The following is a 115,343-nucleotide window of genomic DNA, read 5'->3' as shown; positions in this document are numbered from 1 at the left end:
GACACGGTCGCGAGAAGCGTCGTCGCCGCGCTCGACAAGGAGCAGGGACCGCTCGCGATCGTGGGCTATACGGACAGCCGGAAGCCGGGTGCGGCGAGCGTCTTCAAGTCGAACTACGACCTCTCGTTCGCCAGGGCGAAGGCTATCAAGGATATCCTGATCCGGACGATCGGCGATCCGTCGCGCCTCCATATCGAAGGCAAGGGCGACCTGGATCCGATCGCCGACAATGCGACGGCCGAAGGCCGCGCCCGCAACCGGCGCATGGATATCCTGATCCGCAGGGAGCAGGCCCCGTGAGCTCTCCCCGGCCGCGCGTGGAAATCATGTTGGCCTGGCTGCTGCGGCTGGTGGCTCTGTCTGCTCTCGCCGGCTTCGCCCTTGCGATCTGGTTCGGCGGCCCGATGATCCGCTATGGGGACAAAGCCCCATTCGAGGCGGCCTGGGTCCGGGCCGCGATCATCGCCGTCGCTATCCTGCTTGTCCTCTGCAACCATCTGCTGCGCCGGTGGCAGGGCCGCCGGGCCGAACGCAGGATTGAGGAGGCGATCGCGCGATCCGAAACGACGGGCAGCGACGCCGATCTCCTTGAAACACGCATGCGCGAGGCGATCGCAACGCTGAAGCGCGAAGACGCGGGCCGCAATTTCCTTTACGAATTGCCCTGGTACGTCGTCATCGGCCCGCCGGGCGCCGGCAAGACGACAGCGCTTGTGAACTCTGGGCTGCACTTTCCGCTGGCGGGACGGGAAGGGGCGCAGGCCCTTGGCGGCGTCGGCGGAACCCGCAATTGCGACTGGTGGTTCACGGACGAAGCCATCCTGATCGACACGGCCGGCCGCTACACGACCCAGGATTCGGACGCCGAGATAGACAGGAAAAGCTGGCTGGCTTTCCTCGCGATCCTGAAGCGTTACCGACCCCGAAGGCCCGTCAACGGAACGATCGTCGCCATCAGCCTTTCGGACCTGATGACGCTCGACGGGAACGAACTCGGCGCGCATGTATCCGCCATAAGGGAACGGCTTCAGGAAATACACGACGCCCTGAAGATCGAGTGCCCCGTCTACGTGCTCTTCACCAAGGCCGATCTCGTCGCCGGCTTCCGGGAATATTTCGCCGGATTCGACGAGAATCGGCGGCGAATGGTCTGGGGCACCACTTTCCCTCCCTCACCGCGGGGCGACGATCTGCGCAGCGAGGTCACCGACGGCTTCAAGGCGCTCACCGCGCGGCTCTCCGACGAAGCCATCGATCGCCTGCAGGAAGAGGTGGACCCCTTTGCCCGAACGGCGATCTTCGGTTTCCCGGCGCAGTTCGGCCTGCTGAAGGAGCGTGTCGCCGATTTCATATCGGCCGTCTTCGACGCGCCCGGCACGCCGCGCCGGGAAAATCTGCGCGGCTTCTACTTCTCCTCCGGCACGCAGGAAGGCACCCCGATCGACCAGTTCCTAGGCGCGATCGGCCGCAGCTTCGGCAGCGGCGCACGACCGCGCCTGTCGGGCACCGGCAAGAGCTTTTTCCTGCACGATCTGCTCTCCCGGGTCGTCTTCGCCGAGGCGCCGCTGGTCTCCTATGATCCGGCTGCGGCGCGCCGCGCCGCGATCGGCCGTATCGCCTTCATCGGCATCGCCGGGCTGGTGCTCCTCGCCGCCGTCGGGGCGATCGGGCTGAGTTTCGTTTCGAACAAATCAATGATCGATGCGACCAGGCTGGCGATGGACAGCTACAGGGCGGCCGCCAAGCCGGTTCTCGCAAAGCCGATCCTGGAGATCGACCTTGAGAACGTCGCCGAACCGCTTGAAATGCTGAGGAATCTTCCGGTTGGATATTCCAGCACCGGCACCCCCGCGCCATGGCAGGCAGGCTTCGGGATCGGCCAGCATGACGCGCTTCTGTCGGCGTCGAAAGACGCCTACCGGCTCGGGCTGGAACGCATGCTGCGCCCCCGCCTCCTGTTGGAGGCCGAAGAAGCGGTGCGAAAGAATCTGGCGAGCCCGATTAGCCTCTACGAGCCCCTGAAGATCTACCTCATGCTCGGCGGCCAGGCTCCCAGGGCCGACGACGATCTGATCGTGTCGTGGATGACACGGGATTGGGAACAGGGCCGCTTTCCCGGCCCCGCCAACCGTCAGGGAAGGCTCGGACTGGCGCGGCACCTCCGCGCCATGTTGGCATTGGATGATGCCTACGATCCACTCTACAAGCCGGACGCCTCCCTGGTCGCGGCCGCTCGCCGCTCGCTCGACCGCATGCCGCTTGCCGAGCGGGCAGAGGCGGTGCTTGCCGCGACGCTGAACCGGCAATCGCCCGGAGACTTTTCGCTCGGCGCCCGTGCCGGCCCGCAGGGAGAGCTTGTCTTCGATACTGCGGACGGAGCAGATATTTCCGGGCTCACTGTCCCCGCTCTCTATACGAGCGACGGCTTCAATCGCTTCTATCTGCCGGCGCTTGCCAAAGCCGCGCAGACTCTTACCAACGATCAATGGGTCTTCGGCGACAAGTGGCAAGGAGCCGACCTCGACGCCGATCTTTCGCAACTCGGCCCGAACCTTCTCGACCGATATGCGGCCGATTTTGCCGCTTCATGGAATTCGGCGCTCGCCCGGCTGCGATTCAAGCCGCTCGCCGCCGGCAAGCCACAATATCTTTCGCTTGCCGCGGCCGCATCACAGGATTCGCCTATCCGGCTGCTGTTCCAGACGATAGCGGCCGAGACATCGCTCACGCCGCAGGACGCGGCCGCCCTTCCGTCCGGCGATTCTAAGGCTGGAAGAGAGGGCATGTCGCCGGCCGATCTGGAGCGTGGGCTCGCCCGCATCGGCATCGACATAGCAGGCCGCAAATCGCAGAACCGCGCCGGCGACACATTTGCCCCGGCGGGGGCTTCGGGCGCCGTGCCCGGTGCGGCTATCGACGCGCGGTTCCGCCCCTTCCATCTGCTGGTGGAAGGACGCCCCGGCCAGAGGCCGATCGACGCGCTAGTCCAGAATTTCCACGACATCTACGAGAGCCTGCTGGCGGCCGCCTCTGGCTCGAGCCAGGCGGGAAATGACAGCCTGCCGTTGAAGCTGCAATCACTACGCCTCAACGCGACGCGCCTTCCAAAGGAACTGGCCGGCCTCGTCCTCGCGGCCGCCGACGAATTCGAAGGAAATGCCGCCGAAACGTCGCTCGAGCGATTGAACAAGGGCCTGGCGCAGACGGTAACCGAGCCCTGCCGCGAGGCTATCGACAACCGCTATCCATTTGCGGCCGGAAGCGCCACGGAAGTGTCGCTTGCGGATTTCGCGCGTCTTTTCGCGCCCGGCGGCGTCATCGACAAGTATTTTGTCCAATATCTCGCACCGCTGGTCGACATGAGTGGCCAAGACTGGCAGTGGCGCCATGAAACGCAGCTCGGACAACAGCTCTCGGCCGCGACGCTCAAGCCATTCCAGACTGCAGCGGGAATCCGCGACGCCTTCTTTCGCCAGGGCGAAACCATGCCCGCGATAAGGATCACCATCGCGCCTGCATCGCTCAACGCGGATATCGACATGGCGCTCTTCAGCATCGACGGGCAGATCGTGCAAAGCTATCAGACCGGCAGTACGGCAAGCACGGTGAACTGGCCCGGCAACGGATCTGGATCGGCCAATCTCAGCTTCACTCCAGCCTTGCCGGGCAGGCAATCGGTGCTTGGATTCCAGGGCCAGTGGGCGATCCGCCGCCTGCTTAAGGCCGGCACGGTCACGCCGAACGGCGACGCTATCGAAGTCCGTTTCGTCATCGGCGGCCGTGACGCTTCCTATACGATCCGGACCGATCCTGGCCCCGACCCGTTCCTCCTTCCGGCGCTCTCCTCCTTCACCTGTCCCTCTGGCTTCTGAGGCTCGGCAGGGCCGCAGACCAGACAACGGCAGAAGAGCCGGCATATGGCCTATCATCGGCCATTGTGGCAGAATGTCACGCTACTTGGGAAACGCGATTTGCCGGCGCCGCTCGGGCGCCAGGAGGCAATTTGAGCGATACCGCCCTTCCCTTTGAAAGCTACGGCGTCAGCCATCGCGGCTGCGTCCGCCTCCTCAACGAGGACAGCTTTCTCATGGAGCCGAGGAGCGGGCTCTGGCTTGTCGCCGACGGCATGGGCGGACACGAGGCCGGCGAGGTCGCCTCGTCGACCATCGTGGAGCATCTGGCGACCATCGGCATCGCAAGCTCCGCTCCGGAACTGCTCGCCCGGTTCGAAGACCGCCTTGGCCGTGCCCACGAGCAAATCCGCGGCATCGCCAGGGCGCGCGGCGTCACCATCGGTTCGACGGTCGCCGCGCTGCTGGCGATGAACGGCAGCTTCGCCTGCTTCTGGTCGGGCGATAGCCGCGTCTATCTGGTCCGCGACGGCAAGATTTCGCAGATTTCGCGCGACCACACGGAAGTGCAGGAGCTCCTCGACAAGGGCATGATCAGCCCGTCCGAGGCGCGCAGCTGGCCGAGGCGTAACGTCATCACCCGCGCCGTCGGTGTGAGCGAGGAAATCGCAGTCGATTTCCATCAGGGCCAGACGCTGCCGGGCGACGTGTTCGTGCTCAGCACCGACGGGCTGACCGCACATGTGGAAGATGCCGAAATTCTCGAAGCCGTCGCCGCCTATCGCCCGCAGGCGGCGTGCGAGAGATTGCTGGATACGGTGCTCGGCCGGGGCGGAACCGACAACGTCACCATCGTGCTGGTGCGCATCCGCGGCGAGCTGCAATCCGATCTTGCCGATCAAACCGCCGTGCCGGCGGAGCGGACCCGGCCATGAGCACGGACGACAGGACCCGGATCCTGCCTGGCCGCATGGAGACGGGCGTCGGCACCCAGCTCAGCGGCATCTACGAACTCGACGAGCGCATCGCATCGGGCGGCATGGGCGAGGTCTATCGTGGCCACAACATCCAGACGGGCGACCTCGTCGCGATCAAGATCGTGCTTCCCGAATTTGCCCGCGACCAGACCATCCTTTCGCTGTTCCGCAAGGAAGCCTCGATCCTCAACCATCTGTCGCACGAGGCCGTCGTTCGCTATCACGTCTTCACGGTCGATCCGGTGATCGGCCGGCCTTACCTGGCAATGGAATATGTCGACGGCCAGTCGCTTTTCGACGTGATGCGTAAGGGACCGATGGCGCCCGGCGACGTATGCCGGCTCTGTCATCGCCTCGCTTCCGGCTTGAGCGCAGTGCATCGCGCCGGCGCCATCCATCGCGATCTTTCACCCGACAACGTCATCCTGCCCGACGGTCGCGTCGAGCGGGCGAAGATCATCGACTTCGGCATCGCCCGTTCGGCTCATGTCGGCGGCGAAACGCTGATCGGCGGCAGGTTCGCGGGGAAATACAACTACGTCTCGCCCGAACAGCTTGGCCTCTACGGCGGCGAGGTAAGCGAACGTTCCGACATCTACAGTCTCGGCCTGATCCTCGCCGCGGCGTTGCGCGGGCGGCCGCTCGACATGACGGGTTCGCAGGTCGATGTCGTCGAGAAGCGACGCGTGGTGCCGAACCTGACCGGCATCGACGGCAAGATGCGCCCGATCGTCGAGGCAATGCTGCAGCCGGACCCCGGCAAACGGCCGGCAAGCATGGCGGAAATCGTCCGGATGTCGCGTCTGGCCGCCGATACCGAAGAAGAATGGGACGAGGAAACCCTCGCCGCCAAACCCTGGATCGGGCTCGGACGGCGCAACGCCGCCGAAAGCGGCAATGCCGGCGGAGACGAAAAGGCCCCTTTCGTCGAGCATGTGCGACCGGCCTATCTCTCCAAACCAAAACCGGCGCCCGCAAAGCCGCCGGCGCAACGGGCAGGCCGACGGGAGGTGTCCGGCATCGCAATCGCGGGGCTCGTCCTGCTGCTTGCGGCGGCCGCGGGAGCCGGCGCGTATTTCACCGGATATCTGCCCGGGAGCAGCGCTCCCGAGGTCGCCCAGCGGAAACAGGCGACGCTCGTTCCGGAGCGACCGCCCGAACGGAAGGAAACGGCGCCTACGCAACCGGCCGCCGGGCCGATTCCCGAACCGACACCGGCTGCGCAGCCTCGCGAAGAGCCGGCGGCGCAGCCACCTGTACAGGCACGACCCTCACAGGCACAGAAGACAACATCCCAGCCGGTGCAGCCTCAGTCGCCAGGCGTTGCGGCCGAAACCAGGACGGATCAGCCGTCGACGACGCCCGGCCTTCCCGCATCGGAAATCATCAAGCGGTTCGTTGAGGAGGCCAAAAGGAATTCGGCCAAGACCGGAGCCGCGAAGGGCGAAGCGGACACCCACGCCCCGGCACCAGCCGAGCCGCCGCCGGCGCGGACTCCGGAAGATACGGCTTCGGCAGTGCCGCCTCGGACCGGCAAGATGACGCCGGTCCCGCAAGCTGCGGCTCCCACATCATCCAATGGCTCGGGAACCCAGCAACCGGACGTCCAGGCGGCGATCGAAAGCCAGCTTCCCGGCTGGACAAAGCTGCAGCCCCCGTCGGGAAAGGCGTCTGCGGAAGCGCCTGCCGAAATGGCAAAGAACCAGACTGGCAAGGAAAGCGGCCCTCAGGCCAAAGCGCCGTCCCCTGCCACCGCGCCTGCGGCCGCGCCCGAGCCGGCAACGCTGCCCAGCCAAGCCAAGCCGCAGAAGCCTGCCGCTGATGCTGTGCAGGCCCCGGCGCCGACCGCCGAGCAGCCGAACGAGGCGGCTGCCGTGCCGGCTTCGCCGCCCGACGCTGCAAAGTACAAAGCCGCAGAACCCAACACCGGCGGGAACACCGACGAAACCGTCGCCACGAACGTTCCGAGGCCCAGCGTCCCGCCTTCATCGGCCGTAACGTTCGAGAAGGCTTCATTGTGGCTGCGCGATTTTGCGGGCGGCGATTGCTTCTATGCGGCTCCGGACAGTGCGGATGGAACGGCTTTCGGGATCGTCGGCTTCGGTACGGCGCCGGACCCGTTCGTGAAAATGATGAAGGCGTTCGACGCGCAATTCGGGACCGAGCCGGACATCCAGGTCCGGCTGATCTCGCCGGCGCAATGCGAAGTGACCAGGTTCATGCGCGGCTTCGACCCGCCAGCCCGAAACGTCCAGGCCCTGACCCTCGACCGGACCTCCGTTTCCAACGGATCGCCCATCAGCGGCGTCCTTGCGACCCAGGGCGGCCTTCGCTCCAACCTGCTCCTCATCGACCATGACGGCATGACCTACAATATCGACAGGCTGCTCATCGTCGACGGCGACAAGGCGAAGTTCAGCGCCAGGATCTCGCTCGATCCCGCCTCGCGCGCCAAGGGCAAGCCGATGCCGGAAATCGTCCTGGCGATCACCGGCGCCGTCGACATCCTGTCGGCGAGCACGCTGCAGGCGGCGCCGGCTTCCGAGGTGCTGCCGAAAATCCGCGACGAGATCCGACGATCGGGTGCGGCGTTCTCCGCGATAGTTAAGTATTTCCAGCTCGGCGGCTAGAAATGACCGGCCGCGCTACCCGCACATATGCGCCCCGGACAAGCTGGATGGCTGCGTTTGCATTTTGCGCGCTTCTTCTCGCGGCGACGCCGGCGAGAGCGGAATTCACGGTCTGCAATCAGACGCTCGATGTCGTCAACGTGGCGCTCGGCGAGGAGATCGACGGGCTGTTCCAGACGGACGGCTGGTGGACGGTGGGCGCAAACCGCTGCGTCAACGTCATCCGCGACGAACTGACCGACCGCTACGTCTACATCTACGCCACGGACGTCTTCGGCAACGCCATTCTCAAGGGCGAGACCGAGATGTGCATCGACCGCCGGCGCTTCACCATCCGCGGCATCAAGGACTGCTGGCAGCGCGGCCACATCGCCGCGCGTTTCCGTGAGGTGGATACGCTCCAGCAGGCGCGGTGGACGATGTTCCTCACCGGCAGCGGTCCCTGATGCATACCATCAACCCGATCTTCCGGCGCAGAAGGCAGGCCGCGGTCGAGCGCCGGCAGCGCGCCCGCCGCGAGCGCGCTGTCCTCGGGCTCGCATGCCTCGTCTTTGCCGCGATCGCGGGCGGCGGCTACTACGCCTTCCAGGAATGGCGAGGCAGCGATATCGACGAGAATCTGGTGCCGGTCGATACGGGCGGCGACCTGCCGGCGGACGCCTCGGTCTACGTACCGACCATCGTCGATCTGCCGGGCGATCCTATGTGGATCACGCTGGCGAACGGGAATTCGGAGGAGACGAAAAAAGTCGCCGTCGCCAAGCCGGCCGGTCTTGCCGATCCCGCCGTCTCGCCCCGGCTCGAAATGCTCTCCGACACGATGCTCAATTCGAGCGAGCGTTTCATGGCGACGCTTCCCTCCACGCAGCAGGATTTCGCCTTCTTTCAGGCACAGCGAAACGCGCCCCCTCCACCTTCCGGCGACAGCGTCGCCGAGAAGCCCGCTCCGGCAGACCTGCCGCAGCCCAAGGCGCCGCAAGGCGGTGCTGTAACCGATGCCGAAGGCGGCTGGGGACAGACGATCGGCTCGGGCGAAAAAGCTTTGCCGGTGTTCAAGAAGACCGAGATCGAAAACAACACCACGGTTGCAGCCATGGTGCCGGAAGCGGATCGGTTCGAAGCGACCGAAGATTTCTTTGTAAAGGTCCTTGCCGACAGGAGCCTGGCGAGCGTCGTCACCGAAAACCATTTTGCAGACGACGATGCCGTGAGGGCGCAGGAATCCATGAAGGCGCTCTTCAATCGCGACGGCCTCGTCCATGGCGATGTCGTCGCGATACGCGGTTCCAGAGCGACCCGCAACGGACCGCTTTCGCTGCGCCAGGTGTCGATCTATTCCGGCAACAGCTTCGTCGGCACGCTGGCGCGCGAGGACGCGGGACAATTCCTCTCCGGAGCCGACCCCTGGGTCCGCAACGATCTTTTCCACTATTCCGGCCCTGAGGAGGAGGGCGGCCACAAGCGTCAGTATCGGCTGCTCGACGCCATTTATTCGACGGCAGCCCGCAACGACGTGCCGAGCGGGGTCATCGGCGAGGCGATCATGTACCTGTCGCGCGGGCACGACCTCAACGCTTTCGCCAGCAACGACCAGCGCCTCGATCTCGTCTATTCCGACACCGCGCGGGGCAAGGACGGCATGAGCGGGCGCGTCTTGTATGCGGCGGTTCGCGGCACCGATACCGACCTGGAATGTTTCGTCTACCGGCAGCAGGACGGTGGTTTCGCCTGTGTCTCGCAGGATAACCGGATCCGGGTCGTGACGACCGCAAGCGGCATGGTGACGCCTGTCAACGGCGTCCTCGCTTCCACATTCGGTCCGAGCAAGCATCCGATCCTCGACACCGTACGCGTCAACAAGGGCGTCGACTGGGTGGCGCCGCTCGGAACGCCGGTCATGGCCGCTTTCGACGGTCAGATCACCTTCCAGGGAGACAGCGGCGGATATGGCAACACTATCCGCATCGCTCATCCCGACGGCAGGGAAACGCTCTACGCCCATCTGCAGCGCTTTGCGCTGGCCGAGGGCGTCGGTAAAAGCGTCAAGGCGGGCGACGTGATCGGCTATGTCGGAACATCCGGCGTTGCGACCGGCCCCTCGCTTCACTTCGAACTTTACCGGAATGGCGTGGCTGTCGACCCCCTCGGCGACGCATCGGCATCGGCTTCGGACGATTCCGCCGTGGCGACGCTCGTCGACAGGATCATCCATGTCGAAAGCGGCGGCAGCGCGCGGGCGAAGAATCCGCTTTCCTCGGCGACCGGGCTTGGCCAGTTCATCGACAGCACCTGGCTCAGGATGATGCGGACCTACCGGCCGGACCTTGCACGTTCGCTTTCGAAAGCCGATCTGCTGGCGCTTCGCTTCGACCCGACGATCTCGCGCGAGATGGTGCGCAACCTGGCTCGCGAGGGAGAAGCCTATCTGCGCGCCCGTGGCGACGCCATCAGCGCGGGCCGGCTTTATCTGTGCCATTTCCTCGGCATGGAGGGCGCGCACCAGATCCTCGCCGCGTCCGGAAATGCGCCGCTCGTCAGCGTTCTTGGGGCCTCCGTCATCCGTGCCAATCCGTTTCTCGCCGGAAAGGACGCCGGCTACGTCATAAGCTGGGCGGAACGGAAGATGGGCGCGCGTGGCGGGCAGACCGTCACTGCGACCGCTTCCGCGATCACCACGATCGAGGAACCGCCCCCGCCGGGTTTCGAAATCTACAGAAACGCAATTGCGGAACTGGTCGCGTCGATCGACAAGCCGGCGGACAGTTCAGCGCCCGATGCCACAAAATCCAGCGTGCAATGAAGGTTTCGCTAGGGCGAGTTTCACTTGCCCGAATTGAGCCGCATCTCGACCCGCCGGTTGATCGGGTCGTAAGGGTTGGCGCTGCGCGGATGGCTTTCGCCGAGCCCTACCGCGCTGATGCGGGCGGCGTCGATGCCGTTCGAAGTAAGGAATTGCGTCACCGATTCCGCACGCCGTTCCGACAGTTTCTCGTTGTAGAGTTCCGACCCCGAGGCATCCGTATATCCTTCCACCCGAAAGTGAAGGTTGCGCAGTCTATCGTCCTTCAGGGCCTTGGCGAATTCCTTGAGCTTCGCCTTGGCGTCGGCTGTCAGTTCGGCGGAATCGAGGTTGAAGTTGACCAGCATGTCCAGCCCCTTCGGCTGGGGGGCCTCGCTCTCGTCGCGGCACTCGTCTTCCGTGCCGATGCAGATGCCGCGGGATACGCCGAGGTCGGCCTCGCCGGCAAAGAATTTCACGATGTCCTCGGATGATTGAATCTGGCCGCAGAACGCGCTGGCCGGAAAGGCCGCCAAAGCGAGCGCGATGATCGAAGCCTTCACCCGCATGCCGCCATCTCCAGTCGGATAAACCGGATGCATGAAACCAGGGAGCAAAACTGTAGGAGCGCCGCCGCGCATAGTCAATTGGAAGCAATGGTCGCGCGGGTTGGCGGCCGGCGGCAATCCTGCCTTCTCGGCGAGCCCGTCTGCTTCGCTCCGGCACCAGCATGACACCCGGTCGGCCAGGCGAATGAAAACGTGGACAGGATCGTGCAGGCGGTTCTTCCAACCCATTCTTCCCATTCATCATTCGCATTTTTTCACCCTGCTCTTCTCCACGCCTTCCGCGCTTCCTCCATACTCCCTGTCAGTTCCTCCCATCGGGAACACCGATCATGACGGTGATTGCGTGGGGAGGAGCCGGCGCCTCCGCCGTGATGCCGACGTGGCATCATGGCCGGGGAGGTCCCGCCTGGAGGTTCCCCTGGGGGCACTATGACCCCTGCGTGCCGGTAGAAGGCACACAGACCCCGGGACGAGCACCGAACCTGATCGGAGTGACTACCCTTCGGCAGGTTCAGGGTGAGGCTCGGGGAGCAGCGGAACAGGCGGGAACAGAAATCGCCGGCGGTGCGCGAGTGTCGCGCCACCTGTTTCAATTCGGAAGGCACGGCCTCGCGCCCCGCTTCCCGACTTTCAATGGCCAGGGCCGGAAAGCAGCGTGGCGGGGATGGAGCGTGAGACAAGACAGGCTTGTGGAACGATGCATGGAATGGCCCCTCTGCGACCCGCTGCGCGGACCACCCCTCCCCCTTCGTGGAGCGAAGGCAAGGTGAGCAGCGTAGAGGTAGCAGTCATGCAATCGAATAAGGAAAATACCCGCCCCCGGTGTCGCAGCCTCCATTTTGTTGCTGCCGCTCCCCGGCCCTCCCCCCAAGGAGGGGCGGGTACCCACCTTGACAGATTGTCGCAGGCAGGGGAATATTTTCGCATGTCATGTGAATAGACGTTCGTGCCCATCGCGACAGCGAGGAGCGTCTGATGACGCAGGCATACGGACCTTCTCATTCAGATGCGCGCGGCAGGCTCGGACTTGCAGCGATGCTGCTTGCGGCATGCATCGCCTTGCTGGTGGCGGCGGCAAGCATTTTTCCCGCCCATGCCGACGCCGTTACCGGGCGGCGCACCGCACTCGTCATCGGCAATTCGCACTACAGGAGCTTCCCTGGACTGCCGAATGCCGTCAACGACGCCGATCACGTCCGCAATGTCCTCGAACAGGCCAATTTCGAGGTCGTGCTCGGCACGGACCTCGACGGAAAGGCGCTCGAGAGGACCATCCGCGACTTCCTGCGCAGCCTGAACAACGGCGACATCGCCCTCTTCTATTACAGCGGCCATGCCGTCCAGGTCGCCGGACAGAACTACATACTGCCGGTCGACGCTTCCCTTGCCTCGCCTTACGACCTGGAGGCCCAGGCCTATAATTTCAGCAACCTGCTGCAATATATGGGACAGTCCTCCAATCTGCAGATCGCCATACTGGACGCCTGCCGGGACAACCCCTTCAAGAGCGGCTTCTACTATGTCGGCAACAAGAAGGTGGATGTCGAAGGCAACAGGGGGTTGGCTGCCACCGCGCCGGGGCTCGGCACGCTCATCGTCTATTCCACCGCCCCCGACAAGGTCGCCTATGACGGCTCCGGTAAGCTCAGCCCCTTTTCCAAAGCCTTCGCCGACCAGGCGCTGACACCCGATGTCGAGGTGCGCGAAGTCGTCACGCGCATCCGCAACGAGGTGATCAAGACGACCAGTGGAAAGCAGGTCCCGTGGGACACGTCCAGCCTGACCGCCTCCTTCTACTTCGTGTCGCGGCAGAACCTCCTCATCATGCCCGACACGGCCGAAATCCACATACCGATGGCGGCGGCGCGCGTGCCGCTCAATCTGCCCTCGCCGATCGGCAGCGGACAGCAGCCCCTGATGGTCACGCTGACGAAAACGCCGGCCGACGGAACGCTCTGGCTCGGCGGCTCGAAAGTCGGCACGGGAACAGCCATTCCCGCCGACCAGTTGGCCGAACTTGCCTATGACCGCGGAAGCGGCACCGGGACGGAGACGATCGAATATCAGGTGCGTACCGCCGACGGCCGCACCGCGTCCACTTCGGTGAATATCGTGGCGGACGCCGCAGCGCCGCCACCGAAGGAGCCTGTTGTTGCAGTCGCCGAGGAAAGCACGAAGCCTGCATCGGCTGGGGAGAAACCCGTCTCCGACCAGCAAAACAAACCGCAGTTGATCGCCATGGCAGCCGATGTCGGGACCGGCTTCATCGGCGTCGCCAATGACTGGCAAACCGCACGCGATGTTGGCAATGGCTGGCTCAGGCTCGCCAAGCGCACGCCAGGCGCCCAGGTGGCGCTCGACAACAAGATGCTGGCCCCCGGCGACCTCGTGAAGGAGGCGGATGTCCAGCATCTCTCCGTGCGGCCGCCGATCGCCGACGCCGGCAAAAACGTGGAGATCGCGCTGGTGCCGGCGGCGCCCGCCGGAAAGGCGAAGGCGCCGGTGGACATCAAGGTCGCGGTGTCGGTCAATGATTGCGACCGGCTCGCCGCCGAACCGCTTGACGTACAGGCCGTGACGGAAGGCGTGCTGCCCAACGGGATCGACGTGGCCGCCGCCCTGAAGGCATGTCGAAAGGCGGTTGAGGCCTACCCCGATGTCGCCCGTTTCAAATACCAGTTTGCGCGGGCGCTCTATGCCGACGGCCAGTTCGACGACGCCATCGGCAATCTGCGCAGCGCATACGAGCAAGGTCACGTGCGCGCGGGCGAATTGCTCGGGCGCATCTATCAGCTCGGCCTGCTGGGCAAGCCCGATCCTGCGAAGGCGATTCCGCTGTTCGAGGCCGGTGCGAAAAAGGGAGACCCCTATGCGCAATATTCGCTGGCGAAGGCGCTGATCTACGGCAACGGGACGAAGCCGGACGTGGAGCGCGGCATGAAGCTGCTCGTCAGCGCGGCGGAGTCCGGCCACACCTACGCCATGAACCAGCTGGGCTACGAGTACCGCAACGGAGCCCACACCAAGGCGGACCCGGAGCGGGCGCTTACCTTCTTCGAGAAATCGGTTGCCCGCCAGGATGTCTGGGGCATGCTCAATCTCGGGCTCCTCTATCGCGACGGCGTTGGCGTCGGCAAGGACGAGAACCGCGCGATGCAGCTCTTCCGCGATGCGGACAAGGGTGGGCAGCCCGCGGCAGCGACACTGATCGCGCTGATGATGCAGGACCAAGGAAAGGGCACGCCAGCCGACATCCTCGCCCTTTACCGCCGCTCCGCGGAACGGGGAGATGCATGGGGCGCCTTCGACGCGGCGCTCATGATCGGCAAGGACCCCTCCCTGGCAGACGGCCCGGACGAAGCGATCCATCTCTACGCGCTTGCCGCCGCCCAGCAGACAAAGGACGTCTCGGAGCGGGCGACAAAGGCGCTGAAGAAAGCGGAGGGCAAGGCCGTGGGCCGGCAGGTGCAGCAGACGCTCATCCGCATGGGGCACGATGTCGGCACTGTCGACGGCGTCCTCGGCCGGCAGAGCCGGGAAGCCGCAACGGCGGCGCTCGGACACGAGGCTCCGAAGGACACGACCGAATTGCTCATCGAACTCACACGCAAGGAATGGATTTCATCGCGACCGCGTCTCGACATGCTTTGACAGAGGAGTGCCTGAATGCGGAAAATTGCTGCCATCATGACAAGCTCTTTGCTGGTCGCGCTGCTGCAGGGCTGCGCGGTACCGTACATGTTGCAGGATCGCCCCTCCCCTCCAGCCTATAAGGCCGAGCCGACGCACAAAGTAGCCAGGAAAAAGGTCAATCGTCCGAGAAGCAACTACCGCAAACCTGTCACCCGAGCTTCCACGACGCCAGATGCGGCGACCTCCACGGGCAACCTTCAGCAACTCATGGACCGCGGTGGTGGAGGAGGCGGCGGAGGGGGTGGCGGTGGAGCGGGTGGTGGCGGAGGGGGTGGCGGCTCCGGCGGAGGGGGATGGTAGAGGCCAGAACAGCCAATCATTTAAGCAATGCTTGTTGCCTCATGATCTCCAACAGTTCCCATCTTTCGGCGATCCAGTCATTCATCGTCCGGATGCTTCGAGGTGGCGAAATGGCCACCCTGGTAGATCACGTCGGGATCGGTCGGCGTTTCCAACTTCATGTTCGCCAGCACGTCCGCCCGCCATCTGGCCGAGCTTTGGCGCGGCTTCCAGCCGAGGAAGGCGGCGGACGAGTTGTCCCACCACATCTCCTCGTTGTCGGATACCGCGTAGATGATCGTGTGGCCGACGCGGGGCGCCGTGAAGCCACGCTCGCACAGGTCGAAAAGATCCTCGACGCCGAGCCAGATCGCCTGCGTGCGCGGATTGATCGGCTTCGGGAAGCACCAGCCGATGCGGATCGACAGGCATTCCTGGCCGAATTTGTCGAAGTAGAGGCTGGCAATGCCCTCGCCGAACACCTTGGAGACGCCGTAGAGCGAATCCGGACGCACCGGCATGGACGGGTCGACGCGTTCATGGCGCGTGTAGAAGCCGGTGACATGGTTGGAACTGGCGAAGATGATGCGAGGCATATCGTGATGCCTCGCCGCCTCGAACAGATTGTAGACGCCGACGATGTTGCCGTTGAGGATGAGATCGAAAGGCTTTTCCAGCGAGATGCCGCCAAGATGGAGCACGCCGTCGACGCCGTCGAACAGCGCATCAACGTGTGCCCTGTCGCCGAGATCGCAGCGCCTGAAGGTTTCGTGCGGCGAAAGATCGCTGATCTCGGTGATGTCGGAGAGCACGACCCGTTCGGCCAGCCGGTGAAGCAGCGGCCGCAGGGATTTGCCCACTCCGCCCGCGGCCCCGGTCATCAGAAGCTTCTTCAGCAATGTCTTTCCTCAGTCCAGTATCGAAGGCAGCCACAGGGAAAGGGCCGGTACATATGTCGTCAAGGCCAGCGCCACGAGGATTGCGGCATAGAACGGCCAGATCGTCCTGACCGCCTGCTCGATCTTGACGCCGCCGATGGCGCAGCCGACGAAAAGGCAGGCGCCGACGGGCGGCGTGCACAATCCAAGGCCGAGATTCATCATCATGATGATGCCGAACTGGACCGGGTCCATGCCGATGTCCTTCACCACCGGCAGGAAGATCGGCGTGCAGATCAGGATGAGCGGCGCCATATCCATGATCATGCCGAGCACGAGCAGGACCAGATTGATCATCAGCAGGATGACGATCGGGTCGCTGGAGACCGACGTGACCAGCGCGGCGAGTGCATCGGGCACTTGGTAAAGGGCAAGCATGTAGCCGAAGGCGGAAGCGCAGCCGACGAGGATCATCACGAGCGCGGTGGTGCGCACGGAACTTGCCACGGCCGCCTTGAAAGAAGACCAGCTCAATTCCCGGTATACCAGCGCCGTCACGACCACGGCATAGATCGCTCCGAACGCGCCCGATTCGATGACCGTCATGACGCCGGAAAGCGTGCCGCCGACGATGATAACGGCCGTCAGCATCGCCGGGACCGACGCGGCGAAGCTGACGAGGAGCGTGCGCCACCCCGGAAACTTCTCAGCCGGATAGCCGCGCCGCACGGCCACGAGATAGGCCGCGATCGCCAGGCAGAGGCACATGACGACGCCGGGGATGATACCGCCCATGAATAGCTTCGACACCGAAATACTGCCGCCGGCGGCCACCACGTAGAGGATGATGTTGTGGCTCGGCGGCACCACGACGCCGGCGACCGACGAGGTCACCGTGACGTTCACGGCGTAGTCGGCGTCATAGCCCTTCTCCTTCATCACCGGCATGAGGATGGCACCCAACGCCGAGGTGTCGGCAACCGCCGAGCCGGAGATGCCGCCGAACAGCATGGAAGAGCCGACATCGACCAGGCCCAGACCGCCGCGGACGCTGCCAACGGCGGAGGCGACGAACCGCACCAGCCGATGCGCCGCGCCGCCATGGAGCATGAGTTCGCCGGCGAAGATGAAGAACGGGATGGCCAGCAGCGCATAGGCCGATATGCCGGCCACGATGCGCTGGAAGGCGACGAAGAGCGGTATTCCTTCATAGAGGAAGGCCCCGGCGGCGGCGATGCCGAGCGCGAAGGCGACCGGAACGCCAACGATCAGCGTCAGGAAGAAAAGGCCGAAGAGAATGGTCAGTCCCATGCGGGGCCTACTCCCGTTCCTGCCCGCCGTGGGCGATGCGCGTGACGATATTGCTCCCGGCAAAGAGGACCATCAGGGCGCCGCAGATGCCGAGCGGCAGGACCCGCCAGGCTTCGGCGACGTCGATCATCGGGATCAGGCGGTCGGTATTGTCGAGAAAAAGCGCATAGCCCTGCCAGGCCATGCATGCGCCGAAGACGACGATGAAGAGATCGGACAGATAACGCATGATCTCGCGCGGCACGAACGGCAGGCTTTCGCGGACGAAGTCGATGCTGAGATGCGTGTTGCGGCGGATGCCGACCGCCGCGCCGAGAAAGGTGATGTAGGAAATGAGAAGAAGCGAAAGCTGCTCCACCCAGGTCGGCGTGTCGTTCAGGACATAGCGGCCGTAGACCAGCCAGCCGAAGGCGACGACGACGATGACGAGCGCCAGGCCGGCGACCAGCATGCAGAGCCAGGCGATCCCGTCGAGCACACGGTCGATCATCGACGCGGGTATCCGCGGTCCCGGCGGTGTCGGTTCTCCTGTTTCATCACGGACATTGACCAAAGCCGCCGCTCCTCCGCGAACTTCCCCAATAAAGAGCCCCCGTCCACAATTTCTGCGTCCGGGGGCTCTGGCGTGGTTTCAGCCTATTTGACGGCCCGTATTTTCTCCACGACCTTCTGGAGGTCGGGATACTTTTTGTAGAACTTCGCATAGACGGGCTTCATCGCGTCCTGGAACGGGGTGAGGTCCTTGATCTCGTTGATCTTGGCACCGCCCTTGACGGCGTCCTGCTTGGCCTTGTCCGACGCCTTCGCCCACAATTCGCGCTGTTCCGCCTGGGCATCGAGCGCGGCCTGACGGACGATGCCTTGGGTCTTCGGGTCGAGCGCATCCCAGCTCTTCTTGGCAATGCATAAACATTCCGGGATGATCAAATGGTCGGTCGTCGAATAGTATTTAGCCACCTGATAGAGATTGAATTCGGTGTAGGAAGGATAGTTGTTCTCCGCGCCGTCCAGTACGCCGGTCGTCAGCGACTGGTAGATCGATCCCATCGGCATCGGGGTCGCGTTGCCACCCATCGCGTCGATCATGTCGACATAGAGCTGGTTGTCCATCACCCGGATTTTGAGGCCTTTGACGTCGGCCGGCGCCTTGATCGGATGCTTGTCGTTGAACATGCTGCGCGCGCCGGAATCGAACCAGGAAAGGACTACCAGCCCCTTCTTTTCGATGGCGTCTGCGAATTCCTTGCCGATCTTGCCGTCCATCACATGGTGCATCTGCTCTTCGCTCGAAAAGACGAAGGGCAGCGACAGCACATTGGTGATAGGGACGACCGGCCCCATCGGCCCGAGATTGAAATTGCCGAAATCAAGCGCGCCATTACGGGTCTGCTCGATGGCGTCCGGCTGGTCGCCGAGCACGGCGTTGTTGTAGACTTTGAGCGTCAGTTCACCGTTCGTCTTCCCGCCCACCGCCTTGGCGAAATCCTCGAGCGCGACGGTGTTCGCGTAGCCCGGTGCATGGATGTTCCACCCGCGCCAGTTCTTGGCGAAAGCGGAAGACGTTGCGGCAAGACAGAAGACGGCCGCGGCAAGCGCGGTCGTCCGCAGGAACGGTTTGGCGATTATCATGATTTCCTCCCTGAAATTTGAAAGCAGTGATCTAACTTGTAATACATCAAGATGGATGTCATCATACAATCGAGATACAAGCCGTCAATGCTTTTTCTATCGAAAGGCGACGCCACAGCTTTTCAATGGCGGAAATGGCCGCAAGAATGAGACGCAACAGGCGGAGGCATGAATTGAGCGGTGCTGATGTGGATCAGGATGCTCCAAACCACGGGGGCGCGCGGGCAAAGGCGCCGGCGCGCAGGAATCTGGTCGGCGTCGTCGGTGATGGTCTGCGAAGGCAGATCCTCAGCGGCGAACTCCGCCCCGGAGACAAGCTGCCGAGCGAAGCCGGCCTTACCCGGCAATTCAATGTAAGTCGGACGGTGATCCGTGAAGCCGTGGCGTCGCTGCGTGCGGACGGACTCGTTGAGGCCCGTCACGGGGTTGGCATTTTCGTGCTGAACAACCAGCCGCCGGTGTCCCATGGCTTCCAGAGCTTTGAAACGGCCCGGATTTCCTCGATTATCGAGGCGCTGGAGCTCAGAACGGCCGTCGAGATCGAGGCCGCGGGGCTTGCCGCATCACGTCGCTCTCCTGCCCAGGAGGAGGCCATCCACGAACGCTACGACGACCTCGCGGCACGGATCGCGGCGGGGCAGCCGACCATGGAAGCTGATTTCGCCTTTCATCTGGCGATTGCAGACGCCACCAACAATCCGCGCTTCCGTGAGTTCCTCGAGGTGATGGGGCGCAACGCCATTCCTCGAGCCTCGCTTCAAAGCGGCGACGCCGAGCATACGCCGGGCGACTATCTCCGGCAGATCCAGACCGAACACAGGCAGATCGCCGATGCCATCTCCGCCCGCGATGCGGAAGCGGCGCGCGAGGGAATCCGCACGCACCTGCAGGGAAGCCTGGTACGTTATCGCAAGCTCATTCGCGGCAGTTGACGAGAAGATCATATCTCTCGTTGACAGAGATATGATGCCTATTATGATCGTCGCCTGAACGATGCGTCTCGGGCGAAGGATCGTACAGTGTGATGGAACCACAAGAACTCAAGGCGGCACTCGGTGCCGGCCTGCTCTCCTTTCCCGTGACGCCTTTCGGAAGGGACGGAGCCTTTAACGGGAAAGCCTATGCCGATCATGTCGGCTGGCTGTCCGGCTTCAAGGCAAGCGTGCTTTTCGCAGCCGGCGGCACCGGCGAATTCTTCTCGCTGTCGCCGGAGGAAATCCCCGCCATCGTGCGTACGGCCAAGGAAGCGGCCAACGGCATACCGATCGTCTCGGGCTGCGGGTACGGCACGAGCATGGCGATCCAGTTGGCCAAAGCGGCGCAAAAGGCCGGCGCCGACGGTATCCTTCTGCTTCCGCATTATCTGATCGCCGCCAGCCAGGAAGGCCTCTATACCCATATAAAGGCCGTCTGCGACGCCGTCGAAATCGGCGTCATGGTCTACAATCGCGACAATTCCATCATCACGGCCGAGACGCTTGCAAGGTTGTGCGAGGCCTGCCCCAATCTCGTCGGCTTCAAGGACGGTTCGGGCGATATTGGTCTGGTGCGCCAGATCACCGCCACTCTTGGCGATCGCCTGACCTACCTCGGCGGCATGCCCACGGCGGAACTGTTCGCAGACGCCTATCTGGGCGCCGGCGTCACCACATATTCCTCGGCCGTCTTCAATTTCGTGCCGAAACTCGCGCAGGATTTCTATGCGGCGCTGCGCGGCGGCCAGCACGAACGCACGAACGCGATCCTGAGCGCGTTCTTCTACCCGTTCCTGAAAATTCGCAATCGCAGCAAGGGCTATGCGGTCTCCGCGATCAAGGCGGGCGTCCGGCTTGTCGGCTTCGACGCCGGCAACGTGCGAGCGCCGCTTACCGACCTTACCGCGGATGAAATGGATATGATGGCGGAGCTAATCGGGCCCTATCGCGCATGAGGATCGAGGCGGTCCGGACCTATCTGCTTGACCATAAGCTCGACCACGCTTTCGAGAGCGCTTCGATGTGTTTCGACCGGCGGCAGCACTGCCTTGTCGAAATCATATGCGAGGACGGCATCAGCGGTTGGGGCGAATGCCTCGGGCCGGCGCAGCCCAATGCGGCGGTGGTGAAGGCTTATGCGCCGGCACTCATCGGTCGCGACCCGCTGGAGACGGAAAAGCTCTGGAGCGAACTCTACAATCTCCTGCGCGACCAGGGACAGCGGGGGCTGACCATGACGGCGCTGTCGGGGATCGACATCGCTTTATGGGATATCAAGGGCAAGCGTTTCGGCGTACCGGTCTCGATGCTGCTCGGCGGTCGCTTCCGCGAGCATGTGCGCGCCTATGCGACCGGCGGCTTTCGCCGGGAAAGCGGCGATCGGGTAGCCGACATGGCCGCTGAAACCGCCGGCTATGTCCGCGAAGGTTTCCATGCGGTCAAGATCAAGATCGGCTTCGACGTAGAGGAGGACCTGCACGTCATCGCGGCCGTGCGGGAGGCGATCGGACCAGAGACACGTTTCATGATCGACGCCAATCACGGCTATGATGTGCTCGAGGCAATCGAACTCGGCAAGCGTGCCGACCGCTACGGGATCGACTGGTTCGAGGAGCCGGTGCTGCCGGAGCAGATTGGCGCTTATCATGCGGTGCGCGCCGGCCAGCCCTTGCCGGTCGCCGGCGGCGAGACATGGCATGGACGCTACGGCATGCGCGAGCCGTTGGGGACACGCGCCGTCGACATCCTTCAGCCGGACATTTGCGGTACCGGCGGCTTCAGCGAGATGCGGCGCGTGGCCGATATGGCGGCGATGCACGGCGTGCGTCTGGTGCCGCACGTATGGGGTACCGGCGTCGCGCTCGCCGCAGGCCTTCAATTCATGGCCGCGCTGCCGCCCGATCCGCCGCGCCGGGATCCGGTCGAACCGATCCTCGAATTCGACCGCACGTCGAACCCGTTCCGGCAAGCGGTGCTCGCCCGGCCGATCGAACATGAAGGCGGCGTCGTGGCCATCCCGGACGCGCCCGGTCTCGGCATAGAGATCAACCGCGACGCGCTCGCACAGTATGCTTTGAAGGAAGCATGATGAGCGAAATCCCCGTCAACACGCGTCCGCTCGACGGCATGCCGCCCAGGCTGAAAGCGCCGCCCGGCGCTACCGACTGCCACATGCATTTTTTCCTCGACGGGTTTTCCTCGCAGCCTGGCGGACCTCCGATCGCTGAACTGGCGACGATCGAAGACTATTCAGTCGTGCAGGAAAGGCTCGGGCTGGAGCGAACCGTCATCGTCCAGCCCAACGCATATCAATTCGACAATGGTGCAACGCTCGCCGCACTCGACCAGATCGGCAAGGAGAAGGCGCGTGCCGTTATCGCCGTCTCACCCGGGATGACCGTGGCGGAGATGGAAAGGCTCGACGCGCGCGGCGTGCGTGGCGCGCGCATCATGAATTTGCCGGGCGGAGCGGTGACGCTCGCGGAAATGAAACCCGTGGAAAGGCTAGCGCGCGAGGTTGGATGGCATCTCATCGTCCAGTTCAACGGGAATGAAATCGAAGAACATCTCGACGCCCTGAACTCGATCGAAACGGATTACGTCATCGACCATGTCGGCAAGTTCATGCCGCCGGTTTCCGCCGATAGCGGCCAAGTCGATGAAATCCTCCGCCTCCTCGATCGCGGCAACGCCTGGTTCAAGATCTGCGGTTGTTACGAAACGAGCCTGACCGGCGGCCCGGAATTTTCCGACGTGGCAGCGATCGCCCGGCGCGTTATCGCTCATGCGCCTGAGCGCATCCTCTGGGGCTCGAATTGGCCGCATGTCGGAGTGGCACGCGGTGCGTATCCGGACGATGCTGCATTGCTTGACCTTCTCGCTGACTGGGCGTCGGCGGACACGGTCGGTAAGATCCTCGTCGACAACCCGGCCCAGCTTTACGGGTTCGGTTCGGGCTGACGGGGGGATGCATAATGAATGATCCAAGAAGGTCGCGTGTTTTAGCCTCGCGGAGGTATCTCTCATGTCAGTTAGTCTTTCCGGAAAAATCGCCTTCGTAACAGGTGGCGCGATCGGTATTGGTCGCGAGATCGCTCTGGAGTTGGCTCGCTCCGGTGCCAATGTCGCCGTCACCTGGTTTTCCCATGAGCAAGAAGGGCAGACGATCGTCGCGGAGATCGAAAGGCTCGGCCGCCGCTGCCTAGGCTTCCGGCTCGATGCGACGAAGAGCGCCGACGTGACGGCTGCCGTCGACCGCATCGCCACCGAATTCGGCGGTCTCGACATTCTCGTGAACAATTCCGGCGGGCTGCTTGCCCGGCAGGAAATTGCGGGAATGTCGGACGAACACTGGCACAACGTCTTAGCCGTCAATCTCGACAGCACGTTCTATTGTTGCCGGGCGGCCGCCGCACATCTCCGCAACAACGGACGCATCATCAATATCGCATCGCTTGCCGGCCATAACGGCGGAGGCAATGGCAGCGCGGCCTATGCAGCTTCCAAGTCCGCAATGTTCGGCCTTACTCGTGGCTTGGCAAAGGAACTGGCTCGACACGGCATCACGGTCAATGCACTTGCACCCGGCCTCATCCTCGATACGCCGTTTCACGAAAATTTCACGCCCAAGGAAGCACAGAACGCGACGATCGCCGGCATTCCGATGGGCCGCGCAGGGTATCCGCCGGATGTGGCATCCGCAGCGTTGTGGCTGTGCTCGGAGGGCGCCAGTTGGATCACAGGTGAGATCATCAACATAAATGGCGGCCAGTATTTCGTCTGAGGTGGTAAGAGGCTGGGGATTTCGTTTAATATCGGCCGCTCTGGGGCCGTTACCGGACTGTCCGGTTCCGGGCGTGGTTAGCGGATAACCATCGTTCAGCAAGCGACTGCTTCGTCGCCGTTTGGCTCGATGCTGTCATTGCCCAAAACTTGCCGTTCGTTCGGGCCTCAATTGCCGGCTTGAACCTGGCCGAGCATAGACCTTCCGCTTACCAGGCATCGATTTTCAGAAGCAGACCAATATGTCCCGGCCGACATCGCCGCCTGACCCGCGGATGCCCCTCTAAGATGGCGAATGATGGCGCGAGCCGGTGAATATGAAGACGTGCAGAATCTATGCACGCTATTCAGGCAGGCCGGCAATATTTAGCGCATCACCAAGGCATTCCGCGAGCGCCGGGGCGCAATCTACGGCCGAGAACTGTCGGCCGTAGCGAAACGTTGGATGCAGTTCACGGACACGCGCGGCGGCGGCCCTCGCTTCGTCCAGTCGGCCAAGTTTGACCAGCGCAGCGGCCAATTGCACATAAGTGATGCTATGTGCCGGATTGGCGTGAACGGACTTGTAGGCAGCACGACAGGCTTCTTCGTAACGGCCATGCAGCAAATGGCTCATGGCTTGCGCATCAAATGCGGCCCAAGCCCAAGAATCGAAGGGGCTCAGCCGCATACCCTGCTCGCTCCATTCTAAGGCGCGTTCGGCTTCGCCCGCCCATCCGAGAACGACGCTGCCAAGTATGTAGGTCAGCGCCGACGACGGGCTGATGGCGAGGGCGGCTTCCAATGCCGTGAATGCAGCGGCGCGATCGTGCGCATCCATTCCGATGGAGAATCCAGCCCATGTCAGGGCGAGCGCGTCGTCTTGTCCATGGACGATGGCCGATCTGGCGTGGCGGATCGAAGCGGCACGGTTGGTTTCCTGTAGGCCGGCGCGAAGGAACAGGCAGTGGTGACACATCGCGGCATTGCCGTGCGCTAGTGCATAAGCAGGCTCGAGGGCGATCGCGCGATCCAGCAGCGCCAATGCTCTCGTTACTTGCTCCGGCATGCCTGAATCGACATCGGGCTGGGCGCGCAGCACGAGATCGTAGGCATCGAGACTGTCAGGGCGCTTCCGCCTGACGCGTTCGATTTCCGCTTTCCGCAAGCTCGGCGCAATCGCGCCCACTACAGACAGCGCGATCTCGTCTTGGAGCGCAAAAATATCATAGGAACTGCGGTCGTAGCGCTCTGCCCAAACGTGAGTGCCGGTTGAAGCGTCGATCATCTGGCCGGTCACGCGCACGCTGTCGCCGGCCCTCCGGACGCTGCCTTCCAGGACATAGCAAACACCAAGCTCACGGCCGACCTGCTTCATGTCCACGGCGCGGCCCTTGTAAGTGAAGGACGAATTGCGTGCTATGACGAAAAGCCAATTGATGCGCGCGAGACCCGTTATGATGTCGTCGACCATCCCATCGGCGAAGTATTCTTGCTCCGGATCGCCGCTCAGGTTCGAGAATGGCAGAACGGCGATGGATGGTTTGTCAGGTAACGCCGGGGCGGACGCCGCTCGGGCAGCGACCGACGCGTCGGGAACATTGGTGGCAACGGCCGGTCCTATATAGCGATAGCCGCGGCGCGGCAGGGTTTCGATCCAGCTCTCAGCATCCGCCGCTTCAGCCAGCACCCGGCGCAAGGCTGCGATCTGAACCGTTAGATTGTTATCGGCGACCGCCAATCCGCCCCAGGCGGCCTCGACCAGCGCATCCTTGGACACCGGTACGCCGGCGTTTTCGAGCAGCCGGCACAGCAACGCCACCGCACGTTGCCCTAGCATGGTCGGCTCGGTCCCCCGGTATAGAATGCCCACCTCCGCATCGAGGCGGAACGGGCCAAACTGGTAGAGGTCGCTCGCGACTGTCATTCGATGATTTTAGCAGATATTTGGGAACAAATTCACGACTTCCCGGCGCCGACGGCAGATCTTGGAGACGTGCTTGCAAAAGCAGGCACCTGGCCGAAGGAGGATCAAATGACCGCCGACGTCGTCATTCGCATGCCCGATGAGAGGAAGGGGGTTATGCTGCGGGGACACCCTATGGTTTTCCTCGTCACCGGCGAAAATACCAGACACACAAGCATGTTCGACTGGACGATCCCGGCGGGGTTCGCCACCGGGCGGCACGTTCACCGGGTGCAGGAGGAGACTTTCTACCTGCTTGAGGGCGAGTGTGAGTGGCATGTCGATGATAGAACGATCCGCGCAACGCCCGGAACCTATCTGTTCATCCCGCCGGGGGTGCCGCACAACATCACGAATATCAGCGAAAAGCCGGCTCGCGTGCTAATGACCGTCTCGCCGCCCGGGCATGAGCATTATTTTGAAGAACTCGCCAAACTGGCGGCACAGGGTGCGCCAGATTCAAAAGCGCTCGCCGAATTACGAAACCGCTACGACACCAATCAGCTCTCGACTTTGACAACACGTGCGTAGGTACGAGTGACGAAAAGCCGTCCGACCTAACCGCGGTCTCTGGTTATGTCGGCGGCGCGAATCGTCGTCGATTCGTCGCCGGGGACTATAACTTAGTCCGGAATGGTCAACGCCCAGCAATCAGGGATGGCTAGTCTAGCCGCCGGTCAAGACGGTCGCCGCGACAGACTGTCAACTACGGTTAGATTCCGATCGTAATAGGTGCCGCTAGTATTGGACGGACGAGAACCACGAGCGGTGCGCGGAACGGGTACGCTTCTTGGAGGCGTCCTCACCTGTCCCAGGGTGGCACCTCACCGAAGCGGTCGGCGAGGAGCCCGACGAAGCTGCGGACCTTGGCGGAAAGGTGCCGCCGTGAGGGATACACCGCATGGATGGAGCGCCCCACCGGCTTGAAGCCCGGCATCAGCGGCTCCAGGCGTCCGGAACGGATGTCCTCTCCGACCAGGAATGTCGGGCACAGGATGATGCCAGCGCCCCTGAGCGCGGCATCGCGCAAGATTTGGCCGTTCGTTGCCGTCATGCGCGCCGGAACTTTCACAGTCACGTCCGCCTCTGGTCCCTCGAAACGCCAGTTTCCACCATCCGCACGCAACGCATAGTCTAGACAATCATGTTTGGTGAGGTCCGAAGGCTTCATGGGCCGCCCATGTCTCGCCAGATAGGCTGACGACGCACAGACGATCTCGCGAGACGGTGCGATCCGGCGGGCGATCAGATTCGAATCCTTGAGCGGAGCAATACGTACCGCGACATCGAAACCTTCATCGACCATGTCAACGACGCGATCATCCAGGACGAGTTCAATTGAGACCTCCGGATACATTGCGAGATAATCCGCGAAGATCGAGCCGAGATGAAGGGCGCCGAAGGAGATCGGGGCGCTGACACGCAGCACTCCGCTTGGACGCACCATGTTCTCCGCCATGCTCGTCCGGACCTCCTCTACATCCTCCAGTATGCGCAGGCTGCGCTCGTAAACCGAGGCGCCAGCTTCGGTCAGGCTGATACGACGTGTCGTCCGGTTGAGCAGACGTGCGCCGAGCCACTCTTCCAGCAATTGCACATGCTTGCTTACGGCCGCCGGTGAGAGTCGCATCTGTCGGGCCGCCTGCGCAAAGCTTCCTTCGCCGACGACCTTCGCGAATACGGTCATGCTGGTGAGGCGGTCCATCTTCCGCTCCATTATTCACGTCTTGTGAATTCACTATGCCCAGATAGCTCAATTCTCAATCACACTCAGACAAATTACCTGAACCCACGCCGGAACGTCGCCGATGCCGGGTCACATACCTGGCTGCGGGTCCGAACCTAACGACGAGGGAAAGATGTCTGTTCTGTCCAACACGTCTCCTTTTGAATCGGTCTCGCCGGTGCGGTGGCTTCTGCCGCTCGGTCTGCTGACCTTTCTGGGATTTCTCGCGATTGGTCTCCCGCTTGCCGTCGTCCCGGGCCAGGTTCACGGCACTCTCGGATTCAGCGCGTCTTTGGTTGGACTGGCGATGGGTGCGCAATCGGTTGCGACACTTTTCACCCGGCAATATGCCGGCAATATCGCCGACGCAAAAGGAGCCCGCAGCGCTGTGTTCAAAGGCCTTCTGGTCTGCGCGCTGTCCTGCGTCATCTATCTTGCCTCGGTTTGGTTTGTGGCCATACCGCCGTTCAGCCTCGCGATATTGCTAGCAGGACGCGTGCTTCTGGGTCTCGGCGAGAGTCTGCTGATTACAGCGTCCATGGCCTGGGGCATTGGACTTCTCGGTCCGCAGCATAGCGGTCGGGTCATCGCATGGTCCGGCATTGCCATGTACGGCGCGATGGCGATCGGTGCGCCGGTAGGCGTTCTGATCGAGGATGCGTTTGGTTTTGCGGGCGTTTCGCTGGCAGCAGGGCTTGCGCCCCTCGCCGCCACGCCATTCATTTTGCTATTGAGGCCTGTTCAACCGAGCGCTCGACCGAGGCTTCCGTTCCTCAAAGTCGTCCGGATGGTTTGGCTGCCGGGAATGGGCGTGACGCTGGCGACATTCGGCTTCGCTCTCCTTATCGCGTTCGTCACCCTTCTCTTCGCTGAAAAACGATGGGAAGGTGCTGCCTGGGCGCTGACTATTTTCGGTGTCGGCTACATCCTCGTGCGACTGCTCTTCGCCCGAATGCCCGATCGCTTTGGCGGCGCCAAGGTAGCTGCGGTGTCGCTGGCGATAGAAGCCGTCGGCCAGGTTTTACTCTGGCGTGCCGAAACCCCGGAGATGGCGTTCATAGGCGCCGGCCTTACAGGCATCGGCTATTCGCTCGTGCTGCCCGGTTTCGGCGTCGAAGTGGTTCGCCGTGTTCCGGCTCAGAACCGCGGTGGCGCGCTCGGAGCCTTCGTTGCCTTTTGGGATCTCACCATGGGTATTGCTGCCCCGCTTTCAGGCGTGGTTGTCGCAAGCGAAGGATATTCAGCGGTGTATCTCGTCGGCGTTTGCGGAGCAGCGCTTGGGGTGATCGTCGCTCTGATCTTGAAAGCCAGCGCGGCTGAGAAGTCCGTGCCGTAATCAAGCCTCCTCGCACGGACGACAGTTTCATAGTTGCCCTTCGGCAAGCGACCTTATTATGACCGTCTATCGTTATGAATGTTTCGAGATTTTCGCGACAGCGGTGACAATTAATAGACCATCCCATCTGTCCAGCAGAAGATTAAGCATAGCTAGAGAGCCTGATGCCACCTTCTTCAAAAAAGCTAGTCCTACGAGCGTTGGCAGGAGAGCGGACTGAACGACCCCCGATCTGGCTAATGCGCCAGGCAGGCCGTTACTTGCCGGAATACCATGTCACGCGGGAAGCCGCTGGAGGCATGCTGAGTTTGTGTAACTCGCCTCAATATGCTGCGGAGGTCACGCTCCAACCGATCCGGCGCTTTCAACTTGACGCTGCCATCCTGTTCGCCGATCTCCCGCAACTCGCGGCGGCACTTGGGCAGACTCTTGAGTATCGCGAAGGCGACGGTCCTGTCCTAAGCCCGCCAATCCGTTCCTCCGATGACATCCAGCAGCACTTGAGCCTATCGCGTCTCCATGAGGAGTTGGCTCCAATCTACGAGACGGTTCGGCTGCTGTCGGCGTGCCTTCCCTCAGAAGTCGCTCTCATCGGTTACGCTGGTGCGCCGTGGACGGTGGCCACATACATGGTCGAAGGTCGGGGTGGAGGCGAGTCCGATCATGCGATCATCAAGCAATGGGCGCTGAGCGATCCGAATGGATTTCAACCGCTCATCGACATGCTGACCATTGCGACAACCCAGTTCTTGGAGCGGCAAATCGAAGCTGGAGCCGAAGCAATACAAATATTCGAGAGTTGGGCCGGGATATTGCCAGAGCCTTTCTTCCGGCGCTGGTGTGTTCAACCTGTCGCTAATATTATTGAGGCACTTCGACAGAAACATCCTCATATACCTGTCATCGCTTTCCCCAGAGCCGCAGGCCTCTTATACCAGGAGTATGCTCAGGCTACCCATGCTAACTGCATTGGGCTCGATAGCACCGTCCCATTGGGCTGGGCCTCCGAGACCATTCAGCGAAGGCTAGGTCGCTGCATCCAGGGTAACCTCGACCCGCAATTGTTGGTTGTTGGAGGGCAGGCGCTGGCTGCCGACGCTGAACGCATTCTTCGTCATGCGAGCGAAGGGCCGTTCATTTTCAACCTCGGGCACGGTATTCTAAAGACGACGCAACCCGAACACGTCACAGCACTGGTTCGCCAGGTGAGGGCTTGGCGTTCGTAGCAGCTCTCGCCTCTCCCTCATGAAGTCACGGAACCCCAAGTTCTGCGACAATATCATCGGAGCTGATTTTCCTGGTGACGGAAGGCCCGATGATCGCGGACGGCGGTATGTCCGTTCGGCTGACATAGAGACATCAATCCTACCCGCGCGGTTGCATCCACCACGCGGGACAAAAGCCGCCATTCGTAGCCGCTATTTCAGCGGCAGGAACAATTCCACGACTACTTCATGCGCTGGCACTTCCGGGATGAGGGCGAGCCGGCGCTGACAATAGATCGGGAAGTCGCGTACTTCCTCGCCGCTGTCCGGGAGCCAATCGCGATAGAGATAGAGCGCGGCGGGCTCGAGATTGTTGGTGTTGCCGGGATAGCGCAGCACCGCGCAGCGTCCGCCAGGGATCATGCCGGCCTTCATCCCCTCGTCGTTCGCCTCGACCGGCTGATCGGTCCCGACGCACAGGTCCATGCTGTAGTCGGCCGGGTTCGCGGGGCACCTCTCGGATCGAAAGACCATGAAGCTGGAGCGGCCTGTCTCGGGCGACAGGTCTGCTGTCTTACACCACGCCTTGAAGCGCTCGATGGTCGTGCCGAGCATTGCCCGGTCGCCCCGATGCTCCATGATCGCCACCGGTGTCGGGGGTATGTCGCGGATGGTCACGTCGTCGGGAGTAAAGATGATCTGCATGAGCTTGTTCCTTGCGTTGTCCAGAGGCCCGAAGGCGGCAAGCCACGGCACCCAGTCGGGCGATTTCCGGAACGACGAAGGCGACTGCCCGAACCGTTGCCGAAAGGCGCGGGCGAAGGCATCGGGAGCATCGTAACCGGCATCCATAGCTATGTCCGTGACGCTTTCGGCGTCGTTCCAGGCCAATTGGCGCGACGCGCGCCTCATACGGGCCAATTGGACATAGCGATGGACGGACAATCCGAAGGTCGCCGCAAACTGCCGGTGAAAATGAAACTTCGAGAAGGCGGCGAGCCGGCTCAGCGTTTCCAGATCCAGATCGCCGTCGAGATGCCGGTCGATATGATCCAGAACCCGTTGCATCCGGACATGGTAGTTCTGAAGCGCCGCCTTCATCGTTTCGTTCTCCATGGCAGCCCCATCTAGCGGTTCAGGACCATGACACGCTCGACCGATCTTGCGGTTTCGGCGGATCGTGTATGGTTCTAACCATGGATCGCCAACGTCCCTACCGCCGCTGCAATCAGAGCGACGGCGCCCGGCAGATGGCTCCATTCGCGACAACGGATCAGCGTCATCGCCGCGGCCGACAAGATCACGATACTGCCTGTTGCGCCGGCCCACCATGTAGCCGGCACCAACAGCAGCAATCCTGCCACCACCTCGAGCCCGCCTGTCACCCGATGAAAACCGGCTGGATAGCCCCAACGCACAAAGGAGTCGCGGACTGACTGGGGGCCGACGAAGTTGACCGTGCCGGCCCCGATCATCACGACACCGAGGGCGATCGGAAGCCCGACCGCGAAGAGTTTGACTACCGACATAGGATGACCCTCATGCTGCCGACTGCCTGGGTCCGCCGTGCGTACCCGGCTGGCCAAGCGGCGTCAGGGCGCCGATCTGGGTGAAGATGTCGAGGGTATTGAGTTCGTCCCAATGCTCGATGAAGCGTCCATCCTCCACACGCCAGATATCGATCGAACGCATGGCGAAGGCATTGCCTGTCGCGGGATAGCCAAGGAAGTCGCCCGTGTGCGTCCCCTCGTAGCGGTAGCGGCCCACCAGACGTGAGCCATCCGCTGAGACGAAGACGTCTTCGGCGTATACCTTCAGGTCCGGTACGCCTGCGATGATCGTGCCGAAGGCCGTCTTGACGCCGTCTCGCCCGGGTTCTGCAAAGGCATTGTGGTTCACATAGTCGGGTGCGACGATCTCATCGAAGCGCGATACGTCGTGACCGGACACGATTTCGGCGAAGAGGTGGCCGAGGGATACAAGATCGGTTGACATTGAGGTCTCCTATATTAAACGAGACTAATTAGTCTCGTAACAGCATATAGCGAGACCAACCAGTCTCGTAAAGGACCACTTATGACAACCTCCACCTCATCGCGACCCGGACGCGCCCTCGACCCCGCCAAGCGCGCGGCGATCCTCGAAGGCGCACGCGCCGTCTTCATGCGCGAGGGGTTCGCGCAGGGTTCGATGGACGCGGTCGCCGCCGAAGCCGGCGTGGGTAAGCAGACCATCTATCGCCACTTCCGGTCGAAGGAGGCGCTGGTCGAAGCGCTGGTCGAAGCGATGTGCGCGCCGGAGGTCGTCCGGCCGCCGACAAGGTTCCTGCCGGCCGGACAGCGGCTTCGCGAACTGCTGCTGACGTTCGTGGCCGGCGTTACCAGCCCGGACAGCGTCCGGCTCTACCGCGCCATCGTCGCCGAGGCCGAGCGGATGCCGGGCCTGGGGCGCTTGTTCTGGGAGGCTGGACCGCGCCAAGTCCGGGTCGCAATCGCACAGCTATGGGCCGAGGAGCACGATGCTGCGACCGCGCCTGTCGTCGCCGAACAACTCGTCCAACTGGCGCTGGGCGACGCGTACCAGGAACTGGTCCTGGGAACCGGGTCGCCCAAACCCGAGGTCTTCGGGCATCAGATCGATGCGGCGCTGACGCTCTGGGAGTGGCGTCACGCCAGCGTCGCGATCGGAAGGGCAGCTTTCCCGGCATAGTCATTCGAAATCTGCCGATCCATTTCCCTTTAATATTTATAGACGTCGGCAGACGATCCCGTGGTGATCAAAGTGGGAATCAATTTCCGTCTTCTGCGGGGCCGGGAGCGGTCCGTCAGGTTTCGGTTCGCATTCAACGACAAGGCGCCATTGAGTACACGAGCAGGAAGCACCCGGGTACCCCCTCGTTCTCCCGCTTACCTCTTTTCTTCAAGTTGACAGTGACACCCCTGATGAGGGAGCTTTCCGTTCAGGATTTGTTAGTCATTCCTGGGGGGTGGAATGCACAAGGTCGTCCTCGCGATTGCTGTGCATGTGCTTGCCTTGATAGCAGGCTTGGTTTCGATATCGCCTTCCTTGGCTCAACAACGCTGCACCGAAATCGAATTTCCGTCAGGTAAGGACACTGCCGTTCTGAGCGGCCTCGCGCCTGTCGATAGCGTCATCTGTTATGAGATGGAGGCCAGGGTCGAGCAATTGATGCTAGCGCGAGGCCCAGAGAATTCCCGCATCTCTGGAGAGCGCAGCGGAAACGGAGAGACCGCAGAGGAATCCTGGGCCGTCGGGATAACGGTCGGCCGCCTCCCGCGGTTGCGGGCCGAACAGATGGCGGAAAATGGAAGTGCCCGTTTCCGACTTTCCTGCGCCAGGGATTCCGGCACGGGCTTCGAGGTTTCCCTGCGTGAATATGCCGGGGACGCGCTCGGGCGGGACGTCGATGCCGAATATCCGGTCAAGCTGGTGGTCGCGGATTCCCATGGCGGAAATCAGAGCTTCGGTCTTCGGATGCGCTATTCCCGACAGGATCGGGTCTGGACTTCCGAGGACAGTGCTCCCCGAGGCTTCATAAGATCGTTCGAAGCCGGATCGCAGCTGAAGCTTTTGAACAGCGACGACATGCCCGTGGCGGCCTTCAATCTGCATGGTTCCTCGAAATATGCCAAGACCGCGCTCATCTACTGTGGCGGTGACAATACAGCCATCGCAGCGACTGGCACGGTCACTGCCGAGGCTGGGGGCACAGTAGTCAGTGCAGGGACCGTTTCCGCTCCAGCCGCTTCATCGGACGCCGGAGCGGGCAAAGCCTTCCGCGATTGCGAACATTGCCCAGAAATGGTGCCGTTGCCACCCGGCACCTTCATGATGGGCGCAAGCCAGAAGGAGATGAAGCAGCTCAAATATGTGCAATGGGCGACACCGCAGCATCAGGTATCGATTGGCTATCCGTTCGCCATTGCTCGGTTCGAGATTACCGTCGACGAGTTCGACGCCTACGTGAAAGAAACGGGCGCTCAGGTCGGAGGCAAGTGCGGCATCCGCACCATCGAGAGCGGCCCGAACAAATTCAAATACAATGGCACTCTGGTTCAAGGCGGCGACAAAACCGAAAACGCGCCTTACGTGGTCTACATCGGCGACGGTTCCTATGCGCAGCCAGGATTACCCGTCACAGGACGGCAACCAGCTGTATGCGTTTCCCGCAACGAGATGAAAGATTATCTCGACTGGCTCTCAATGAAGACAAATAAGCACTATCGGCTGCCAACAGAGGCCGAGTGGGAATACGCCTATCGGGCCGGAACTGAGACGTTCAATTATTGGGGCAACGACTTCAAGCAAACCTGCGACTACGCGAATTTCGCCGACCGGAAATCCGGTTATCAAGCGGGTATGGCTGCGTCCTGTTCGGAGAAGATTCATCCCGACTGGACAGCTGAGGTCGGGTCCTACAAGCCAAATCTGTGGGGTCTGTACGACATGGGCGGCAACGCGCAGGAGACCGTCGAGGACTGCTTCCACAAGAGCTATCAAGGCGCACCCACTGATGGTTCGCCCTGGACCGAGCCGAATTGCGTTCTTTTCACAGCGCGCAGCGGTGACTATGAGCTAACGCAGTTTTCCATGCGCGCGTCCGAGCGGCTGATTTTCGGCTACAGCGACGGTAATGACGATGGCATGTGGACCCGGGATGAAGGTTCCGACGAGCGCTTCAATCTCTTGGGTTTCCGCGTAGCCGTCTCGCTCGACGACACGAGTTGGGACAAGATGGCAGGCGTAGCAGCCCCCGAAAAGCAGGCCGAGGTCAAGGAAGCGGCCGTCACCTCGCCGAAGGCTCCGGAGAGCGGCTTGCAATACGATTACCTGCCTCGCGCGGTGAAATCCTATGTCGAGGAAGTCCGCAACAGCTGCAGGGACTATGATCCGAACGGCATACCCGCCGACAAGATGTCGGGAATCAGGCCGATTTCCCTTGCCGACGGCACGCACGCCCTTCTCATCGAGAATGAAACCCTCTGCTCCGACCACTACTCCGGAGCGAATTGCAGCAATCGCGGCTGTGACGTTGTCGTCATGGTCGAAGGAAACCATGGCTGGAAGGAAACCTTCCGTGAGCATCTGTACGACGGCGCCTTCGATATCGGCGACGACAAAAAGCTGAACTCGATTTCAGCGTCGATTTATGCAGGCGACCCGCATTGTGACCCCGCCCCGAACGCCAAGTTTATGTCCAGCGACAGCTGCGATGTCGTGATTCATTATGAAAACAAGGACTGGGTTTGGCAGAAAACCCGATCTCAACCGACGTCGCGGGTCACCGGCGACCAGATCGGGACGGGCACCGCCCCCTCGACCAACGAGAGTTGCGACGGCTCATATGTCTTCGTGCAATTGGTCACGTTCCTGTACGATCCTCTCCTCGGCCCGAAGGCAGATCGAGGGGCGCTCGAAGCGAAGGGCGATGCCGCCTCTTGGTACGATGTCGAGTGCGATGCGGTCGGTCGGCCCGCAATTTTTACGCGCTATCAGTTCGGCAAGAAGACGGGCATGACCGGTCTCGAATACGAGGGTCAAACGAGCCATGTGGCTAGACAGATTGAGAAGAATCCGGATGGAAAAGTCCTCAGCATCACCGTGATCGCGCGGGACGCAAAGATGCGGCCTGCAAGGGTCGAGGTTCGGAGCCCAAACGGCGAAGCGGAGAAAATCGGTCTGTTCAGCTACCAGGACGGCCATGTCGATCTGAATATCTCGGCAGCGAAAGACGGTGCAGCGCTGTGGCATGCGCGCGAGTGGTTCGATGATAGCGGAGCCCTTACGCGAGCTTACTGGCACTATCCGAAGTTTTGGTACGACTATCACTACGATCCGAAGACGGGCCTTTATCCGTCGCATGACAAATATGACGGCGACCAAAAATTCGCGATAACGGACTACGAATACGACGAATTCGGAAATACCCTTTCTCGCAGATCTACGTGCATTGTCGACACGTGCGACACGGTGACCAGCTTCGGAAAATTCGACCGTGGTCACCTGGCTCATGAAGAGGCGAAGCTCAAGAGCGGGGACGAGCTCGTCTGGGACAATGGGTACGATGCCGAAGGTCGGTTGGCGGTTTCGCGCCTAAGTGCGAACGGGCGTTTCGCCATCAAGTTCGTTGTCGAGCGGGATGGAACCTTGGTCAAACAGACTGTCGCCTATTCCCCGAAGGGCAAGAAGCTCTTCGTCTATGATCGCGCCGAAACAGTTTACATAACCAGAGACGGATCCCCGGTGAACGGAGGCAAGTACAAGCGCTTCACCAAGCACAATGTCTGGTGAGCTCTGACCCTTTTGCAGTGCTGGATGCGGGGTGGAGGGAACTGATGTCGAACGACGATCCCTACAAAAATAACAGATGGAATGCGCCACTGCACGGGGCCGACGCGTTCACGGTCGGGCAAAGTCAATTCCGAAAAGAGTGGGGGCTGGATCCGAAGCCTCCGACTTCAGCCCCCCTCGATATGTCCGGAGCATTCAAGCCGCTCACCGCGGCAGGTGCCAATTCCGGGTCGGGATGGGGTGGTGGAGGCTACAGAGGCGATCCCATGACAGCTCAGGAGATGGCGCAATTGGCGCTATCCATCCTGTTGCTACCAGCTTGTGTTTATGTCGTCGCGGGCAGCCTGACGGCGCTTCCCTGGTGGGCGTACCTCGCATCGTTTGTCCTACTTCTCGGATTGTCTTTCAGGTCCGAGCGATTCCTCAAAGCCATGCTGGCTTTCGGCAGAGCCGCCGTCACGTTGATCGCGATCGCTGCTTTTTGCCAGGTCATCCCTCTTGCCAATCGCGCGGTGCTTGGAATCATCCTCGCGATATCGGTCGTCTATTCGCCGTTTGCCATCTTGTCTGAGAAGGGAGCAAGGCTGGATGAATTTTTAGGTAAATCCGTGACTTACTGGTTCATGCTGATGTGGCTTCTCATTCTTTTTATCATCGGCTGCCGCATTGTTACGCTTTGGGACTGGGACAGTCGAAATGTCCAGGCGGATGCCTTCTGGCTGCTCAAACTTCTGGCCGGATCGTTATACGATGCCGGCATGGATTTCTGGTACCAGTTCAATGGATAGGTACATCCGGGGTTGTAGTTATGCAATTGGGAAAGGCTCGGGATGCCAGCCCGGCCGCCAGGCATTTTGGTGAGCTCCGAATCCCGCAAGCCGCCGGCATGGCCTGCAACGCCTTTCCCGCTACCATCAGTGGCACCTTTGATTTCCACGGCCTCTGTATCAGGCAACCGCGAGATCGCGCTGTATCGGCATTCAAATATCGGGCCAATTAGGCCAATTGCAAACCTGCTATGAGCGGTCTCGATCCTCTCAATTCGGTGAAGACGACCTACGCCATGCCTTCTTGTTTCTTCCACGAAGGCAGTGAAAGAGCGCGGCGGGTGACGCTGCTACACAAGTTCATGCCGAACGTCTGCTTCTGGCAGAGAAGATGGACTTGCTCAACGACAGACTTTAGGGCTGCGTTGCAGCAATGGGTCCTAGACGACCGCTTTGCGCCCCCACGTATGGTCGTAAGACCGGCTTGCCGCTTGCCGAAACCAGACGTCGATAGTGACCATGTTGGAGGTTGACACGCGGTATAGAATTGGCTCTGGTGACTACTCGCCGAAGCACTCTTTCATTCGCTTGATCGCCTCATTTGGTGCATCGTTGGCCAGCATTAACCGGAACAAAGCGTCCTTTAGTCGTTGCTTGACGGCGGGGTCGTCGGTTGGTGTCGTCTGTCCGGGATCAGTCGCGAGATCGTAGAGGACGGTATTGGTGTCCTCCATCTTTTCCGGAAAATGATAGCTGTGCGTCCTGGTATCGGCCTTCGATTTGTGCGCGACCCTAAGCAGCGGCACGCCCTTGGTGAATTCGAAGGGAGGAACGAGGCTCGCGCTCTTCAATTCCTCGACCGTGAAGAGCTTGGTCATGTGCGCCGGCATCAACGTGTATTGATAAAGGTCCTGATTGCTCATGTCCTTCGGGTAGCAGAAATAGGTGTAGCGCCCGTCGACGATGTTCACGCCACCGCCCCAATAGCCGAACATCGCCGCTTCGCGCTGCGGTTCGTCGCGTTCGAGTAGCCTGAGCAGCGACTTGCCTTCGACCTCCGGCGGGATATTCGCGCCGAAAAGTTCACAGATCGTCGGCATCAAATCGATCGTCTGGGTCAGGCTCTGCCGGCGCTCGCCCGTTTTGCCCACGAAGTCGGGGTGATGGATGAAGAGCGGAATGTGGGAAATCTCCTCATAGAGCGGCATCCGGTTCTTTGCCCACCAGTCGTGCTCGCCGAGCAGGAAGCCGTGATCCGTGGTCAGGATCAGGACAGTGTCCTCCCACATGTCGTGCGCGTCGAAATAGTCGAGGAACCGGCCAAGGAGATCGTCGCAAAGGGTCAGGAGCGCGAAATAGTTGGCGCGCAGTTCGTCGATCTGGTCCTGAGGCTCCGTCACGCGCTCGTAGCGCGGCCAGTCAAGGATCGGGCCGCGATAGTCGGTCGGGAACTTTGCCTTGAACCGGTCAGGAGCGAAGAAGGGCTCATGGGGATCGAAGGTTTCGATCTGCAGGAACCAATTGTCGGCCGTCCGGTTGATATCGAGGAACCGGAAGCCGGCCTCGAAACACTGGACGGAAGGGAAGTCCTTTTCCTCTTTGATGAATTCCCGGTTGATCATGTAATTGTACGGATTCTGCCTGGAGCCCGGATCGTTCTGGCTCGGATGATATTTCTCGCGGATACGGTCGATCGGCGAGGTGAGCAGCGCCTTCCAGGGATCGGATTCCTGGCCGCGGATGAATTCGAAGGAATTGTACCGGGTGTGGTAAGTCGCCCCGCCGTCCTCCCAGTAATGGTAGTGATCGGAGATGAGGTGCGAATAGCCGCCAACCGTCTTGATAAGCTCCGGGAAGGAATTATCGAAAGGCTCGAGCGGCCCCCAACTCCGGTGCAAGAAGGTGTGGCGGCCAGTCTGCATGTCGCGGCGCGCCGGCATGCAGGGCATGGAGCCGATATAGTGCTTGTCGAAGATGACGCAGCGCTCGGCGAGCCGCTTGAAGTTCGGCGTCTGAAGGATCGTGCTGCCGTAAGGTTCCAGCATCAGCCGGTTGAGGGAATCGAAAAGCAGGAAGACGGTCTTCATGGGAGCCTCTGGGTCTGATGCGCCGCCGTGACTGTATCGATGCGCTGGCGCGATTTCGGGTCGAAAAGGTGGATGTGGGCCGGATCGAAGACGAGGTGGACGGTTTCGCCGGTTGCCAGACGGCGAACCTCGGGGAGCCGGACCTTGACGATCTGTCCCTGGACGTCGACGTTCAGCAGCATGCTCTCGCCGAGATTTTCGGAAAGCAGCAGACGTGCCGGCAAGCCGTCTGCGGCGAGACGGACATGGCTTGGCCGAATACCGATGACGATATCGGGCGAAGGCGTGTCGTGCATTCCGGCAAGGGCGACGCGATGGCCCGCGATCGTGATGGCGCCGGCGTCGATGCCAGCCGGCAACAGGCTCATCGGCGGGCTGCCGATGGAGCCCGCGACATCCATGTTGTCCGGACGGTTGAAGACCTCGTCAGGGGTGCCGATCTGGATGATCCCGCCATCGCGGAAGATCGCCATGCGGTCGGCGATCGTCATCGCCTCCTCTTGATCGTGTGTGACGTAGATGGTCGTCACGTCCATTCCCGAATGGAGTCGTTTCAGTTCGATCCGGGTTTCAAGGCGTAACTGAGCGTCGAGGTTCGACAGAGGCTCATCGAGCAAGAAAAGGCGCGGCTTGCGCACGATGGCGCGGGCAAGCGCGCAACGCTGTTGCTGGCCGCCTGAGAGCTGTCCCGGCCGTCGGTGCAAGAGGTGGCCGATCTTTACCCGTTCGGCGGCCTCGCGTACCAGGCCGGGAATTTCCCTCTTCGGCACTTTGTCCATCTTCAGCGGGAAGCCGATATTCTCCTCCAGCGTCATGTGGGGATAGAGCGCGTAATTCTGGAAGACCATGGCGATGTTACGCTCGCCGGGGGAAGCGTAGGTGACGTCGATGCCGTCTACCGTCAGCGTTCCTTCGTCGGGCGTCTCAAGCCCGGCAATCACGCGCAATGTCGTCGATTTGCCGGAACCGGAGGGGCCGAGCAGTGCGAAAAATTCCTTCGGTTCGATCTCGAGGTCGATCCCTTTCAGCGCCTCGAAGCTCCCGAACGACTTGCGAATGCCATTGAGCGATACGCGCCCCTGCTCGCTGCTCATCGCCGGCCTCCTCCCTTTACGGCGCCGACCGTCAGCCCTTTGACGATCTGCTTCTGTGCGGCGATGCCGATGACGATCATGGGGAGCATGGCGATCAGCGCGGCGGCGGCGAGCTTGGCCCAGAGCGTCTGCTCGACGGACACGAAATTGTACATGGCGACCGTCACCGGCCGGACATGATTGCCGCTGAGTTGAACGGAGAACAGGAACTCGTTCCAGGCATTGAGGAAGACGAAGATCACTGTGACTGCGATACCGCCGCGTACCTGCGGCAGGATGACATGCCATAGCGTCTGCAGCCGGCTTGCCTTGTCGAGGAAGGCGGCTTCCTCCATCTCCTTCGGGATGTCCTCCATGTAGGAGACCATCAGCCAGATCGCGAAAGGAAGCGAGAAGGTCAGGAATACGGTGACAAGGCCCTGATAGGTGTCGAGCCAGCCTATCTTGTTGAGGATCAGGAAGTAGGGAATGACCAGCCCGACCGGGGGGATCATCTGGGTGACGAGCGTGTAGAACCCGAGCGCCCTCTTGCCGGGCAAGCTGAGCCGCGCAAAGGCATATGCCGCCGGAACCGCCAGGAGGACGGTAAGGATCGTGGTCGCGGTGGAGAGGATGAAGCTGGTGAAGAAACTCGGCAGGATCGAGAAGCCGCCTGACACGGCATCGCGATAGTTCGCCATCGTCGGCTGGAAGATGAGTTGCGGCGGATAGGCGAGGACCTCGCTTTCCGATTTCAGCGAGACGATGACTGCCCACAGGATCGGCACGACCCAGATCAGCAGAAGCAATGCGGCGGCGACATAAAGCAAGACGTTGCGGCGTAGCCTCGCCGCCTTATGCGGATTTATCGCTGTCATTGGCTCACCCGCGCGGTGCGTAACGCGAACAGCACGCCGGATACGGCGAGCGTGATGACGAGGAGCGCCACGGCGAGCGCTGAGCCGTAGCCGAAGTTCAGTTCCACGAAAGATGTCCTGTAGGCATAGAGGTTCAGGATTTCCGTCGCCGTACCCGGGCCACCGCGAGTGGCGGCGAAGATCGCCGCGAAAGCAGAGAGCGCGATCATCGAGCGCATGATGACAACGATCACCAGCGCCGGACGGATCAGCGGCAGGGTGATGTGGATGAACCGCTGGACAGGTCCCGCGCGGTCGATGCGCGCTGCCTCGTACACGTCCGGCGGCAGCGATGCGAGGCTGGCGAGAAAGACCAGGAACGCAAAGGGTGTCCATTGCCAGGTGTGGATCATGATCACCGAGATCAGTGCCGGCGCCGGCGCGCCGAGCCAGTTCACCGCCCCGAAACCAAGGGCCTTCACCGCGAAGTCGACGATGCCGAAATTGGGCGCCAGCATCAGCGTTCGCCAGAACAGGCCGACCACGACAGGCGCCAGCACGATCGGCAGGATGGCGACGATGCGAAAGACACCCTGTCCCCGTGGGATCTGCATGACGAGCAACGCCAGCCCGAGGCCGATCACCACCTGCAGCAGGACCGAGCTGATCGCGTAGATCGCGGTCAATTCCAGCGAATGCCAGAAATTGCCATCAGCTATCATCTGAGTGTAGTTGTCCAGCCCCGCGAAGCCGTTCATGAATGGCATCGCGAGATTGATGTTCTGGAAGGAATTCCAGATCAGATAGACAAGCGGGAAGGTCGTCGTCACGACAAGGACGAGGAGCGCCGGCCCGGCGAGGAAGGCCGCGAAAATTTCCTCCTTCTGGAATGGCGTTCTGCTATGCCTCCCCGCGACCGCGCTCGCGCTGCCTGTTGCGCCTTCAATCCTAGCGCCTTCTCGCCTGGGAAGCGTTCCAACTCCCATGCAGTCAGCCCTTCATGATGCCGGCGATTTTCTCCTGCGCCTTGTCGAGCGCTTCCTTGGGCTTTGCCTGGCCGACCAGGCTTGCCTGGATTGCCGTTGCCATGATTTCGCCGATCGCGGCCCATTGCGGCACGCGCGGTCGCCAATCGACATGGGTGTCTTTTTCCAGCGACGCGGTCGTGGCGTCGATGAATGTGTCGCCAATGCCGTTCGCCAGCTTCTTGAATGCGTCGCTGTTCAGGACCGAGGTGCGGTTGACGCCGAGACGCTTGTAGGCGCCGGGGAAGTCATAGGACGTCGCGGCCTGCACCTCCTTCGACGCGGCCCACTGGATGAACAGCCAGGTCGCCGCCTTGTCCTCCTTCGACAGCGCACCGTTGATCGGGAAGCTCCAATTCCAGATCGACGCCACCCTGCGGCCTGATGGCCCCTTCGGCCAGCGCGCGAAGCCGATCTTGCCGACCACCTTGGATTTCTCCGGGTTTGCGACGACGGCGGCCGACGTGTTGGCATCGATATAAGAGCCGACCGTTCCCTGGCTGAAGGCGTCCGCGATGTCGGGCCAGTTCCAGTTCTCGACGCCCTTCGGCGCGTATTTGGTCAAGAGGTCGATATACCACTCGAGAGCATCAAGCGCTTCCTTGCCGTTGACGATGATCTGGTTCTCGGCATTGAACCACTTGCCGCCGAACTCCTCGAAGAGGGAAGGATAGATGTACATGTTCTGGCCTGCGCCTTTGAAGCCGCGCAGGGCGCAGCCCCAAAGCCGGTTCGATGGATCGTTCACCTTGGCGGCGTTGCTGACATATTCTTCCAGCGTGTCGGCGGGCTTCAGGCCGAGTTTTTCATAGACATCCGTCCGATAGATCTGAAGCGTGGTCTCGCCGTCGTAAGGAATGCCGTAGGGCTTGCCGTCCACCGAGGTTGCCCCGGTCCAGCTCTTCACAATGTCGTCGAAGGCGAACCATTCAGGATCGGTAAGTTTGGAATCGCCAAGATAGGTGTCGAGCGGGTCGATCCAGTTGTTTCTGGCGTAAAGCGGGTAATACATCGGGTCGGCTGCATGGCTTGCCCATGTTCCGGTCTTGCTGGAGAGGTCAAGCACAGCCTTCTGCCTGATCTCACCCGGGGGTGTCTTTTCCAGTCGGACGTTGATGCCGGTCAATTCCTGGAACTGGGGCAATAGAGCGCCGAGATTGTCGAAATAGCCGGCCGGCGTGACGCCGATCGTGATCGACGAACCCTTCGCCTGCTTCCAATCGATCTTGGCATCCTTCACCGACGACATGTCCGGTACGTCGGCCGCGGCCCTGACCGGCCGCGTGAGGACAGCCGGCATAGCCAATGCCGCAATTCCCGCGGCGGTCGTTTTGAGCAGGGTCCTCCTGTGGATACCCGCCCCACGGGTGTTCCTGCCATTGTCGTGTTCGTTCATTTCATTTCCTCCCTTTGTGACGAGAGCGGCTCGGCGATCGCCTGCTCGTGGTCCCACGGCGGCCGATGAATCCTAAGACGATCGAGGGCGTGGCGACGATCGACAGGATTTTGTTCTTGAGGCCGTTATCGATATTTCTTGTTGCCCACCGCCTGCCGCGGCAGAAAAATTCCCTGTCCTACGCCTGACTCCTCGGCCATGCCGTGGCTTCGTCCAGATTCCCGGAGGCGCATTTGCGATTGCCCATACGCCGGTTTTACCTTAACATCCTAAACATTCTAACAATAGAACATTTGATGCAAGTACTTTTTTCGCATAATGGTGAGCCATGTTCGAACGGATTCCGATTCCGCGCTATGTGCAACTCGCCGACGTGATGCGTCACCGCATCAAGCGCGGCATCTGGGGGCGTGGCGAGACGCTGCCCTCGATCGACCGACTGATGCAGGAATTCGATGTCGCGCGGGTGACGGTGCGTCAGGCGATTCATCTTCTGGCCGGTGAGGGACTGCTTTCACCGCAGCGCGGCCGCGGCACTTTCGTGACGGCGCAGCCAGGAGGACAGCGTCGCCTTTCGGTGCAGACGACGCTCGACGATCTTGTAGAGATGTACCGGGGCGACACGCCCGACCTCTCCAACATCGTCGAGTCGCAAGCTACCCCGATCCTGACGGAACGCGACGGGTTCGCTGCGCCGAGCTATTTCCACATGCGCCGCGTGCATTCCCGCGATGGCGAGAATTACTGTGTCGTCTCAATTTTTATCGACGAGCGCGTGTTCAATCTAGCGCCCGACCGCTTTCGCCGTGAGGTCGTGATCCCACTCTTCGCGTCGCTGCCGGGGGTCGAGATCGTCAAGGCCTATCAGACACTGAATATCGCAGCGGCCGATGTGGAGGTGGCGCGGGATCTCAGGATCGCGGTCAACGCGCCTGTTGCCGAAATCAGACGTGTCTTTACAGGTTCAGACGGTTCGGTCATCTATCTCGGTGAAGCCACTTACCGGGGAGATTACATCCATCTGGAAATGGACCTAAAGCCCTGAGAATGACGTTTGATTGGCGATCGTTTGATGCGAGGCAGCCCTCTCATTCGAGATAAATCTGCCCGTTTCATCAGTTCCCGCCGGGCTTATTGTGCAATGTCCGGTTCTGCAGAGAAATCGGCCGTCGAAGGTCCTTCATATCCGGAAGAGTTCGGTCCTGGCGAATCCTTGAATGCCCGCTTCGCGCCCTCATTTCAGACATTCTCCGGAGCACCGTGGTTTTCCAAAAGCGAACGCGCGCATCGCCGGCGGGATGCCCACCAAAGACTCCCGGACCAGCCGGGAACATCGCGCCAGGAGACGGGTCAAATTTCGCCATTTTCAATGCTCGCGATCGCGCGGCGGGTTCGGATCGTTGCCGCCGCCCAGTGTGTCCTTGCTCCTGACCCGGCCATTGCGGCCGTGCACTGACAGTTCGCCACCGCCGGCACTGATGAGTTTCTCGCGGCCAGAGGCAATCGCTTCGGCCTGCGTGTCGAAAACGAACCCGCGTGTGGCGCTGCCTCGCAAAGGCCGATTTTTTTGAGGCTGAGCGCGGCGTGGGAGCAGGCGTGGCGAGGCCCGCGCCGCGGGCAGTGATGCTAGATGTTAGGAGTTATCACGCAAGTCGGCTTTGAGCAGCGGATCGCCGGGTTGGAGACGTTTGCCGCAGAGCAACACTCAATCGTACCGATCTCATCCCGGACCTGGTAGGAAATTCGCTGATCGGATTTTGGCCAACAGCGTCTGGTTGCCCATTGCGATTTTTCAGACAGACGGGCCGCTGACGGCTCCAACTCTGCCGATTGACACAACGGCGTGGTTGTCAAGCAGTCTGCTATGACGCCGATTCAGCGATCATAGGCATCAATCAAATAGGATGTGAAAGCCCACCAGCGGTCGGGACGGAACTCACCACTGCCCGGTGACCTGGATTATTACATGGCCATCGGCCGCCTGTACCTCGAGTGAAAGATCTCCAGCTTGGTCCGGTGCGGCGCACAGGCCCGCAGCGTGAAGCCCAGTGTCGGGCGAAGGCATGCGGCCGCGAATTAAATTTCACCTCATGCGTCACCGCGTCATGATGTTCGACACCCCGGAAGTTCCCGCCCGGGGCGATCCAAAGACGGGGAGCACTTCAAGGACAACAGGCGTTGCGATCGCCTTCATTCGGAATAACACGTTGCTGATGGGATGCTCGGGCAAACAACCCGTATTCGGACTTCAGAAAAATTCCCGGCCACTGATGAGGCATTCAGTAGAGAGATTTCATCGCTGACATGCGCTCCACTAAGAAATCGCGAAATCTGATCGCCGTCGTTGGAAGCGTTCGCAGCGATGGCGAAATCACAGCCATCTCGTCAAGTAGTTGAGGCTCGAATCTTCGAAAAACCAGTCCCTTGGCTTTTAGTATGTTATCAAAGCTCCACGCCGTAATCGTATCGACAAACGAAACACCGAAACCAGCAAGTGCGAATCCTAATGAGGGAATGTAATAAGGTACTTCATGGGCTGGATTAAACTGGACGCGGTCGTTTGCGAACGCCGTCGCCAATTGCTCGTGCATGATGTGCCCTCTGCTGGTGAGTGTCAGAGGGATGCCCTCTAGATCAACAGGTCGAAGTAAGAGTTTGGCACTTAGCGGATGATCTTCGCGCATAGCGCAAACATATTCGTTCGGTGTAGGAAACTTCTCGTAAGCTGTCGAGTTTGGCGGATTGACCAAAACTCCGATCTCGACCTGCTGTGTGCTCACGAGATCCCTGATGATCGGGGTGGTCCGCGAACTTAGCAAGAAACGGTGTGCAGTTTTCACCCCGAAGAACTCCTCAAGCAGCTTCGGGATCAGAAAGCTGGCCGGGCCGGGCAGGCTTGCGATCTGAAGTCGGTCGCCGGGCTCGCCTTGGGCGTTTTTTACCCGTTCATCCAGCCGTTCGATGATTTTCAGGCATTGATCCAGTTCTTCGAACAGGTACGTTGCCTCGGGCTTGGCGACCAGTTGACCGGCGGTGCGCTGAAAGAGCTGAAATCCGATACGCTTCTCGAGTGCTGCAAGCGCTTTGCTGACGGCAGGCTGGGAGACATTCAGCAGCTTGGACGTGCCCGATACCGAACCTGTCACCAATAACGCGTGAAGAATCTGAACTTCCCGATGCTTTATCAACCTTTGCCCCTAAAAACGCTTAAGCTGAGGACAGCTCTCCAAGTCATATAACTGATGGTTATGGATCGCTGAATTCATACCATTTCCCTGTGGCGTGGCAATTCGATAGTGATCCCATCGGGAAGAGTGGTCACGGCAAGATGTCGGGGCTTGCGAAGGGAGGTATCAAATGATCAGGCAATCGCGACGCCAATTTCTCAGCACGGCCGGTGCGGCCACGCTCGGATCGGGTTTGTTGTTCGCGCCCATGGTGAAGCGCGCATACGCCGGCGGTTCGGGTGAACTTGTCATCTCTTCCTGGGGCGGCTCATTTCAGGATGCCTTGCGCGAAGTCTATTTCGAGCCATTCTCGAAGGAGTTCGGGATCAAGGTCAAGGAGACGACCTACGGCCCGCAGGGCCTCGCCAAGGTCAAGGCGCAGCGCGCCGCCGGGAATGTCGAGATCGACCTCCTCGACGGACCTCCCTTCTGGAACGCCATCGGCCGGCGCGATGGCCTGACTCAGGAAATTGACCTCGGCGATATCAAAGATCGCGGATCGCATATTCCTGCCGCACTCGATCCATGGGGCTACGGCTACGGGTCGATCTCCTGGGGCATCACTTACAATAGTGAGACCTATGCGGGCGGCGCTCCGGGAAACTGGGCCGACTTTTGGGATGCCGATCGCTTCCCGGGCGCGCGTGGCATGTTCGGGTCGATCGCAGCCCGCCACCTTGAATACGCTCTGATGGCAAAAGGGATGGCTGCGGCCAACGTAAATCCCATCGATGCCGCCAAGAAAGAGGCGGCGTTCAAGGCGCTTGAGGAGATCAAGAATAAAATCAATATCTGGTACACCAGCAGCAGTCAGGCCGAGAACATGCTGATGCAGGGCGAACTCGACATGTCCGAGTTCGTTCATGGCCGCGCTTTTGCTCTTCAGCGTAACGGCGGCCCTCTCCGCTTCGAGTACAACGGCGCGGTTATGAACCTGCTGACCTGGGTGATGGCGAAGGGTGCGCCGAACCGTGAGAATGCTCAGAAGTTCATCAGCTTCTGCAGTCGTGCGGACCGCCAGGCTGTTTTCGCAAACAGGCTCTACTACGGTCCGACGAACGGCGCCGCGATCAACGGCATCTCGGATGAATTCGTGAAAGCGGCTCTTCCGACCAATCCTGCGAACCTGAAAAAACAAGTTCTGCTCGATGGTGCCTATTGGGCGGAGAACCTGGGAGCCCTTAGCGCGCGCTGGGCAGAAATCACCTCTGGTTGATACCAATGGTGACGCCGTCGATCACGGCCCGGCGGCGTGCCGGGCAAGTGCGGTCGCACGAGATTCAGGCGCATTCATCACCCGCTCCTGAATGGGCATGAATATCAAGAGAAGCAAAAGTACAAAGTACGATGACAAATTTCCATTTGAACCTCGTCGATATCACAAAGAGGTTTGGGAATTTTACGGCCGTCGATCGCGTCACGCTTTCCGTGGAGAAGGGAGAATTCCTGACGTTGCTTGGGCCAAGCGGCTCCGGAAAGACGACATTGCTTCGTATGCTCGGAGGATTCGAATATCCAACTTCCGGTAAACTTGAGCTGCATGGCGCCGATGTCGGATATATACCATCCTACAAGCGCAACATCGGGATGGTGTTCCAGAAATATGCCCTTTTTCCGCATCTTACGGTGATTGAGAACGTTGCGTATCCGCTAAAGCGCCGAAGGGTGAAAGCGGCGGAGATTGCAAAGCTGGTCAAGGAAACGCTCGACATGGTCGGGCTGGACGGTTTCGGCGACCGCTATCCACGGCAATTGAGCGGCGGTCAGCAACAACGGGTCGCCTTGGCGCGGGCATTCATCTTCCACCCCGAATTATTGCTGATGGACGAGCCCTTGGGCGCGCTCGACAAGAAGCTGCGCGACCGCATGCAGGCTGAAATCCGCACGCTGCAAAAGCGCGTCGGCATCACTACCGTTTATGTGACGCACGACCAGATCGAGGCGATGACGATGTCCGATCGAGTGGCGGTCATGAATCATGGACGTATAGAGCAGATTGGCACGCCGCAGGAGCTCTACGACCGCCCGACGACCGAATTCGTCGCCAGCTTTATCGGCGATTCGAACCTCGTTCCGACATTGCTTGAAGGCGTCCACGGCGATTTCGCGAGCCTGAAAGTGCTTGACCGGACCGGTATCCGGGCGCCCGCAAATCTGCACGGAACAAAAGGCAAGTGCCTCAAACTTCTGATCCGCCCCGAGAAGCTCCGCGTTTCGACCGACCGGACCGAGGCCCAGGAGAACTGGCTTGAGGGCACTGTCCACTCGATGGTTTTCCTCGGCGATGTGACGCAGATCACGGTTGCAGTCGCCGGAACCGATATAACGGCCAAGATCGCCAACAGGGCAGGTGAAGCGGTCGTTTCGGTTGGGCAGAAGGCGATCGTCAGCTGGTCAAAGGACGATTGTTCGCTTGTCGTCGCGGAAGCAGACGCATGAGCGCCCGCGTCCCCTTGAGGGAAACCCTCCGGATTCCCGGAATGATCGGTAGCCTGGTTATGATCGCACCGGCGCTGCTTCTTGTGGGACTGCTTTTTCTCTTCCCGATCGCTCTTCTCGCTTACCGCAGCTTTGGGGGTGCTGAGCTTTCGCTGGAAAACTATCAGAGCCTGTTCTCGTCGAGCCTGTACATCAACTCGCTGATAGCCACGCTCAAGATCAGCGCGTTCGTGGTCTTGGGCTGTCTGTTCTTCGGCTTTCCAATTGCCTATGCGCTGGCGAATGCTTCGAACAGATTGCGGCCGGTACTCTTTCTAGCCGTGCTGCTGCCGGCCTGGAGCTGCATCCTGGTGCGGAACTTCGCGTGGATCTACCTGCTCCAGCGGCGCGGGCCGATCAATGAATTCCTGATCTCGACCGGTATTATTGATCAGCCGATTTCTTTCATGTTCAACGAGTTCGGCGTCGTGCTCGGAATGACGAATGTGCTTCTGCCTTTCATGGTCTTGCCGATTTTCGTGGCGCTTCAGGCTCAGGACAAGACCTATCTCGAAGCATCGGCGAGCCTCGGCGCCAGGCCGGAGACGGCCTTCTGGACGGTCACCTTGCCGCTCAGCATGCCCGGTGTGATGGCGGGTAGTCTTCTGGTCTTCGCCATGGCGCTGGGCTTCTTCGTGACGCCGGCCCTGTTGGGGGGCGGTAAGGTACTGGTCGCCGCAACCTACATAACCAATGAGATCGAGACGCTGCTCAACTGGGATATTGCCGGAGCGGCCTCGGTTGTCCTGCTTGCTGTAGTCGTGATTGTCGTCGCGGCCTATCTGCGGGTCATTTCCAGCAGCAATACGACAGGGGCTGGCGATGCAACGGCTTGAGGCGGGAGGGGTCACACTGGCGATGTGGACCGTCGCCATCGTAGGGTTCGTCTATCTGCTGATACCGCTGGTGATGATCTTTCCGTTATCGCTGGAAACCGGATCCATGCTCCGGTTCCCGCCGAAGAACATCGGGTTTCACTGGTTCGTTGCCTATCTCACCGACGGCAGTTGGATGGGTGCGACCATGGTTAGTCTTCGCGTCGCTTTGTTCGCAACGATCGTTGCGACGACAGTCGGGGTCCTGGCGTCCGTCGGCATGCACCGGCAGGACATCCCGGGGAAGAACCTGTTCAACATCATACTTGTGCTTCCCATGATGCTGCCCTTGGTCGTCGTCGCCATCTCCGTCTACGGCGTTTACGCGAGCCTCGGCTTGGTCGGAACGGAATTCGGCATCGCGATGGCACATGCCGTTCTCTGCCTTCCGTTCGTGATCCTCAACGTCAACTCGGCGCTGGCCGCGCTGCCTCGCTCGTATGAAGAAGCTTCGCTGAGCCTGGGGGCATCACCAATTACCTCACTGTGGCTCGTCACTATCCCATTGATCTGGCGGGGCATTGCAGCCGGCGCGATCTTCGCTTTCGTGATCTCGTTCGACGAAGTCGTAATCGCAATGTTCCTCAGCAGCATCGATACCACGACCCTGCCCAAGAAAATGCTCGACGGCATTTTCTTTGATCTCAGCCCCATCCTTGCGGCGATCTCCGCGGTCCTGATCATCTTCAATATCGCACTCGCTCTACTGGGTCTGGCGCTCGCAAACAAAACCAGGAAACGGAACGCCTGATCGAAGGCCGACCTGCAGCAATGTGGAGAAAGAAAAGTGGACGGAAAAAACCTCATTCTCTTTATGTCGGACGAGCATACCCGCAGCGCCCTGGGCTGTTACGGGAGCGAGATCGTCCAGACCCCGAATCTCGACAAGCTTGCGGCACGTGGCACGCGCTTCGCGACGGCCTATTCCAATTCGCCCCTGTGCGTTCCGTCCCGGGCGAGTTTGTCGACCGGGCGGTATGTCCATGAAATCCGCTGCTGGGACAACGGGCATCCGTGGGACGGCACCGAACCCGGCTGGAGCCACCGGTTGCGCGAGACCGGGCATAAGACGGTCTCGATCGGCAAGCTGCATTTCCGGCACGTCGACGACGACAACGGCTTTGACGAAGAGATCCTCCCCATGCACGTCCGGTTCGGCGTTGGCGACCTGATCGGAATGCTTCGTAAGAACAAGACCACCTATCCGAGCACAAAAACCTCCGCAAAGCAGGGGCAGGAAGTGGTTAGCGGCCCGGCCATGATGGCCAAAGCGGCCGGCGGTGGTGATAGCAATCACATCGACTACGACCGGCGGATCACAGCCGCCGCGCTTGATTGGATCAATTCGCAAAAAGAACGGAATGCCGACAGGCCCTGGATGCTATTTGTCTCGTTCGTCTCGCCGCATTTCCCGCTGATCGCGCCGCAGGAGTTCTATGACCTCTATCCTCACGACAAAATCCCGATGCCCAAGCAGTATGGGCAGGACGAGCGGCCAAACCACCCGACAGTCGTGGCCAATCGCGAGATCTGGAATTACGACGATTATTTCGACGAGGCGAAGGTGCGCCGCGCGCGCGCCGGATACTATGGTCTGTGCACGTTTCTCGATCACAACATCGGGCTGGTTCTGAATGCGCTTGAGGAAAGCGGCCAGGCCGACGATACGCGAATTGTCTATGCCAGCGACCACGGCGACCATTTGGGCGACCGAGGCATCTGGAGTTGCTCGACGCTTTATGAGGAATCCATCGGCGTACCGCTCATCATTGCCGGGGCGGACATTCCGCAAGGAAAGGTGATAAACGAGCCCGTTTCGCTCGTGGATCTTTATCCTACGATCGTCGACGCCCTGGGGGAAAAGATACCTGCGAACGGCATCACGTATCCCGGTAAATCCCTTTTTGATGTTGCGAACGGGTTGCCGGTAAAGCGGACGGTATTTAGCGAATACCATGCCGGGGGGTCGATCACCGGCAGTTTCATGATCCGCGAGGGAAAGTGGAAGTACATTTATCACGTTGGTTTCGCCCCTCAGCTATTTGATCTGGATGCCGATCCGGATGAGGCGAATGACTTGGGCGAAAGCGCGGAACACGCCGAAATCCGGGCGAAGTGTGAGGCGCTCTTACGTGAAATCGTCGATCCCGAGCGCGCCAATCAGCAGGCATTTGACGACCAGGAGGCCACCGTCGAACGACATGGCGGTGTTGAAGCCGTGATCCGAAGGGGCCATTACCCTGAGCATGCAATGGACAGGGTCCTGGGCGTCGAGAACTGAGATCCAGCATGGCGTAGCTGTCCCTCCGGCTTTGGCCGGCAAGCTGTTTCCGGTGGGCCAGCAGCCGGCGATTGCTGAACGAGCCGACCCGGCGCAGCAAACTCGACGGCCTCAATGCCTCACCCGCGGCCAACCGTGGATGCGTTCGGCTTTGCAGAGGCCGTCGATCGTCTCTGCCAGAGCGTTGTCGTAGGAATCCCCGACGCTGCCGGCGGGCGACCAAATCGATCACCTACAAGGGGAAAGCCCCAGGTACGGGCCCCATTCACGTTTTGATGGATCGTGGGGGATGCAACCGTATTTGGCATAGGTCATCTGGCCGCCGGAGGGCATCGTCATGCGCGCCAGCGTGACCAGTGCGACGCTGGCCAGAAGAGCGATCACAGCGAACGACCAGAACCGGAGCGTATTCTTCTTCGGCTTGGCCATCCTCGCCCCGCTATCGATGGCTCGAGAGGAGGTGAGACAGTTTGGCGGCCGCCGACTTCGTCAGACTGGCCATCTCCGCCTCCTCGAACCGACCATGCATCCTGGTGCTCATGCCGACGATGCCGACGGTGAGGAACACATTCCCATGTTCGAAGGTAACAGGGGCCGCGAGCGCGAACACGCCCGGGTCGAACTCCATGTCGTTCACAGCGTAACCGCGCAACCTGACCGCATCGAGCTGACGCCGGATTTCTTCGCGATCGACGGTAGTCTCGGCCTGGTAGCGGGGGATATCCTCACTCAGCACGTCGGAAATGAAGTCTTCATTCTGGAAGGCCAGCATGGCTTTCCCGCTCGCCGTCGCGTGGAAGGGAAATTCGTAGCCTGGATGGATCAGTGACGATGGGGCTTCCTGCGGAAAGGCGAATGCCTCCAGTTTGATCACCCCGCCGACCAGCCGGCAGATGAAGGCGACCTCCTGGAGCTTGTTGGCCAGTTCAGCCAGGAGCGGCGAGGCGACCTTGTCGATCGGTGCATCCCCGAAACTTAAATTGAGCAGCCGCCGCAGGCGCGGGCCGATGAGGTAGACCTTGTTGTTGGGCGCGGCCTCGAGATACCCGACATCAAGCAAGGTGTTGGTGATCCTGTGCGCCGACGAGACCGGAATCTGCGCGGCGGCGGCAATGTCCTGAAGCGTCAATCCCGACGTCGAAAAGGCAACCGCGTCCAGGACGGTCGCAATTCGCCTTAGCGGGTTCGAACCCTTCTCGGTCTTGCTATCGGTTGTCTTCGCCATTCAGACCATCCGTGTCCGCATATGCGGATCCGCAAAGTGTTTCGGGAAAAATCAAAAAAGTCGGCATGCCGGAAGTGCCCTTCCTGGCTCATCGCAGATATTCTGAATCCTGCTTGATGATGATGACCGTCGGGCGATCAGCAGACAATGCTCGACGGATTTCGATTTCGACTTCCTTGAGTGATTTGGGCACTGCCGTCAGGCAGCCGAAGGATTCAGCAAGCGCCTTGAATTGGGGATTGAGCGGGCGGACACTGACCTCCGGAATATCACGAGCCCGCATGAAATCGGCGATTTCGCCAAGGCCGTCATTGTCCCAGAGAAGGATGGGAAGCGGCAGTTTCTGCTCCACCGCCGCCGCGATCTCCTGGACGGTGAAAAGGAGGCCGCCGTCGCCGACAATGGCGACGCAGGCGCGGCCGGGCGATCCCAGCGCACCGCCGATCGACGCCGGCAGGGCGTAACCGAGCGTTCCGTACCCAACGGGGAAATGCCATGTGCCTGGCACGTCGACAGGGAAATAGACGCATCCCGTATAGGCGATCTGAGTCATGTCCGCATAGACGAGAGCATCCGCCGGCAGCGCCGCCCGGACGGCATCGAGAACCGCGACGTGCTGCCGTTCCAGCGCTGATATGTCCTGCCTGACCCGCTGCCTGATGGCATCAAAATCGGTATCCCACGAAGAAGAGACTTTGCCGCCATCCCGGTTCAGTTCTTCAACCAACGCCGCCGCGGCAAGCGCCGCATCTGATACGATCGCAACGTCGGGAACATAGTCCCGGACGGTAGTGGCGGGATTGATGTCGATCCTGATGAATTTCCCGGAAATCGCCAGTCGGGTGGCATCCGTCAGCGGCTTGGCGTCCGAAGCAGCTTCACTGTCCGCCGTCACATAGAGATCCGGTTCTGAAATCTCGGTGCCGATCGCGATCACCAGATCGGCTTCAGCCTCGACGAGCCTGCGGGTTCTTCCCCGTTGCAAGGTCGATCCGAGGGAGAGCGGATGCGATTCGGGAACGACGCCTTTCCCCGCGACGGTGGTGACGACAGGCGCCTGCAAGGCTTCCGCGAGGAGGCGCAACGGTGCTCCGGCATTCCGGCAGCCGCCTCCGGCCAGAATGACAGGACGCGTTGCGGCGCGGATCAGTTCGGCGGCGGCGCTGATATCGGCCGGGTTGGGGCCTGGCGGGCGGGGGAGACGCCGGCGAACTGGGCCGGGCTCGACGTCTTCGTCGAGCACGTCGAGGGGGATCGACAGGTGGACCGGGCGCGGCCGCTCGGCCTGGAACAACGTCATGGCGCGCACAAGATGTTCGCCGATTTGCCTGCCGGTCAGTGCGGTTGCGCTAAATCCGGTGATGGGGGCGGTGACAGCCTGTTGGTCTGTGATCTCGTGCAGCATACCGCGTCCGAGACCCATATCCGCGCGGGCGATTACGCTCGTGACCGCGAACACCGGGATCGAGTCCGAATACGCCTGCCCGATCGGAGTCGCAGCATTGGTCACGCCCGGCCCGCTGATGATGAGGCAAACGCCCGGTTTACCTGTGGCGCGCGCATAGCCATCAGCCATGAATGCGGCGCCCTGTTCATGCCTTGCCCCGATGTGGCGGATGGTGCTGCGGGCGAGTGGCTCGAAGAAGGCCAGGGTATGAACGCCCGGCATCCCGAAAACGGTGTCGACTCCATAGCCCATCAACTGAGTGACGAGTTCCCCACCACCTGTGTGCCTCATGTATCCTCCGATTCCGTTTTCCGGAAATAAATTCTAGAGAACTGAATATGTCGTTGACAGAGGGCGGGCAACCCCCTAATTATCTCGAAAAACAAAAATAGTTTCCGAAATACGGAATCTAAACAGCCGACAGAAAGGTGGAAACTCGAACATGGTCGAGGGAATTCGATCGGAACTAATCGGAGCGGGTCTCAGCCTCGGGCATCTCCGGTTCGGCTCTTCTTCAAGGTCATCGCTGCATCGATCCTCCCCGGCGTGGTCGCGGGCGGTGTCTTCACCTTCTTATTGTCGGCGAAGTCGTGACGATGATCTTTTTTGCCGTTTACGACCAGCGCACCGTCCCGACACCAATGTGGGCGGGAATTCGAGAGCAGATCAGCCCAACCATCCTTGCGACGGTAAGAGGAGACGCCCATGCTTGACAGAAACGACTTTCAGCCCGTCGACGCGGCCATCACCCCACGCTTTTCCGACGTCGCGACGTTTCTGCGGACGCGTCGGCACGATATCGTTCGCGGAATCGACATCGGCTTGTGCGGCGTTCCTTTTGATCTTGGCCTGAACTATCGTTCGGGTCCCCGCCAAGGACCATCCGGCGTCCGCGAGGCGTCGCGCATCATCCGCCGCATCCATCCCGTGAGTGGTGTGCGGCCGTATGACCTGTGCACCGTCGCAGACATCGGCGACGCGCCGATCAATCCTCTGAACAAGGATGTTTCCATCGACCAGATCCAGGCGTATTTCAAGGAGATCAAGGATGCGGGCATTCGGCCGATCGCGGTCGGCGGCGACCACACCATCCCGACGCCGATCCTGCGGGCACTGGCCGCGGATCGGCCGGTCGGCATTCTCCACATCGACGCGCATGCCGACGTGATGGACACGATGTGCGGCACGAAGGTGAACCATGCCACCTTCATGCGCCGCGCCTACGAGGAGAACCTGATCGATCCCAAGCGTGTGGTGCAACTTGGCCTGCGCGGCAGCCGCTTCGGCGATGACGACGTCCAGTTCGGTTACGACAAGGGCTACAACATCATCACCCTGGACGAGTATGAAGATATGGGCCGCGCTGCCGCGATCGAGAAGATCAACAGCGTCATCGGCGACGGTCCCTTCTATCTCTCTCTCGACATCGACAGCATCGATCCCACATACGCGCCGGGTACGGCCGTGCCGGAAATCGGCGGCCTTCTTCCGCGCGATCTCCAGGTGATCATCCGGTCGCTTCAGGGCAAGGATCTTATAGGCGCCGACATCAGCGAAGTGGCGCCGGTCTACGATCCGACCGGCATTACCTGCGTCACCGCTGCAAACATGATGTTCGAAATACTCTGCATCATGGCCAAAGGCGTCGAGAAAACTCGCTAGCTGCCACCGGCTTCCGAACACAACCGGCCTCTGGGCGAAAGCGGCGTGAGAGAATGAACGAGTCCATTTTTGCAGCCATAGACAGATCTTTAGATGTCGACCGCATGGTGGCGGCCTGTCAGGAAGTCGTAAGGACCCCCAGCCTTTCCTTTGAAGAAGGCAATGTTGCCGCGATCTATCTCCGGCATCTTCGGGAGCTGGGGTTAGATACCGCTGAAATCGATCAGAACGGCAACGTCATCGGTGTCCTGCGGGGGGAGGGTAATGGTCCGTCACTGATGGTAAACGGCCATATTGACCACGTCCCGGCGGGCGAGATGAAAGATCCGTTCAGCGGGGACCTTGTCGATGCCGGACGCTGGGACGAGGAAGGCGTCGCGATCTATGGACGCGGCACCTGCGACATGAAATGCAATGTCATGGCAAGTGCCCACGCCATCGCGGCCATCAGGAAAGCAGGCGTAAAGCTTCGCGGTGATGTGGTTTTGGTCGCGGATGTCGGCGAGGAAGTCGACTCGCCGCTGGGCGTTCCCTCCGTGATCGCGCGTGGCATCCGGACGGACTTCGGGTTGAACACGGAATCCAGCCGCGGCCGCATTCACATCGGCCATCGCGGCAAGATCGACGTCGAGATCATCATCCACGGGAGGACATCCCACGCCTCCGAACCGGGCAATGGCGTCAATGCGGTTTTCCAGGCGGCCCCGTTCCTCGACGAGCTGCAGCGGTACGCCAAAACCCTCAAGGACGATGATGTTCTCGGACCTGCTACAGTCACGCTGATCTCAATGAAATCCACGCCGGACAACGGCACCGCGGTCGTGCCCGATCGGTGCATCATCCGCGTCGACAGACGATATGTGCGCGGCGAGAGCGCCGAGAGCTGCGAGCGCGAGCTGCGTGGCATCCTCGATAACCTCGCCACCGGCAATCCCGGCTTCAGGTACGAGCTCCAAGTCATCGTTCACTATCCGATGATGTGGGTCGAACCGGGCAACCCGGTCGTCAAGGCCGCGCTTCGCGCGAGGCAGAGCGTCACGGGTCGGCAGGACACCGTCGCCTCATGGCGATTTGGCGTCAACGGCACGTTCATGTGCGCGGCGGGCATCCCGACCGTCGGCCTTGGCCCCGGCAACGAGAAGTGGGCGCATACGCCCGATGAGCACATCCTTGTCGCGGACCTTGTCGAGGCATGCGGCATCTGGAGCCGCATGATCGTCGACATCTGCGAGACCGCCTGACGCACCCTTTCCACGAAACAATCCGTACGGAGAGTTCCATGAGCAGACTTCTTCAAACCGGTCTCAATGCCGGCAAAGATCCGGTCATCAAGGTCGTCGATGGCGAGGGCGTGTACTTCATTCTGGCCGACGGCCGCCGTCTTATCGACGGCAGCAACACCGGCGGGCCACTCGGCCACAAGCATCCGGTGATGGTCGAAGCGATGATCAAGGCGGCATCGAATCCCGTCATCAACGAAGGGTGGTTCTGGGCGGAGCGCGAGGCAGCGGCCGAGGACCTGATCGATATCGCTTTTGGCGAGGAAAAGAGCTGGGTCGGCGCCGTTCGCTTCTTTCTGTCCGGAAGCGAGGCCAACGATCTTGCATTGACGTTCTCCCAGGCACTCACCGGCCGCACGGAGCTTGCCGCCCGGGAGCGCGCATATCATGGGATGGCCGGGCTTGCCCGGCAGATGACGGTGCAGCCCCATTGGCATGGCGGCTTGGCGATCCAGGGCGGTGGCAGCAAGCTGGTTCCGGCGCAGGTTCCCGTCCGGATCTTGCCCGGCCCGATCAATGCCAGGTATGGCGGCGTGGGGGATAACCGGCCGCTCGCCGAACGCTTGGCGGGTGCCGAGGAGGCGCTGGCCTCCGTGGCGGCGACGATTATCGACTACACGCAAGGGGGCATCTACTACGATCCGGACTATCAGGACTACGTGGCCAGGGCGGCACGGAAAGCGGGATCTCTCTGGATCGCCGACGAGGTCGTGACCGGCCTTGGCCGGAGTGGCCGATGGTTCGCCTTCCAGGGGGGCGAGACGCGACCGGATATCGTCACGCTCGGCAAGTGCCTTGCCGGCGGGTCCGCCCCAGCAGGAGCGGTCGTGATGTCGAAGGACATCGTCGACGAAATGAAGGACAAGAGCTGGCAGACCTACAGCACTTTCCGCGCCCATCCGAGCGCCGTCGCCGCAATACGCGCTTACCTCTCCGTCATGAAAGACGGTGCAATCATCCGCCGCGTCAAGACTCTCGAAGGGAAGATGCGGCAGGGCTTGGTCGAGATCGCACGCCGGCACCCGAGCGTGGCTCGCGTTGATGGCTTCGGCTTGCACTGGACTGTCGAGCTTCATGGCCCGGACTGGCGCGATTGGTACGCCGACACGGCCGTGTCCCCGATCGCGTCCCGCGTTGCCGCCAAAGCAATCGAGGCCGGTGCGATCATCGGCACCAGCGGCGAGCAGACATCGCTGTTCCTCGCGCCATCGTTCATCATCTCGGATGCCGAACTCGATACGCTGCTGTCAGCGCTTGACCATGGCTTAGCTCTGGCGGATGCCGAGTATGAACGCGACGCGGCTTGAGAGGAGCGACAGATGACCGACAATTCGAGTCAGGAGGACGTCCGATCGGCCGTGCAGGCATATCTGGACGCGCTCTATTTCGGTGACGTTGACCGTTTTCGTTCGGTCTTTCATCCCAGAGCGCAGCTCTATTCCGCTACCGAGGGAACGCTCGTAAATCTGACTGTCGACGCGTACATGGACCTTGTTGCCGGACGGCCCTCGCCCAAGGGGAAAGGCGACGTTCGCCAGGACGAGATTGTCTCGGTTACTATTGCCAGCCCAACGACCGCTCATGCCCGGGTCAAGGACATCTACCTGCCGAAGAGGTTCGTCGACGACCTGACCTTCGTCCTCATCGACGGCAGATGGCAGATCGTTTCGAAGGTGTGGCACTTCGAAATTTAGCCAGCTTCTCCGCATTCAAAAGACGCCGACGTCAGCGTGGTTCATCCGCCCAGCGTAGCGTGCGCGCGTTTCAACGCTAATCAAAGGAAACCCATGTCGGTGCCCTTTCTTACATCGAGATTGAAAGATCCGGCTCTTCTTGCCGACAAAGCCTTTATTGCTGGGAAGTGGGTTTCGGCCGACGACGGTAAGACCTTCGATGTTTTCAACCCCTCGACCAGAGAGCGGATTGGCTCCGTCCCCGACCTTGATGCGGCGGAAGTTATGCGAGCGATCGAGCACGCTCACTCTGCCCAAAAGCGATGGGCGAAACTGCCGGCGAAGGTACGTTCTGCATATCTTCGCCGGTTCTATGATCTCATCGTTGCGAACGTCGACGATCTCGCCGTCATCCTGACCGCCGAAATGGGCAAGCCACTTCATGAGGCTCGTGCGGAAATTCTCTACGGTGCGGCCTATGTTGAATGGTTCGCGGAGGAGGCAAAACGGCTGAACGGTGATGTGATCCCAGCGCATCAGGCCGACAAGCGTATCCTCGTGCTCAAAAAGCCTGTCGGTGTCGTCGGTGCGATTACGCCTTGGAATTTTCCCAGCGCGATGCTCGCTCGAAAGCTTGCTCCCGCGCTCGCCGCAGGCTGCGCCATGGTTGCAAAACCCGCCGAGCAAACTCCGCTGTCGGCGTTGGCACTCGCCGTCCTTGCTGAACGTACGGACATGCCGGCCGGTGTTGTCAACGTGTTGACGTCGACGGACGCGGCCGTGGTCGGAACCACCTTCTGTCGGAGCAAGCTCGTTCGCAAAATATCCTTCACGGGGTCGACCGGCGTTGGCCGCCTTTTGATGCGTCAGGGAGCCGACCAGATCAAGAAGCTCAGCCTCGAACTGGGCGGCAACGCGCCGTTCATCGTCTTTGACGATGCGGATATCGACGCGGCCGTCGAAGGCGCAGTGGCGGCGAAGTTCAGGAATGCCGGCCAGACCTGTGTCTGCGCCAACCGCATCTACGTGCAATCGGGCGTATACCAGGAGTTCGCCGAGAAGCTCGCCGTCCGTGTGAGTGACCTCAAGGTGGGCGACGGCTTTGCCGATAGTACGGAAATCGGTCCGCTCATCGACGAAAACGCCGTCCGGAAGGTCAGTGAACACCTTCGGAATGCGCTTGCCTTGGGCGCGCGGATCACGGTCGGTGGCTCTGTCGCCGAACAAGGTGGTCGATTTTTCCTCCCGACCGTTCTCGTCGGCGCCACACCGGAAATGAAAGTTGCCAAGGAAGAAACATTCGGCCCGCTGGCGCCGCTGTTCTCTTTCGAGACCGAGGACGACGTGATTGCGATGGCGAACGATACCGAGTTCGGCCTGGCCGGATATTTCTATTCACGCGACATCGGACGAATCTTCCGGGTGGCCGAGGAGCTGGAAACCGGAATGGTCGGGGTCAACACCGGTCTCATCTCCACCGAAGTCGCGCCGTTCGGCGGTGTCAAGCAGTCGGGATTGGGACGAGAAGGCTCGAAGTACGGAGCGGACGACTACGTCGACCTGAAGTACATCTGCCTGCAGGTGTGACGCTTTGCGTATTGGCTCGTTCGCCACGCTCGGACTTCGGTTTGGCGCGTCTCATGGTCGAACTCGGCAAGACATGTTCCGGAGGCCCACTCGGATGTCGCGGCCTCCTCTATCGAAATCATGCAACCTGGCCGATTGGGCCGCTAGCAACCAAGCAGTCCGGCGAGGGGGAGAAGGTATGATGCAGCAAGCCGTAGCTGATTATTTCGCCCGGTTTGGAGTCCCGATGGAGGTCGTTTCGTTCGTCGACCGCCCTATCGGCCATTTCATCGACGGCAGGGAAACGGTAGCGACAGCAGACCGGATCGATCTGGTCGAACCCTTTACGCGGAGCAGGCTGACGGGGGTCGTCAACGGAACGGCCGCCGATGTGGACATGGCCGTTGCCTCCGCCCGCGGGGCGCTCGCCGGGCCGTGGGGCAAGATGTCCGCGCTGGACCGGCAGAAGCTCATTCTGCGTCTGGCTGCTGCGATGGAGACAGACGCTGACGTCCTTGCCCATCTGGAGGCGATCGGCGTCGGCAAGGCCATTTCTGACGCCAGGTTGATCGATGTTCCCGGATCGATCGCAAATCTCGAATACTTTGCCGGTTGGACCAGCAAACTCGATGGCCGGACGACGAATGCGGTCGCGCTACCTGGCGAGTCTTTCACCTATACGATCAAGGAGCCTGTGGGCGTCGTGGCCGCGATCGTCCCGTGGAACTTTCCTCTCCAGATTCTGAGCTGGAAGCTGGCCGCCGCACTTGCATGCGGATGCACCGTCGTCTGCAAACCGTCCGAGTTGACGCCCCTGTCTGCGATGAGACTTGCGCATTTGGCCTCGAAGGTCGGCTTTCCGGACGGGGTCATCAATGTGGTCAACGGCTACGGGCACGTCATCGGCCAGGCGCTCGCTTCTCATCGAGGCATCGATAAGTTGTCCTTCACCGGTTCCACGCGGGTGGGAACGTCCGTCGGGAAAACAGCCCTTGAGACGATGAAGCGCCTGACGCTGGAACTAGGCGGCAAATCGCCGGTGATCGTTACCGGCAAAGCCGACCTCGACATAGCCGCAAGCGCGATCCTGGTAGGCATCTTCATGAATTCAGGCCAGGTCTGCGACGCGGGATCTCGTGTCTATGCGGACGCCAGCATTCATGAGGAGTTGCTGGCGCGGCTGAGGACCGGCGCCGAAGACATGCCGATCGGAGCGGGTCTGGATCCCAATTCGAAAATCACGCCTCTCGTCTCCAGCGCGCACCGCAGCAGCGTCTTGCAGCACATCGACGCCGCTCACGCCGAAGGGGCCGTGCTCGTGACAGGAGAGGGCAGTGGCGGGGGCGGCCGTGAAGACGGGATCCTGCAGCCGACGATCTTCGATCAGTGCTCGGAGAAAATGGGCATTTTCCGGGAGGAAATATTCGGGCCTGTGCTGGGCGTATCGCGGGTCAACACTCTCGACGATGCTGTCGAGCGGGCCAACTCAAGCATCTACGGTCTCGCCGCCGCCATCTATTCCGACAGCGTCGACGAAACGATCGCGCTGTCTCGAAGGCTCAAGGCTGGCAATATCTACATCAATGCGCATGGCCTTGTTGATCCAACGATGCCCTTTGGTGGCCTGGGTGCCTCCGGCTTTGGCAAGGACATGGGACCGGAGCAGCTCGATGGCTTCCTTTCGACAAAAAGTGTCTACGTGCAGCTCAATAGATGAAGGGCTCGCTGGGAACGGTTTGAAGCAATCTATGGGAACAACTCCGGCATCGCACAGGCGGATAGCGGCCCCCTTGCGGTCATTCCAATCCTAACACTGAGCCAAGCTCGGGTTTGGACATTCCACTGGACTTCCTGTCAATAGGAAGCATTGGTCGTAGCGAGGAGAGCGCTATGACGAGAAAGCGGCCGGCAGAGGATGGGGTCGAGCCCGCAGATGAGAGCGACGCGGCTGCCCCGACCGAATGCGAACCGCATTTTTCGATATGGAGCCGGGGCTCCGACAGATCGAGGGGATGCTGAAGCTGCTCTCCATCCTGGGCGAAGCAGGGAATACGGTCGAGCCCGTCGCACTCGCCGCCCTGGCTCGTGCCGGAGAGAGCGCGTTCGAGCCACTGTCCGCGCAATGGCGCTCCGGGTTTAAGGCATCAAGAGTATCTGGAACGCGTGGCCATGATTGAGCTGGCCGAGCTGATTTTCCGCTGGACACCTGTGCGGCAGCAAGCATTGGTCGGCTGAGGGAAGGCCAAGGTCCAGCTGGTTAGCTTGAAGGCGACTCCACGCCGCCCGACAATGTGAGAGCAGTTCTCCAGCCCGCATTGCGGGCTCGTGTCAGTGCAGGCAGCCGGTCATGGCTGGCCGAAGCTGATGGAGAACAACCATGGAAGAATTGAATCACGATAAGAACGCTGCAGATGTGGTCGTCGAAGCGGCGACCGTACCCGTCCCGCTGAAGGGCGGACGCCACTTCATTTACTCGTCGGCTAGGAGTAGAGCGCCTTGGCGCGCCGACGCTTCAGCAGGCGCAGAGGATCCCGGCGATTGTGCCACCATCGCCTCCACAAGATAGTGGACACACAAAGCGCCTAACTGAGACGGGGCCGAAGAAAACCGTTGGAATAGAGGCTTCGTGGAGAGACTGTTCCACGATCTTCAGTCTCAGTAGCTCCAAGCGACCGAAAACATTACGCTATTTGGAGACAGGAAGGCGTCGGCGAAAATCGAAGGACCGAATGGTGGGCGTGACAGGGATTGAACCTGTGACCCCTACGATGTCAACGTAGTGCTCTCCCGCTGAGCTACACGCCCATTCGCGCCGCGCATAGACCACATCCGGACGGTTCGCGTCAATAGCGGATGGAACGTCCGAAAAAGTTCGCAGGGCGGTTGCCGCCGCGGTCCGCGAATGCATCGTATCGATGTCCCGAGACGAAGCGGATCAGGCGGCCTGAAGCATCTTGCCGACCTCGTTGACGAGATCGCGCAGGTGAAACGGCTTCGACAGGACCTTGGCGTCTTTCGGCGCCTTTGAATCGGGATTGAGCGCCACCGCCGCGAAGCCGGTGATGAACATCACCTTCAAATCCGGATCGATCTCTGTCGCCCGCCGCGCCAGTTCGATTCCGTCCATCTCCGGCATGACGATATCGGTGAGAAGAAGCGAAAACGGCTCTTCGCGCAGCCTTTCGTAAGCGCTGGCCCCATTATCGAAATCACTGACGTCGTAGCCGGCGCGCTCCAGCGCCTTGACCAGAAAACGGCGCATATCGTCGTCGTCTTCAGCCAGAAGAATGCGTACCATTTATCCCGTCCGAATCTCGAAACGGCCGCCCGGAAGACGGCGCGTCGTCCACCGCCCTTATATGAAGAACGTTGGGTAAACATCAAGTGAATGCGCGGGCATCGATTCCCGGTCCGGTCCGTATCGCCCAAGGCACCACTGGACACTCCATGCGCCAGATGGCACGCTCCAGGAATGAACGACCCGCGTAAGGAAAGCAGCCTTTCTCGATGACAGCCGCACCCGATTTCTCAGTCGACCAGGCCTTCGAGGTGCGCGGCGCGCCGGGCCAGAAATTTCCTTTCGTCCTTAGTTCGCCGCATAGCGGCCGGCACTATCCCGAGCGTTTCCTGGCGATGTCGCGGCTCGACCGCAACGCGATCAGGCGTTCGGAGGACAGTTTCGTCGACGAACTCTTCGCCGGCGCCATGGCGCTCGGCGCGCCGATGCTGGCGGCGCATTTCCCGCGTGCCTATCTCGACGTCAATCGCGAGCCCTGGGAACTCGACCCTCGCATGTTCGCCGAGCCCGTCCCGCCTTTCTGCAATATCCGCTCGCCGCGCGTAGCCGGCGGTCTGGGCACCGTTCCGCGCATCGTCGGCGAGGGCCAGGATATCTATTTCCGCCGTCTGCCGCTTCAGGAGGCCGTGAGCCGCATCGACGGCATCTACAAACCCTACCACGAACAATTGAAGCGCCTGCTATCCATGACTCATATGCGTTTCGGCTACGCGGTGCTGATCGATTGTCACTCCATGCCGGCCGGCATCCGGGTCGGCGAGAGTGGCATCAGGCCCGACTTCATTATCGGCGACCGCTTCGGCACATCGGCCGCGGCCGCCCTGACGGACTGCACGATCGAAACACTGGCGGCCATGGGTTACAGGGTGGTCCACAACAAGCCCTATGCCGGTGGTTTCATCACCGAACATTACGGCAGGCCCTCGGAGGGGCTTCACGCCGTTCAGATCGAGGTCAATCGCGGGCTCTATATGAACGAGCGCACCTTCGAGAAATCGGCTGGCTTCCTGGCGCTGGCCAGCGACCTCACCGCGCTCGTGGCGCGGCTGATGCAAATGCCACCGGATCTGCTCATGCCGCTGCCGCTCGCCGCGGAATAGAGACGAGGCCCGAAGTTTCGACGACGTCCCGCGTCACAAAAAAGACCGCGACGCTTGCGCGACGCGGTCGAGGTCTAGGGAGGAAACGCCCAAGGAGGGCATAAGCAGGACTAACCTGCCTGATCTCGACTTTATGTTGCATTGCACAAATGTCAAGCGCCGTTTGAACTTTATCAACCATTGAAATATCGGAAGCGGACCATCCAACTCCTGCTTCAAAGGATTCGCCCATGATCGTCACAGCCGCCTTCATGCGCCGGATCGCCGAGGTCGCGGCCGCGGAGACCCTGCCGCGCTTCCGCCGGAACGGCGCGGTCGCCAACAAATATGTCGAGGGTTTCGACCCGGTCACCGAGGCCGACCGCGAGGCCGAGCAGGCCATACGGCGCTTGATTCGCGAGGAATTCCCCGATCACGGCATCCTCGGCGAGGAACATGGCCTCGAAAACGAGGCTAGCCCGCTGCGCTGGATTATCGACCCCATCGACGGCACGCGCTCCTTCATCTCGGGCATGCCGCTATGGGGAACGCTCGTAGGGCTGACGGATGGCGGCAATGCTGTCGCCGGCATGATGTCGCAACCCTTCACCGGCGAATTCTTCTTCGCGGCCGACGGCCGGTCCACCTATGAGGGGCCGGGCGGGACGCGCGCCCTCTCCACACGCGGAACGACCGATCTCGCCGACGCCACGCTTTGCACCACCACGCCGGCGCTGTTTCCGGGCGGCAAGAGGAAAATCTACGACGATCTCGAAAGCCGCGTTCGTCTGGCACGCTACGGCACGGATTGCTACGCCTATGCCATGCTGGCCGCCGGCAATATCGACCTAGTCGTGGAAGCGGGGCTTCAGCCTTACGACATCGCCGCGCTCGTACCGATCATCGAAATGGCCGGCGGCGTGATCACCGCATGGGACGGCGGTCCGGCCGAAGCAGGCGGCGACATCGTCGCGGCGGCAACGCCGGAACTGCACACCGCCGCCCGCAAAATGCTGCAAGCCTGATCGAGCACCCGGTTCAGGCCCCTGCCGTTACCTCGCCAAGCATGAAAGCCTTCGCGGCCGCTAGCATCTGCTCGCGATAGATATCCGCCTCCTGCAGGATCTCGTGGCGCGCGCCGTCGATCGTGAGAAGAGAGGCCGATCGCATGCGCCGCGCGCAATCCTCGATCGTGCGCGTCGATACCACCCTGTCGGCGCCGGCGGCGATGAAGAGGACCGGAATGTGGACCCCGGCGAGGAATTCGCTGTCGGTAGCCGTGGCGGCCGCCTTGCAGGCGGCATTGACCCAGGCGATCGAGGGGCTCCCAAGCGCCAGTTCCGGATGCTGTTCGTAGATCGCCACGTTGCGGCGAAAGCGCTCCGGATCGCTGGTCAGGACGTTTCCATCGAACAAAGGCAATTCATCGCTCCGGCGACCGCCGAGCTGCATCCCTCCCCCGCCCAGCAATCTCAGAAGGCCCGTCAGGCGCCTCACGGCACGCATTGAAAAAGGCAGACCGGAGATCGTGAAAAGCGGTGCGCAAAGAACCATGCGCTGGACTTGGTTGACCATGCCCGGCGCCGCCAGCAGCGCGATCAGCGCGCCGGTCGAATGCGCCAGGACAAAAAGCGGCAGGCGGCAGTCCGGCAGCACGATATCCTGGTAGAATTGCTCCAGATCCGTGACGTAATGGCCAAAACGACGGACATGGCCGCGCCGTGGATTCCTGAGCAGGCGCTGCGACCCGCCCTGCCCGCGCCAGTCGAAAGTGGCCACGCCGAGGCCCGCCTTCTGCAAATCCCTGATCGTCTCGAAATACTTCTCGATGCACTCGTTGCGGCCTTGAAGCAGGATGACGGTGCCGCGCAGGGGCCGTTCCGTCGTGCCGAAAAGCGCATAGCGTATGCGCTTGCCGTCGCGCGTCGTGAACGTGTCGGCGGCGGCGTTCTCAGGCAGTGGATTGCCGGGACTGTCGAAAAGCAGGTCCGTCATCTTTCCCCTAGGCCGGTAATCATGTGCCGGGTGACCGGAAGTCACCTGATAAAGCGCTAACGGGGAAAAGCAAAGGCGTCGGGAGATCATCGAAGGAAAGCCGGAAGCGCCGCCCAGGCAGCTTCCGGCCCCTGACGAACCGGGTGGAAGGGACGTTGCACCCGGCCGGCATTCGCGTGGGCCCGGTTCATTTCCGCAACGGGCCATTCCTGCAAATTCGGCTGCAATTTACGAAGGGAGGGCTGAACGTCATCCGAAGCGGCGGTTCATGTGCCGTTCATTTTCTCGCGGCCGCCGCCCATGGCTGAAACGGCCTTGAAATCGGATTTGCGCCCACCCAAATCAGGAGTGCGGTCGCCCTATGGGGCCGCTGGACGTTCGGAAGCGCCAGGAAGGGCTTTCACCAGCGTCCAAACGCAAAACCATGTTGCTCAAAGGAGAACAGACCATGCGTCCTGTTGATTTTTCACCCTTCTATCGTTCGACCGTCGGTTTCGACCGCCTTTTCTCGATGCTCGACCAGCTTGCGACACCGGAAGGCGCGCAGACCTATCCGCCCTACAATATCGAGCGCACCGGGGAGGACGCCTATCGCATTTCGATGGCGGTCGCCGGCTTCTCCGACAAGGAGATATCGCTCGAGGCGCACCGCAACGTGCTGACCATCAAGGGCGAGAAGAACGAGGAAGAGAACGGCGACAGCGCTGAGTTCCTCTATCGCGGCATTGCCAGCCGCGCCTTCGAGCGCCGCTTCCAGCTTGCCGACCATGTCGAGGTGAAGGGCGCCGAGTTGAAGAACGGCCTCCTGCATATCGACCTCAAGCGGAATATTCCCGAAGAGCTGAAGCCCCGGAAGATCGCGATCTCCGCGGCCAAGGACAAAGAGGGCAAGCAGATCGAGGCGAAGGCCGCGGCCTGACGAACGCCTCTACGGCTTGTGCATTTCGGCGGCGCCCTTCGGGGCGCCGTTTCCTTATTTTGCGCCCGATCCCAGGAAGGCCGGTCAGGCGATAAGTGCGCCGAAACGATCGACCTCCTCTTCGCTCGTCGCGAAGCTGGCGACGAAGCGGCAAAGCGTCTCGCCTTCCCCGATCTTTCCCGAAAAGCTGTGCGGCGGCTTCCATGGATGGAAGATCGCGCCCTTCGCCTGAAGCATCCCGACCGTCTCCTTCGTCATGATGCCGAACACTTCATTGGCCTGAGGCTTCCACGCCAGCCGGACCTTGCCGGATGCAGTGAAATGTCCGGCGAGCCGCGCGGCCATGGCGTTGGAGTGGCGCGCCGCCTCCAGCCACAGGCCGTCTTCGAAATAGGCCTGGAACTGCGCCGCGATGAAGCGCGATTTGGAAAAGAGCTGGGCGGCACGCTTGCGGATGAAAGGGATTTCGCCTGCCTTCGCCGGGTCCAGCACCACCAGCGCCTCGGCGCACCAGCAGCCATTCTTGGTGCCGCCGAAGGAGACGAGATCGACGCCGCGCCGCCATGTCATTTCGGCCGGCGTCGTATCGAGCGAGACGAGCGCGTTGGCGAAGCGCGCGCCGTCCATATGAAGCGGCAGCCCGTGGTCGCGGCAGATTCCGGCGATCGCCTCGATCTCGGCAAGGCTGTAGACCGTTCCGATCTCTGTCGATTGGGTGATCGAGACGCCGACCGGCTGACCGGCATGGACGAAGACGGGATCGAACTGTCCGATCGCGGCAGCAAGCTTCGCAGCCTCCACGCGTCCGGCGTCTCCATCGACCGGATGAAGGCGGGTGCCGCCGGAAAGGTATTCTGGCGCTCCACATTCGTCTTCGATCAGGTGCGCTTCGCGATGCGCGAAGACGAGCCCGCCCGGCCGGCTCATCGACGTTACGGAAAGCGAGTTGGCTGCGGTCCCCGTCGCGACGAAAAAGACGGCAACCTCGCGCTCGAAAATCTCGCAGAAGGTCTTTTCCACAGCCTTGTCGAGGTCGCTTGCGCCATAGGCCGTCGCGAAGCCCGCGGCGTGCTGCACAAGATTCCCGGCGATCTTCGGATGGGCGCCGGCCCAATTGTCTGAGGCAAAATGCATATCGAACGATCCATGCTGTTCATAAGGGAGGCAAACCCGGGTAGCTCTTTTCACACCACAGAGCCACAGGCAAAGCCCGAAAGTGCTTTTCTGTCGACAGACGGCCGAGCCGCTGGCGAAACGAACATGCGGAATGACCCCGCTTCACGAAATTAACTTGCGTTTCTTCCCGAACTTTTTTCCATTTCCGTCTTGTACGGTTGGTGGTTTTCTGTCATAGCTGAAATAGGACAGCAACACTGTCTTATTTGATCGCGTTCCCGGATGGCCGGATTGGCGTATAGTGACGCCTTCCGGATTTTCGCATGGAGTGGTGCCCCTTCAGGGTGAAGGCGCATTCCAGATACAATCTGGGCACGATCCAACCCGCGATAGCGGCAACAAAACGGAGATTAAGAGGATGACGGACGTGACGCCCTCTGTGATGCCTGGTGCGATGCCGGCGGCGCAGGCGAAAGCGTTTGCGTCGAAAACGGGCCGAGACGGCTTCGCGCGACAGGGCCTCTACGATCCGAAGAACGAGCACGATGCCTGCGGCGTCGGCTTCATCGTCCAGATGAAGGGTGTGAAGTCGCACGGGATCATCGAGGACGGGCTGCAGATGCTCGAGAACCTCACTCATCGCGGCGCGGTCGGCGCAGATCCGCTGATGGGCGACGGTGCCGGCGTGCTGGTGCAGATTCCCGACCGCTTCTTCAAGGCCGAAATGGCGAAGCAGGGGATCGAGTTGCCGCCGGTCGGCCATTATGGCGTCGGCCACTGGTTCATGCCGCAGGATGCGGAATTGCGCGCCCATGTCGGCTCGATCATCCGCGACGCCGCTCAGGCGGAAGGCATGCCCTTGCTCGGTTTCCGCGACGTACCGGTCGACAATTCCTCGCTTTCCAGGGCACCCGAGATCGTCGCTGCGGAGCCTTTCCACCAGCAGGCCTTCTTCGGCCGCCCCGAGACCATCACCAGCGACGACGAGTACGAGCGCCGGCTCTACATCCTGCGCAAGGTGATCTCCGGTCGCATCTATGACGAGCACGGCAAGCGCGATATCGGCTCCTATTGTGTGTCTATGTCGGCGCGGACCATCGTCTACAAGGGGATGTTCCTCGCCTATCAGGTCGGTGCCTATTACAGGGACCTGTCCGATCCGCTGTTCGAATCGGCACTCATCCTCGTCCACCAGCGCTTCTCGACCAACACTTTCCCGTCCTGGAAGCTCGCCCATCCCTACCGGATGATCGCCCACAATGGCGAGATCAACACGCTGCGCGGCAACGTCAACTGGATGGCCGCGCGTCAGGCCTCCGTCGATTCGGAACTGTTCGGCAACGACATCCAGAAGCTCTGGCCGATCTCCTACGAGGGCCAGTCGGACACCGCCTGCTTCGATAACGCGCTCGAATTCCTCTGGCAGGGCGGCTATTCGCTGGCCCACGCGATGATGATGCTCATCCCGGAAGCCTGGGCCGGCAACAAGTCGATGACGCCCGACCGCAAGGCCTTCTATGAGTACCACGCGGCACTGATGGAGCCCTGGGACGGACCTGCCGCCGTCGCCTTCACCGACGGCCGCCAGATCGGCGCGACGCTCGACCGCAACGGCCTGCGCCCCGCCCGCTACATCGTCACCGACGACGACCGCGTCATCATGGCGTCCGAGGCCGGCGTCCTGCCGGTGGAGGAAAAGCATATCGTCCGGAAGTGGCGGTTACAGCCCGGCAGGATGCTTTTGATCGACATCGAAAAGGGCGCCATCGTCTCCGACGAGGAGGTGAAGTCCGAGATCGCCGCGAAGCATCCCTACAAGACCTGGCTTGCCAACACCCAGCTCATCCTGGAGGATTTGAAGCCGGTCGAGCCGCGTGCGCTTAGAAGGGACGTCTCGCTCCTCGACCGCCAGCAGGCCTTCGGCTACACGCAGGAGGATCTGAAGCTTCTGATGGCGCCGATGGCGACCACCGGCCAGGAGGCTGTGGGCTCCATGGGCACGGACACGCCGATCGCGGCAATGTCCGACAAGCCGAAGATGCTGTACGCCTATTTCAAGCAGAATTTCGCGCAGGTGACCAACCCGCCCATCGACCCGATCCGCGAGGAACTGGTGATGAGCCTCGTCTCCTTCATCGGGCCTAGGCCGAACATCTTCGACCTTGTCGGCTCGTCGCGGCGCAAGCGGCTCGAAGTGCGCCAGCCGATCCTGACCAATGGCGATCTGGAGAAGATCCGTTCCATTGGCCACACCGAGGATCGCTTCGACACCAAGACGATCGACATCACCTATGCCGCCAACGAGGGCGCGGCCGGCATGCCGGCGGCGATCGATCGCCTGTGCGAGCGGGCCGAAGCGGCGGTTGCCGGCGGCTACAACATCATCATCCTTTCCGACCGCCAGATTGGGCCGGATCGGATCGACATCCCGACACTGCTCGCCACCGCGGCCGTCCACCATCACCTGATCCGCAAGGGGCTCAGGACTTCTGTCGGCCTCGTGGTGGAATCGGGCGAGCCGCGCGAAATCCATCATTTCTGCTGCCTTGCCGGCTACGGCGCGGAAGCGATCAACCCCTATCTCGCCTTCGATACGCTGACCGAGATGCACCGCATCGGCTATTTCCCGCCGGAGGTGGACGCAAACGAGGTGGTCACCCGCTACATCAAGTCGATCGGCAAGGGCATCCTCAAGGTCATGTCCAAGATGGGCATCTCGACCTACCAGTCTTATTGCGGCGCGCAGATCTTCGACGCGGTCGGGCTGAAGAGCGATTTCGTGGAGAAATACTTCACCGGCACCGCCACCACGATCGAGGGCGTCGGGCTGAAGGAAATAGCGACGGAAACCGTTCGTCGGCACACCGACGCTTTTGGCGACGATCCGGTTCTCCAGCATGCGCTGGAGGTCGGCGGCGACTATATGTACCGCATGCGTGGCGAGGCGCATATCTGGTCGCCGGACACGGTCGCGACCCTGCAGCACGCGGTCAGAACCGGTTCCTGGCAGACCTTCAAGGACTATTCGGCCCAGATCGACAGCCGCACCGCGGAGGCCCAGACCATTCGCGGCCTGTTCCGCATCCGGACGGCCGAGGAAGCAGGGCGCAGGCCTGTGCCACTCGAAGAGGTCGAGCCGGCATCGGAGATCGTCAGACGCTTCTCGACCGGCGCCATGTCCTTCGGCTCGATCTCCAGAGAGGCGCATACGACGCTGGCGCGCGCCATGAACGCCATCGGCGGCAAGTCGAACACCGGCGAAGGCGGCGAGGAGCCGGACCGCTACCTGCCGCTTTTCGACGGCTCGGCCAATCCGGAACGCTCCGCCATCAAGCAGGTGGCGTCCGGCCGCTTCGGCGTGACGGCGGAATATCTCGTCAATTCCGACATGATGCAGATCAAGGTCGCACAAGGCGCCAAGCCCGGCGAAGGCGGTCAGTTGCCGGGCCACAAGGTCGATGCAACGATAGCCAAGGTGCGCCACTCGACGCCCGGCGTGGGCCTGATCTCACCGCCGCCGCACCACGACATCTATTCCATCGAGGACCTGGCGCAGCTCATCTACGACCTGAAGAACGTCAACCCGACGGCCGATATTTCGGTGAAGCTCGTCTCCGAGGTCGGCGTCGGCACGGTCGCGGCCGGCGTCGCCAAGGCGCGCGCCGACCACATCACCATCTCCGGTTACGACGGCGGCACCGGCGCCTCGCCGCTTACCTCCATCAAGAATGCCGGCTCGCCCTGGGAGATGGGCCTTGCCGAAACGCACCAGACGCTGGTGCTGAACAGGCTGCGCAGCCGCGTGGCGCTTCAGGTCGACGGAGGCTTGAGGACCGGCCGTGATGTCGTGATCGGAGCGATGCTGGGCGCCGACGAGTTCGGCTTCGCGACAGCGCCGCTGATAGCCGCCGGCTGCGTGATGATGCGCAAGTGCCACCTCAACACCTGCCCGACCGGCGTGGCGACGCAGGACCCCGTGCTGAGGAAGCGCTTCAAGGGTCAGCCGGAGCACGTCATCAACTTCTTCTTCTATGTCGCCGAGGAAGTGCGGCAGCTTCTGGCCGACCTCGGTTTCCGCAGACTGGACGAGATCATCGGGCAGTCGGACCTGCTCGAGAAGGAGGCGCTGATCGCGCATTGGAAGGCGAAGGGGCTCGACTTCTCGCGGGTCTTCTACAAACCCGACGCGCCGAAGGAAGCGATCTACCACACGGAAGGCCAGAAGCACCCGATCGACGACGTTCTCGATCGCAAGCTGATCGAGAAGGCCGCGCCCGCGCTTGAATCGAAGCTGCCGGTAAAGATCGAAATGCCGATCCGCAATGGCGACCGTTCGACTGGCGCGATGCTCTCAGGCGAGGTCGCCAAGCGCCACCGCCACAAGGGGCTGAAGGACGACACGATCTCCGTGAAGCTGATCGGCACGGCCGGCCAGTCCTTCGGAGCCTTCCTAGCGCGCGGCGTCACCTTCGAGCTGATCGGCGACGGCAACGACTATGTCGGCAAGGGCCTTTCCGGCGGCCGTCTCATCATCCGCCCGGCCGAGGATGCCCGGATCGTCGCCGAGGAATCCATCATCGTCGGCAATACCGTGCTCTATGGCGCGACCGAGGGCGAGTGCTATATCCGCGGCGTTGCCGGCGAACGCTTCGCTGTACGCAATTCAGGTGCCGCCGCCGTCGTCGAGGGCGTCGGCGACCATGGCTGCGAATATATGACGGGCGGCATTGTGGTCGTAATTGGCAAGACGGGGCGTAATTTTGCCGCCGGCATGTCGGGCGGCGTTGCCTATGTGCTCGACGAGGAAGGCGATTTCGCCGACCGCTGCAACATGGCCATGGTCGAACTGGAGCCCGTCCCAGAAGAGGACGACATGCTGGAGAAGCTCCTCCATCATGGCGGTGACATCGACCACAAGGGCCGTGTGGACGTCTCCGGCGACATGACCAGCCACGACGAGGAGCGCCTTTACCAGCTGATCGCCAACCATTTGCATTTCACCGGCTCGACGGGGGCAAAGACGATCCTCGACCATTGGGCCGACTACCGCCCGAAATTCCGCAAGATCATGCCGGTCGAATACCGCCGTGCGCTCCAGGAGATGGAGCGCCTGCGCATGAGCGTGGCGGCGGAATAGGGATTTTGTTGAACCGATGAAACATCTGGCATATGTTTTAGCATATGCCAGATGGAGATCTCCATGAACGCACATGACAAAGATGTCCGTACGGCCAGCCTGTTTCGCAACGGGCGCAGCCAGGCGGTGCGAATACCGAAGGAGTTCGAATTCGAAGGTGACGAGGTTCGGATTACCCGCGATGAAAAGGGAAAGCTGATCGTGGAGGAAATCAGGAAGAAGCCGACGCTGCTTGAGGTCCTCGCGACGCTGGAGCCGCTTGGCCCTGAAGATCGATTTCCTGATATTGACGACAGCGATCTACTGCCGCTGGACGATATCAAGCTGTGACCCTTTATCTGCTGGACACGAATGCGGTGTCAAACCTTGTTGATGAGCCGAAAGGTCCCGTTGCCCGCAGGATCGTCCAGGTTGGTCCGGGTAATGTGGCGACCAGCATCATCGTCAATAGCGAGATCGAATACGGTCTGGAGTTGAAGCAGAGCAAGCGGCTGACAGCGCAGGTGAAACAGGTGCTTTCGGTGCTGCCTGTCCTGCCGTTCGAACAGCCCGCCGACCACCACTATGGTTCTCTCAGGGCGCACCTGAAGAAGCGAGGTTGGCCGATCGGCCCTAACGACATGCTGATTGCCGCCCATGCTCTAGCGCTGGATGCGACACTGGTGACGGCGAATGTAGGCGAGTTTTCCCGGGTTCCCGGGCTGAAAGTTGAAAACTGGCTGCAAATGCAGTCGTAAATTTAGTTACCCAATGAGGTCGGAATTCCCATGGGCAAGGTTACAGGCTTTCTCGAGATCGACCGGCAGGTGCACAAGTTCCAGCCGGCTTCCGACCGCATCCGGCATTTCCGCGAGTTCACGCTGCCGATGTCGGACAAGGAGGTCGAGAAACAGGCCGCGCGCTGCATGGATTGCGGCGTGCCCTATTGCCATGGGCCGACCGGCTGCCCGGTCCACAACCAGATCCCCGACTGGAACGACCTCGTCTATGCCGGCGATTGGGAGAATGCGATCCGCAACCTCCACTCCACCAACAATTTCCCCGACTGGACGGGCCGCATCTGCCCGGCGCCCTGCGAGGAGGCCTGCACGCTGAACCTCGAGGATATCCCGGTCGCCATCAAGACGATCGAGCACGCGATCGCCGACAAAGCGTATGAACTGGGTTACCTCAGGCCCTATCCGCCGGATCACAAGACCGGCAAGAAAGTCGCGATCATCGGCTCCGGCCCGGCCGGCATGGCCGCCGCCCAGCAGCTTGGCCGCAGTGGCCATGACGTACATGTCTACGAGCGCGAGAGCCGGCCTGGCGGCCTGATGCGTTATGGCATCCCCGACTTCAAGATCGAGAAGCACCATGTCGACCGCCGCGTGGTCCAGATGAACGGCGAAGGCGTCACCTTCTTCTGCGGCGTCAATATCGGCGTGGACAAACCGGTTGCCGAACTTCTCGCCGAATATGACGCGGTGATCTATTGCGGCGGGTCCGAAATACCTCGGCCGGCCGGTATCCCCGGCACGGAGCTTCACGGCGTTCATGACGCCATGCCCTATCTGGTGCAGCAGAACCGTCGCGTCGCCGGAGAGGACATCCAGTCGCGAGCATGGCCGGAAGAGCCTATCCTGGCTGGCGGAAAGCATGTCGTGGTCGTCGGCGGCGGCGATACGGCGTCGGACTGCATCGGCACCGCCTTCCGTCAGGGGGCGGTGCGCGTGACCCAGCTCGACATCCGCCCGCAGCCGCCCGAGCGCGAGGATAAGCTGACGGTGTGGCCCTACTGGGCGACAAAGATGCGCACCTCATCCTCTCAAGCCGAAGGCGTCGAGCGGGAATTCCAGATCGCCACGCTCGAATTCGTCGGTGAGGAAGGAACGCTGACGGCCGTGAAATGCTGTGAGGTTGACGAGAGGCGCAAGCCGGTCGAAGGCACGGACTTCTTCATCCGCGCCGACCTCGCCTTCATTGCCATCGGCTTCGCAGGGGCTTTGAGCCAGGGCGTCGTCGGCGAACTCGGCGACGCGCTCAAGATGGACAAGGACCGTCGCGGCTCTCTCAACGTCGCCGCCAACGAAATCGACTACCGCACCAGCGTCGACAAGCTCTTCGTCGCCGGTGATGTGCGGCGCGGCCAGTCGCTGGTTGTCTGGGCGATCCGCGAGGGACGCCAGGCGGCGCGCTCGGTCGACGAGTTCCTTATGGGATCGACCGTTCTGCCGCGATAGTCTTTCACGAGCCTGCATTTGATAATAGGGGCCGGCAGGAATTGCGCACCGTCAGCCGGCCCTGGAGAACCAGTCGTCGCGGCGGGTCGTCCATCTTGCGCTCAAGCCTGTCCAAGATGAGCCGCGCCGCATGTTCGCCGATGGCCTGGACGGGCTGCGCGACCGTCGTCAATTGCGGGTGAAAGACATCCGCCCAGGGAAAATCGTCGAAGCAGGCGACCGAAACATCCTCCGGACATGACAGGGCGAGGTCGCGCAGCGCCTTCATGACGCCGATGACCATTAGATTGTTGGCCGCGAAGATCGCCGTCGGCCGCTCCGGCAGTGTCAGCAGTTCCATTGCCAGTCGGTAGGCTTCGGCCTCCCGGTAGTCGCCACGGCGCACCAGCGCCTCCTCATAGGCGACGCCGACCGCTTCGAGAGAGCGCTTGTAGCCGGTCAGGCGATCACGCCCGGTCGATGTGTCGAGGGGTCCCGAAATATAGCCGATGCGTCGATGGCCAAGTCCGAGAAGGTAGGTCACCGCGTCGAACACCCCCTGCTCGTTGTCGAGCACGACAGCATCCGTATCGACACCATCGCAGATCCGGTCGATCACAACGGCAGGCACATTCGTGCCGGACAGGATACGCTCCAGATTGGCGTCGTCGCCGGCCGGCGCGATGATAAGCCCGTCTACCATGCGGTCGAGGAGGAGCTGGATCTGCTCGTCCTGCATTTCGATATCTTCGTCGTTCGAACACAGCATGACCGCATAGCCGGCCTTATGCAGCACCTCCTGGATAGCCGCCACCACATCCGTGAAGAACGGGTTGGTGATGTCGGCAACGGTCAGGCCGATCGTGCGCGTCGTACCCATCTTTAGGCTGCGCGCTATCGTGTTGCGCTTGTAGCCGATGTCGCGAATGGCCTTTTCGATACGCGCCGTAAGTTCCGGACTCACCACCGCCGTGCCGTTGACGGCTGCCGACACGGTGGCGACCGAAACACGCGCCGCCGCTGCCACGTCCAGCATCGTTGGACCGCGCGAGCCTCTCGTCCGTCTGCGTTTGGTTATGGTCATTTCCCCGGAACATCAGTACGCCCGGCTGACTTGATACCGTGATTTCAGCCGCCGGTACAATATTCCGGAAACCTCGCAGCACCAGGCCGCAGCGTATCAGGCCAGGACGCGTCCGTCCGCCCCGAAACGATAGATGCGCGCAGGATCGGGCGAGGCATATAGCACGTCGTCGGCGCCGAAACGATGTTCACCGAACAGGCGCGCCGTGACGAAGCCGGCGGTCTCGGTGCTGAGATAAAGGATCGTATCAGCGCCGAGATGCTCGGCATGGAGCACGGAACCCTTCCATTTGCCGTCATCCCGGGCAACCGAGATATGTTCCGGTCGAATGCCGACGGTCGCGGCGCTCTCGCCGAGCCTGGAACCCTCGATGAAATTCATATGGGGCGAGCCGATAAAGCCCGCCACGAAGAGGTTTGCCGGGTTGTTGTAGAGTTCCATCGGCGAGCCGACCTGCTCGACCACGCCCTTGTTGAGGACGACGATGCGGTCGGCGAGCGTCATCGCCTCGACCTGATCGTGGGTGACGTAGATCATCGTCGCCTTGAGCTCGCGATGCAGCCGGGCGATTTCGAGCCTGGTATTGACCCTTAGCGCCGCGTCCAGATTGGAAAGCGGCTCATCGAACAGAAAGAGCTTCGGCTTGCGCACGATCGCGCGCCCGATGGCGACGCGCTGCCGTTGCCCGCCGGAAAGCTCGGACGGTCGCCTTTCGAGATAGTCGTCAAGCGACAGCATCGAGGTCGCGGCCCTGACACGCGCCTCGATCTCGCCCTTCGGCGTACCCGCCTGCTTCAGCCCGAGCCCCATATTGTCGCGGACGCTCAGGTGCGGGTAGAGCGCATAGGACTGGAACACCATGGCGATGCCGCGCTTGGCCGGCGGCACCGTCATGACCTCCTCGCCGTCGATCCGCACACTGCCGTCGGTCGCATCCTCAAGTCCGGCAATGACCCTGAGCAGCGTTGATTTCCCGCAGCCCGACGGCCCGACGAAGGTAACGAACTCGCCGTCCTTCACGTCGAGGTCGATGCCCTTCAGCACATCGACCTTGCCGAAGGATTTGCGGATGTTTTCAAGTGTCAGCGAACCCAAGAATTCATTCCCTGCTTATAATTTGACCGCTTGGCCTGTACGCACGCTCTCGTCGGCAGCAAGACAGACGCGCAGCGATTGCACCGCGTCTTCCATATGGCGCGTCAGGTCCAGATCCTCGCGGATGGCCTTCAGCACGAAAGCCTGCTCGCGCTCGCACAATTCCTGGTGCCCCGGTTCGCCTTCCATCCGAAGCAATTCGTCCGGCTTGGAAAAACCGCCGTCCGGGTCGAGTTCGGCCTTGTGCAGCCGGATGGTCGAAGTCTTGGTATGAGTGTCAATGTCGTCCGATCTGGCGCCCTCGTCCATGACGATGGACACGCAGCCTTTGGGCGAGATCACATCCTTCACGAAGAAGGCCGTCTCCGAGATCATCGGCCCCCAGCCGGCTTCGTACCAGCCGACCGATCCGTCGTCGAACAGCACTTGCAGATGCCCGTAATTGTACATTGGCGGATCGATCTCGTCGGATAGCCTAAGTCCCATGCCACGCACTTCGACCGGCCTCGCATCGGTGATCTGGCACATCACGTCGACGTAGTGCACACCGCAATCGACGATTGGAGATGTGGTCTGCATGAGCTGCTTGTGGGTCGCCCAGGTGACCCCGCTCGATTGCTGGTTGAGGTTCATGCGGAAGACGTAAGGGCCGCCGAGCGCCCGCGCCTCGGCGATCAGCCGAGCCCATGATGGGTGGTGCCGCAATATGTAACCGATGACGAGCTTGCGGCCGTTCGCCTTCGCGGCGGCTACCACGCGCTCGGCGTCCTCCACCGTCGTGGCGAGCGGCTTCTCCACGAAGACGTGGCAGCCGGCTTCCATCGCCGCCACGGCATAGTCGGCATGGCTGTCGGAATAGGTGTTGATGGAGCAGAGTTCCGGGTGGAGTTCGCGCAGCGCTTTGAGAAAATCCAGGAAGATACGGTAAGGACTCAACTCTTCAGGCAAATCGATTGCCGAGCGGTTGACGAGCCCGACGATCTCGAAGCCAGGATTGCGCCGATAGGCGAGCGCATGGCTGCGGCCCATATTGCCGAGCCCGGCGACAAGCACCCTCACCGGCTCTAGTGATCCGTCGTTCACTTCACCGCTCCCGAGGTGATCCCGCGGATGAGCTGTCGCGAGAAGATGAGATAAAGGACAAGCACTGGCAGGATGGCGAGCGACAGCGCCGCCAGCACGGCATTCCAGTTGGTGACGAACTGGCCGAGGAAAAGCTGCGCGCCGAGCGTCACCGTCTTGGTGGCTTCCGAGGGCGCCAAGATCAGCGGAAACCAAAGGTCGTTCCAGATCGGGATCATGGTGAAGACGGCGACCGTCGCCATCGCCGGCCGCACCAGCGGCAGCACGAGGCGGAAGAAGATGCGGTATTCGCTCAAGCCATCGATGCGCCCGGCATTCTTCAAATCGTCGGAAACCTGCTTCATGAATTCCGACAGGATGAAGACGGCAAGAGGGATACCCTGCGCCGTATAAACGAGGACCAGCGAAGTCAGCGTATCGACCAGCCCGCTTGCCACCATCAGTTGCAGGATCGCCACCGTGCCGAGCCGGATCGGGATCATGATGCCGAGCGCGAGATAGAGCCCCATCAGCGTGTTGGTGCGGAAGCGGTATTCGGCAAGCGCGAAAGCCGCCATGGCGCCGAACAGGAGCACGAGGAAGATGGAGACCACCGTGACGACGAGGCTGTTCCAGAAATAGAGCGGGAAATTGCCCTGCGACATGACCGTCGTATAGCCGATCAGGTCGAAGGTCTGCGGGCCGGGCAGCGAAAGCGGCGCGCGGAAGATCGCGCCACGCGACTTGAACGAGTTCACCACGACGATCAGCACGGGGAAGAGCGCGATCACCGTATAGACGATCAGGATCGCATGTGCCGCGATTGCGCGTGGGATGGAGGTGCGCGCCTTGTTCATCGCGGCCTCAGAACTGATAGCGGCGGAGCCGCGTCTGGATGGCGAAAAGATAGAAGCAGACACCGATGAGGATGATGAAGAACATCATCGAGGCGATCGCCGAGCCCATATTCGGGTCGCCGAGCTGGAGTTGGAAGCCGAAGAAGGTTCGATAGAGGAACGTGCCAAGGATATCGGTCGAGAAATTCGGCCCGCCAAGCGCGCCCTGGGTGACATATACCAGGTCGAAGGCGTTGAAATTGGCGACGAAGGTCAGGATCGAGATGATGCCGATCGACGGCAGGATCAACGGCAGCTTGATCTTCCAGAACTGCGCCATGCCGGTGATGCCATCGCATTCGGCCGCCTCAATCACCTCGTCAGGGATCGACAGGAGCGCGGCATAGATCAGCATCATGGGAATGCCGACGAACTGCCAGACCGAGATCAGCGCAACCGTGGTCAGCGCCGTGTCCGGAACACCGAGCCACGGATGGAAGAGGCTGCGCAGGCCAACCTCCTTGAGCAGCATCGGTGCAATTCCCCAGAGCGGCGACAGGATCAGCTTCCACACGAAGCCGACGATCACGAAGGAGAGGATGGTCGGCACGAAGATCGCGGTGCGATAGAAAGCACGGAATCTCAGCTTGTTGCTTGAAAGCAGCGCCGCCAGCAGGATGCCGATCGGGTTTTGCACCAGCATGTGGATGAGCGAGAACCAGACGTTGTTCTTGAAGGCGTTCCAGAAGGCCCCCGACCAGTGTGGGTCGCCGAACAGCGCCCTGAAATTGTCGAGGCCGACGAAGACCTGCTTCTGGTCGATGTTGCGGAAAAGTGAAAGCTGCAGCGTGCCGAAGAGCGGCAGGATCATGATGGCCGTATAGACGATAAGCGCCGGCGCCAGGAATATGGCGATATGCCAACGTGTCTGCTTGCGCGCGACCGCCATCCCGTCCCCGCTGCTCGATTTGAACGATCCGCCCGGCCGCGCTGGCGACCGGGCGGATGTGTTGCCCAAGATTACTTGCCCGGATGATACCAGCTATCCAACCCGTCCTGGAGCTTTTTCGCGGCTACCTCCGGCGTCTCGGTGCCATTGATCACGTTGGCCGAGGCGCCCCAGCTCTCGTTCTCGAGGTTCGGCGTACCACGCGACAGTATCTGGTAGGTGGCGCGCATGGTCGGCTTGCAGCTCTCGCGCCAGCTCAGGAATTCCTTGGCGAGCGGATCCTTCAGTTCGACCTTCTCCTTGGTGAGCGGGAAGAAGCCCGGCAGCGCGTTGCCGTAGATCTCCGCGAAATCCTTCGACGCGACCCATTCGAGGAATTTCTTCGCCGCTTCGGGATGCGCTGACTTGGCGTTCATGCCGAGCGCATGGTCGGGTTGATCAGAGATGTAGCAGGTGTCGCCTTCCTTCGGCAGCGGCGGCGGGAACGCGCCCATCTTGAACTGCGCCTGCTTGTTGAACACCGAGATTTCCCATGAGCCGGCCGGATAGATCGCCGCACGGCCAAGCGTGAAGAGGTTCTGGCTGTCGGGATAGGACTGCGCCTGATAGCCGTCGCCCATATAAGGCGCCCAGCCGGCGAGCACCTTGAAGGGCTCGACGAAGGCCGGATCGGTCAGCTTCGCCGTGCCGGCGATCAATGCCTTGCGGCCTTCCTCGCCTTTCCAGTAGTCCGGGCCGATATTCTCCCAGCCCATCGTCGCGGCTTCCCACTGGTCCTTGGTGCCCATGGCGAGCGGTGTATAGGTACCGTCGTCCTTGATCTTCTTGAGCACCTCCATGAACTCGTCATGCGTCTTGGGCGGCGTGATCTTGAGCTCGTCGAAGGCATCCTTGTTGTAGATGAAGCCATGGATGACCGAGGCCATTGGGACGCAGAACGTCGTCTTGCCATCGTCCGTCTGCCAGGCCGCCTTAGCGACATCGGAGAAATTGTCCATGCCCTTCAGATCGTTGACCGAAGTCAGATAGCCCTTCTTGAAGAGGTCGAGCGAGGCATCGAACGGACGGCAGGTGATGAGGTCGCCCGCCGAGCCGGCCGCCAGCTTGGCGTTGAGGGCCGCGTTGTATTCGGTCGGCGCGGCGGCGGCGAAAACGACCTTGATGTCCGGATTGGCCTTCTCGAAGGCTGGGATGATCTGCTGCTGCCAGACCTGCGTATCGTCGTTGCGCCAGCTCTCGATGGTGAGCGTCACGCTGTCGGCATAGGCGAGGCTCGCCGATCCGAAAAGGCTCGACGCCAGAAGCATCAGCCGGATGGAATTCTTCTTCATGTCAATCTCCCTGTTAACGGCGTTCATCCGCCGGTCTTGCCGGAGCCGTGGCTCCCCTCGATCATCGAAGCGCCGGCGACTGTCGTTCCCCGGTACGTTCGAGAATTCTATCGGCGGCTTCCGCCGTCCCGGCGGGCTCCGCCTTTCAAAAAGGCTTCAGACCTCCCTGTTCGTGCGGCCGGCCGGCCACGCGATCCTCCAGACCGTTGATTATGATGCCAAAAAAATACCACTTGTCCAGTGATCGTTAACAATTTTTTGGAGCGCCGCCGCAGAAACTTGGTGGATTCAATGTTATATCAAATAGATAGAGGACAAATACGGCTTTCCGAAAATCGGGACTTGGTTATTGGTAGTTAATTGGTATGATGATCGCAGGAGGATCGTCGTGTGGATCACATGATCGCCATCGATGGCGGCGGAACAAGCTGCAGGGCGCTGGTCGCGGACGGCGATGGCGTCATGCTCGGCCGCGGCAAGGCCGGCTCCGCCAACATCATGACGGATATGGAAGGCGCCTGCAAAAACATCGTTGCCGCGGCCGAGGCCGCATGCCGCGATGCCGGGCTGGCGCCCGATGTCATTCGCTCCTCCGGCGCCCTGCTCGGCCTCGCCGGCGCCAATATCGGCAATTACGGCGAGCGCATTCGCGCTGTTCTCCCCTTCGAACACTCGATCGTGGAAACGGACGCCCTGATCGCGCTGAACGGTGCGCTTGGCACGGAGGACGGCGCCATGGCGATCCTGGGGACCGGCTCGATCTTCATGGCGCGCAGCAAGGGAGCGATCCGCAGCGTTGGCGGCTGGGGATTCATGGTCGGGGATCTCGGCAGCGGCGCGCGCGTCGGCAGGGCGCTCCTCCAGGAAGCCTTGCTTGCGCACGACAATGTTCACCACGGCTCGGCGCTTACAAGCGAGGTCCTTCGGCGTTTCGAGGACGATCCGCAAACGCTGGTGGAATACGCACATATGGCACGACCCGGCGAATTCGGCACCTTCGCCCCGCTCGTTTTTGAGTATGCCGAGCGCGGCGATCCGATCGGCAACGCATTGATCGAGGGTGCCGTGCGCAGCATCGAAGAGGCCTTGAAGGCCATTATGCCGCCGGATTGCGACCGGCTCTGCCTGCTCGGCGGTCTGGCAAGGCTTTATGAACCGTTCCTCGGCCCGCGTTTCCGCAAATTGGTGAAAGAACCACGGGGCGACGCGCTGGAAGGCGCACTCGGGCTGGCGCTCCAGCGCTTCCACGGAGCGGAGGCGCGCCGCCATGGATGATCTAAGGCAGGCGATCTTCTCCAGGCAGGGCCGCGCCCCTGTGGCGGACGGTCCCCTCTATCTGTCGCTCAGGAACAACATATCGAAAGCGATAGAAGGCGGCGTCCTGAAGCCTGGCGACGCGCTGCCTTCCGAGCGAGACATCGCCGAACTTGCCGATGTCTCGCGCGTCACCGTGCGCAAGGCGGTGCAGAGCCTCGTCGGCGACGGGCTGCTTATCCAGCGCCACGGATCGGGAACTTTCGTTGCGCCGAGGGTGGAGCGTGTGCAGCAATCGCTCTCCTCGCTCACTTCCTTCACGGAGGACATGGCCCGCCGCGGCATGAGGGCGGAATCGGTGTGGCTCGCCAGGGGGCTTTATCCGCCCTCGCCGGAAGAGATGCTGACGCTCGGCCTGTCGGCGACCGACCGTGTGGCTCGCGTCGAGCGGCTCAGGCTCGCTAATGGAACGCCGCTCGCCATCGAGCGCGCTTCGCTTGCCGAAGCCACGCTTCCCGATCCTTCGTCCGTGGAAAATTCGCTTTATGCCTGCCTGAAAAAGAACGGCAACCGGCCCGTCCGCGCCATCCAGCGCCTCTCCGCCGCCCTGCTCGACAAGGAGGATGCCGAACTGCTCGGCGTGCCGCCGGGCTCCGCCACGCTGAATATCGAGCGCATCGCCTATCTGGCATCGGGCAAGGTGATCGAATTCACCCGCTCGCGCTATCGGGGCGATGCCTACGATTTCATGGCGGAACTCAGGCTCGGCGACGGCAGGTAGGAAGATGAACGCACCGACCTTCATGCAACAGGAGATTGCCGGCATACCGGATGCGGTGGCTACGTTCCTCGACCGTTCCGCCGCCACGATCGCCAGGGCCGGGAGGCGGCTACGCGACAAGGACCCGGCGCTGATCGCTACGGTCGCGCGTGGCTCTTCCGACCATGCCGCGAACTATCTGAAATACGCAGCCGAACTTTCCGCAGGCATCCCGGTCGCCTCGCTCGGTCCGTCGATCGCCTCGATCTTCGGTGCGCGTCTGAAGCTCGACCGCGCCGCCTGCATCGCCATTTCGCAATCCGGCAAGAGCCCCGACATCGTCAAGATGGCCGAAACGGCAAGGGAAGGCGGCGCGCTTGCCATCGCGCTCACCAACACAGCCGGTTCGCCGCTGGCGGATACCTGCGACGAGGTCATCGACATCCTTGCAGGGGCCGAACGCAGCGTGGCCGCCACCAAGACTTTCGTAAATTCCGTCGTCGCCGGCCTCGCGCTTCTGGCCGAGTGTATCGAGGATGACCGCCTGCGCCGCGCCCTCGGCGCCCTCCCCGGCCAATTAGAGGCGGCACGCAATTGCGACTGGAGCACGCTTTGCGAGGCGACCGACGACCATGAATCGCTCTTCATCCTGGGTCGCGGCCCTTCGCTCGCCATCGCCGGCGAGGCGGCGTTGAAGTTCAAGGAGACCTCGTCGGTCCATGCCGAGGCCTACAGTTCCGCGGAAGTGATGCACGGCCCCGTCTCGATCGTTGGCGGCGGCTTCCCGGTGCTGGCGCTTGCCGCGCGCGATGCCGCCGAGCACTCGATCGTGGGAGCGGCCGACGAACTGACGGATAAAGGCGCGGCAGTCTTCGTCACCAGCGATACCGCCTTTTCGGCGAGACGGCTGCCCTTCACCGCGACCGGCCACACGCTCACCGACCCGCTCGCCCTCATCGTCTCCTTCTACGCCTTCATCGAAGCCTTCGCCCGGCGGCGCGGGCTCGATCCCGATCACCCGACCCATCTGCGCAAGGTGACGGAGACGAGATGAGTTCTATTCTCGCCGTAAGGGGCGCCCGCATCTTCGACGGAGAGGACTGGCACGACGGCAAGACGCTGCTCGTGTCTGGAGAGACGGTCGAGGGCATCATTGCGACGGCCACCGTGCCGGCGGATGCCGAAACGATCGACCTCCCCGGCGGCTTGCTCGCACCGGGCTTCGTCGACCTTCAGGTCAATGGCGGCGGCGGCGTCATGCTGAACGACGATCCGTCCGTCGAAACGATCCGCCGCATCTGCGCCGCGCACGCTCCCTTCGGCACGACTTCCCTTCTGCCGACGCTCATCACCGACACGCCGGAGACGACGGCCGCCACTCTGGAAGCAGGCGCAGCGGCGGCACGCGAGAAGGTGCCCGGTTTTCTCGGCCTCCATCTCGAAGGCCCGCATCTTTCCTTGAGCCGGAAGGGCGCGCACGATCCGGATCTGATCCGGCCGATGGAGAAAGCCGATCTTGATCGCCTGGTAAACGCCAGAAGCTCTATGCCGGCCCTGATGACGACTGTGGCGCCGGAAACGGTGACGCCGCAGCAGATCGCCGCGCTGGCAGGCGCCGACATCGTTGTCAGCCTCGGCCATTCCGATGCCGGTTTCGCCACGGCCCGCGCCGCGATCGAAGCCGGGGCGCGCCAGATGACCCACCTTTTCAACGCCATGAGCCAACTTCAGCACCGCGAGCCGGGCATGGTCGGGGCAGCACTCGATTCAGGCGGGATATCGGCCGGCCTGATCGCCGACGGCTTCCATGTCGACCGCCACGCCATCGCCATTGCCTTGCGGGCGAAACGCGGCCCCGGCCGGATTTTCCTTGTTACCGACGCCATGGCGACCATCGGCACGGATATGACCGAATTCACACTGAACGGCCGCACCATCCGCCGCGAAGGTGGCCGGCTCACCCTTGCCGACGGCACGCTTGCCGGTGCTGATCTCGACATGATCTCGGCTGTCCGCTTCATGCATCGGGAGATCGGCCTGCCGCTCGAAGAAGCGCTGCGCATGGCCTCGTTCTATCCCGCCGAGGCAGTTGGTCAGGAGCATCGCCTCGGCCGCATCGGCGAAGGCCGTCCCGCATCTTTCGTGCACCTCTCCGATGCGCTTGAGGTGCAAAGCGTCTGGATCGAGGGAAAGCGCGTCCAGCGGGGATGAGGCGTGCTGCGAAGGCGTGGGCTGGGAGGGCGTGCGTCCTTCGAGGCTCGCTGCGCTCGCACCTCGAAGGACGCACTTACGAAGCGATCCGCCTTTCCTCCAGCGCATGGCACGCGGCGCGGCTTTGGCCGTATTCCTTCAGCGGCGGCCTGACCTTGTCGCACGGCTCGAACCTGAACGGACAGCGCGGATGGAAATGGCAGCCCGGAGGCGGGTTGACCGGGTTCGGAATCTCGCCTGCGATCGGCGTCCGTTCCTTGCCCGTCATGTCGATGTCGGGCACGGAATCGAGCAGCATCTTCGTATAAGGGTGCTGCGGGTCGGAGAAGAGCGCGCGCGCCGGCGCCTCTTCCACCAGCCGTCCGAGATAGAGCACGCCGACACGGTTGGCGACATGACGAACGACCGCCAGATTATGGCTGATGAAGAGGTAGGTCAGCCCCAGCCGCTCCTGCAGGTCGCGCAGCAGGTTCAGGACCTGTGCCTGCACCGAGACGTCGAGAGCCGACGTCGGCTCGTCGCAGACGATGAATTCCGGATTGGAGGAAAGCGCCCGCGCGATGGCAATGCGCTGCCGCTGGCCGCCGGAGAATTCATGCGGAAACTTGCCGGCGTCACGCGGATCGAGACCGACAAGGCTCAGAAGCTCGCCGACACGGTTCTCGCGCCCGCGCTTCTCTCCGATCAGGCCGAATGCCTTGATCGGCTCCTCGATGATGGAACCGACGCGCCAACGCGGATTGAGGCTGGCGAAAGGGTCCTGGAAGATCATCTGGATGCGCCGGCGGATCTGCCGCTGTTGCGCGCCGCCGAGTTCCTTCCAGATATCCACACCGTCGATGCGCACGCTGCCTGCGCTGGGCGGCAAAAGGCCCACCACCATCTTGGCGATGGTGGATTTTCCGGAACCGGATTCTCCGACCAGCGCATAGGTCTCGCCGCGCCGGATCGACATATCGACGCCGTCGACGGCGGTCAGCATCACCTTGCCGCTGCCTTCCAGCACGCGGTTCAGCCAGCGTTTGGACAGATCGAAGGTGCGCCCGAGCCCTTCGATCTCGACCAACGGGGTGTCGGCGCCTTTGTGCGCCGGCCGAGACTGGGAAAGAGCCCCCACACTCATGGTTCGGCCCCTTCCCTCGTTCGCACGTCGATCCCGCCGGTAATCGCGTTTCGGACGATGTCGGCGGGTGGAGCCTCACCCGACGCATCATGTAGGAAGCAGGATGCCTGGCTTGTGCCTGCGGGATAGATGCCCGGCCGCTCGCGCGTACAGCGGCCGAAGCGGTAGGTGCAGCGCGGATTGAAGGCGCAGCCCGCCGGGATCGCGCCGAGACGAGGCATGGAGCCGGGGATCTGCTCAAGCTTCTCGTTCGGATCGTCGACGAGAGACGGGATCGCTGCCATCAGCCCATGCGTGTAGGGATGCTGCGCCCGCTTGACGACATCGCGCACCGCGCCGATCTCCGCCAGCCGCCCCGCATAGAGCACGCAGACCCTGTCCGCCGTCTCCGCGATTACGCCCATGTCGTGCGTGATCAGCATGACGGATGTCCCGCGATCCTTGCAGAGCCGCTTGATGAGCGCGATGATCTGCGCCTGCACGGAAACATCGAGCGCCGTGGTCGGCTCGTCCGCGATGACGAGTTCAGGGTCCGCTGCCAGCGCCAGCGCGATGACCACACGCTGGCGCATGCCGCCGGAGAACTGGTGCGGATAGGACGACATGCGAGTGCCGGCCGCCGGAATACCGACTTCGATCAGCAGGCGCTCGGCTTTTTCGGCGGCCGCCTTCGCCGACATCTTCTCATGCGTCAGGATCGTTTCGGTGAGTTGCTCGCCGATACGATAGAGGGGATTGAGGCTGGTCAGCGGATCCTGGAAGATCATGCCGATGCGCTTGCCCCTGACCTGCCGCATCGCCGAAGGCGACAGATTGTCGATGCGCTCGCCGGCAAGAAGGATTTCGCCGCCCGCGATGCGGCCGGGCGGATCGAGCAAGCCGATGATCGCGGAGCCGGTTATGGACTTGCCAGCGCCGGACTCGCCAACAACGCCAAGCACCTCGCCTGGAGCGATATCGAAAGAGAGATCGTCGATCGCGGTCAGCACGCCACGCCGCGTCGGTATCTCGACCCTGAGGTTCCTGACGGAGAGCGCGGCGGTCATCTAAGCTTCGGATTGAGTGCGTCGCGCAGCCAGTCGCCGAGTAGGTTGACGGCCAGCGCGAGGATGGCAAGCGTGATGCCGGGGAAGATGGTGATCCACCACTCGCCGGAGAACAGGAAATCATTGCCGATGCGGATCAGCGTGCCGAGCGACGGTTGGGTCGGCGGGATACCGACGCCGAGGAACGAAAGCGTCGCTTCGGTGATGATGGCGAGTGCGAGATTGATGGTAGCGATGACCAGCACCGGCCCAAGCACATTGGGCAGCACATGCCGGAACATAATGGTCGCAGGCTTCAGCCCGATCAGCCGCGCGGCAAGGACATACTCCTTGTTGGCTTCGACCAGCACCGAACCACGCACGGTTCGGGCGTATTGCACCCAGAAGGAAAGCCCGATCGACAGCACCAGCACCCAAAAGACGATCTCGTCATAAGCCTTCGGACCGGCAAGACCGCGCGCCACTCCGTCGATGATAAGGGCCGTCAGGATCGCGGGGAAGGTCAGTTGCACGTCGGCAACGCGCATGATGATCGAATCGACCGCTCCGCCGACATAGCCGGCGATCAGCCCAAGCGTCACGCCGATGAAAAGGGCAAGGACCACGCTGGCGAAGCCGACGGCAAGCGAGATGCGCATGCCGTAGAGGATGGTCGAGAACACGTCGCGCCCCTGGTCGTCCGTTCCGAGCAGGAAGCCGGCCTGGCCGTCGCTGGACCAGATCGGCGGGTAGAGACTATCCATGATCGAGATTTTAGACGGATCGAAAGGATCGTGCGGCGCGACCCATGGCGCGAACAAGGCTGCGAGGATCAGGACTACCGTCACCAGCGCCGCCGCCATCGTCAGCGGCGAGCGGCGGAAGGAGTAGAAGAGGTCGCTGTCGACGAAGCGCCGCGCCAGGCCGGGCGGTGCCTCGGCCGGGGTCTCGACCATTTCCGTCAGTTCGCTCATGCCTTGGCGCCCCCTATCCGGATGCGGGGGTCGACCGCGACGTAGAGTATGTCGACAATGAAATTGATGAGCGTGAACAGGAAGGCGATCAGGAGCAGGTAGGCCGCCATGATCGGGATATCGACGTTCTGCACGGCCTGCAGGAACAGGAGGCCCATGCCGGGCCACTGGAACACGGTCTCGGTGATGATGGAGAAGGCGATGATGGAGCCGAGTTGCAGGCCGGTGATGGTGATGACCGGCACCAACGTGTTCTTCAGCGCATGGCCGAAATTGATGGCACGCCGGGAAAGGCCGCGCGCGCGGGCGAACTTGATGTAGTCGGTGCGCAGCACTTCCAACATCTCGCCACGCACCAGCCGCATGATAAGCGTCATCTGGAACAGGCCGAGCGTGATCGACGGCAGTATGATCGATTCAAGGCCCGTCTTCGTCAGTAACCCCGTCGTCCAGTATCCACCCAGCGAAACGACGTCTCCCCGCCCGAAGGACGGCAGCATGCCGAAATTGACCGAAAATATGAAGATAAGAAGGATACCGATCAGGAAGGTCGGCAGCGATATGCCGGCAAGACTGATCGACAGGAACAGCCGTGACAGCCAGCTATGCGGATATAGCCCCGTATAGACCCCCATCGGCATTCCGATCACCAGCGCGAGGATGGCGGAGACAATGGAGAGTTCCAGCGTCGCCGGCAGGCGTTGGGCGATCAGTTGAGAAACGGGCTGCTTGATCTGATAGGAAATGCCGAAATCGAAATGCGCAGCCTTGTCGACGAACCGGGCGAACTGAACGTAGATCGGGTCGTCGAGTCCGAGTTCCTTGCGTAAGAGCGCGCGTTGTTCTGGCGGCGTGTCGTTGCCGACGAGTTGGCTCACCGGATCGCCGACGAAGCGGAACATCACGAACGAGATCATCGCGACGACCAGCATCACGCCGATGGCCTGGATCAGTCGCCGGATGGCAAAAGCCAGCATTCAAATATCCTTGGAAGGTCCTGCCCGGACCGGAAAGGCCCGGGCAGATATCAAAGCCGGCGGCCTACTTGATGCTGGCCCAGTAGAACAGGACCTGATCGTCCGGACGCTGCGTGATCTCGACATTCTTGCGCTTGCCCCAGGCCAGCGATTGCTGATGGAGTGGAATGTGCGAGGTATCGTCGAGCAGAATGCGATAGGCCTGATGGATCAGGTCGTCGCGCTTGGCCTTGTCGGTCTCGACAAGTACCTTGGCCGCAAGCTCGTCGACCTTCTTGTTGCAATAGCCGCCGAGGTTGAACGGTCCGCCCTTGCCGGTCTTGTCGCGGCAGGTCGCCAGGCTCGTGAAGACGTTCCATGAATCGAACGAAGAAGGCGTCCAGCCGAGCATGGAGAAGTCGGTGTCATAGCCGCCGGGCGCCAGCACCTTGGCAAAGAACTTGGCCTTTGGCACCGCGTTGAGATTGACCTTCACCCCGATCTTCGCAAGCATCGAAACAACCGCCTGGCAGATCTGCTCGTCATTGACGTAGCGGTCGTTCGGGCAGTCCATGCCGACCGTGAAGCCGTCCGGATAGCCGGCAGCCGCGAGCAGCTTCTTCGCCGCCTCCGGATCATAGGGCCAGCGCTTCAGGTCCGGCGCGGAATAGAGCTGCGGCGCGATCAGGAGCGGCACCGGCGTCGCCAGCCCGCGCATGACCCGCTTGTCGATCGCCTCGATGTTGATCGCCTGGTAGAAGGCCTTGCGGACGTTCGGATCCTTGAACGGGTTCTTGCCCTTGACGTTCGAGGTCGGCAGTTCGTCGCGCATCTGGTTGAAGTTCAGAAAGATCACGCGCAGTTCGGGTCCGGTCAACGCATCCGTGTTCGGATCGTCGTTGACGCGTTTGATGTCCTGCACCGGGACGGGCTCGATGAGATCGACATCGCCCGACAGAAGCGCGGCCACGCGGGTGGAATCCGATGCGATCGGGGTGAAATCGACCTCGTCGAGATTGCTCTCCACCTTGCCCCAGTAATCCGGGTTGCGCTTGAAGACCGTCTTCACGCCGGGCTGGTGGCTGACGATCTTGAATGGACCGGTTCCGTTCGCCTCGTAGGCCGACGGGCCGGGATTGGTGTCCTTGGCCGACACGACCTTGACCGCGCCGACCTTCTCGCACCATTCCTTGTCCATGATGTAGAACGTGTCCCATTCGGCTACCAGAATGGGGTTCGGGCTCTTCAGAGTCACATCGACGGTATAATCGTCGACCTTCTTCCATTCCGAATCGGCCGGGATGCGCGTCTTCAGATCCGAGCCGTCGGAGCGGACGCGATCCGCCGAAAAGACGACGTCATCGGCCGTGAACGGATCGCCGTTGGCGAATTTGACGCCCTTGCGCAGATGGAAGCGCCAGTGCAGCGGGTCCAGCATCTCCCAGCTTTCGGCAAGACCGGGAATGATCTTGAGATCCTTGTCGCGCTTGGTCAGCCCCTCGTAGACGTTGCCGAGCATGCCGAGCGTGAACGTCTCGTTGAGCGAATAGGGGTCGAGCGCGTTCAGCGTTCCCTGGAACGCAAACCGCAAGGTCTTGCCCTGTGCCATCGCAGGCGATGCCGTGAGCACGGTCCCTGCCGTCACCGGCACCCCGATCGACAGCGACAGCGCACACAACGCGCCGGCCACTGCCCGGGGCAGTCTCTCCCAAAATCGTCCCTCTTTCCTCATACTCGTGTTCCCTGTCTCATGTTTCAACTTGATTTCGGCACACTCGTTTGCGTGCGCCGTACGGCAGCATTACTGCGCGTTCCTTGCACCGTCTTGCAACGATCCCTTTCCATATCCGAGCCGCATCGAACGGCGTCGGACCGGCTCTTCCCGAATCACTTATTCCTGGAATCCCATTCCTGATCTGATCGAGGCCGGCTGATCGGAGCATTGCTAACCGGCATATTGTTCTTCGTCCCCTCTCGCGGTGATGCCTGCCGCCGCGGCATCCGCATTATTGAGAAGGCACCCGTTGGTCCGCAAGTCCCCTCTGCGTTTGATCGTAGCCAACGGCTTCACGTTGTCAACGGGAACCCGCTACAGACGACAGGCGGCACCTAGTCCGCAGCCGAAGCGGCGTTGTAAATCTCGTCGCTGACCTTTTCCAGCCAGTCGGCCTGCACCCCGTCGAGGCTCTCCTGAAGCGCGAGATGCACCATTCCGATGGCCGGATCGGCACCATGCCAGTGCTTTTCGCCGGGTGGGATCCAGACTGTGTCGCCCGCCCGGATGGTGCGTAGCGGGCCGCCTTCGGACTGCACGCGCCCCACGCCGGAAAGAACATGCAGCGTCTGGCCGAGCGGATGCGTATGCCAGGCCGTGCGCGCGCCCGGTTCGAATGTCACGCGCGCGGCCCTGATGCGCGCGGGCGCCGGCGCCTCGATCACGGGATCTATCCAGACCGTTCCGGTGAACCATTCGGCCGGCCCCCGGCGTGTCACATGCGTGCCGGCTGGGATGATGTTCATGGCGAATTCCTCCTGCCCCGCTCTACCAGCCCTTCAACAAGACAGCAAAGGTCTTCGCGCTTTTGTGACGAATACAGGCGATCAATTCGGCTGGCCGGCGCGCGCGAGTCCATGCGCGACCAGCCGGTCGATGATCTCGGAATAGCCGACACCGCTCGCCTCCATCACCTTCGAATACATGCTGATATTGGTGAAGCCGGGGATGGTGTTGAGTTCGTTGACGAGGATGCGCATGTCCGGCGTGACGAAGAAATCGGCGCGCGCCATGCCGTCGCAACCAAGCGCCCTGAACGCCTCCGCCGCCATCTGGCGGACGCGCTCCTCGACCTCTTGCGGCAGTTCCGCCGGTACCTTCAGGGCAGCGCCGTTCTCGTCGATATATTTGGCGTTGTAGGTATAGAAGCCATGGCTCTCGGCCGGCACGATCTCACCGGGCCGGGAAACGAAAAGCTCGCCTTCCGTATCCTCCAGCACTGCGCATTCGACCTCCCGACCGACGATGAATTCCTCGGCCAGGAGCTTGCTGTCATGCCGGAAGCCTTCCCTCAGCGCGCCTTCGAGCTCCTGGCTGGCATGGACCTTGCAGACGCCGACGGAAGAGCCCTGCCGCGCCGGCTTGACGAAAAAAGGCAGGCCGAGTTCGCCCTCAAGTGCGGCAAGGGACTGCGCTGCATCCTCATGCAGAACAACGGCGCGCGCGACAGGCAGGCCGGCTTCCTTCAGGAGCCGCTTGGCGACGTCCTTGTCGAGTGCGGTCGCGGAACCGAGGATACTGCAGCCGGCAAGTGGGACACGCGCCACTTCCGCCAGCCCCTGCACGGCGCCATCCTCTCCATGCAGCCCGTGCAGGACGGGGAACAGGATATCGATCTTCGGCAGCTCATGCGGCGCGCCAGCTGCCGGGATCGCCAGCATCCGCCCCTCGCCACCCGGCACGAGGCAGATTTCCGTACCATCCGAAGGGCCTGAGAGCGCACCGCCCTCGAAGCTCCCGAGAAGCCATTTGCCTTCGCGGGTGACGAAGATCGGAACGGCGTCGTATTTCGCCGGGTCGAGCGCATGCATGACGTTGGTCGCCGACATCAGCGAGACCTCATGCTCGGCGGAGCGCCCGCCATAGAGCACGGCGATGCGCAGTCCTTTGGAAGGATCGGCCATGAAAAGCTCCTGAAACAGCCCGACCCGGTGTGTCGGGCCGCCGATGCGAACCTGTTTCGGCGAGTACCATCTTCAGGCACGCTGTTCCATCGCATTGACCGCACGGGACGTGGAATTTCCAATCATGGCGTTGTCGCTTGCGATTGAGCGGGTTATGCGGAGCCATGCTTGCCGCCAATTCGCTTACACGCTCGTTCTTCGACCGTCCGGTCGTTGCCGTCGCGCCGGAACTGATCGGCGCGCATCTCCATTTCGGCGGCGCGGGCGGTATCATCGTGGAGGTCGAGGCTTACGACCGCGACGACCCTGCCTCGCATGCATTCAACGGCGAGACACCGCGCAACCGCGTGATGTTCGGTGAACCCGGCCATGCCTATGTCTATCGTTCCTACGGCATCCACTGGTGCCTGAATCTCGTCTGCAGGCCGGGAAGCGCCGTCCTCCTGCGCGCCATCGAACCGACCGAAGGCCTCGAGGCCATGCGGATACGGCGCGGCGTCGAGGAAACGAGGGCCTTGTGCAGCGGGCCGGGAAAGCTTTGCCAGGCGCTCGGCATCGACAAGTCGCATGACGGCCTCCCGCTTGACGAACCGCCTTTCGCCCTTTGGCGAGCCGACGCCCAAAGGGCCGTCAGCATCGGAAGGCGTATCGGGATCACGAAAGGCGTCGAGACGCCGTGGCGCTTCGGCCTCGACGGGTCGCGCTTCCTGAGCAAGCCCTTCCGCGCATAGCGGCATCCCGCAGGCAGTTCCGTTCCGGCATGCGGGCAGCAGGAATGTGACCCTGATGCAACAAAAAGTTCATTTGCAATCAATAAGGAAGATGACGTTTTGTTTTTACGGGATCGGCAGCCTATGGTGGCCCTCCGGTGCCTTGGGCAGGTGCCGGGGACGGCCGGGCTAGTACGCGTTGAGGAAGAGGGTTGGGGATAAAAGGTCCGAAGCGCCGGCATAGCGGCCAGGCACTTCTTCTCGCCCTTGCCCTCGCGGCGGCGTGGTCGCCCGCGCACGCATTCAAGCTTTTCGGGATGAAGTTCTTCGAAAAGCCCAATCAGGAACAGAAGAACGAGGATACGATCGGCGAGCCGGTCGAATATTCGGTCGATCTCGACGTTTCCGAGGCGACGGGGCTCGACGGCAAATCCGAAACCAAGGACGTGAAGAAGGCCCTCGAAGCCGCCTCCGGCCTCTGGAAAGACAAGGACAAGCCGGCCTCCGGCGTGTCCGGCCTGCTCGCCAAGGCGCGCAGCGACTACCGGCGGTTGCTCGATACACTTTATGGCCAGGGCCGTTATGGCGGGTCGATCAGCATCAAGGCCGACGGGCGCGAGGTCGGCGGGCTGCCGCCCGACGCCGAGCTTTCCCAGCCGGTGAAGATCAGCATTTCGGTCGATCCCGGTCCGCCTTTCGTCTTCGGCAAGACCGATATCCTCAACCAGGCGCCTCCGCCGGTCGAGCGCAAGGACAAGGTGCCCCTGCCACAAGACCAGGGCTTCGTGTCGGGACAACTCGCCCGCTCCGGCACAATCCTGAAGGCCGATGCTCTTGCGACGGAGGCCTGGCGCCAGCAAGGTTACCCGAAGGCGAAGGTCGCCACGCAGCGTGTCGTCGCCGCCCACCGGACAAGCACCGTCGACGCGACGATTGCGATGGAGCCTGGACGCAAGGCCTATTATGGCCCGGTTACCGTCAAGGGCACCGATCGCATGGACCCGGCCTTCGTCGCCTGGATGGCGGGCTTGCCGCAGGGCCAGGAATACGATCCAGACGATATCGACCGTGCCAACAAGCGCCTGATGCGGCTCGGCGTCTTCCGCTCCTCCCGTTTCGAGGAAGCGGATGTGATCGATCCCGACGGCCTCATGCCGATGAGCCTCATCGTACAGGAACGGCCGCTCCACCGCTTCGGCGTCGGCGCCGATTATTCGACGGTGGACGGCGCAGGTTTCCAGACATACTGGCTGCACCGCAACCTTTTCGGCCATGCCGAGAGCCTGAAGCTGGAGGCCAAGGTCGCGGGCTTCGGCAACACGATCGATCCGGCCGACCTGACCTACCGCGCCGGCGTGACCTTCACCCGGCCTGGCGTCTTCACGCCGGACACGGATTTCGTCGCCTCGGTGATCGGCGATCGCGAAGTGCTCGATATCTACACCCGCACCTCCGTCACTGGCCTGATCGGCTTCAATCGCATCTTCTCCGACGAGCTTTCGGGCAAATTGTTCCTCACCGGTGGGCCGTCGCGCTTCGACGACGATTTCGGCACGCGCGACTTCCTCGACGTCGGCGTTCTGGGCGGCTTGACCTACGACGCGCGCGACAACAAGACCGACCCGACCAGTGGCTATTATCTCGACGGCATCGTCCACCCCTTCTACGAATTCAACTACGGCAATCCCGCGGTCCGGATGGTCGCCGAAGGCCGCGCCTATTACGGCTTCGGCGAAGACAAGCGCATCGTTCTGGCCGGCCGGCTGAAGCTCGGCTCGATCGTCGGCCCATCCATCGCCGAGACCGCTCCGGACAAACTCTTCCTGGCAGGCGGCGGCGGCTCTGTCCGCGGCTACGCCTACCGCAACATCGGCGTGAACGGGCCGGGCGGCATCGTCACGGGCGGGCGGTCGCTGATAGAGGCGTCCGCCGAACTGCGAGCGCGGATAACCGATTCCATCGGGGCCGTCGGCTTCGTCGATGCGGGCTATGTGGGGGCCGATTCCATCCCTGATTTCTCCCAACAGTTCCGGGTCGGCGTCGGCGCAGGTCTGCGCTATTATACCGGCCTTGGACCACTGCGGGCGGACGTGGCCTTCCCGCTCAATCGCCGCAAGGGCGATCCGAGCCTCGCCTTCTATATCGGTCTGGGACAAGCGTTTTGAGACGGATCCTTGTTGCCATAGCCCTTCTTCTCACCATCTTTCCGGCCTTCGCGCAGGACAAGGCGGAGGCGGAGAAGTCGTACTTCCTGCAATATGTGGAGCAGAAGCTCTCCACACCGAACCGCAAGATCAGCATTTCAGGCATCAGTGGTGTGCTCTCCTCCAGCGCGACCATCGGCGAGATCACCATCGCCGACCGGCAGGGCGTCTGGCTCAAGATTGTCAATGCTTCGATCGACTGGAACCGCGCCGCGCTCCTGCTCGGCCGCCTCGACGTCAACAAACTCGCGGCGGAAGAGATCGACATGCTGCGCAAGCCGCTGCCTGAAAAGGGCGTGCCTGCGCCCGAATCGAGCAGCTTCCAGCTGCCCGAACTGCCGGTCTCGATCAAGCTGAGGGAATTGAGCGTAGCGAAGATCACGTTCGGCGAAAGCGTCTTCGGCCTCGGCTCGCAACTGAAGCTTTCCGGCCGCGTCGATCTCGCCGACGGCTCGCTCGATACGGCGCTCGACATCAACCGCCTCGACGGTCCCGGCGGCGAATTCAAGCTCGCCGCCAAATACGCCAACGAAACGAAGAAACTCGACCTCGACCTGTCGCTGGCGGAGCCGGCGAACGGGATAGTTGCCAATCTCCTGAACATCGAAGGCAAGCCTCCGGTCGACATGACGCTCAAGGGCTCCGGCCCGCTCGACAAGCTCGACCTCGCCCTGACACTGGACGCCGATCACCAGCGTGTCCTGACGGGAACCACGAATATCCGCCGCAGCGACGGCGGCTACGGCTTTTCCGCGAAGCTCGGCGGGCCGATCGCGAAGCTCGTGCCGCCGCAATTCCGCGACTTCTTCGGCGCGGACACCAACCTTCTCGCCGATGGCGTCGTCAAGGATTCGGGCGGCGTCATCCTCGACCGGCTGAACCTCGCCAGCAACGCGCTCAAGCTCGACGGCAGCCTCGAAACGACATCGGACGGCTTCCTGCGCCGCCTCAAGCTCGACGCCTCGATCGCCGACCCGACCGGCAAGACCGTGCTCCTGCCCGTATCCGGCGCGCAAACGACCATCGAAAACGCCAAACTCGCCGTCGCCTTCGGCGACGATCCCGATCAGAAATGGACCGGATCGCTCGATATCGCTGGGCTCACCTCCCCGACCTTCGCTTCCGAGAACATCGCGCTCGACATGGGCGGCGTCGCCGAGAACATGGACCAGCCGGCATCCCGCCACATCTCCTTCTCCACGAAGGGCAAAGCTTCCGGCATCACCTCGAAGCGCCCGGATGTCGCAAAGGCCCTCGGCAAGGAGATCGATCTCGATATCCAGGGCGACTGGCGCGCCGGCAAGCCGGTCGAATTGTCGAAAGCGCTCCTTTCCGGCAACGGGCTCAGCCTGTCGATCGCCGGCGAGATCGCCGAAAGCGTCTTCAATGGGACGATCGATGTCGATGCGTCGAGCATCGCACCCTTCTCCGGCCTCGCCGACCGCCAGCTTTCCGGCTCGATGAAGCTCGCCGCCAAGGGCCAGTTGAAACCGCTCTCCGGTGGTTTCGACATGGTGCTCGACGGAAAGACGATGGACCTCACCATCGACAGCCCCTCCGCCGACAGCCTGCTCGGCGGCGTCACCTCGATCACCGGCCGCGTCGCCCGCGACGAAACCGGTCTGACCGCGGACAAGCTCAGGATCGAAAACCAGCAGTTGACCCTCACCGCGGACGGCAAGTTTGCCACCGGCAAAGCAGATTTCGGCTTCGATTTCACGCTCGCCGACCTCGCGCTGGCAGCCAAGCAGGCAAGCGGCAAGCTGACCGCCTCGGGCCGCGCCAAGGGCGACAATGGCCGCATAGCGCTTGCCTTCAAGGCCGAAGTGCCGGACGGCACGCTGGCCGAGAAGAAGCTTGCCGGCGCGGTCATGAATTTCGACGGAATTCTTCAGAATGGCAACCTTTCCGGCAAGCTCGACGGCAACGCCACGCTTGACAACGCTCCGGTTTCGCTGGCGTCGGACATCGCCCTCGCTGACGGCGAGAAGCGGCTGACGGGTCTTTCCTTCACGGCGGGTGCCACCCGGCTTTCCGGCGACGTGACGCAATCGGCAACAGGCCTCCTCGACGGCAAGCTCTCGCTCGCCTCGACCGATATCTCGACCGCCGCCGCACTCTTCCTCCAGGAGGCAAGCGGTGCGGCCCATGCCGACATCGCGCTGTCGAACACCGAAGGCAAACAGGCCGCCGATATCTCCGCCAGGCTCGACGGCGTCACCGTAGGTGAGAACCGTATCGGCCAGGCGCAACTCAACGCCGCCATCGCCGATCTGTTCGGCGTGCCGGCCGTAAACGGCTCCGCCAAGGCAACCGACCTGACGGTGGCGAAGATCGAAGTGACGAGGCTCGACGCAAACGCCAACCGCAACGGCGACGCCACGAAATTCGACGCGACCGCCAATCTCAAGAACGGCACCGATGCCGCCGTCGCCGGTTCGCTCGCCCCGGAAAATGACGGCTATCGGCTGAGACTGACGCAGACGGATCTGAAACAGGGCAAGCTTTCCGTCGCCCTTGCGGAACCCGCGAGCATCCTTGTCCAGGGCCAGAACCTCGCCATCGACAGCCTGTCGCTCAACACGGGCGGCGGACGCATCGACGCCAAAGGGAAGGTCGCGGACAAGCTTGACCTCGCGGTGACAATTCATGCGCTGCCGCTGGCAATCGCCAATGCCATACGCCCCGATCTCCAGGCGGGCGGTACGATCGACGGGACGGCGAACGTTTCCGGAGAGCGCGCCAATCCGGACATCAACTTCTCGCTGCAGGGCAAGGGCCTGACCGCCGCCGCCCTCAGAGAGGCCGGGCTCTCGACCGTTTCGGTCGACGCCAAAGGTAATTCGAGCGGGAAAACCCTCCAACTCGACGCCAATGTCACCAGCCCCGAGGGCCTGCGCGCCGTCGCCAAGGGCAACGTGCCGTTGGACGACGAAGGCCGTATCGCCATGAACGTCGATCTCGATGCCTTCCCGCTTGCCGCGCTGAACGCCGTCGCAAAAGGCCAGAACCTCGGCGGCAAGCTCTCGGCCTCGGCGAAAGTCGGCGGCACGCTTGCCGATCCAACCGCCGACTTCACCATCGATGGCAACCGCGTCTCTGCAGCCCCACTCGAAAACGCCGGCGTCACCTATCTCGATGTGAAGGCGGCCGGGCGCTACGAAGGCAAGGCGATCACGCTCCGGTCCGCAACCGCCAATTCGCCGCAAGGCCTGTCCATCTCGGCAAGCGGCCGCGTGCCGCTCTCCGGCTCGGGCCTCGGCGTGAGCATCGACGGCAAGGCGCCGCTCTCGCTCGCCAACCGGCTTCTGGCCGATCGCGGCGCTCAGGCCTCGGGCATACTGGCACTCAACGCCAAGGTATCCGGCAGCATCCGCAAGCCGCTCATCAATGGCAGCTTCTCGACCTCCGGAGCCCAGTTTGTCGATCCGGAAACCAATCTTCGCCTCGGCGACATCGCGGTAAACGGTTCGATCGCCGGCGAGACGGTCACGTTGCGGTCGGTTACGGCCTCTCTCGGCAAAGGCGGGAAGATGACCGTCACCGGCACCATCTCGACCAACGCGGCGGCGAATTTCCCGGCCAATATAAGGATCGTCCTCGACAACGCCCGCTATGCCGACGGCAACATGGTGGTGGCGCGCCTCAACGGCAACATCGCCGTCACCGGCCCGCTGACCCGCGATCCTCTGATTTCCGGCAACATCGATGTCGAGCGCGCCGAGATCAGCGTGCCGGATACGCTCGGCGGCGGCGCGGCCGGCATCGACGTCAAGCATCTCAACGCGCCCCCCAAGGTTGCCGCGACGCTTGCTCGCGCTCATGCCAACGACGGCACGCCGGTGCCGACAGGCCGCCCGAGCGTCGCGAAGCTCGACCTGACGGTGCGCGCGCCGGCACGCATCTTCGTGCGCGGGCGCGGGCTCGACGTCGAGCTTGGCGGGCAGATCAAGCTGACCGGCCCGGTCACCGGCATAAGGCCGGTCGGCGGCTTCAAGCTGATCCGCGGCCGTCTCTCGATCATCGGCCAGCGCATCGTCTTCACCGAAGGCGAGGTGACGCTGATCGGCGATCTCGACCCGATGGTCCATCTCGTGGCGACCTCGGAAGGCACCGACATCACCGTCTTCGTGACGGTGACAGGTCGCGCTTCCGACCCGAAAGTCGTGTTCTCCTCGCAGCCCGAACTGCCGCAGGACGAGGTCCTGGCGCGCCTGATCTTCAACCGCGGCATCAACGACCTTTCCGCCTTCCAGATCGCGCAGCTTGCCGCAGCCGTGGCTGAACTTGCGGGCGGCTCGAACACGTCGCTGCTGGGTAATCTGCGCAAGGCGACGGGGCTGGACGATCTGGATGTGGTGACCAACGAAAAGGGCCAGACGGCGGTGCGTGCCGGCCGCTACATCCAGGACAACATCTATCTCGGCGTCGAAGCAGGCGCGCAAGGCGACACCAAGGGTACGGTCAATCTGGACATAACGAAGGACCTGAAAGCCAAGGGCGCGCTCGGCACCACCGATTCCAGCATGGGCCTGTTCTACGAGAAGGATTACTGAGGGAATTCGGCCAGCACTCTTCATCGCCACGCTGCCTTCCAGCCCTGGCCATTGTTCAGTCGGGAAGCGGGGCGCTCAGCCGTGCCTTCCGAATATAAATACGTGGCGCGACACTCGCGCCCCGCCGGCGATTTCTGTTCCCGCCTGTTCCGCTGCTCCCCGAGCCTCACCCTGAACCTGCCGAAGGGTAGTCACTCCGATCAGATCCAGCGCTCGTCCCGGGGTCTGTGTGCCTTCTACCGGCGCGCAGGGGTCATAGTGCCCCCAGGGGAACCTCCAGGCGGGACCTCCCCGGCCGCAATGCCACGTCGGCATCACGGCGGAGGCGCCGGCTCCTCCCCACGCAATCACCGTCATGATCGGTGTTCCCGGTGGGAGGAACTGACGGGGAGTATGGAGGAAGGGAAAAAGGCGTGGATAAAGGGAAGCGAAGAAAAAAGCGAAGGGCCGCTGGATCAGAGAGTTACGAGGACTGCCTGCGCGATCCTGTCCACGTTTTCGCCGGCCGGCGAGGCAGAGCCGAGCGGCTGGGAGAACTTGGCGAGGGTGATGCTGGGGCGGCGGTTAAGCCGTCTCGCCCATCACCGAGATGATCGACGCGGCCAGCGTGTCGAGCCGGTCTTCCGGCAGGCCGGCGACGTTGATGCGGCTGTCGCCCACCATATAGACGCCGTGCTCCGCGCGCAGCTTCTCCACCTGCTCCGGCGTCGCGCCGATGCGCGAGAACATGCCGCGATGGCGGGCGATGAAATCGAAGCGGTCGCTGTTCGACTGGCGACGGAGCGCATCCGCAAAACCTTCGCGCAGCGAAACCATCCGCTGCCGCATGGTCTCAAGTTCGCTCTTCCAGCTCGCGGTCAGGCCCTTGTCCTCGAGGATGATGCGGATGGCCGCCGCCGCATGGTCCGGCGGCATCGAATACATGCCGCGCGCGACCGACAGAAGCTGGCTGTAGGCGATGTCGGCCTCCGCCGCGCCCTTGCCGAGCAGGAACGCCGTGCCAACGCGATCGCGATAGACGGCGAAGTTCTTGGAACAGCTCGCCGCCACAGCCATTTCCGGCACACGCGAGGCGAGCAACCGGACACCGAAAGCATCCTCTTCGAGCCCATCGCCGAAACCCTGATAGGCGAGGTCGACGAAAGGAAACAGCCCGCGCGAGACGAAAAGCTCGGCAACCGCCTCCCACTGTCCGTGGTCGAGATTGGCGCCCGTCGGGTTGTGGCAGCAGCCATGCAGCAGCACGACATCGCCCGGCGCGGCCTTCTTCAGCGCCATCATCATCGCGTCGAAACGGACCATGCCCGTGGCGGCGTCGAAATAAGGATAGTCCTTTGTCGTGACGCCGGCGGCGCGAACGAGCGGCACATGGTTCGGCCAGGTCGGATCGGAGAGCCACACCGTCGCGCCCGGCTTCGAGCGCGCAATGAGTTCGGCCAGAATGCGCAACGCCCCAGACCCGCCCGGCGCTTGCGCCGCGCGGATGCGCGCCCTGTCGGCATCTTCGCCGAAGACGAGACCGATCATCGCCGCGTTGAAGACTGGATCGCCGGCCATGCCGACATAGGTCTTCGTGCTCTGCCGCTCGTAGAGCAGCTTTTCGGCCTCGCGAACGGCCGCCATGATCGGCGTGTTACCTTTCGCATCCTTGTAGACGCCGACGCCGAGATCGATCTTGCCGGGCCGCGGATCCTCGCGGAACTGGCCCATGAGAGCGATGATCTTGTCGGGCGGGGCAGCGGTGAGCGTTTCGAACATCGGACGACCTAGGCTAAGCAATGACGGGCTCGGCATTACGCGCCTTGCCCGGTTTTTGCAACGCGGCAAGCCGGCCCGCCACCTCCGCCTTGGTTTCCGCGATAGCCTTATCCTTCACCGGGCCATAGCCACGGATTTCCATCGGCTGCACGGCAATTGCGGCAAGCGCCGTGATATCGGCCTTGCCGAGCGACGAAAGCAGCGTATCGACAACGCCTTCATACCAACCGATCAGTTCCCGCTCGGCGCGGCGCTCCGCCGTGTAGCCGAACAGATCGAAGGCGGTGCCACGCAGGAATTTCAGCCGTGCCAGCACACGGAACGGCGACTGTATCCACTGCCCGAACGCCTTCTTGTTCGGCCGTCCGCGCGCATCGTGGCCGAACGGCAGGATCGGCGGCGCGAGATGGTAGTGGACCTTGAAATCGCCCTCGAACTCCTCCTTCAATTTCTCCAGAAAACCCGTCTGCATGTGCAGCCGCGCCACCTCATACTCGTCCTTGTAGGACATGAGCTTGAACAGCGAGCGGGCGACCGTCTGCGTGAAAGCCTCCGAGCCACAAGCCTTCTCCGCCTCGCGAACGCGGTCGACGGCAACGCGGTAGCGCGCGGCCCAGCCTGCGTTCTGGTAGCCCTTCAGGAAAGCCTCGCGGCGGGCGATGATCTCGTCCAGCGTTTCCGCCCGCCAACTTTCTTCCGCACTGTCGGGCGCAAACTCCTCGCCCACCGCCGCCAGTCGGCCGGCGGCGAAAGCGGCACGATTCTTCTCGATCTCGACGCCGTTCAATTCGATCGCACGGGAAAGCGCTTCAAGCGAGACCGGGACCAGACCCTTCTGCCAGCCGAAGCCGAGCAGCAGCATGTTGGCGAAGACGGCATCGCCGAACAGCTTCTCGGCAAGCCGATTGGCGTCGAGCGCGTCGACATTCCCTTCGCCGAGCACATCGCGGATCGCGTCGAGCCGCGTCATGGAGCGCAAATCCGCATCGCGGAAGCGCACCAGATCGCCGGTCGGCATCTCCGCCGTATTCAGTACGGCGCGCGTACCGTGATGATAGGCGGCCGACGCTTTCGGCGAGGAGGAGACGACGAGGTCGCAGCCGATCAGCGCGTCCGCGCTCGCCTCGTCGATCCGCACCTGATTGACGGCCTCCGGCGCGGAAGCGAGGCGGATATAACTGAGTACCGGCCCGAACTTTTGGGCGAAGCCGGTGAAATCGAGCACCGAAGCACCCTTGCCTTCCAGATGCGCCGCCATGGTGACGATGGCCCCGATGGTGACCACGCCGGTGCCGCCGACGCCGGTGACCAGAAGATCGTAGGGCTCCTCCAGCGGAGCACTTTCAGGCAAGGGCAGCATCGTCGCACGCGCCGAAAAATCCTCGGCATCGACTTTCTTCTTCCTGCGCCGCGCGCCCTCCACGGTAACGAAGCTCGGGCAAAAGCCGTTCACGCAGGAAAAATCCTTGTTGCAGGAGGAAAGGTTGATCTGCCGCTTGCGCCCGAACGGCGTCTCCTTCGGCTCGACCGACAGGCAGTTCGATTCCACCGAGCAGTCGCCGCAGCCTTCGCACACCAGTTCGTTGATGACGGCAAATCGCGCCGGGTCCGGCATCGTGCCGCGCTTGCGGCGGCGACGCTTTTCCGTGGCACAGGCCTGTTCGTAGATGAGCACCGACACGCCCGGCACCTCGCGCAATTCGCGCTGGATCGGGTCGAGATTGCGGCGATGGTCGAGCGTCGTGCCGGCGGGAAACCGCGTCACGTCGAATTTTTCCGGCTGGTCGGAGACGATGGCGATGCGTTCCACGCCCTCCGCGCGGGCGACATGCGCGATCGCCTCGACGCTCACCGGCCCGTCGACGGGCTGGCCGCCGGTCATGGCGACGGCGTCGTTGTAGAGGATCTTGTAGGTAATGTTGGCTTTCGCCGCGACCGCCTGCCGGATCGCCATAGAGCCGGAGTGATACCAGGTGCCCTCGCCCAGATTCTGGAAGATGTGGCCATTGCCGGTAAACCTTGACGAAGCCGCCCAGTTCACTCCCTCGCCACCCATCTGGATCAGCGAACTCGTCTCGCGCTCCATCCAGCTTGCCATGAAATGACAGCCGATGCCGGCGAGTGCCCTGGAGCCTTCCGGCACCTTGGTGGAGGTGTTGTGCGGGCAGCCCGAGCAGAAATAGGGCGTGCGGGTAGCGCCCGCGACCTGGATGATATGCGCCGCCGACTGCGCCAGCGCCTCGGCCCGCGCCGTGAGATCGAGGCCGGGAAAGATCGCGTCCAGCCGCCGCGCAACGATCGGCGCCAGCAGGCGCGGCGAAAGCTCGCCCGTCCACGGAATGAGCGGCCGGCCGGCCTCGTCGTTCTTGCCGATCATGCGCTCCGGCTTGTGGCCGGGATAGTCGTAGAAATATTCCTTGAACTGGCTCTCGATGATGCCGCGCTTTTCCTCCACCACCAGCACCTCGCGCTTGTCGCGGACGAAGTTGAGCGCGTCGCGGCGGGCGAGCGGCCACACCATGCCGACCTTGTAGATATCGATGCCGATCCGACGGCACTCGGCCTCGCCGAGCCCGAGCAGCCGCAGCGCCTCCATCAAATCGCCATGCGCCTTGCCGGTGGTGACGATGCCGTAGCTGGCCTCCTTGCCGATCCTGTAGATATGCCGGTCGATAGGGTTTGCCTCCGCGAAGGCATAGACGGCGTTCTTCTTCGCCTGCATCCGCTCCTCGATTTGCGGACCGGGAAGATCGGGCCAGCGATAGTGCAGCCCGCCGGCGGGCGGCGTGAAATCCGGCGCATTGAAAACGCGAGGGTGCCGAAGGTCGATCGAGGCGGCCGATTCCACCGTCTCCGAGATCGCCTTGAAGCCGACCCACATGCCGGAAAAGCGCGACAGCGCGTAGCCATATTCGCCGAAGGTCAAGTATTCCGCCACCGAGGCCGGGTTCAGCGTCGGCATAAACCACGCCATGAAGGCGACGTCCGACTGGTGCGGCATCGAGGACGAGACGCAACCGTGGTCGTCGCCGGCCACCACCAGCACGCCCCCATGCGGCGAGGAGCCGTAGGCGTTACCATGCTTCAGCGCATCGCCGGCGCGGTCCACGCCCGGCCCCTTGCCGTACCAGAGCGCGAAGACGCCCTCGACCTGTCTGTCCGGGTTGGTCTCGACCTGCTGCGAGCCGAGCACGGCGGTGGCGGCGAGGTCTTCGTTCACCGCCGGCAGGAATTCGACGCGGTTTTCCTCGACGAGCTTGCTTGCGCGCCACAGTTCGAGATCGACGCCGCCGAGCGGCGAGCCGCGATAACCCGAAATAAAGCCGGCCGTGTTCAGTCCCGCCGTACGGTCACGCTGTGCCTGGTCGAGCACGATGCGTACCAGCGCCTGCGTGCCGGTCATGAAGACCCGGCCGCGCTCCTTCAGGTAGCGGTCCTCCAGCCGGTAGGAGTGGTCGAGGCGCGCCTTTTCTGTAAGCATGATCGCCTCCCATGGCTTCGGAGACAAAATTATATCGGGATGGCGTGGAAATCGATTCCAAAATGGCCGGATAAAGCTATCCTGATGGTGAAATTTACCAGATATGATATAGAAACGGGAAATCTCATCACGAAGAAGAGCCTGAATGAATCAGCTTACCGATTCCGACCGCCGCCTGCTAACGGTCCTCCAGACCGATAGCCGCATCTCCAATCAGGAGCTTGCCGAGCGCGCGGGTATGTCGGCGTCGGCTTGCTGGCGGCGCGTCCGCGCACTGGAGGAAGCCGGGATAATCGCCGCCTATCCGGTAGTGCTTGATGCGGAAAAGGCCGGCCTTTCTTTCAGCGCCATCGTGCACATCACGCTGACGCGTCACGACGCTTCCCATGTCGAGACCTTCATCGCGCGCATCGTGGAGCGGCCGGAAGTGCTGGAGTGCCTGGCCACCACCGGCGAGGCGGACTACCACCTGCGCGTGGTCTGCCGCGACAAGGACGCCTACAACGCCTTCCTCGATACGTTTCTCTTCCGGCTTCCCGGCATCGCCCATGTGCGCACAAACCTCGTCCTCAAGGAAGTGAAGCTGGAAACAAGGCTGCCGGTTTAGGCAGGGCTGCCGCGTATGAAGATACCCCCACCCCTAGCCCCTTCCCACAAGTGGGAGGGGAACTTTGCAGCAGCGCAGGCAGGCACAAACTGCGATAATTTCACCTCAGAACGCAGCGGCAGCGTCTCCCTCCCCCTTGTGGGGAGGGGTTAGGGGTGGGGGTAAAGGGCCGTGCAAATTCCATGCACGATCACCACGGCTTAAGCCGGATCAGGGTTTCAGGATGAGCTTGCCGACCGTGCCGCGGGAATGGATGCGCTGGAGCACGCTCGCTGCCTCGGCGAGCCGGTAGGTGCCCTCGATCAGCGGCTTCACCTTGCCTTCCATGTACCAGCCGATGAGTTCCCTCATATTGGCCTGGAAGGTTTCGGGCTCCCGGCGCGTGAAATCGCCCCAGAAGACGCCGACGACACTGTAACCCTTCACGAGCGTCAGATTGACCGGGAGTTGCGGGATGCGCCCGGAAGCAAAGCCGATGACGAGCAGGCGTCCGCCCCAGGCGATCGACCGCGACAGAGCGTCGAAGGCATCCCCGCCGACCGGATCATAGGCGACATCGACGCCCTTGCCGCCGGTCGCCTGCTTCAGTGCATCCTTCAGATTTTCGTAGCCGAGCGTCTCGTCCGCGCCGGCCTCGCGCGCCAGCTTGCGCTTTTCTTCACTGGAGGCGACGCCGATCACTCGAGCGCCCATGATCTTGCCGATCTGGACGGCGGCGATGCCGGTAGCGCCCGACGCACCCAGCACGCAAAGCGTCTCGCCCTCCTTCAATTGCCCGCGCTGCTTCAGCGCGTAATGCGAGGTCGAATAGCCGCACAAAAGCGCGCAGGCGGCGCCCGCGTCCATGCCGTCCGGCAGTTTCATCACCGAACGCTCCGGCGCGGCGACCTTCTCGGCGTAAGAGCCCAGCGACGACATGGCCGCCACGCGGTCGCCGACCTTCACCGATCTCACCTTCTCGCCGACCGCCACCACGCACCCGGCGACTTCCATGCCGGGCACGAAGGGCGTTGGCGGCTTCAACTGGTAGAGGCCCTGGACGAGCAGCCCGTCGGGATAATTGACGCCGATCGCCTCGGCCTCGATGACCACCGTGTCGCCGGAGGCTTCCGGCTCGGGCCAGTCGGCATAGACGAGTTCTTTTATCGGCGCGAAATCGCGCGCAACAATCGCTTTCATGGCAATCTCAAATCTTCGGCTCAGATCTTCTGCTGCGTGTATTTCTTCAGTTCGGCGCGCGCCACCTGCCTGCGATGCACGGCATCCGGGCCGTCCGCCAGGCGAAGCGTCCTCAGATGCGTCCACGAGCGGGCGAGCGGCGTATCCTGGCTGACGCCCTGTCCGCCGAACATCTGCACGGCTTCGTCGGTGATCTTCAGTGCAATGCGCGGCGCGACGACCTTGATCTGGCTGATCCATGGCGCCGCCGCGCGCGCGTCGCCCTGATCCATCATCCATGCCGCCTTGAGGCAGAGGAGCCTGGCCATCTCGATCTCCATGCGCGCCTCGGCGATGATGTCGTAATTGGCGCCAAGCTTAGCCAGCGGCTGGCCGAATGCCTCGCGGCGGAGCGACCGCTGGCACATCAGTTCCAGCGCGCGCTCGGCCTGCCCGATGGCGCGCATGCAGTGGTGGATACGCCCCGGCCCGAGGCGACCCTGCGCGATCTCGAAGCCGCGCCCCACGCCGAGAAGCAAGCTGGAAGCCGGCACGCGGACATTCTCGAAACGCAGATGCAGATGGCCGTGCGGCGCGTCGTCATGGCCGTAGATCTGCATGGCGCGCAGCTTGGTGATGCCGGGCGTCTTCGCCGGCACGAGGATCATCGAATGCTGCTTGTGTTTCGGCCCGTCATTCGGCGTCTTCACCATGACAATATAGATCTCGCAGCGCGGATCACCGGCGCCCGACGACCACCATTTCTCGCCGTTCAGCACATATTCCTCGCCCTCGCGCACGCAACTCATGGCAATGTTGGTGGCGTCGGAAGAGGCGACGTCCGGCTCGGTCATCAGATAGGCGGAGCGGATCTTGCCTTCCAGCAGCGGCGCGAGCCAGAGCTTCTTGTGCTCCTCCGTACCGTAGCGCTCCAGCACTTCCATGTTGCCGGTATCCGGCGCGGAGCAGTTGAACGTTTCCGCGCCGAGATGCGCCTTGCCCATTTCCTCGGCAAGATACGCGTATTCGACCGTGCTGAGCCCGTAGCCACGCTCCGAATCGGTCAGCCAGAAATTCCACAAGCCCCGTTCGCGCGCCTTGGCCTTCAGCCTGTCGAGGATTTCCGTCTGGCGTGCGGTGAACGTCCACCGGTCGCCGCCCTTGCCCACTTCGGCCAGAAATTCCTCGTCGAGCGGCGCGATCTCCTCGCGCACCATGCGGCTGACCTTCTCATGGAGCGGCTTCAGCCGTTCGGTCATGCCGAGGTTCATTTCCGGATTCATGGATTTCCTTTCCTGATGCCAAGGCCATGCATGGCAAAGCCGACGATCTGCCGGGCGATGTCCTCTATATCACGGTCGGTCTCGCCGGCGCGCGGCGAATACCAGAATATGGGCGAATTCAGTGTGATGAAGACCAACTGGTTGGTGATGCCGAGGTTTTCGAACACCATATCGCCGTCCTCGCGCGCTTCGGCCAGTAGATCGCGGAAGATGTCGCTGTATTGAGAACGGCGTTCGATCAATTCGGCGAAGACGGTGCGCTGTTCAGGTGTCGTAGCCCCGCGAAGGTGCATCTCCACGCCTTCCCATACCACCCGCTGGAACTGCCGCGTCGTGATCATCTGGACGACATGAACGAGCGCCATCCCCCGCCAGCGCTTGCCAGCCTTCTCGCCTGAATGGCGGAACGGCTCGATCGCCCGGTAGTTCATATCCATGCCGAAGCGGAAGACATCCGCGAACAGGTCCGACTTGGAAGGATAGTGATGATAGATGCGTCCCTTGGTGGCGCCGAGCCTGCGCGCCACATCGTCGATCGAGGTTGCGGCATAGCCACGCTCCATGAAGCAATGCGCCGCCGCTTCCAGTATGTCCGCGCGGGAACTGTCGGGCATATGCTCCCGAACGCTGAGCGCCATCCGCCTACAACCCTCCCATACCCGCCTGCCTCGCTCTTTTCGCGGATAAGGGAAACGGGTCCAACGATCCGGAAATGATGAACATACTACCGGGTATGTTGTCAACGCGCGCCACTGTCTGTAGCTATGGCGACGTGGAAAGCGCAGGGAGAGGTCATGTCATATCTGGAAGAGTTGTTTTCGGTCGCCGGCAAGAAGGCGCTGGTCACCGGTGGCGCGACCGGCATAGGACGCATGGCCGCGACCGCGCTTGTCGAGGCCGGGGCGGAGGTGATGATCGCCTCGCGCAAGGGCGAAGATTGCGAGAGGGTGGCAGGCGAATTGAACGCCCTTGGCGCAAGCGGCAAGGCGGAAGGTTTTGCCGGCGATGTCGGTAGCGAGGAAGGCGTGACAGCGCTCGCCGGGGAGGTGAAGAAGCACACCGACAGGCTCAATATCCTCATCAACAATGCCGGCCTTTCATGGGGAGCCCCGCTGGAGGAATTTCCCTATAGTGCCTGGGCTCGCGTCCTCAACGTCAACGTGACGGGCCTCTTCCATCTGACGCGCGAATTGCTGCCGCTGATTTCCAAGGCGGCGAGCTTCGAGGACCCATCGCGCATCATCAATCTGGGCTCGGTCATGGGCACGCAACCGATGGCCGACGGCGCCTATTCCTACACAGCCTCCAAGGCGGCCGTGCATCATCTGACCCGCACCCTGGCTAACGAGTTCGCGGGCAGGTTCATCACTGTCAACGCCTTCGCGCCCGGCCCTTTCCAGAGCCGCATGACGGCGTTTGCCACCGCCACCGAGGAGAAGGCTGAAATCGTGGCCAGCCACGTGCCGCTTCGCCGTATCGGAAGCCCGAGTGACATTGCCGGAGCGACGCTCTATCTATGCTCGAAGGCCGGTTCATATGTTACCGGCGCCATCCTGCCGATCGATGGCGGTGAATCCATCAATCACGGCATGAGGCTGTTCAAGGACGTCAGGTAGGGCGCTAAGCGGCGAAGATGTCAGCATACAAGTTGCAACCTGTCACCGTGGACCAGGTGAAGGCCGCGGTGGGCCGGGAAGTGGGCGTTTCTCCCTGGCGCACGGTCACGCAGGAGATGATCGACCAGTTCGCGAACGCCACCGACGACCACCAGTTCATCCATGTCGACCCGGAGCGTGCCGCACGCGAGACGCCATTCGGCGGCACCATCGCGCACGGGTTCCTGTCGCTCTCGCTTCTCTCGACCTTCGCCTTCGAGACGCTGCACCCGATCGAGGGCTCCGGCATGGGCATCAATTACGGCTTCGACAGCGTCCGCTTCCAGGCGCCGATCAAGACCGGCGCGCGTGTGCGCGCACGCTTCGTTCTGGCCGATCTCAATGTGCGGCCGTCGGGCTGGATCCAGTCGAGCTACGATGTCACGATCGAGATTGAGAACTCGAAGAAGCCGGCGCTCACCGCGCGCTGGCTGACCCTGACGGTGCTCGAACGCAAGGAAGAAACGGCCTGAGCACATGAACAAGCCCGACCCGAATACGCTCGATCGGGCCGCGCTCGGGCCCTATCTGGAAGCGAACGTGCCGGGTTTTTCCGGGCTTGAGGCGATCGAGAAATTCAATTCAGGCCAATCGAACCCGACTTATCTGCTGCGCGCAAAGAGTGGCCGATACGTCCTGCGCGCCAAGCCGCCGGGCGAACTCCTCAAATCCGCGCATCAGGTGGACCGCGAATTCCGCGTCATGAAGGCGTTGAAGGGCACGAAAGTGCCCGTTCCGGACGCGCTGTTCCTGGCCTCCGAAGATTCCCCGATCGGCCGCATGTTCTTCGTCATGGGCTTTCTCGACGGCCGCATCTTCTGGGACCCGACACTACCGGAATTGTCCGGCAATGCGGAACGCGCCGCCATCTATGACGCCATGAACGCCGCGCTGGCCGCCCTCCACGATGTCGATATCGAAAAGGCCGGCCTTGCCGGTTTCGGCCGGCCGGGCAGCTATTTCGAGCGCCAGCTCTCGCGCTGGTCGAGCCAGTATCGCGCCTCGGAGACAGGGACCGTCGCCGATATGGACCGCCTGATCGCCTGGCTGGAGGAGCATTTGCCGCCGGATGACGGCATCGTCTCGCTCGTCCATGGGGATTATCGGCTGGACAACATGATCTTCGCGCCCCATGGCTCGGAAATCCTCGCCGTGCTCGACTGGGAGCTTTCGACGCTCGGCCACCCCTATGCCGATCTCGCCTACCAGTGCATGCAATGGCGGCTGCCCCACACCTCCGGCTTCAAGGGCCTCGGCGGCATCGACCGCGCCGCAATCGGCCTGCCCTCGGAAAAGGAGTATGTCGAGCTTTATTGCAAGCGGCGCGGCATTGCCGGCATCGGCAACTGGACCTTCTATCTCGCCTTTTCCTTCTTCCGCCTCGCCGCGATCTGCCAGGGCGTCTACAAGCGCGCGCTCGACGGCAACGCCTCTAACCCGGAAAAGGCCCGCACCTATGGTCAGGCGGTCAAGCTCCTGGCGGGGCTGGCGGTGGAACGGATCGACAGCGGGGAATGACGCAGTAGCCGGGATTCAGGTGGTGCGTCCTTCGAGGCTCGCTTCGCTCGCACCTCAGGATGAGGACCACTGCGCCTAGCCCGCTGCCTCAATTCTGGGACGCAAGCATAGGGCAAGAGGCATCAAAGGTTAGGGCTGCGGAACTCCAGCCTCCCTCATCCTGAGGTGCGAGCAAAGCGAGCCTCGAAGGACGCACGGCCAGGCGCCTACCTGTCGTTCGGCTTTCCCGGTGTAGTCGGCTGTGTGACGGAAACCGGGTCGCTGGCCGGGAACGTATCCTCCAGGCCTTCCTCCAGTTCGTCCTCGTTTTCCTTGCGGCGCTTTTCCTTCTCGTAGGAGCGCACCGCGGAAGATTTCTTCCCAGGTTTCTCGGAGGGAATGTCGGGCTTGCCTGCCATGTTCTGGTTCCTCGCGATGTGTAGCGAAAAACCTTTCTAGCACGCGATGGTTCCCATGGTTATGAAACATCCCGCGCCGCTTCGGCGAGGAAGGTGAAGGCGTAGTCGGAGAAGGAGCGCCAGCACTCGACGCGGAACGCATCCTCGCCGGTCCGCAAAAGCACGATCTCGACCTTGCCCAGCACCGTGCGCGCCGCCGCGCCGACCGGGAACGCCGCAAGCGACAGGTCGCGTGGGCAGCCGGCGTTGAGCACGTCCGCCGCGCCCGCCCCGGATACGTCGATCGCGACATGCCGGTGCGAGATATCGGTCGCCGAATGAAGCGCCTTCGCTTTAGCGCAATCGGCCATGGGGTCGTTACCAGCGGTGTCGATCACCAGCCATTCGTCCGGGCCGAGCCAAAGGGCAGAACGTCCCCCCTTGCCGGTGAAATCGCCGGATTTGCCGAAAGCGGAGCCCATGGGTTCCTCGGGCAGCTTGACGCTGAGCGCCCGCGACAGGCTGCTAAGCGATTCCGCTGGCGCCCTCAGCGAGACGCGATGCGCCGGGCCGGCCGGCTCTACCACTACGCGCGATGTCTTCTTTTCCCGGCCTTCGAGCACGAACGTGCGCGCCACAGCCTCCGCCGGCGCTTTTGCAGCAGCCTTAGCCATTCAGCCGCGCTCCCGTCTCGTCGTAGAATACCGTACCCGTCACCTCGACCTCGATCGTGCGGTCGGGCATCGGCACGTAAAGCGTCTCGCCAATCTTGCTGCGCCCGTCCTTGACCAGCGCGAGCGCGATGGAGCGTCCGCAATTCTCCGACCAGTAGGACGAAGTCACATGGCCGATCATGGTCATCGGGATCGCCTGCCGCGGATCGGCGACGATCTGCGCGCCTTCCTCCAGCACGGTCTTCGGGTCCTTCGTCTTCAGCCCGACAAGCTGCTTGCGCCCCTTGGCGAGCAGGTCCGGCCGCTTCATGCCGCGTATGCCGACGAAATCCGTCTTCTTCTTGCCGACCGCCCAGGAGAGCCCGGCATCGTCCGGCGTGACGGTTCCGTCCGTGTCCTGCCCGACGATGATGTAGCCCTTCTCGGCGCGCAGCACGTGCATCGTTTCGGTGCCGTACATGCAGGCGCCGTGCTTCTGGCCTT

92 protein-coding genes and 1 tRNA gene (2 of these 93 cut by a window edge) are annotated in these 115,343 nt (G+C 62.0%); 48 read left to right on the top strand and 45 right to left on the bottom strand.

The features are described from left to right. The 6 genes from icmH to RBH77_RS09620 all read left to right on the top strand — a co-directional run. Positions 1–300, top strand: the 3' end of a protein-coding gene (gene icmH / locus RBH77_RS09645; protein ID WP_311031907.1) for a type IVB secretion system protein IcmH/DotU. The gene continues 1,257 nt to the left of window position 1, outside the view; only the last 300 of its 1,557 coding nucleotides appear in the window; its start codon lies off the left edge, out of view; its stop codon occupies positions 298–300. Then, positions 297–3,872 (top strand): type VI secretion system membrane subunit TssM, encoded by a 3,576-nt coding sequence (tssM, locus tag RBH77_RS09640; protein ID WP_311031906.1) that lies wholly within the window; start codon positions 297–299, stop codon positions 3,870–3,872. The genes icmH and tssM overlap by 4 nt, the downstream gene beginning before the upstream one ends. Before the next feature lie 131 nt (positions 3,873–4,003). Beyond that, complete coding sequence (locus RBH77_RS09635) at positions 4,004–4,786, top strand: PP2C family protein-serine/threonine phosphatase (protein ID WP_311031905.1); 783 nt, start codon at positions 4,004–4,006, stop codon at positions 4,784–4,786. Then, entirely contained in the window at positions 4,783–7,458 is a 2,676-nt protein-coding gene (locus RBH77_RS09630; RefSeq protein ID WP_311031904.1) for a serine/threonine-protein kinase, read from the top strand. The genes RBH77_RS09635 and RBH77_RS09630 overlap by 4 nt, the downstream gene beginning before the upstream one ends. A gap of 47 nt (positions 7,459–7,505) precedes the next feature. After that, complete coding sequence (locus RBH77_RS09625; protein WP_311031903.1) at positions 7,506–7,904, top strand: DUF1036 domain-containing protein; 399 nt, start codon at positions 7,506–7,508, stop codon at positions 7,902–7,904. Then, the gene (locus tag RBH77_RS09620; RefSeq protein ID WP_311031902.1) at positions 7,904–10,258 is read left to right on the top strand and encodes a peptidoglycan DD-metalloendopeptidase family protein; all 2,355 of its coding nucleotides are present in this window, start codon (positions 7,904–7,906) and stop codon (positions 10,256–10,258) included. Before RBH77_RS09625 ends, RBH77_RS09620 begins: the two co-directional genes overlap by 1 nt. A 20-nt stretch (positions 10,259–10,278) precedes the next feature. Here RBH77_RS09620 and RBH77_RS09615 read toward each other — a convergent pair whose 3' ends face one another. Beyond that, complete coding sequence (locus RBH77_RS09615) at positions 10,279–11,034, bottom strand: OmpA family protein (RefSeq protein ID WP_311031901.1); 756 nt, start codon at positions 11,032–11,034, stop codon at positions 10,279–10,281. 747 nt (positions 11,035–11,781) lie between these two features. Between RBH77_RS09615 and RBH77_RS09610 the strand changes: the two genes are divergently transcribed. Beyond that, positions 11,782–14,457: a caspase family protein gene (locus RBH77_RS09610; RefSeq protein ID WP_311031900.1), complete on the top strand. Its 2,676-nt coding sequence runs from the start codon at positions 11,782–11,784 to the stop codon at positions 14,455–14,457. Between the two features lie 419 nt (positions 14,458–14,876). On the opposite strand, the gene RBH77_RS09605 is transcribed toward RBH77_RS09610, so the two are convergent. The 4 genes from RBH77_RS09605 to RBH77_RS09590 form a co-directional block, all read right to left on the bottom strand. After that, positions 14,877–15,677, bottom strand: a complete 801-nt coding sequence (locus RBH77_RS09605; protein WP_311031899.1) for an NAD-dependent epimerase/dehydratase family protein — start codon at positions 15,675–15,677, stop codon at positions 14,877–14,879. A 9-nt stretch (positions 15,678–15,686) separates the two neighbouring features. Beyond that, on the bottom strand, positions 15,687–16,967 hold the full coding sequence (locus RBH77_RS09600) for a TRAP transporter large permease (RefSeq protein ID WP_311031898.1): 1,281 nt from the start codon (positions 16,965–16,967) through the stop codon (positions 15,687–15,689). 7 nt (positions 16,968–16,974) lie between these two features. Beyond that, the gene (locus RBH77_RS09595; protein WP_311031897.1) at positions 16,975–17,457 is read right to left on the bottom strand and encodes a TRAP transporter small permease; all 483 of its coding nucleotides are present in this window, start codon (positions 17,455–17,457) and stop codon (positions 16,975–16,977) included. A gap of 146 nt (positions 17,458–17,603) precedes the next feature. After that, positions 17,604–18,596: a TRAP transporter substrate-binding protein gene (locus RBH77_RS09590; protein WP_311031896.1), complete on the bottom strand. Its 993-nt coding sequence runs from the start codon at positions 18,594–18,596 to the stop codon at positions 17,604–17,606. 173 nt (positions 18,597–18,769) lie between these two features. On the opposite strand from RBH77_RS09590, the gene RBH77_RS09585 reads away from it, so the two are divergent. The 5 genes from RBH77_RS09585 to RBH77_RS09565 all read left to right on the top strand — a co-directional run bounded on the left by RBH77_RS09585 (position 18,770) and on the right by RBH77_RS09565 (position 23,354). Further along, positions 18,770–19,528, top strand: coding sequence for a FadR/GntR family transcriptional regulator (locus RBH77_RS09585; RefSeq protein WP_311031895.1), 759 nt, complete (start codon positions 18,770–18,772; stop codon positions 19,526–19,528). Positions 19,529–19,620: 92 nt separating this feature from the next. Beyond that, entirely contained in the window at positions 19,621–20,526 is a 906-nt protein-coding gene (kdgD, locus tag RBH77_RS09580; RefSeq protein WP_311031894.1) for a 5-dehydro-4-deoxyglucarate dehydratase, read from the top strand. Continuing rightward, positions 20,523–21,659 (top strand): mandelate racemase/muconate lactonizing enzyme family protein, encoded by a 1,137-nt coding sequence (locus RBH77_RS09575; RefSeq protein ID WP_311031893.1) that lies wholly within the window; start codon positions 20,523–20,525, stop codon positions 21,657–21,659. The genes kdgD and RBH77_RS09575 overlap by 4 nt, the downstream gene beginning before the upstream one ends. Next, positions 21,659–22,531 (top strand): amidohydrolase family protein, encoded by an 873-nt coding sequence (locus tag RBH77_RS09570; protein ID WP_311031892.1) that lies wholly within the window; start codon positions 21,659–21,661, stop codon positions 22,529–22,531. Before RBH77_RS09575 ends, RBH77_RS09570 begins: the two co-directional genes overlap by 1 nt. Before the next feature lie 64 nt (positions 22,532–22,595). After that, the gene (locus RBH77_RS09565) at positions 22,596–23,354 is read left to right on the top strand and encodes an SDR family NAD(P)-dependent oxidoreductase (RefSeq protein ID WP_311031891.1); all 759 of its coding nucleotides are present in this window, start codon (positions 22,596–22,598) and stop codon (positions 23,352–23,354) included. Between the two features lie 342 nt (positions 23,355–23,696). On the opposite strand, the gene RBH77_RS09560 is transcribed toward RBH77_RS09565, so the two are convergent. Beyond that, positions 23,697–25,259 carry a winged helix-turn-helix domain-containing tetratricopeptide repeat protein gene (locus RBH77_RS09560; RefSeq protein WP_311031890.1) on the bottom strand — a complete coding sequence of 521 codons (1,563 nt, stop codon included), beginning with the start codon at positions 25,257–25,259 and terminating at the stop codon, positions 23,697–23,699. Positions 25,260–25,367: 108 nt separating this feature from the next. On the opposite strand from RBH77_RS09560, the gene RBH77_RS09555 reads away from it, so the two are divergent. Then, positions 25,368–25,829 (top strand): cupin domain-containing protein, encoded by a 462-nt coding sequence (locus tag RBH77_RS09555; RefSeq protein WP_311032490.1) that lies wholly within the window; start codon positions 25,368–25,370, stop codon positions 25,827–25,829. A gap of 271 nt (positions 25,830–26,100) precedes the next feature. On the opposite strand, the gene RBH77_RS09550 is transcribed toward RBH77_RS09555, so the two are convergent. Then, positions 26,101–27,003 carry a LysR family transcriptional regulator gene (locus RBH77_RS09550; RefSeq protein WP_311031889.1) on the bottom strand — a complete coding sequence of 301 codons (903 nt, stop codon included), beginning with the start codon at positions 27,001–27,003 and terminating at the stop codon, positions 26,101–26,103. Positions 27,004–27,157: 154 nt separating this feature from the next. Here RBH77_RS09550 and RBH77_RS09545 point away from each other — a divergent pair, with 154 nt between their 5' ends. Next, entirely contained in the window at positions 27,158–28,360 is a 1,203-nt protein-coding gene (locus tag RBH77_RS09545; protein WP_311031888.1) for an MFS transporter, read from the top strand. Between the two features lie 164 nt (positions 28,361–28,524). Continuing rightward, complete coding sequence (gene hemE / locus RBH77_RS09540; RefSeq protein ID WP_311031887.1) at positions 28,525–29,586, top strand: uroporphyrinogen decarboxylase; 1,062 nt, start codon at positions 28,525–28,527, stop codon at positions 29,584–29,586. 192 nt (positions 29,587–29,778) lie between these two features. Here hemE and RBH77_RS09535 read toward each other — a convergent pair whose 3' ends face one another. From RBH77_RS09535 to RBH77_RS09525, 3 genes are all read right to left on the bottom strand, one after another. Then, positions 29,779–30,666, bottom strand: a complete 888-nt coding sequence (locus RBH77_RS09535; protein WP_311032489.1) for an AraC family transcriptional regulator — start codon at positions 30,664–30,666, stop codon at positions 29,779–29,781. A gap of 89 nt (positions 30,667–30,755) precedes the next feature. Next, positions 30,756–31,094, bottom strand: coding sequence for a DoxX family protein (locus RBH77_RS09530; protein WP_311031886.1), 339 nt, complete (start codon positions 31,092–31,094; stop codon positions 30,756–30,758). 10 nt (positions 31,095–31,104) lie between these two features. Further along, on the bottom strand, positions 31,105–31,560 hold the full coding sequence (locus RBH77_RS09525; protein WP_311031885.1) for an ester cyclase: 456 nt from the start codon (positions 31,558–31,560) through the stop codon (positions 31,105–31,107). 81 nt (positions 31,561–31,641) lie between these two features. Between RBH77_RS09525 and RBH77_RS09520 the strand changes: the two genes are divergently transcribed. From RBH77_RS09520 to RBH77_RS09510, 3 genes are all read left to right on the top strand, one after another. After that, positions 31,642–32,274 (top strand): TetR/AcrR family transcriptional regulator, encoded by a 633-nt coding sequence (locus RBH77_RS09520; protein WP_311031884.1) that lies wholly within the window; start codon positions 31,642–31,644, stop codon positions 32,272–32,274. Between the two features lie 282 nt (positions 32,275–32,556). Beyond that, complete coding sequence (locus RBH77_RS09515; protein WP_311031883.1) at positions 32,557–35,877, top strand: formylglycine-generating enzyme family protein; 3,321 nt, start codon at positions 32,557–32,559, stop codon at positions 35,875–35,877. Positions 35,878–35,921: 44 nt separating this feature from the next. Further along, positions 35,922–36,665 (top strand): hypothetical protein, encoded by a 744-nt coding sequence (locus RBH77_RS09510; protein ID WP_311031882.1) that lies wholly within the window; start codon positions 35,922–35,924, stop codon positions 36,663–36,665. A 539-nt stretch (positions 36,666–37,204) separates the two neighbouring features. Here the strand turns inward: RBH77_RS09510 and RBH77_RS09505 are convergent. Genes RBH77_RS09505 through RBH77_RS09485 form a run of 5 tightly spaced genes read right to left on the bottom strand, consistent with a single transcriptional unit; the run spans position 37,205 to position 43,082 of the window. Then, entirely contained in the window at positions 37,205–38,731 is a 1,527-nt protein-coding gene (locus tag RBH77_RS09505) for a sulfatase (RefSeq protein WP_311031881.1), read from the bottom strand. Next, positions 38,728–39,825 (bottom strand): ABC transporter ATP-binding protein, encoded by a 1,098-nt coding sequence (locus RBH77_RS09500; RefSeq protein ID WP_311031880.1) that lies wholly within the window; start codon positions 39,823–39,825, stop codon positions 38,728–38,730. Before RBH77_RS09500 ends, RBH77_RS09505 begins: the two co-directional genes overlap by 4 nt. Then, a complete protein-coding gene (locus tag RBH77_RS09495; protein ID WP_311031879.1) occupies positions 39,822–40,682 on the bottom strand; it encodes a carbohydrate ABC transporter permease in 861 nt (286 codons plus the stop codon). The genes RBH77_RS09500 and RBH77_RS09495 overlap by 4 nt, the downstream gene beginning before the upstream one ends. Then, complete coding sequence (locus tag RBH77_RS09490) at positions 40,679–41,647, bottom strand: carbohydrate ABC transporter permease (protein WP_311031878.1); 969 nt, start codon at positions 41,645–41,647, stop codon at positions 40,679–40,681. Before RBH77_RS09490 ends, RBH77_RS09495 begins: the two co-directional genes overlap by 4 nt. 4 nt (positions 41,648–41,651) lie before the next feature. Further along, positions 41,652–43,082: an ABC transporter substrate-binding protein gene (locus RBH77_RS09485; protein WP_311031877.1), complete on the bottom strand. Its 1,431-nt coding sequence runs from the start codon at positions 43,080–43,082 to the stop codon at positions 41,652–41,654. Between the two features lie 328 nt (positions 43,083–43,410). Here RBH77_RS09485 and RBH77_RS09480 point away from each other — a divergent pair, with 328 nt between their 5' ends. Next, positions 43,411–44,127: a GntR family transcriptional regulator gene (locus tag RBH77_RS09480; protein ID WP_311031876.1), complete on the top strand. Its 717-nt coding sequence runs from the start codon at positions 43,411–43,413 to the stop codon at positions 44,125–44,127. A gap of 321 nt (positions 44,128–44,448) precedes the next feature. On the opposite strand, the gene RBH77_RS09475 is transcribed toward RBH77_RS09480, so the two are convergent. Both RBH77_RS09475 and RBH77_RS09470 read right to left on the bottom strand, forming a co-directional pair. Continuing rightward, positions 44,449–44,637 (bottom strand): DUF2188 domain-containing protein, encoded by a 189-nt coding sequence (locus tag RBH77_RS09475; RefSeq protein ID WP_311031875.1) that lies wholly within the window; start codon positions 44,635–44,637, stop codon positions 44,449–44,451. A 724-nt stretch (positions 44,638–45,361) separates the two neighbouring features. After that, the gene (locus RBH77_RS09470) at positions 45,362–46,270 is read right to left on the bottom strand and encodes a LysR family transcriptional regulator (protein WP_311031874.1); all 909 of its coding nucleotides are present in this window, start codon (positions 46,268–46,270) and stop codon (positions 45,362–45,364) included. 169 nt (positions 46,271–46,439) lie between these two features. Between RBH77_RS09470 and RBH77_RS09465 the strand changes: the two genes are divergently transcribed. The 5 genes from RBH77_RS09465 to RBH77_RS09445 all read left to right on the top strand — a co-directional run bounded on the left by RBH77_RS09465 (position 46,440) and on the right by RBH77_RS09445 (position 51,943). After that, positions 46,440–47,525 (top strand): ABC transporter substrate-binding protein, encoded by a 1,086-nt coding sequence (locus tag RBH77_RS09465; RefSeq protein WP_311031873.1) that lies wholly within the window; start codon positions 46,440–46,442, stop codon positions 47,523–47,525. A 131-nt stretch (positions 47,526–47,656) separates the two neighbouring features. Beyond that, positions 47,657–48,748: an ABC transporter ATP-binding protein gene (locus RBH77_RS09460; protein ID WP_311031872.1), complete on the top strand. Its 1,092-nt coding sequence runs from the start codon at positions 47,657–47,659 to the stop codon at positions 48,746–48,748. Further along, positions 48,745–49,623: an ABC transporter permease gene (locus tag RBH77_RS09455; RefSeq protein ID WP_311031871.1), complete on the top strand. Its 879-nt coding sequence runs from the start codon at positions 48,745–48,747 to the stop codon at positions 49,621–49,623. Before RBH77_RS09460 ends, RBH77_RS09455 begins: the two co-directional genes overlap by 4 nt. Beyond that, positions 49,610–50,413: an ABC transporter permease gene (locus tag RBH77_RS09450; protein WP_311031870.1), complete on the top strand. Its 804-nt coding sequence runs from the start codon at positions 49,610–49,612 to the stop codon at positions 50,411–50,413. Before RBH77_RS09455 ends, RBH77_RS09450 begins: the two co-directional genes overlap by 14 nt. A 36-nt stretch (positions 50,414–50,449) precedes the next feature. Then, the gene (locus RBH77_RS09445) at positions 50,450–51,943 is read left to right on the top strand and encodes a sulfatase-like hydrolase/transferase (RefSeq protein WP_311031869.1); all 1,494 of its coding nucleotides are present in this window, start codon (positions 50,450–50,452) and stop codon (positions 51,941–51,943) included. 228 nt (positions 51,944–52,171) lie between these two features. On the opposite strand, the gene RBH77_RS09440 is transcribed toward RBH77_RS09445, so the two are convergent. The 3 genes from RBH77_RS09440 to RBH77_RS09430 all read right to left on the bottom strand — a co-directional run bounded on the left by RBH77_RS09440 (position 52,172) and on the right by RBH77_RS09430 (position 54,906). Next, a complete protein-coding gene (locus RBH77_RS09440) occupies positions 52,172–52,372 on the bottom strand; it encodes a hypothetical protein (protein ID WP_311031868.1) in 201 nt (66 codons plus the stop codon). A 10-nt stretch (positions 52,373–52,382) separates the two neighbouring features. After that, positions 52,383–53,072, bottom strand: coding sequence for an IclR family transcriptional regulator (locus RBH77_RS09435; RefSeq protein WP_311031867.1), 690 nt, complete (start codon positions 53,070–53,072; stop codon positions 52,383–52,385). A 184-nt stretch (positions 53,073–53,256) separates the two neighbouring features. Further along, positions 53,257–54,906, bottom strand: coding sequence for a 5-guanidino-2-oxopentanoate decarboxylase (locus RBH77_RS09430; RefSeq protein WP_311031866.1), 1,650 nt, complete (start codon positions 54,904–54,906; stop codon positions 53,257–53,259). A gap of 414 nt (positions 54,907–55,320) precedes the next feature. On the opposite strand from RBH77_RS09430, the gene speB reads away from it, so the two are divergent. From speB to RBH77_RS09400, 6 genes are all read left to right on the top strand, one after another. Next, positions 55,321–56,277: an agmatinase gene (speB, locus tag RBH77_RS09425; RefSeq protein WP_311031864.1), complete on the top strand. Its 957-nt coding sequence runs from the start codon at positions 55,321–55,323 to the stop codon at positions 56,275–56,277. Positions 56,278–56,330: 53 nt separating this feature from the next. Then, complete coding sequence (locus RBH77_RS09420) at positions 56,331–57,518, top strand: M20 family metallopeptidase (RefSeq protein ID WP_311031863.1); 1,188 nt, start codon at positions 56,331–56,333, stop codon at positions 57,516–57,518. A gap of 38 nt (positions 57,519–57,556) precedes the next feature. Continuing rightward, positions 57,557–58,864, top strand: coding sequence for an aminotransferase class III-fold pyridoxal phosphate-dependent enzyme (locus tag RBH77_RS09415; protein ID WP_311031862.1), 1,308 nt, complete (start codon positions 57,557–57,559; stop codon positions 58,862–58,864). 12 nt (positions 58,865–58,876) lie between these two features. After that, complete coding sequence (locus RBH77_RS09410; protein ID WP_311031861.1) at positions 58,877–59,251, top strand: nuclear transport factor 2 family protein; 375 nt, start codon at positions 58,877–58,879, stop codon at positions 59,249–59,251. A 93-nt stretch (positions 59,252–59,344) separates the two neighbouring features. Then, a complete protein-coding gene (locus tag RBH77_RS09405) occupies positions 59,345–60,817 on the top strand; it encodes an NAD-dependent succinate-semialdehyde dehydrogenase (RefSeq protein ID WP_311031860.1) in 1,473 nt (490 codons plus the stop codon). A 178-nt stretch (positions 60,818–60,995) separates the two neighbouring features. Then, complete coding sequence (locus RBH77_RS09400) at positions 60,996–62,513, top strand: aldehyde dehydrogenase family protein (protein ID WP_311031859.1); 1,518 nt, start codon at positions 60,996–60,998, stop codon at positions 62,511–62,513. 1,013 nt (positions 62,514–63,526) lie between these two features. Here the strand turns inward: RBH77_RS09400 and RBH77_RS09395 are convergent. Then, a tRNA-Val gene (locus RBH77_RS09395) sits at positions 63,527–63,601 on the bottom strand. Between the two features lie 130 nt (positions 63,602–63,731). Further along, positions 63,732–64,094, bottom strand: a complete 363-nt coding sequence (cpdR, locus tag RBH77_RS09390; protein WP_311031858.1) for a cell cycle two-component system response regulator CpdR — start codon at positions 64,092–64,094, stop codon at positions 63,732–63,734. Between the two features lie 209 nt (positions 64,095–64,303). Here cpdR and RBH77_RS09385 point away from each other — a divergent pair, with 209 nt between their 5' ends. Then, entirely contained in the window at positions 64,304–65,194 is an 891-nt protein-coding gene (locus tag RBH77_RS09385) for an N-formylglutamate amidohydrolase (RefSeq protein WP_311031857.1), read from the top strand. Positions 65,195–65,424: 230 nt separating this feature from the next. Further along, a complete protein-coding gene (gene hisN / locus RBH77_RS09380) occupies positions 65,425–66,198 on the top strand; it encodes a histidinol-phosphatase (protein WP_311031855.1) in 774 nt (257 codons plus the stop codon). A 13-nt stretch (positions 66,199–66,211) separates the two neighbouring features. Here hisN and RBH77_RS09375 read toward each other — a convergent pair whose 3' ends face one another. Beyond that, the gene (locus tag RBH77_RS09375; RefSeq protein ID WP_311031854.1) at positions 66,212–67,168 is read right to left on the bottom strand and encodes an alpha/beta fold hydrolase; all 957 of its coding nucleotides are present in this window, start codon (positions 67,166–67,168) and stop codon (positions 66,212–66,214) included. 448 nt (positions 67,169–67,616) lie between these two features. Between RBH77_RS09375 and RBH77_RS09370 the strand changes: the two genes are divergently transcribed. Continuing rightward, positions 67,617–68,087, top strand: coding sequence for an Hsp20 family protein (locus RBH77_RS09370; protein ID WP_311031853.1), 471 nt, complete (start codon positions 67,617–67,619; stop codon positions 68,085–68,087). 84 nt (positions 68,088–68,171) lie between these two features. Here RBH77_RS09370 and RBH77_RS09365 read toward each other — a convergent pair whose 3' ends face one another. After that, positions 68,172–69,221 (bottom strand): threonine aldolase family protein, encoded by a 1,050-nt coding sequence (locus RBH77_RS09365; protein ID WP_311031852.1) that lies wholly within the window; start codon positions 69,219–69,221, stop codon positions 68,172–68,174. Between the two features lie 400 nt (positions 69,222–69,621). Here RBH77_RS09365 and gltB point away from each other — a divergent pair, with 400 nt between their 5' ends. The 4 genes from gltB to RBH77_RS09345 all read left to right on the top strand — a co-directional run bounded on the left by gltB (position 69,622) and on the right by RBH77_RS09345 (position 76,562). Further along, entirely contained in the window at positions 69,622–74,340 is a 4,719-nt protein-coding gene (gltB, locus tag RBH77_RS09360; protein ID WP_311031851.1) for a glutamate synthase large subunit, read from the top strand. Positions 74,341–74,403: 63 nt separating this feature from the next. Then, positions 74,404–74,670 carry an antitoxin gene (locus tag RBH77_RS09355; RefSeq protein WP_311031850.1) on the top strand — a complete coding sequence of 89 codons (267 nt, stop codon included), beginning with the start codon at positions 74,404–74,406 and terminating at the stop codon, positions 74,668–74,670. After that, positions 74,667–75,077 carry a type II toxin-antitoxin system VapC family toxin gene (locus tag RBH77_RS09350; protein WP_311031849.1) on the top strand — a complete coding sequence of 137 codons (411 nt, stop codon included), beginning with the start codon at positions 74,667–74,669 and terminating at the stop codon, positions 75,075–75,077. Before RBH77_RS09355 ends, RBH77_RS09350 begins: the two co-directional genes overlap by 4 nt. Before the next feature lie 30 nt (positions 75,078–75,107). Then, positions 75,108–76,562 carry a glutamate synthase subunit beta gene (locus RBH77_RS09345; RefSeq protein WP_311031848.1) on the top strand — a complete coding sequence of 485 codons (1,455 nt, stop codon included), beginning with the start codon at positions 75,108–75,110 and terminating at the stop codon, positions 76,560–76,562. A gap of 4 nt (positions 76,563–76,566) precedes the next feature. Here RBH77_RS09345 and RBH77_RS09340 read toward each other — a convergent pair whose 3' ends face one another. The 6 genes from RBH77_RS09340 to RBH77_RS09315 form a co-directional block, all read right to left on the bottom strand. Continuing rightward, positions 76,567–77,577: a LacI family DNA-binding transcriptional regulator gene (locus RBH77_RS09340; protein ID WP_311031847.1), complete on the bottom strand. Its 1,011-nt coding sequence runs from the start codon at positions 77,575–77,577 to the stop codon at positions 76,567–76,569. A 144-nt stretch (positions 77,578–77,721) separates the two neighbouring features. Next, positions 77,722–78,720, bottom strand: a complete 999-nt coding sequence (locus tag RBH77_RS09335; protein ID WP_311031846.1) for an ABC transporter ATP-binding protein — start codon at positions 78,718–78,720, stop codon at positions 77,722–77,724. Between the two features lie 15 nt (positions 78,721–78,735). Next, positions 78,736–79,749 carry a Gfo/Idh/MocA family protein gene (locus RBH77_RS09330; RefSeq protein WP_311032488.1) on the bottom strand — a complete coding sequence of 338 codons (1,014 nt, stop codon included), beginning with the start codon at positions 79,747–79,749 and terminating at the stop codon, positions 78,736–78,738. 50 nt (positions 79,750–79,799) lie between these two features. Continuing rightward, entirely contained in the window at positions 79,800–80,639 is an 840-nt protein-coding gene (locus RBH77_RS09325) for a carbohydrate ABC transporter permease (RefSeq protein WP_311031845.1), read from the bottom strand. A gap of 7 nt (positions 80,640–80,646) precedes the next feature. Next, entirely contained in the window at positions 80,647–81,567 is a 921-nt protein-coding gene (locus RBH77_RS09320; protein WP_311031843.1) for a carbohydrate ABC transporter permease, read from the bottom strand. Positions 81,568–81,638: 71 nt separating this feature from the next. Then, the gene (locus RBH77_RS09315) at positions 81,639–82,898 is read right to left on the bottom strand and encodes an ABC transporter substrate-binding protein (protein ID WP_311031842.1); all 1,260 of its coding nucleotides are present in this window, start codon (positions 82,896–82,898) and stop codon (positions 81,639–81,641) included. 399 nt (positions 82,899–83,297) lie between these two features. Here RBH77_RS09315 and RBH77_RS09310 point away from each other — a divergent pair, with 399 nt between their 5' ends. Genes RBH77_RS09310 through nagA form a run of 4 tightly spaced genes read left to right on the top strand, consistent with a single transcriptional unit; the run spans position 83,298 to position 87,123 of the window. Next, positions 83,298–84,173, top strand: coding sequence for a glucosamine kinase nucleotide-binding domain-containing protein (locus RBH77_RS09310; RefSeq protein WP_311032487.1), 876 nt, complete (start codon positions 83,298–83,300; stop codon positions 84,171–84,173). Further along, positions 84,166–84,933, top strand: a complete 768-nt coding sequence (locus tag RBH77_RS09305) for a GntR family transcriptional regulator (protein ID WP_311031841.1) — start codon at positions 84,166–84,168, stop codon at positions 84,931–84,933. Before RBH77_RS09310 ends, RBH77_RS09305 begins: the two co-directional genes overlap by 8 nt. 4 nt (positions 84,934–84,937) lie before the next feature. After that, positions 84,938–85,966, top strand: coding sequence for an SIS domain-containing protein (locus RBH77_RS09300; protein ID WP_311031840.1), 1,029 nt, complete (start codon positions 84,938–84,940; stop codon positions 85,964–85,966). Beyond that, positions 85,963–87,123 (top strand): N-acetylglucosamine-6-phosphate deacetylase, encoded by a 1,161-nt coding sequence (nagA, locus tag RBH77_RS09295; protein ID WP_311031839.1) that lies wholly within the window; start codon positions 85,963–85,965, stop codon positions 87,121–87,123. Before RBH77_RS09300 ends, nagA begins: the two co-directional genes overlap by 4 nt. Before the next feature lie 76 nt (positions 87,124–87,199). On the opposite strand, the gene RBH77_RS09290 is transcribed toward nagA, so the two are convergent. The 7 genes from RBH77_RS09290 to RBH77_RS09260 all read right to left on the bottom strand — a co-directional run bounded on the left by RBH77_RS09290 (position 87,200) and on the right by RBH77_RS09260 (position 94,879). Beyond that, on the bottom strand, positions 87,200–88,246 hold the full coding sequence (locus RBH77_RS09290) for an ABC transporter ATP-binding protein (RefSeq protein ID WP_311031838.1): 1,047 nt from the start codon (positions 88,244–88,246) through the stop codon (positions 87,200–87,202). Beyond that, a complete protein-coding gene (locus RBH77_RS09285; RefSeq protein WP_311031837.1) occupies positions 88,243–89,292 on the bottom strand; it encodes an ABC transporter ATP-binding protein in 1,050 nt (349 codons plus the stop codon). The genes RBH77_RS09290 and RBH77_RS09285 overlap by 4 nt, the downstream gene beginning before the upstream one ends. Further along, positions 89,289–90,245, bottom strand: a complete 957-nt coding sequence (locus tag RBH77_RS09280) for an ABC transporter permease (protein ID WP_311031836.1) — start codon at positions 90,243–90,245, stop codon at positions 89,289–89,291. The genes RBH77_RS09285 and RBH77_RS09280 overlap by 4 nt, the downstream gene beginning before the upstream one ends. Beyond that, positions 90,242–91,222 carry an ABC transporter permease gene (locus RBH77_RS09275; RefSeq protein WP_311031835.1) on the bottom strand — a complete coding sequence of 327 codons (981 nt, stop codon included), beginning with the start codon at positions 91,220–91,222 and terminating at the stop codon, positions 90,242–90,244. The genes RBH77_RS09280 and RBH77_RS09275 overlap by 4 nt, the downstream gene beginning before the upstream one ends. 64 nt (positions 91,223–91,286) lie before the next feature. Beyond that, a complete protein-coding gene (locus RBH77_RS09270) occupies positions 91,287–92,864 on the bottom strand; it encodes an ABC transporter substrate-binding protein (protein WP_442920465.1) in 1,578 nt (525 codons plus the stop codon). Positions 92,865–93,310: 446 nt separating this feature from the next. Beyond that, positions 93,311–93,721, bottom strand: a complete 411-nt coding sequence (locus RBH77_RS09265; protein WP_311031834.1) for a (R)-mandelonitrile lyase — start codon at positions 93,719–93,721, stop codon at positions 93,311–93,313. Between the two features lie 81 nt (positions 93,722–93,802). Then, positions 93,803–94,879 carry a D-alanine--D-alanine ligase family protein gene (locus RBH77_RS09260; protein WP_311031833.1) on the bottom strand — a complete coding sequence of 359 codons (1,077 nt, stop codon included), beginning with the start codon at positions 94,877–94,879 and terminating at the stop codon, positions 93,803–93,805. 164 nt (positions 94,880–95,043) lie between these two features. On the opposite strand from RBH77_RS09260, the gene RBH77_RS09255 reads away from it, so the two are divergent. From RBH77_RS09255 to RBH77_RS09245, 3 genes are all read left to right on the top strand, one after another. Then, entirely contained in the window at positions 95,044–95,610 is a 567-nt protein-coding gene (locus tag RBH77_RS09255; protein WP_311031832.1) for a DNA-3-methyladenine glycosylase, read from the top strand. Between the two features lie 191 nt (positions 95,611–95,801). Next, the gene (locus tag RBH77_RS09250) at positions 95,802–97,754 is read left to right on the top strand and encodes an autotransporter assembly complex protein TamA (protein ID WP_442920463.1); all 1,953 of its coding nucleotides are present in this window, start codon (positions 95,802–95,804) and stop codon (positions 97,752–97,754) included. After that, positions 97,751–102,349, top strand: a complete 4,599-nt coding sequence (locus RBH77_RS09245) for a translocation/assembly module TamB domain-containing protein (RefSeq protein WP_311031831.1) — start codon at positions 97,751–97,753, stop codon at positions 102,347–102,349. Before RBH77_RS09250 ends, RBH77_RS09245 begins: the two co-directional genes overlap by 4 nt. A gap of 564 nt (positions 102,350–102,913) precedes the next feature. Here the strand turns inward: RBH77_RS09245 and RBH77_RS09240 are convergent. Both RBH77_RS09240 and RBH77_RS09235 read right to left on the bottom strand, forming a co-directional pair. Next, complete coding sequence (locus RBH77_RS09240) at positions 102,914–104,107, bottom strand: amino acid aminotransferase (RefSeq protein ID WP_311031830.1); 1,194 nt, start codon at positions 104,105–104,107, stop codon at positions 102,914–102,916. Between the two features lie 13 nt (positions 104,108–104,120). Next, positions 104,121–107,588 carry an indolepyruvate ferredoxin oxidoreductase family protein gene (locus tag RBH77_RS09235; RefSeq protein WP_311031829.1) on the bottom strand — a complete coding sequence of 1,156 codons (3,468 nt, stop codon included), beginning with the start codon at positions 107,586–107,588 and terminating at the stop codon, positions 104,121–104,123. A gap of 145 nt (positions 107,589–107,733) precedes the next feature. Here RBH77_RS09235 and RBH77_RS09230 point away from each other — a divergent pair, with 145 nt between their 5' ends. Beyond that, positions 107,734–108,195, top strand: coding sequence for an Lrp/AsnC family transcriptional regulator (locus RBH77_RS09230; RefSeq protein ID WP_311031828.1), 462 nt, complete (start codon positions 107,734–107,736; stop codon positions 108,193–108,195). 210 nt (positions 108,196–108,405) lie between these two features. On the opposite strand, the gene RBH77_RS09225 is transcribed toward RBH77_RS09230, so the two are convergent. From RBH77_RS09225 to RBH77_RS09215, 3 genes are read right to left on the bottom strand one after another with little or no spacing between them, the layout of a single operon-like run. Next, the gene (locus RBH77_RS09225) at positions 108,406–109,374 is read right to left on the bottom strand and encodes an NADPH:quinone oxidoreductase family protein (protein WP_311031827.1); all 969 of its coding nucleotides are present in this window, start codon (positions 109,372–109,374) and stop codon (positions 108,406–108,408) included. Positions 109,375–109,394: 20 nt separating this feature from the next. After that, the gene (locus RBH77_RS09220) at positions 109,395–110,636 is read right to left on the bottom strand and encodes an acyl-CoA dehydrogenase family protein (RefSeq protein WP_371832854.1); all 1,242 of its coding nucleotides are present in this window, start codon (positions 110,634–110,636) and stop codon (positions 109,395–109,397) included. Beyond that, positions 110,633–111,274 (bottom strand): TetR family transcriptional regulator, encoded by a 642-nt coding sequence (locus tag RBH77_RS09215; RefSeq protein WP_311031826.1) that lies wholly within the window; start codon positions 111,272–111,274, stop codon positions 110,633–110,635. Before RBH77_RS09215 ends, RBH77_RS09220 begins: the two co-directional genes overlap by 4 nt. 156 nt (positions 111,275–111,430) lie before the next feature. Here RBH77_RS09215 and RBH77_RS09210 point away from each other — a divergent pair, with 156 nt between their 5' ends. Genes RBH77_RS09210 through RBH77_RS09200 form a run of 3 tightly spaced genes read left to right on the top strand, consistent with a single transcriptional unit; the run spans position 111,431 to position 113,809 of the window. Next, a complete protein-coding gene (locus RBH77_RS09210) occupies positions 111,431–112,252 on the top strand; it encodes an SDR family oxidoreductase (protein WP_311031825.1) in 822 nt (273 codons plus the stop codon). Between the two features lie 17 nt (positions 112,253–112,269). Next, positions 112,270–112,764 carry a MaoC family dehydratase gene (locus RBH77_RS09205; protein ID WP_311031824.1) on the top strand — a complete coding sequence of 165 codons (495 nt, stop codon included), beginning with the start codon at positions 112,270–112,272 and terminating at the stop codon, positions 112,762–112,764. 4 nt (positions 112,765–112,768) lie between these two features. After that, entirely contained in the window at positions 112,769–113,809 is a 1,041-nt protein-coding gene (locus tag RBH77_RS09200; RefSeq protein ID WP_311031823.1) for a phosphotransferase family protein, read from the top strand. 206 nt (positions 113,810–114,015) lie between these two features. On the opposite strand, the gene RBH77_RS09195 is transcribed toward RBH77_RS09200, so the two are convergent. The 3 genes in view from RBH77_RS09195 to RBH77_RS09185 are tightly spaced (at most 59 nt apart) and all read right to left on the bottom strand, a layout consistent with a single transcriptional unit that may run on beyond the window. After that, a complete protein-coding gene (locus RBH77_RS09195) occupies positions 114,016–114,207 on the bottom strand; it encodes a hypothetical protein (RefSeq protein ID WP_311031822.1) in 192 nt (63 codons plus the stop codon). Positions 114,208–114,266: 59 nt separating this feature from the next. Continuing rightward, on the bottom strand, positions 114,267–114,860 hold the full coding sequence (locus tag RBH77_RS09190; RefSeq protein WP_311031821.1) for a sarcosine oxidase subunit gamma: 594 nt from the start codon (positions 114,858–114,860) through the stop codon (positions 114,267–114,269). Continuing rightward, positions 114,853–115,343: the end of a sarcosine oxidase subunit alpha gene (locus RBH77_RS09185; RefSeq protein ID WP_311031820.1), read on the bottom strand. Its footprint extends 2,503 nt past the window's final position; the window shows 491 of its 2,994 coding nt (coding positions 2,504–2,994); its start codon lies beyond the right edge, outside the window — the gene reads right to left on this strand; it ends in the stop codon at positions 114,853–114,855. Before RBH77_RS09185 ends, RBH77_RS09190 begins: the two co-directional genes overlap by 8 nt.

Source organism: Mesorhizobium koreense, from assembly GCF_031656215.1.
Taxonomy (GTDB): domain Bacteria; phylum Pseudomonadota; class Alphaproteobacteria; order Rhizobiales; family Rhizobiaceae; genus Mesorhizobium_L; species Mesorhizobium_L koreense.
The sequence above is the reverse complement of the archived record's forward strand: the minus strand, read 5'-3'. Positions and strand labels throughout refer to the sequence as shown.

Coding starts and splice junctions, on each gene's coding strand:
- RBH77_RS09630 (WP_311031904.1), top strand. CDS start 4,783: ATGAGCACGGACGACAGGACCCGGATCCTGCCTGGCCGCATGGAGACG.
- RBH77_RS09625 (WP_311031903.1), top strand. CDS start 7,506: ATGGCTGCGTTTGCATTTTGCGCGCTTCTTCTCGCGGCGACGCCGGCG.
- RBH77_RS09620 (WP_311031902.1), top strand. CDS start 7,904: ATGCATACCATCAACCCGATCTTCCGGCGCAGAAGGCAGGCCGCGGTC.
- RBH77_RS09615 (WP_311031901.1), bottom strand. CDS start 11,034: ATGGGTTGGAAGAACCGCCTGCACGATCCTGTCCACGTTTTCATTCGC.
- RBH77_RS09610 (WP_311031900.1), top strand. CDS start 11,782: ATGACGCAGGCATACGGACCTTCTCATTCAGATGCGCGCGGCAGGCTC.
- RBH77_RS09600 (WP_311031898.1), bottom strand. CDS start 16,967: ATGGGACTGACCATTCTCTTCGGCCTTTTCTTCCTGACGCTGATCGTT.
- RBH77_RS09595 (WP_311031897.1), bottom strand. CDS start 17,457: ATGATCGACCGTGTGCTCGACGGGATCGCCTGGCTCTGCATGCTGGTC.
- RBH77_RS09590 (WP_311031896.1), bottom strand. CDS start 18,596: ATGATAATCGCCAAACCGTTCCTGCGGACGACCGCGCTTGCCGCGGCC.
- kdgD (WP_311031894.1), top strand. CDS start 19,621: ATGGAACCACAAGAACTCAAGGCGGCACTCGGTGCCGGCCTGCTCTCC.
- RBH77_RS09575 (WP_311031893.1), top strand. CDS start 20,523: ATGAGGATCGAGGCGGTCCGGACCTATCTGCTTGACCATAAGCTCGAC.
- RBH77_RS09570 (WP_311031892.1), top strand. CDS start 21,659: ATGAGCGAAATCCCCGTCAACACGCGTCCGCTCGACGGCATGCCGCCC.
- RBH77_RS09565 (WP_311031891.1), top strand. CDS start 22,596: ATGTCAGTTAGTCTTTCCGGAAAAATCGCCTTCGTAACAGGTGGCGCG.
- RBH77_RS09560 (WP_311031890.1), bottom strand. CDS start 25,259: ATGACAGTCGCGAGCGACCTCTACCAGTTTGGCCCGTTCCGCCTCGAT.
- RBH77_RS09555 (WP_311032490.1), top strand. CDS start 25,368: ATGACCGCCGACGTCGTCATTCGCATGCCCGATGAGAGGAAGGGGGTT.
- RBH77_RS09550 (WP_311031889.1), bottom strand. CDS start 27,003: ATGGACCGCCTCACCAGCATGACCGTATTCGCGAAGGTCGTCGGCGAA.
- RBH77_RS09545 (WP_311031888.1), top strand. CDS start 27,158: ATGTCTGTTCTGTCCAACACGTCTCCTTTTGAATCGGTCTCGCCGGTG.
- hemE (WP_311031887.1), top strand. CDS start 28,525: ATGCCACCTTCTTCAAAAAAGCTAGTCCTACGAGCGTTGGCAGGAGAG.
- RBH77_RS09535 (WP_311032489.1), bottom strand. CDS start 30,666: ATGAAGGCGGCGCTTCAGAACTACCATGTCCGGATGCAACGGGTTCTG.
- RBH77_RS09530 (WP_311031886.1), bottom strand. CDS start 31,094: ATGTCGGTAGTCAAACTCTTCGCGGTCGGGCTTCCGATCGCCCTCGGT.
- RBH77_RS09525 (WP_311031885.1), bottom strand. CDS start 31,560: ATGTCAACCGATCTTGTATCCCTCGGCCACCTCTTCGCCGAAATCGTG.
- RBH77_RS09520 (WP_311031884.1), top strand. CDS start 31,642: ATGACAACCTCCACCTCATCGCGACCCGGACGCGCCCTCGACCCCGCC.
- RBH77_RS09515 (WP_311031883.1), top strand. CDS start 32,557: ATGCACAAGGTCGTCCTCGCGATTGCTGTGCATGTGCTTGCCTTGATA.
- RBH77_RS09510 (WP_311031882.1), top strand. CDS start 35,922: ATGTCGAACGACGATCCCTACAAAAATAACAGATGGAATGCGCCACTG.
- RBH77_RS09505 (WP_311031881.1), bottom strand. CDS start 38,731: ATGAAGACCGTCTTCCTGCTTTTCGATTCCCTCAACCGGCTGATGCTG.
- RBH77_RS09500 (WP_311031880.1), bottom strand. CDS start 39,825: ATGAGCAGCGAGCAGGGGCGCGTATCGCTCAATGGCATTCGCAAGTCG.
- RBH77_RS09495 (WP_311031879.1), bottom strand. CDS start 40,682: ATGACAGCGATAAATCCGCATAAGGCGGCGAGGCTACGCCGCAACGTC.
- RBH77_RS09490 (WP_311031878.1), bottom strand. CDS start 41,647: ATGGGAGTTGGAACGCTTCCCAGGCGAGAAGGCGCTAGGATTGAAGGC.
- RBH77_RS09485 (WP_311031877.1), bottom strand. CDS start 43,082: ATGAACGAACACGACAATGGCAGGAACACCCGTGGGGCGGGTATCCAC.
- RBH77_RS09480 (WP_311031876.1), top strand. CDS start 43,411: ATGTTCGAACGGATTCCGATTCCGCGCTATGTGCAACTCGCCGACGTG.
- RBH77_RS09465 (WP_311031873.1), top strand. CDS start 46,440: ATGATCAGGCAATCGCGACGCCAATTTCTCAGCACGGCCGGTGCGGCC.
- RBH77_RS09460 (WP_311031872.1), top strand. CDS start 47,657: ATGACAAATTTCCATTTGAACCTCGTCGATATCACAAAGAGGTTTGGG.
- RBH77_RS09455 (WP_311031871.1), top strand. CDS start 48,745: ATGAGCGCCCGCGTCCCCTTGAGGGAAACCCTCCGGATTCCCGGAATG.
- RBH77_RS09450 (WP_311031870.1), top strand. CDS start 49,610: ATGCAACGGCTTGAGGCGGGAGGGGTCACACTGGCGATGTGGACCGTC.
- RBH77_RS09440 (WP_311031868.1), bottom strand. CDS start 52,372: ATGGCCAAGCCGAAGAAGAATACGCTCCGGTTCTGGTCGTTCGCTGTG.
- RBH77_RS09430 (WP_311031866.1), bottom strand. CDS start 54,906: ATGAGGCACACAGGTGGTGGGGAACTCGTCACTCAGTTGATGGGCTAT.
- speB (WP_311031864.1), top strand. CDS start 55,321: ATGCTTGACAGAAACGACTTTCAGCCCGTCGACGCGGCCATCACCCCA.
- RBH77_RS09420 (WP_311031863.1), top strand. CDS start 56,331: ATGAACGAGTCCATTTTTGCAGCCATAGACAGATCTTTAGATGTCGAC.
- RBH77_RS09415 (WP_311031862.1), top strand. CDS start 57,557: ATGAGCAGACTTCTTCAAACCGGTCTCAATGCCGGCAAAGATCCGGTC.
- RBH77_RS09410 (WP_311031861.1), top strand. CDS start 58,877: ATGACCGACAATTCGAGTCAGGAGGACGTCCGATCGGCCGTGCAGGCA.
- RBH77_RS09405 (WP_311031860.1), top strand. CDS start 59,345: ATGTCGGTGCCCTTTCTTACATCGAGATTGAAAGATCCGGCTCTTCTT.
- RBH77_RS09400 (WP_311031859.1), top strand. CDS start 60,996: ATGATGCAGCAAGCCGTAGCTGATTATTTCGCCCGGTTTGGAGTCCCG.
- cpdR (WP_311031858.1), bottom strand. CDS start 64,094: ATGGTACGCATTCTTCTGGCTGAAGACGACGACGATATGCGCCGTTTT.
- RBH77_RS09385 (WP_311031857.1), top strand. CDS start 64,304: ATGACAGCCGCACCCGATTTCTCAGTCGACCAGGCCTTCGAGGTGCGC.
- hisN (WP_311031855.1), top strand. CDS start 65,425: ATGATCGTCACAGCCGCCTTCATGCGCCGGATCGCCGAGGTCGCGGCC.
- RBH77_RS09375 (WP_311031854.1), bottom strand. CDS start 67,168: ATGACGGACCTGCTTTTCGACAGTCCCGGCAATCCACTGCCTGAGAAC.
- RBH77_RS09370 (WP_311031853.1), top strand. CDS start 67,617: ATGCGTCCTGTTGATTTTTCACCCTTCTATCGTTCGACCGTCGGTTTC.
- RBH77_RS09365 (WP_311031852.1), bottom strand. CDS start 69,221: ATGCATTTTGCCTCAGACAATTGGGCCGGCGCCCATCCGAAGATCGCC.
- gltB (WP_311031851.1), top strand. CDS start 69,622: ATGACGGACGTGACGCCCTCTGTGATGCCTGGTGCGATGCCGGCGGCG.
- RBH77_RS09355 (WP_311031850.1), top strand. CDS start 74,404: ATGAACGCACATGACAAAGATGTCCGTACGGCCAGCCTGTTTCGCAAC.
- RBH77_RS09345 (WP_311031848.1), top strand. CDS start 75,108: ATGGGCAAGGTTACAGGCTTTCTCGAGATCGACCGGCAGGTGCACAAG.
- RBH77_RS09340 (WP_311031847.1), bottom strand. CDS start 77,577: ATGCTGGACGTGGCAGCGGCGGCGCGTGTTTCGGTCGCCACCGTGTCG.
- RBH77_RS09330 (WP_311032488.1), bottom strand. CDS start 79,749: ATGGGCCGCAGCCATGCGCTCGCCTATCGGCGCAATCCTGGCTTCGAG.
- RBH77_RS09325 (WP_311031845.1), bottom strand. CDS start 80,639: ATGAACAAGGCGCGCACCTCCATCCCACGCGCAATCGCGGCACATGCG.
- RBH77_RS09320 (WP_311031843.1), bottom strand. CDS start 81,567: ATGGCGGTCGCGCGCAAGCAGACACGTTGGCATATCGCCATATTCCTG.
- RBH77_RS09315 (WP_311031842.1), bottom strand. CDS start 82,898: ATGAAGAAGAATTCCATCCGGCTGATGCTTCTGGCGTCGAGCCTTTTC.
- RBH77_RS09310 (WP_311032487.1), top strand. CDS start 83,298: ATGATCGCCATCGATGGCGGCGGAACAAGCTGCAGGGCGCTGGTCGCG.
- RBH77_RS09305 (WP_311031841.1), top strand. CDS start 84,166: ATGGATGATCTAAGGCAGGCGATCTTCTCCAGGCAGGGCCGCGCCCCT.
- RBH77_RS09300 (WP_311031840.1), top strand. CDS start 84,938: ATGAACGCACCGACCTTCATGCAACAGGAGATTGCCGGCATACCGGAT.
- nagA (WP_311031839.1), top strand. CDS start 85,963: ATGAGTTCTATTCTCGCCGTAAGGGGCGCCCGCATCTTCGACGGAGAG.
- RBH77_RS09290 (WP_311031838.1), bottom strand. CDS start 88,246: ATGAGTGTGGGGGCTCTTTCCCAGTCTCGGCCGGCGCACAAAGGCGCC.
- RBH77_RS09285 (WP_311031837.1), bottom strand. CDS start 89,292: ATGACCGCCGCGCTCTCCGTCAGGAACCTCAGGGTCGAGATACCGACG.
- RBH77_RS09280 (WP_311031836.1), bottom strand. CDS start 90,245: ATGAGCGAACTGACGGAAATGGTCGAGACCCCGGCCGAGGCACCGCCC.
- RBH77_RS09275 (WP_311031835.1), bottom strand. CDS start 91,222: ATGCTGGCTTTTGCCATCCGGCGACTGATCCAGGCCATCGGCGTGATG.
- RBH77_RS09265 (WP_311031834.1), bottom strand. CDS start 93,721: ATGAACATCATCCCAGCCGGCACGCATGTGACACGCCGGGGGCCGGCC.
- RBH77_RS09260 (WP_311031833.1), bottom strand. CDS start 94,879: ATGGCCGATCCTTCCAAAGGACTGCGCATCGCCGTGCTCTATGGCGGG.
- RBH77_RS09255 (WP_311031832.1), top strand. CDS start 95,044: ATGCTTGCCGCCAATTCGCTTACACGCTCGTTCTTCGACCGTCCGGTC.
- RBH77_RS09240 (WP_311031830.1), bottom strand. CDS start 104,107: ATGTTCGAAACGCTCACCGCTGCCCCGCCCGACAAGATCATCGCTCTC.
- RBH77_RS09235 (WP_311031829.1), bottom strand. CDS start 107,588: ATGCTTACAGAAAAGGCGCGCCTCGACCACTCCTACCGGCTGGAGGAC.
- RBH77_RS09230 (WP_311031828.1), top strand. CDS start 107,734: ATGAATCAGCTTACCGATTCCGACCGCCGCCTGCTAACGGTCCTCCAG.
- RBH77_RS09225 (WP_311031827.1), bottom strand. CDS start 109,374: ATGAAAGCGATTGTTGCGCGCGATTTCGCGCCGATAAAAGAACTCGTC.
- RBH77_RS09220 (WP_371832854.1), bottom strand. CDS start 110,636: ATGAATCCGGAAATGAACCTCGGCATGACCGAACGGCTGAAGCCGCTC.
- RBH77_RS09215 (WP_311031826.1), bottom strand. CDS start 111,274: ATGGCGCTCAGCGTTCGGGAGCATATGCCCGACAGTTCCCGCGCGGAC.
- RBH77_RS09210 (WP_311031825.1), top strand. CDS start 111,431: ATGTCATATCTGGAAGAGTTGTTTTCGGTCGCCGGCAAGAAGGCGCTG.
- RBH77_RS09205 (WP_311031824.1), top strand. CDS start 112,270: ATGTCAGCATACAAGTTGCAACCTGTCACCGTGGACCAGGTGAAGGCC.
- RBH77_RS09200 (WP_311031823.1), top strand. CDS start 112,769: ATGAACAAGCCCGACCCGAATACGCTCGATCGGGCCGCGCTCGGGCCC.
- RBH77_RS09195 (WP_311031822.1), bottom strand. CDS start 114,207: ATGGCAGGCAAGCCCGACATTCCCTCCGAGAAACCTGGGAAGAAATCT.
- RBH77_RS09190 (WP_311031821.1), bottom strand. CDS start 114,860: ATGGCTAAGGCTGCTGCAAAAGCGCCGGCGGAGGCTGTGGCGCGCACG.